Raw genomic sequence first — 115,343 nt, 5'->3', positions numbered from 1 at the left:
ATTGCGCACAGGTCGCCGTACGGTGCAGACTGAAATACGCGATAATACTGAAATTACCCTTGTGGGTGAACTTCCCCCCTCAACGGCTAAGCGTATTACTGACGGCATTGTTTTAGGAGCAGCGCGATGATGAGAGAATGGGCCACGGTCGTTTCGTGGAAGGACGGCATAGCCACGCTTCATTCGGAAATGAAAACCTCCTGTAGTAGCTGTTCAGCCCGCAAGGGCTGCGGAAGCCAGGTGCTGAATAAGCTGGGGCCAAAAAATGCGCATGTGATGACGGTTGCAAGCAGCGAGCCGCTTATTGCTGGTCAGCGTATTGAGCTGGGTATTGCTGAAAAAAGCCTGCTGAGCTCAGCCCTGCTGGTCTATATGACGCCGCTGGTCGGCTTGTTCCTGGTGGCCGGCCTGTTTCAAATGCTGTTTCACAGCGATTTGGCCGCAGCGTCGGGCGCACTGCTGGGCGGAACAGGCGGTTTTATTATCGCCAAAGGGATCTCGGTTTATTTGGGTAAATCGGCCTCCTTCCAGCCCGTCATTTTGAGCATCGCATTACCACCCGATGCCCTGCGTGTTGAAACCTAATCCTGCCCCGGTTCATCTTTCACTGGCTCCCTTCAGGGGAAGCCGGTATCGGCTTATCCCCCGTTATCCGATCTCTGCTCCTTTCGTTAACCGCCCGCACAGTCAAACGGTCAATGAAATGCAGCGCTGTCATGCGTACGCCAGTCAGAAGGCAATGCATTAACAGGCAGGGTATATAATTTGATGAACCGCTATGTATGTGAATTCTTTCGTGGCGGGGGCTAACAGTGTAAGATGCGTGCTCATTGATGGCGGGTACATTGCGTGAAGTGTCCAGTGTTATGTTCACCGCAAGAACTAAACCGAACGTTTAAGCGAAAATATTCATATAAATGAAGCATATAAGAAACTTTTCTATCATCGCTCATATCGACCATGGCAAATCCACGCTATCCGATCGTTTAATTCAGATTTGTGGCGGCCTGACCGAACGTGAAATGGCGGCGCAGGTTCTGGATTCTATGGATTTAGAGCGCGAACGCGGCATTACCATCAAGGCGCAGAGCGTAACGCTCGACTATCACGCGCCGGACGGTGAAACTTACCAGCTCAATTTTATCGACACGCCGGGCCACGTGGACTTCTCTTATGAAGTTTCCCGCTCGCTGGCAGCCTGTGAAGGCGCTCTGCTGGTGGTTGACGCCGGGCAGGGTGTGGAAGCACAGACCCTGGCCAACTGCTATACGGCGATGGAAATGGATCTGGAAGTTGTACCGGTACTGAACAAGATCGATCTGCCCGCAGCCGATCCCGATCGCGTGTCGCAGGAAATTGAAGACATCGTGGGGATTGATGCCACCGATGCCGTTCGCTGCTCTGCGAAAACCGGCGTGGGCGTGCCCGACGTGCTGGAGCGCCTGGTGCGAGACATTCCGCCACCGGAAGGCGACCCGGATGGGCCGCTACAGGCGCTGATTATCGACTCATGGTTCGATAACTATCTGGGCGTGGTATCGCTGATCCGCGTTAAAAACGGCACCCTGCGCAAGGGTGAAAAAGTAAAAGTTATGAGTACCGGGCAGAGCTACAACGCTGATCGCCTGGGTATTTTCACGCCAAAACGCGTCGATCGCGACGTGCTGAAGTGTGGTGAAGTAGGCTGGCTGGTCTGCGCCATTAAGGACATCCTGGGCGCTCCGGTGGGCGATACGCTGACGCTGGCACGTAATCCCGCCGATAAGTCGCTACCGGGCTTTAAGAAAGTGAAGCCGCAGGTTTACGCCGGGCTGTTTCCCATCAGCTCAGACGACTACGAAGCCTTCCGTGATGCGCTGGGCAAGCTGAGCCTTAATGACGCGTCGTTGTTCTACGAGCCAGAAAGTTCGACGGCACTGGGTTTCGGATTCCGCTGTGGTTTCCTTGGCCTGCTGCATATGGAGATCATTCAGGAGCGTCTGGAGCGTGAATACGATCTCGATCTGATTACCACCGCCCCGACCGTCGTGTACGAAGTGATCACCACGTCGGGTGAGACGGTTCATGTAGACAGCCCATCCAAGCTGCCGCCGCTGAATAATATTGAAGAGCTGCGCGAGCCGATTGCGGAATGTCATATGCTGATGCCACAGGAATACCTTGGCAACGTGATTACTCTCTGTATTGAGAAACGCGGCGTACAGACCAATATGGTCTACCACGGTAATCAGGTCGCGCTGACCTATGACATTCCCATGGCGGAAGTGGTACTCGACTTCTTCGACCGTCTCAAGTCGACGTCGCGCGGTTACGCCTCACTGGATTATAACTTCAAGCGCTTCCAGGCCTCCGACATGGTACGCGTAGACGTGCTGATCAACAGCGAGCGCGTTGATGCGCTGGCGCTGATCACCCACCGTGATAATGCACCCTACCGTGGACGTGACCTGGTGGAGAAAATGAAGGAGCTTATCCCGCGCCAGCAGTTTGATATTGCTATTCAGGCGGCGATTGGTAACCACATTATTGCCCGCTCTACCGTGAAGCAGCTGCGTAAAAACGTCCTGGCTAAATGCTACGGCGGGGATGTGAGCCGTAAGAAAAAGCTGCTGCAGAAACAGAAAGACGGTAAGAAACGCATGAAGCAGGTCGGTAACGTTGAGCTGCCTCAGGAAGCGTTCCTTGCCATTCTCCATGTCGGTAAAGACAGCAAATAGAGCCTGTGGGCTTTGAGGGAAGTGGAATGGCAAATATGTTCGCCCTGATTCTGGCGATTGCAACCTTACTCACCGGCATTGTCTGGTGTATTGATAAGTTTAAGTGGGCACCGGCCCGCAGGGCAAAGCTGGCAGAGTCAGGCGCTGCCACGGGCACGCCGGAGCAGATTAAAGCGGCGAAGCAGCCAGGCTGGGTGGAAACCACTGCATCGGTATTTCCGGTGCTGCTGCTGGTGTTCGTAGTGCGTTCATTCATCTACGAACCCTTCCAGATCCCTTCAGGTTCGATGATGCCAACGCTTTTGATCGGGGACTTTATCCTGGTTGAAAAATTCGCCTACGGCATCAAAGATCCGATTACGCAAACTACGCTGATCCCGACCGGGCATCCGAAACGTGGCGATATCGCGGTGTTTAAATACCCTAAGGATCCGAGCCTGGACTATATCAAACGCGTGGTGGGGCTACCTGGCGATCGGGTCAGTTACGATCCGCAGAGCAAAACGGTGAGCATTAATCCGGCCTGTGCAGGTCAGTCCTGTGAAAAAGCGCTGCCGGTGACCTACTCCAACGTCGAGCCGAGCGATTTTATTCAGACCTTCAGCGGCTTTGACGGCAATGAAGTAGGCAATGGTTTTTATCAGATGCCGCAGGGCGAATCCATGCGCGGCGGACTGCGTCTGGCTACCCGCAATGAAACGCTGGGCGACGTTACGCACGCTATTTTGCTGGTCACCCAGGCGCCAGGTCAGGCAAGCTCGTACTATCAGCAACCGGGTCAGCCACAGTCGACGTGGGTGGTACCTCAGGGTATGTATTTCATGATGGGCGACAACCGCGATAACAGCGCAGACAGCCGCTACTGGGGCTTTGTTCCCGAGCGCAATCTGGTTGGTAAAGCGACCACCATCTGGATGAGCTTTAAGAAGCAGGAAGGTGAATGGCCTACTGGCGTTCGCCTGAGCCGCATTGGCGGTATTCACTGATGCCTACCCGCGGGTAGCATTACTTAGGCGGGTGAGTGCCTGTTGGCATTCACCCTGCACACGAAACAGTCCCGTGTTGGCGCGTCCAGCCCTGTTCCGTGTGCAGAATAATTGACGCATTCAGATACTGGTAACACATGAATCCCATCGTAATTAACAGGCTCCAGCGTAAGTTGGGCTACACTTTTACCCATCAGGAACTGTTACAGCAGGCACTTACGCACCGTAGCGCCAGCAGTAAACATAACGAAAGACTGGAGTTTCTGGGCGACTCAATCCTTAGCTATGTGATTGCTAATGCGCTCTATCAGCGTTTTCCACGCGTTGATGAAGGGGACATGAGCCGCATGCGCGCCACGCTGGTGCGCGGCAACACGCTGGCTGAAATGGCCCGTGAGTTTGATCTCGGTGAATGCCTCCGTCTCGGTCCCGGCGAATTGAAAAGCGGTGGCTACCGCCGTGAATCAATTCTGGCCGATACCGTAGAGGCGTTAATCGGCGGTGTTTTTCTGGACAGCGATATCCAGTCCGTCGAGAAACTGATCCTCAGCTGGTATGCCAGCCGTCTGGATGAGATAAGCCCGGGTGACAAACAGAAAGATCCCAAAACGCGTCTGCAGGAGTATCTGCAGGGTCGCCATCTGCCGCTGCCCTCCTATCTGGTGGTGCAGGTGCGTGGCGAAGCGCATGACCAGGAATTTACTATTCACTGCCAGGTAAGCGGCATGGCGGAACCGGTTGTAGGAACCGGATCCAGCCGTCGCAAAGCTGAGCAGGCAGCGGCCGAACAGGCCCTGATTAAGCTAGGACTTGAATGAGCGAACAAACCACCCATTGCGGCTTTATTGCTATCGTAGGCCGCCCAAACGTCGGGAAATCCACTTTACTGAACCAGCTTCTGGGGCAGAAGATTTCTATTACCTCGCGTAAGCCGCAAACCACGCGTCACCGCATTATGGGGATCCATACCGAAGACGGCTATCAGGCCATCTATGTGGACACACCCGGCCTGCATATGGAAGAGAAACGGGCGATCAACCGTCTGATGAACCGTGCGGCAAGCAGCTCAATCGGTGACGTCGAACTGGTTATCTTTGTTGTGGAAGGTACGCGCTGGACGGCTGACGATGAAATGGTGGTCAACAAGCTGAAAGATGGCAAAGTGCCGGTTCTGCTTGCCATCAACAAAGTTGACAACATTACCGACAAAAGCATCCTGCTGCCGCACATGCAGTTTCTCAGTCAGCAGATGAACTTTATGGATGTGGTACCGATCTCTGCTGAAAGCGGTAAAAATGTCGATACCATTGCCAGTATTGTGCGTAAGCGCCTGCCGGAAGCTGTCCATCACTTCCCGGAAGACTACATCACCGACCGTTCGCAGCGCTTTATGGCCTCCGAAATGATCCGTGAAAAGCTGATGCGCTTTCTGGGCGCGGAGCTGCCCTATTCGGTGACGGTTGAAATCGAACAGTTCGTGACCAATGCGCGGGGCGGCTACGATATCCACGGTCTGATTCTGGTTGAGCGTGAAGGCCAGAAGAAAATGGTTATTGGTAACAAGGGTGCCAAAATCAAAACGATTGGTATTGAAGCCCGTAAGGATATGGAAGAGATGTTCGAGGTGAAGGTCCACCTTGAACTGTGGGTTAAAGTGAAGTCGGGCTGGGCGGATGACGAACGTGCTCTGCGCAGCCTGGGCTACACTGACGATCTCTGATCCTGATGGAAGGCTGGCAGCGCGCGTTTGTACTGCATGGGCGCCCATGGAGCGAAACCAGCCTGATGCTCGACCTCTTTTCTGAAAATTACGGACGCATCCGCGTTGTTGCCAAAGGCGCGCGCGGAAAGCGCTCCAGCCTGAAAGGCGCGCTGCAACCCTTCACCCCACTGCTGGTGCGGTGGGGGGGACGCGGAGAAGTAAAAACGCTGCGCGGGGCTGAACCTATCTCTCTGGCTTTACCCCTGTCTGGCATTACCCTCTACTGCGGCCTCTACGTTAACGAACTGCTCTCACGCGTACTGGAGCAGGAAACCGCCTTCACCGAACTTTTTTTCGACTATCTCTACTGCCTGCAGGCGCTGGCAGCAGCCAGCGGTTCGCCTGAGCCCGCGCTGCGCCGGTTCGAGCTGGCGATGCTGGGCCACCTGGGCTACGGCGTCGACTTTCTGCACTGCGCAGGGAGCGGCGAAGAGGTGGCCGAGGGCATGACCTACAGCTACCGTGAAGAGAAAGGCTTTATTGCCAGCCTGGTGATAAACAATAATACCTTTACCGGGCGTCAGCTGCGGGCGCTTTACGAGCGAACCTTTCCCGATGCGGATACGCTGCGTGCCGCCAAGCGCTTTACGCGCATTGCGCTAAAGCCTTATCTTGGGGGAAAGCCGCTGAAAAGCCAGGAGCTTTTCCGTCAGTTTGTTCCCAAAAAGCGCGCCGACCCGCTTCCCGATGCTGAATAAGCACGCGCTTATACCGGCAGGCGCAATGAACAATGTACTCTGCAAATAATGTGAAAAATTGAGGTCCGCTATGGCTGAATTGTTGTTAGGCGTTAATATCGATCACGTTGCGACCGTGCGTAATGCGCGCGGTACTCACTACCCGGATCCGGTGCAGGCGGCTTTTGTTTCTGAACAGGCGGGGGCGGATGGCATCACCGTACATCTGCGGGAAGACCGTCGTCATATCACCGATCGTGACGTACTGATCCTGCGGCAAACTATTCAGACGCGCATGAATCTTGAAATGGCCGTTACCGACGAGATGATCGATATCGCCTGCGAAATCAAGCCGCATTTCTGCTGTCTGGTGCCAGAAAAACGTGAGGAAGTCACCACCGAAGGCGGTCTGGACGTGGCCGGTCAGCTGGAAAAGATCACCGTTGCCGTCTCGCGCCTGAAAGAAGCGGGGATCCTGGTATCGCTGTTTATCGATCCCGATCATCAGCAAATTGATGCCGCTATGGCTACCGGGGCACCCTTTATCGAAATTCATACCGGTGCCTATGCTGAAGCCAGTGAGGGACGGCTGCGTGATGCGGAATTCAAACGCATTAAAGATGCGGCGGTCTATGCTGACGGCAAAGGGCTGAAAGTGAATGCCGGGCATGGGCTGACTTACCACAACGTTCAGCCGATTGCCGCGCTGCCACAGATGCACGAGCTTAATATCGGTCACGCCATCATTGGTCGGGCGGTGATGAGCGGGCTAGCGGAAGCGGTTAAAGAGATGAAAAATCTGCTGCGGGAAGCGCGTCGCTAATGGCGATTCTTGGCCTTGGCAGCGATATTGTGGAAATTGCCCGTATTGAAGGGGTAATTTCCCGTTCCGGCGACCGGCTGGCGAAGCGGGTGCTGAGTGAAAATGAATGGCAGCAGTATCTGGCCCATCAGCAGCCGGTGCGATTTCTTGCCAAACGCTTCGCGGTGAAAGAAGCGGCAGCCAAAGCCTTTGGCACCGGCATTCGCGGCGGCCTGGCGTTTAATCAGTTTGAAGTTTATAACGATGAGCTGGGAAAGCCGGGCCTGCGCTTTTTTCTGCAGGCGGCTGACGTGGCGAAGAGGCTGGGCGTGGTTCATGTTCATGTCACGCTGGCTGATGAGCGTCATTACGCCTGCGCCACGGTAATTATTGAGAATTAAGCAGGCAGGATCCTGTCTGCACAATCCCCCGATCAGCTGGCGTGATGCAGCACCACAAACTTTTCCCACAGCCGTTCGCGGCTTTCGATACGGTCCGGGTCGGTCACAACGGTATTGTCGATCGGGCAGACCTGCTGGCAGGTTGGGGTATCGTAATGCCCTACGCACTCGGTACAGCGATCGGCATCAATCTGGTAAATCGCATCGCCCATGGAGATGGCCTGATTAGGGCATTCAGGCTCGCACATGTCGCAGTTAATACAGTGCCGAGTAATTAGCAAAGCCATATAACGTTCATTTCCATAACCCGTTTCACGGGCAATCGTTTAACTGACGGCAATAATTTACCATATTGCCGGCTCGGCAGGCGAGTGCTGACTGACCCGACCCTGACGAAGGTCAGGTAATCAGGGATACCAGAGCGATGATTTTGCAATACCCGCCACGTACTGCATTTTTGTGACATCCTGCACGGCAATACGAATGGGGGCATGATCTTCATTCACCGGTAAAAGGTGGAAAAAACCATCTCGTTTGAACAGAAACGTTTTGACCATCACTTCGCCATTATTCGTCACTACCAGCACCTCGTCACCGGGATGAAAATTCTGGTTAGGTTCGACGATAACAAACTCACCCTCCTTAATACGCGGCATCATTGAATCACCCACGCACTTAAGCGCGTAAACGTCATGATCGCTGGAGGGCCAGCGTAGAAAACCATCTCCGTTCCCGACCGGATACTGCATATCGCTCCAGTAGCCGCCATGTCCCAGCTGAGTATTCCCCAGTACCGGCACTTTTTGCAGCGCAAATGAGTGAAGGTCGCCTTCAATCTGAATCAGGTTACTGCTTTGTATCGATCTCAGGTCGCGTTCGATAAGATCAACGGGGGATACCTGAAAGTAATCTGCCAGGTATTTCAGCGTCGTATACTTGGGATCCTTGACCTCACCGGTCAGCAACCGATGCAGCGTTGACTGCTGTAAATTTACTCTTTTTGACAGCTCAGTTACGCTTATAATCCCGCTTTCATCCATTAAGTGTTTGATATTTCGGTTAAGAATATCGAGATCAAAAATCATCGTGTTATCTCTCGTTAAATTTTCCTGTTGGGTAATGCATTTTTGCATTAAAATTGCTTTTCTAATCGTTTGTGGGTTGATGACTAATGCATTTTAGTATAGATTGCCAACATTGTCACCATCGATAAGCCGGATTAAAGCATGTCTGGCGAGCCTGCGGTCAGTTCGGGCGTACGTTCGGACCCTTAGGGACAACGCGTCGTAACAGAACAGATGTCAGGAAGATGGGGGGCAGAAGGCAGGGGAAATATCACCCGGGACAGGATTACGTAAGAGGGGGGTTATATGCGAGATATACAAAAGGTACTGGAAAGATGGGGTGGATGGGCTGCGGCAGAGGGCACACAGCTGGACTGGTCACCTGTAGCGGCAGGTTTTAAAAGCCTGTTACCGACAGAGAGTAAGTCCCGTCTGTCCTGCTGTGATAATGACGGGATGATTATTGACTCCGCCATTGCCACATTAAAAAGGGTGGGGCGCGATGAAGAGGTTGATCTGGTTGTTCTACATTATATGTATAATGTGTCGAAATCGGGTATTGCCCGTAAGCTGAAATGTTCGGAAGGGAAAATCCGTAACCAGCTGATGATAGCCGAGACGTTTATTGATGCCTGCATTATTATGACGGACGCGAAACTCGAAATGGACGCATGGGTTTAAAATTTTCAATAATAAGTCTTTTCGTAACGAATTATCCCTGATAATCTGATAAAAATTGAAATTAACTGATTAAATCTGAGCGATTTTACTGGATGAACCACAGTTATTTCCTTTAGCCCTTAAGGGGTTTAGTTTGTAATGAAATCCTGTTCTTTGATCCCACGGGTTGTGGGAGTGTTTTACGGGCGATGATTTATTAATATTTGAAAAAAATCATACTAAGTGCTTTTCGTAACGAAATTAACGAGGTACTGTATTAGCATGCAAGTAAAGATGCTGTCGCTGTAAAAAAACCTGCCTTCATGGCAGGTTTTTTTATGGGTAAAACAAAATGTTATTTGATTCGTTATGTAATCAACTGCGTATTTTTTTTGGTTGAGAAATAAAAAATAAAAGCTTTTCGTAACGAAATTCATCCTCTACTATAGCATCATGAAATAACTAAGCCGGTGATGATTGGTTGGGTTATTAAGAGAGTTTCATGCGGATAGCATGTGCTGTATATAAATGATGTTTATGATGTGCATCTGATTAAATTCAAAAAAAATCCCAGTAAAGCTTTTCGTAACGAATTCTACACTGTAGTGTGAAAGCATACAGATTGAATAAGAACAGATGCGACTGGCGGATTTCCCGGTGCAAGAGGCATTGCTGTAAGGCGTGTTACTTCACCCTCGATTAACAACTCCTTTTATCAATATTTATTTAATAACAGGAGGGTAATTGCTTTGATAACACTACTCAGCAATCTGACTCGTTAAGTCAGGTGTCAATATCCCTCCAACGGAAAGGAATATACGGGTTAGATTGCCTCAATAATTCATCAAGGCGGATAATTCCGCCGATGAGGATGAGCGACAATACGATGAACAATTTAACGTCTGGCGCCGCCTATGGTGCAGCGATAGGGACAATGGCGAATGGATTCCTTAATTGCTTCAGCCCGGATGAATGGAGCGCAATCGGCGTGCTGGCAGGCATATTAGTTGCACTTTTTACCTTCGTTATTAACTGGTATTACCGGCGAAAAATGACGATAGCTCAAATAAAAGCGCTGCAAAGATGCACTCATGTCTTAACGGAGATCGACGAGTAAAGTTATGGCGTTATCACCTAAATTGAAAAAAAGGCTTATCGCCGCGGCTGGCAGCGGGGCCTTTATTATCGCCACGCATCTTTTGCAGGGTGAGGAGGGTCTTGAAGGGCGGGTATATCGCCCCTACCGCGATGTTGCCGGGATCTGGACGGTATGCGATGGTCACACCGGCAGTGGCATCGTTCCAGGTAAAATTTATACAGACCAGCAGTGCGATAGCCTGCTCAGGGACGATCTTAAGCCCGTTGAGCAGGCGGTGGACGGTCTGGTAAAGGTGCCGCTTAACGAATATCAGCGCGCAGCACTGTATAGTTTTACCTTCAATGTGGGTATTACGGCCTTCCGGCAATCGACTCTGCTCAGGGAACTGAATGCAGGTCACTATCAAAACGCCTGCGATCAAATGCGGCGCTGGGTTTATGCTGGCGGGAAAAAATGGCGAGGGCTGATCAATCGTCGTGAAACCGAGCGCTCTGTATGTTTACTGGAAGATGGAAATGAACTGGCTGAGCGTTAAGTTAGGAATAATGATGGCGGGTTTACTGGTTGTTTTTATTCTGGCAAAAACCGCAATATTTTATCGAAGCGAATATCATCATGCGCTTAAACGCGTGGATGAAAAACAAACGCTTATTAAGGATATGCAGCAGCGTGAAAAGAAAGTTAGTCAGATCGATAAGGAGTATTCTAACAAGCTGCAACAGGCTCTGGAAAATGTCAGTCAGCTTGAGCATTCTCTCTCTGCTGGCCGCAGGTTGCAGTTCGCCGCCACCTGCAATCGCAGTAATTCCACCCCCGGCGTGGATGATGCAACCCGCGCCAGACCTGATAACACCGCTGAACGGGATTATTTCACTCTCCGGCGAAGAATCGAAATCGCCAGAGCGCAAATAAGCGGGCTCCAGGCTTATATCCGTTCGCAGTGCCTGAATGAACATTAAATAGCTGCGCTTAATACCGCATGTAGCACCTTTAGGCAGATCGATTGCGTTAACTGATGCGTAAAAGCGACCATTTTTTAACTAAAATGGCGGCCCTTTCTGCGCAAAATTAAGAACTGATAAATCATGATGGAGGTGAATTGAGTAATAACTCAACGACTGAATCAGGGTGGCTGACGCCCCTGAATAGTGAGGCTGTTTACGATGATGCATTGGTTGAACAATTGCAGCAATGGGTAAGCGGTATTACCGGCTTGCCAGCGGCCAGCGTTATTGCTGCCGGGCCAGTAAAGACATCCTCTGCATTTACGGCTGAAGAAAATGGCTGCGCCATCGCGGTTAGTACTCTTTCTTCCACGGGTGCGCCGGTAATACAAAATCAACAGGAGGGGAATGCTGAATTATGGCGCTTTGAGCTTATTGAATGCGATATCACCTTTTATGGTCCTGAAGGGCAGCGTTATGCCACTCGATTACGGGATGGCTTAACAATATCGCAAAATATCGATGAGCTTAATCGCTTTGATATCAGTGCAGAGAAGTGTGGCGATATAACGTCGTCTTTTGAAACCACGGACAATATCTCGCGGCGGATTAATCAGCTACGGGTGCGTCTGAATCGTAAAACTGTCCGTTTATACGGCATTAAATCACTGGTGGAAACACCTTTTAATCTGATTGGAGAATAAAGTATGTCACAAGGATTACCTTTATCCAGCATTGTGAACGTTGACGTTATTATGTCGCCTGCCGCGGCAACGGGCCGCAACTTTGGCTCTATGCTGATTTTGGGCAGTTCAACGGTTATCCCCGTTTCCGAACGCCTGCGCCTGTATTCCTCTGCGGAAGATATCGGCACGGACTTTGGTATTGCTTCTGCTGAGTATCAGGCAGCCTCAGTCTATTTTGCTCAGTCGCCGAAACCTCAGCAGCTCTATATTGGCCGCTGGGCGAAAACGCTGGCGACCGGCGAAGCGGGCGAGGCTGAAACCCTCACTCAGGCGGTGAACGCACTGCTGCAGTATACCGAATGGTATGGTCTGGCGATTGCCGCCTCCGGCGATGATGCCGTAACCGATAGCGACCTGCTGGCCGTTGCCGCCGCCATTGAGTCATCCAGCCAGAGCCGGGTCTTTGCCGTCACCACTGATAATGCAGAAACGCTTGATGCGACCTCACAGAGCGATCTGGCGGCGAAGCTGAAAGTAGCGGGCTATGGCCGCACCTTCGTTCAGTACTCCACCAGCAGCCAGTATGCCGCTATCTCGGCGTTCGCCAGGGCGTTCACCGTCAACTTTAGCGGCAGCAACACTACGCTGACCCTTAAGTTCAAAACCGAGCCGGGCGCGGGCTACGAAAAACTGACCAGCAATCAGGCGGCGGCGCTGACGGCGAAACATGCCAACGTCTACGTTCTCTATGCCAATGATACCGCCATTTTGCAGCAGGGCGTCATGGCGAACGGCGACTTCTTTGATGAGCGCCACGGGCTGGACTGGTTGCAGAACTCGGTGCAAACCAACCTTTTCAACCTGCTTTACACCTCAACCAGCAAGATCCCACAGACCGAAGCGGGGATCACCCGACTGATGACTAACGTCGAAGCCTCCATGGCACAGGCGGCAACCAACGGTCTGGTCGCGCCGGGTGTCTGGAGCGGTGGCGACATCGGCCAGCTCAGCTCGGGCGATACGCTGACCAAAGGGTATTACGTTTATGCCCAGCCTCTGGCATCCCAGGCGCAGGCCGATCGGGAAGCCCGTAAAGCGCCGCTGATTCAGGTGGCATGCAAACTGGCGGGTGCTGTGCACTACGCCGACGTTCAAATTAATGTAGTTCGCTAAGGAGATATCACAGTGGCAGCATATTCTTTTATGGATGTAACGGCGTCTTTTGTCGGTCCAGGCGTCGTCTTCGACGTGGGCAGCGGTTCTGCTCACTCAGACGAGGGTATTACCGTCGCCATGGCGGGTAATAAAAACACCATGACCCTGGGTATTGATGGCGAAGGGATGAACTCCCTGCTGCCCGGTAAAAGCGGCACCATCACCATCAACCTGCTCCAGACGTCACCGGTCAATAAAAAACTGTCTCTTGCCTACAATGCGCAGAGTGAGTCCTCGGCCACCTGGGGGAATAACGTTATTGTCATTCGCAATAACGCCTCAGGCGACGTGATTACCGCGCGCGGCGTGGCGTTCAACAAACTTCCCGATATGAAATTCACCAAAGAGGGCGGCACGCTGAGTTGGGTATTTGACTGCATCAAGATTGATCAGGTGATGGGAGTGTATTGATTTATGGAATTCGATATTAAAGATATTCCGTACCGTACAGCCCGGCTGGGCGTATTTGAACAGCTGAAAGTCTCCCGTAAATTACTCCCGGTTCTGGCCGGGATAGCCTCGGACATTGACGGCATCAAAAGCGTTGCGGCCAGGGGTAATCTTAGCCAGGCGCTGGAAACGGCGCTGCCTAAGATCGCTAATGCGCTCTCTGATATGAGCGACGACGACGTTAACGCCATTCTGCATCCCTGCCTGGCGGTCGTTTCCCGCCAGCAGGGTAAGGGATGGGTGCCGGTGTTTACCCAGGGCACGCTGATGTTCGACGACCTGGATCTTATGACGATGCTGAAGCTGGTTGCGCGCGTGGTGGAGGAGTCGCTGGGAAATTTTTTGCCAGAACGCCCCGCCAGCGAGACTGCGCCGTCGTAAGTGGCTTAACGCTGGAAACCCTTCCAGACGATGAAGATTTTCTGATGCGCCCGGTGGAAGCCGGGTATATCAGCTACGCCGCCCTCAAGGATGGCACGGTCGACCTGGCGGACATTGCCCGCATGAACGACTGGCTGGATCTGAAGGCGGATAACGAAAACCGCATTATTCGATGGAAACAGGCTAATGAGTGATGAAGGCGTAGCGGGCTTACCGGCTGTGCTGGAAGAATATCAGCGGAAAGAAAGCAGCGGGGCGGGGGCCTTCGCGACGAAGGCACTTGATCAACTACTGGCCGGGCTTAACAAGCTTGAGGAGAACAAGGCGTTAAATCAGGTCGTGTCCTTTATGGACCATGCGACAGCGATATTACCGCAGTTCGGCGCGGCATTGGGGACGATTAGCGACGTGGTGGCCAGCACCACCGGACATATCGCCACGGCCGTAAACTATGTCATTCAGGTTTCCGGGCGTTTTGAGCAACTGGGCTGGCGTGCGCAACAGGCCGGTATGAGCGCCGCCGATACCCAGGGGCTTGACTACGCCGGTGCGCAAACCGGCGTGGGGGGCGATGCCCTGCTTAAGGCCGTTACGGCGCTTGCCGATCGGGTGAAAAGTTCGCCCGAGTCGGAGGCGCTGCTTAACCGGCTCGGCGTTACCACGCGGGATGATAAGGGCCAGCTCAGTTCGGCAGGCCAGATTTTTAACGGCGCCAGCAGTAAGCTGGCGGCCCTTCCACAGGCGCAGGCGGCGGACTTTGCCAGCAGGCTGAATATCAATCCGCAGATCGCTACGGCCATGCGCCAGGGGCTGGGGGAGTTTAGCGCGGAATATGCCCGCATCGTGGACACTCTCGGCGTCAATATGAGCCAGGTGACCGCCAGTGGTCATCATATGATGACGGCCCAGCGGCGCATCAGTCAGGTCGGCGATCTGGTTCAGGCTAAAAGCGGCAGTCGGCTGATGGACGGCCTGGCAGACTCCTTTGACCGCTTAAGCGGCAGGCTGCTGGAGAATGCGCCTGATATTGAGCGCACGCTGGGTAAGGTGGTGGATATCCTGCTCAGCGTGGCGGAAGTGGGGGAGCGCGTTGTCGTGCGGCTGGTTCAGGGCGCAAACGATCTGACGGGCTGGTGGGACGGACTGGATAACGGCACAAAGCAGCTGATAACCATTTTGGGTGAAGTGACGGTTGCCTGGATGCTGTTAAACAGCGCATTTCTGCTCTCACCGATCGGCATCATCGCCGGGCTGGGCGTGGCGATCCTCGCGTTATACGATGACTACAAAACCTGGCAGGAGGGGGGCAAGTCCCTCATTGACTGGGATACGTGGGCGCCTGGTATTGCCGCCGCGAAAACGGCGATTGGCTGGCTGGTAGATAAGTTCAATAAGCTGAATCAGGGCACACTTGACTGGAAAGAGGGGCTGCAAACCCTGTCGGACTTCCTGACGGGTAACTGGTCGCCCGATATGATCGCGGCCGTGGAAAAGGTAAAGGCCTTTCTTAACCGCTTCTTTACGGAGATGGGCAAAGAGCTGGCCGAAGGGCCATTTGTATCTTTTCTGCATAAGGTGCATTTTTTCTCTGATAAGGACATTGAGGATATGAAGCATTCCTTTACCGGGCTCTTTTCACCAGATGGAACTGACGAAAAGAGCCCAAAGAGCGGAGTGCAAAGTGCCTTATCCGGGCCGGCGAAGGCCCTGAATGCTCAGTTACTGACGCTGCATGCGGCCAGTATTCAGGCCACGGACGGACGACAGGCCTCAGTCAGTGAGGTGAACAGCGTTAGCCAGGATAAGGTGGTGAATCTCCAGCAGGAGACGCATATCAACGTCAGCGGTTCGGCCGATCCCGTTGCCACCGCCTGGCAGGTTAAGCAGCATCAGCACGATGTTAACGCTTATTTCGTTGAGCAAGCTTCTGCGAGGCCAACATAATGGATCTTTTCTCAACACTTTTTACCCTACAGCGTCGGCAGATTGGCGTGCTGATCCCGGATGTGGTCACCGCTGAAACCCATACCGATACGTTAACGACCGCCAGCCACCCGGTTGAGCGGGGAGCAAAAATCTACGACCATGCCTGGCAAAATCCCGCCCAGCTGGATATGACGATTGGGTGCGCGGGCGGCGGCTCGCTGCTGGACTTATGGGATACCCGTTCGCTCGCGTCCGGCCTGAGTCTGGGGCAGAGCCCGAAAGAGGTGTATCAAAAATTACGCGATGCGCAGCAAAATCGGGAGCTGCTGGACGTGGTGACCGGCAAGCGCTTATATCGCAATATGCTGATCACCTCGATAACCGTGTCGGGCAGCAGGGACAATGAAAATGCATTGATTGCCACTTTAAAGCTGACTGAAGTGCTGGTCAGCGAAACGCAGCTGAGCTACAGCGCCGGGAAAGACAATATGCAGCAGGGCGTGGCCACCGCCGAGGTGCATAACAGCGGTAAGAAAGTCACCCGGCCATGGAGCGGCACGTCGGCTATAAGGGGGGCAGCGTGAATATCAATGAAATTCCGTTATCTGCGGATAATCAGCGATTCGATATCTCCATCAACAATATCAGTTATCGCATCGGCCTGCTGTGGCGCGATCCCTGCTGGATTCTGGATCTTCAGGATATTAACGGCAGCGATATTATCACCGGTCTGCCGCTGGTGGCTGATGTTAACCTGCTGGAGCAGCACGGCTATCTCAACCTGGATTTCGGGCTGGCGGTTTTCTGTGACGATCCCACGGCGGGATCGCCCGGGCAGTTTGATCTCGGTACTAAGAGTCATCTTTGCGTCCTGACGGAGTCACTATGAGCGTCAACTGGAACCGCTATCTTGAGCTGGTCCTGACGGATAAGGACCAGCAAAATTACGTCTTAGGCGATTTGAAAATCACCTTTACCATCACCACCGACGTCAGTAAACCCGGTAGTGAGGCGACCATCGCCCTTTACAATCTGGCGGAGGGGACCCGCAATAAAATTCTGAAAGGAGAGTTTACCCGAATTAAAGTGGTGGCGGGTTATCAGGGGATCGCGCCGGCGGTTCAAAGCAGCGAGGTAGGCGTTGCTGTGCCAGTTTCGCAGGAAGAGACGGGCCAGAGTCGGGGACTGAACTATGGTGAGATCTTTAGCGGCGAGATCCGCTATGCCACCACTCAGCAGGAATCGACACCCGATTACGCGATGATCGTGCATGCCGTCGACGGACACCGGGCGGCCTTAACCACCACCCTGAAAAGTACGCTGGCGGCAGGTTATCGGCCTGGGGATGTTTATTCGCTTACCCTGCGCAACTTCGACCCGGCAGGCGTAACGTCAGGCGCAACCGGCACCCTGCCTGACACGCGCTTCCCGCGCGGACGGGTGTTTTATCAGACGGCCGCGCAGACGATGGATAACGTGGCTGCGCAGTGCCGCTCAAGCTGGCAGTTTGTTGATGGAAAGCTGCAAATGGTACCGGAGGAGAGCTACCTTTCGTCCTCGGTGGTACTTAACTATCAGTCCGGCCTGATTGGCGTGCCTTCGGTAAACATTGATAACGGGATAACGGTGAAATGTCTGATCAACCCCAATATCCGTCTTCACGGCACCGTTGAGATTAAGCGAAGCATGTTAACTCAGGATGATGCCGCATCTTCGTCACAGGGCACGGCGGCAGCCGGAGCAAATGACACCCGGAAGGGGGCGGACAGTAAAAGCCATGCGGGCGATCTCTCATCAGAAGGGGTTTATATCGTCAAATCCATTACTTACGACGGCGACACCCGCGGTACCAACTGGTATATGACCCTGCTGTGTATTGCCCGGGAAAACCAGACGCTGATTAACCTCACCCCGCAAAAAGCAACCTAACACTCGCGCCAGCCTCTGCGGCGCCCGTTTTTATATCAGCCCGCCGCGTGCGGGTTTTTTAATGGAGTTTTTATGCCAGTTCCAATTCAGTCAGTGATTGGCGGGGAATATCAGGCGTATAAAGCCTTATCCAACTCGGTATCCTCCGCACTGCGCGTCTCTCTGCCCGGCATCATTCACTCATTCGACCCTGTTGCGGTGACCTGCGAGGTGCAGCCCGCGATTAAAGGGACGGTGCGCGACGGCAAAGGCGGCAGCAAATCGGTAGAGCTGCCCATGCTGGTGGATGTACCGGTCATTTTTCCACGCGGCGGCGGCTGTACCATTACCTTTCCGGTCAAGGCGGGCGATGAGTGCCTGCTTCTCTTCAGCGACCGCTGCATTGACTTCTGGTGGCAAAGCGGCGGCGTTCAGGAGCCGGTCGACCCGCGCCAGCACGATCTTTCCGACGCGTTCGCGCTGGTCGGCCCGCAGTCGCAGGCGCAAAAAATCGCTGATATCAGTACCGATTCCCTGCAAATTCGCACCGACGAAGGCAGCGCCTTTATCGCCCTGGCGCAGAGCGGGGCGGTGACCATTAACACGTCGCTGTTAACGATTAACGGCAACGTCAGCGTTAATGGTGAGGTCACCACCAAAGGCAACGTCAGCGTCGACGGCGGGATCACCTCCACCGGAGATCAGATTGCGCAGGGCATTAGCCAGGCGACACACGTTCACGGCGGTATTCAGGGTGGCAACAGCGTCACTAAGGTGCCGCAATGAAATATCGGCGTGAAGACAAGGACGGTGACTACACCTTCGGCAAAGGGGACAACACTTTTCTGACGGACAGCCCGGAGGCCGTCGCCCAGGCGATCAAAACCCGGCTGATGCTGTGGTACGGGCAGTGGTTCCTTGATACCACCGAGGGAACGCCGTGGATGAATCTGCTCTCCAACAGGCCAAACGACGTTGCGGTCGAGCTGGCGCTGCGCCAGCGCATCCTGGAAACCGAGGGGGTGCTGGAAATCCTCTCATTTGAAATGAGCTTTACCGCCACAACGCGGCGGGCGGTCGTTACGGCGACGGTCAGCACCCGGTACGGCACCACGACAGTCACAAGCGAGGAATAATGGCACTTAATCTTTCAACGCTGGGGTTATCGGCAACGATAACGGCCCAGGGGATCGCTGCGCCCGGCTATCAGGCGATCCTCAGCACCCTGACCGGTTATTTTCAGCAGATTTACGGCAGCGATGCGTACCTTGAGCCGGACAGCAAGGATGGGCAGATGCTGGCAATAGTCGCGCTGGCTATTCATGATACCAATAATGCGGCTGTATCATGTTACAACTCATTTTCGCCCACTACAGCTCAGGGGGATGCTCTTACACGTAATGTAAAAATCAACGGTATCTCTCGTAAAGGTGCCATTAATTCAACGGTGGACCTAACTCTAGTAGGGTCGGCTGGCACACTTATTAACAATGGCTCTGTAAAAGACAGTAATAATATTGTATGGAACCTTCCTGCCAGCGTCACTATTGATATAAATGGTTCCGTAACGGTAACAGCGACCTGCACTAGTACTGGCCCTGTTATGGCAGCAATTGGATCAGTCACGGAGATTAACACGCCAACTCGTGGCTGGAAATCTGTCATTAACCTCACAGCCGCCGCGATGGGTACCGCAGCCGAAACAGATGCCGAACTACGTCAGCGGCAGGCTCAGAGCGTAGCATTAACCTCTTTATCGACGTTTGATGCGCTTGACGGGGCTATTTCAAATATTGATGGGGTCACCGCCCATAAAATATACCAGAATGATACAAATGATGTAGATGCTAACGGATTACCTGCCCATTCGATCTCAGCAATAGTCGTTGGTGGCAGCGCCCCGATAATAGCTGAAGTTATTCGTGGTAAAAAGTCTCTGGGAGTTGCCACATATGGTAATACCAGTCTAATAGTGAAGGATAGTTATGGTACTCCGCAAAACATACGTTTCTCACGACCAGTATCGGTACCGATACATATTGAGATAGAATTTAAAGCACTTGCAGGTTATACCAATTCGGTCGCAGTAGATGTCAAAAGTGCTGTTTCAAATTATATCAATAATCTTGGCATTGGGGGGGATATTCTCCTGAGTAGATTATACTCCCCAGCTAATTTGACCAGTGGAGAAGATAATTCAAATAGTCAATTTTATGATGTCGTCAGTTTAAAATTAGGGAAGAGTGAAAGTAGTCTTGCAACCAATAACATTGTAATAGCTTATGATGAATTTGCCTCATGCATCATTGATGATATTAAAATTAAGGTTGTACCATGAGTGTCTATACCGACCTGATAACCAACTATCACCGCGCTAAACCTCTTTTTGTCGAACACATAGATCTTTCAACTCGACCTTTTGAAGAACTCTCTCTTTCACTAGAAAGGCTAGTCGCTGCATTTGATATTGACGTTGCAACGGGTAAGCAGCTGGATGTGTTGGGAGAGTGGATTGGCCGAACACGCAAGATTAATGCACCAATTGAAGACTATTTTTTTACTCTGGATAGTGAAAGTTTAGGATTAGATTTAGGCACATGGAAAGACCGCTATGAACCTGTATCAGGTCTAATAAGCGTAGATGATGATGATTTTCGAACTATGCTGCGAGCAAAAATAGGTGCAAATAACTGGGATGGCACGGCCGAAAGTCTACCATCCATTCTTAAGGGTATTTATACCCGGGGGAATGTCAAGCTTTCATTTACTGACAATCAGGATATGACTATAACCGTTAATGTTATGGCTGATAATATGCCGAGCATAACGAAGGAAATTATTAATCAAGGGTACCTGGCAATTAAACCTGCTGGAATAGCTGTGATCTATAAGATTAATGGAGAGTAATAATGGCTATAAACGATTTTAAATCTTTTTCAACTGGTGAAAATGCGAATGTTTTGTCACAATCGGATTATGAATCACTTGATGCGCTGAGTAATGGATTTCAGACTGGAATTGCTCGAAGTGAACAGCTCAATAAGGTCTGGCGACAATCATCAGTGATCGCTTCGGTATTAGCGCAATTTATTGCTGACAAAAGCGGGGAGGACGTGCTGGACAATGGTGATGAAAAAATGCTACAGCTTAGGCTGGAATCTGCATTTATGACACAAAGCATAAACGGTATATATCCTGTTGGAATTGTTGTATGGTTTGCTCAGAATAAAAATCCAAATAAATTATTCCCGGGTACTTCATGGAAGTATCTTGGTGAGAACCGCACTGTTCGCTTAGGGAGTGCGACAGGTAACGATATCATGACAATCGGGGGGGCTGATTCCACAATACTAAATATAGATAATCTCCCAGCCCACAATCATACCTTTTCTGCTAATACGAGCACTTTTGACTATGGTACCAGAGGGACATCGGGTGTAGGGGATCATGGTCATACTGCATGGACAGATGCGCAAGGGGAGCATCAACATGGTGCAGGGATGAGACTACCGAGTAATCAGGATGGACTTGCAATAAATGGTACATGGGATGCAGCCGGTGGGACTGCTGCTGTTTCGCGTGGAGGCAGTGGAGCAGCAGCACAGGCAGTAACCACCGTAAATGGTCAACACGCACATAATGTCGGAATTGCTGGTTCTGGAGCACATAGCCACACGGTTGGGATTGGTGCCCACTCACACTCACTGTCAGGTTCTACAGCGAATACCGGTGCAGCATCAGCACTAAATTTAACAAACTCATATATTAAACTAATGGGTTGGTATCGAAGTGAATAAAATGTTGTTGCCCACTAGCGTGGGCCCTTTTTCTGATCAATTATCTTATTGAAAATTGGCGTAATAGCGCGACGAAGACGATGTTTAACTCTTACCCTAACAGGCCTTTTTTTCATTAGCTTTTCCCAGGTTTCTTTTTTTACCTTTAAAATATCATCATCGCATTTGCTATGGTTTATTGTTGAGGTTTTTGCATTTTCACCCAGGGTAACGGGTTCTGGAATAATAGCCTCAATATTAACAAGGGAGTAATCTTCGAATAAACTCCATTTGTCAGAAGTCATCCATATAGGATACAAACTCCTAAGGAGGTTTTTGGCACCACTTAAGTTTATAATGTAACTATGTGCAGTGGTTGCATTATGAACTGAATGGACTGAAAAAATTCCGTTCAGTGAGCGTGTCGGTTTTTTTATATATTTGTTAACCCTGCTAAGTAGTAATATCCCCGGTTTAGAGGAGGTTAGCATCTCATTGCTTAATAGTGATGGAAGGCAGTCGGGAAGAAGTGCATCATCTTCCAGAATTAACGCCTCAGAGATATTATTATCAATCATCCTTTTGTATGCTTTTTGATGGCTTAATGCGCAACCAATTTCTCCTGGCAAAAAAGCATAATTTAATTCTTTCGTATGGACTCTTCTTTCTTCCTCTGACATGTCACGGCCATCGACTGCATCTAGAAGTTCGAATTCTAATCCCAGTTCGTCAAGACGGCTGGTGATAGCTTCTCTACGGAAAACTGACTTTTTTAAATTGATAACAAAAATTTTCATACGGCCTCTCGAATTGTACATTTTAGTAAGATTGTCCGTTATTATGATATCCACTGCAACACCTCTTCTTCATTGACATTTCTTTAGTTACCCCTAAATAAAAAACCGGACTTCTTCTACACAGCTTCACTATGAACTGCATGGCGGCAGATGCCTAAGTACGTCTTATTGAAGATTGTGATAAGCAGGTTGTTGAAAGAAGGAAAGCGGCAAAGCATACTTTTTAAATATGCAGCGTTAAGTTTGCCTTGCCGTGCCTTACAATGACTTGTCCTGACAGGACTGGCGTTAAACCAGCTTTTTCACCAGCGCCTCGCTATGCCGGATATGATCCCCGGCCCGCTCGGGATCGCGCTGTACCAGCGCCATAAACAGCAGGTCGGTCAGCGTTAGCTGGGCGGTGGTGGAAGAGATAGCCGCGCTGCGTGTGGTCTGCTCCTCGGCTACCGTATAAAGACAGTGGTTAGCGCGCTGCTGTAGCGTGTTGGGAGTAAAGCCGGTAAAGGCGAGCACGTTCGCCCCGGCGCGTTGGGCTTCCTGGGCCGCAAGGTTGATCTCGCGTCGCTCGCCGGTGTAGGAGATGGCTAACAGCAGATCGCCCGGGCCCAGCGCCTGTACGCTGGCCAGCAGGGCATGCATATCCTGTTCGGCGACCGCGCTCATGCCGATTTTCATCAGCTTCCAGGAGAAATCCTTTGCCACCAGACCCGATGCGCCAATCCCCACCAGCACAATGCGATTGGCTTCCTGCAGCAGCCTCAGCGTCTCAAGCAGCATGGCCTCGCTGTTAATATCCAGCGTTGCGCGAATCGCTGACTGCTTCTCCATCAGCAGCTTTTCTCCCACCGCCTTCAGCGGATCGTCACTCAGGATCAGGTTGTGGACGGTGAGGGCATCTTTACCGGCCAGCGATTCACTCAGCGCCAGCTTGAGGGCAGGAAAGCCTTTATAGCCCAGCTTTTGCGCGAATTTCACCACGCTTGACTGGCTGACGCCGGTCTCCTCCGCCAGCTTCTGTGAGCTGAGATGTCGTGCACGATCCGGCTGGGACAATACAAAATCAGCCACCCGACGCTCATTGAGCGCCAGACTGGGATAGAGCTGACGAATGCGCAGTAGTGAACTCATTGATTTATCTCTCCTGAGAGTAACAATTTCCTGAACGAAAGAGACTGATAATAGCCTGCCGGTAGCGCTGCGGCACGGTTATCGCATAACATCATTAAAAGTGAGCCCCGATGCCCGACTGCGAATATAATATTCCTTACCAGGTTATATTACTGAATTAAAAATTCACACATGAGCCCGTTATGAATCTTGGTACCCTGATTTCGGAAACACGTAATAGTGAAACAATGGATCTCGACAGCCTCTCAACGCTTGAGATGGTAACGGCATTCAATCAGCAGGATGCAAAGGTGGCGGAAGCCGTCCGTCTGACGCTGCCCCAGGTTGCGCAGGCCGTTGAGGCTGCTGCTGCCGCGTTTAGGGCAGGCGGAAGGCTGATTTATATGGGCGCAGGTACCAGCGGGCGTCTGGGCGTGCTCGATGCCTCTGAGTGCCCGCCAACCTTTGGCGTCCCTCACGGCCAGGTTATTGGGTTGATTGCAGGCGGCCCCGGTGCGCTGCTTAAGGCGGTGGAAGGCGCTGAAGACAGCGAGCAGCTGGGAATTGATGATTTGCAGGCGCTAAACCTGACCTCAGCCGACATGGTTGTTGGGCTGGCCGCCTCTGGCAGAACGCCGTATGTGATAGGGGGATTACGTTTTGCCCGCCAGCTGGGCTGCCATACGGCGGCGGTTTCCTGTAACCCGGATTCGCCCATTGCCCGAGAGGCTGAAATTGTTATTTCTCCGGTGGTGGGGCCGGAGGCGCTGACCGGCTCAACCCGGCTGAAATCGGGTACGGCGCAGAAGCTGGTGCTGAATATGATCTCTACCGGCGCGATGGTTAAAGTCGGCAAGGTCTATCAGAATTTGATGGTGGATATGCAGGCAACCAACGTTAAGCTGGTCGATCGGGCCTGCCGGATGGTGTGTCAGGCCACCGGCTGTACTGCACAGGAAGCGGAGCATGCGCTAAAGCAGACCCACTATGAGGTTAAACCCGCCGTGCTGATGGTGCTTACCGGCCTTTCAGCCGCGCAGGCAAGTGCAGGGCTGGCAAAGCATAATGGATTTCTCCGTGCCGCCCTCGGAGATAAAGCGTAAGCGAACGCGCTGCTAACTCAATTGCGGCACAAATAGCGCAACCGTGGTACCTGTTACGCCCGGCTATTTAGCATTAGCGTTCACAATGCAGAGTGACAGCAGCTACGGCAGGGCATCGCGTTGGCGTTCATCATTATCGCTGCTAAGGTATGAGTATCGTGCACGGCACAAAGTACAGAATTTAATGATATCCAGGGAGTAATGTTTGATAACCGGTCAGCAACGACGCGTAGTTTTTTTCGATCTTGATGGCACGCTGCATCAGCAGGATATGTTTGGCACCTTTATGCGCTACCTGCTGTGGCGGCAACCGCTCAACCTGCTACTGGTAGTGCCGCTGCTGCCGGTCATCGGTGCTGGCCTGCTGATCAGCGGGCGCGCGGCGCGCTGGCCTATGAGCCTGCTGCTATGGTCGATCACCTTTGGCCACAGTGAAGCCCGGCTCTGTGCCCGGGAAAAAACCTTTGCCACCTGGTTTCGCCAGCGCGTCACGGCTTTTCCCGTCGTGCAGCAGCGCCTGACCGACTATCTCAACAGTTCCGACGCCGACGTCTGGCTGATCACCGGTTCCCCACAGCCGCTGGTAGAGCAGGTCTATTTCGACTCGGCCTTTCTGCCGAAAGTGAAGCTGATTGCCAGCCAGATGCGTCGCGGTTACGGTGGGCGCCTGCTGGCAATGCGCTGTCTGGGTCATGAAAAAGTCGCGCAGCTTGAGGAGCAGATCGGTACGCCTCTGCAACTTTATAGCGGCTACAGCGACAGCAAGCAGGATAACCCGCTGCTGTTTTTCTGCCAGCACCGCTGGCGGGTGACGCCGCGGGGACAGCTCCAACAGCTGGAATAGTCTTCTCTTCCCGCCCGCCCGACCGCCTCTTCTCACGACGCCTGATGCCTGCACATATGTTATTTCAGGGGCAGGCGTATATAATGCCCGGCGTTTTAAGCTGGAGACTCAGGTGAATACGACCACAGACGACGAATTCTGGATGGACCATGCGTTAATGCTGGCGCGTCGGGCATGGGAAGAGGGCGAGGTGCCCGTCGGGGCCGTTCTGGTGCAGAATGGTCAGATTATTGGTGAGGGCTGGAATCGGCCCATTGGTCATCACGATCCTACCGCGCATGCGGAAATTATGGCCATCAGGCAGGGCGGTATTGCGCTGAAAAACTATCGGCTCTGTGATACGACCCTTTACGTCACGCTTGAACCCTGCGTGATGTGCGCGGGCGCGATGGTCCATGGCCGTATCGACCGACTGGTATTTGGGGCCAAAGATCAGAAAACCGGCGCGGCCGGTTCGCTGATGGATGTACTGGGCCATCCCGGCATGAATCATCAGCTGAAAGTTGAGCAGGGGATCCGGGCGGAAGCCTGTGCTTCCATGCTTAGCGACTTCTTCCGCCAGCGGCGTGCCGAGAAGAAAGCGCAGCGCGAGTTAGCGCGACATCCGGCATCCGGCGATAAAACGGGCTAAACCACGGCGCGTCATACCGCTCCACCACCGCACAATATCAGCCCATCAGCCCATCAGTTCAGCGCGATCTGCGGTTCCACCGCCGGATAGGCGTGGCCCAGCTGGGCCTCAAGTGCGGCCTGCTGGGCCAGCCTGCGCTCCTGCTCTTGTAAATATCCCGCCAGGCTGAGCTGGTAAATACGGATATTCTCCACGTAGTTATAGGCCTCCTGCCCGCGCGCATAGCCATAGCTGGTCTGGCTGTAATAGCGTTTCTGGCTGAGCATCGGCAGGCGCAGCTTCACGTCGGCCCAGCTATCCGGGTTGCCATTCTGCTTCTGCGTCAGCGTTCGCGCGTCCAGCATATGGGCATAGCCCATATTATAGGCCGCCAGCGCAAACCAGATCCGCTCATCTTCCGGGATCGTCTGCGGGATCTTTTCCATCATTCTTGTCAGGTATTCACTGCCGCCGCGAATACTTTGCTCCGGGTCGGTACGATCGCTGACCGACAGGCTCTCTGCCGTATTGCGCGTCAGCATCATCATGCCGCGTACGCCGGTAGGGGAGGTCGCCTGCGGGTTCCAGTGTGACTCCTGCCAGGAGATCGCGGCGAGCAGGCGCCAGTCGATGGCGCTGGCGTACTTTTCAAACAGCGGACGAATGGCGGGCAGCGTGCCATCAATGGCGCGCAGGAAGGTGCGCGTATCAACATAGTCGAAGGTGCCGACATGTCCGAGATACTTCTCCTCCAGCCGTGCCATCGCCCCCTCTTCAGCCATCGCATTGAAGTAGTCAAGCATCGCCGCATCCAGACTGTCATCGCGGTCACGCTGAATATACCAGGTGACCGGCTCCTCTTCCGTGATATCAAACGCCACCGCCAGCTGCGGGTGGATCCGCTGGAGCAGGGCAATGGAGACGGAATCGCCCACGGTATAATCAAGTTTGCCGTCAGCGACCGCTTCCAGCAGCGTGCTGGGACTCTGATCGGTGGAGATGGCCCAGTCGAGATGCGGATACTGCGCCTGCTTCATGTTTCGTAGCGTAGAGAGATAAGCAGAATCGGAGGCCACCGTCAGGCGCCCCTTCAGGTCTGCCAGACTTTTAGGGCGCGGTTGACCCATACGGTAAACCAGCTGCTGTGAAACGGAGTAATAGGCGGGGCCGGTACGAAAGTGTTTCAACCGGTCGCTGCTATAAATCAGTCCCGCCGCCAGCACGTCAGCCCGATCGTCGTCCAGGTCGTCAAACAGCTCACTCAAATTCTGACGAACGGTTACCTGTAGCTTAACGCCCAGATAGCGGGCAAAACGTTTCGCCAGCTCGTAATCCATACCGGCCGGTGCTTTATTGATGGTGTAGTAAGTCAGCGGGGAATTTAGCGTGCTGACACGCAGAACGCCCCGCGATTTTATCTGCTCAATACGGTCCTGCGATCCCCCATGCCAGGGGATCGCAGGCCACAGTGCCAGCGCGAGCAGCACGGTGATCAGCCCGATGAAAAGATAATTAAATTTTAGGTGTTTCAAATAGTTATCTCTCTAATTCGCTCAGGTTTCTGCCTTTAGCGGCAGTATATGTTGTTTGTATTGGCTCCCGAGCGTGGGGCATTTTGCGCAACTCATGTCCCTTGCGCAACAGAATTAATATGGAATTGGGTGATTTTCAGCCAATTCCGCAGGCCGATATATTCTGCGCAAACGGTTTCGTAAAGGGCGGGGATTCTCTATAATGGCCCCCGTTTTCCCTGTTGCGCCCAAAGAAGCGTCGCCCGGCGCTTCGAAGACGAGAGATCTTTGATGATGGAAATTCTGCGTGGTTCGCCCGCTCTGTCGGCATTTCGTATTAACAAACTGCTGGCCCGCTTTCAGGACGCTCACCTGCCGGTGAGTGATATATACGCTGAGTACGTCCATTTCGCCGATGTCAGCGCGCCCCTAAATGCAGAAGACAAGGTTCGCCTGCAGCGCCTGCTGAAATATGGCCCCTCTCTCGCCGAACACACCCCCGAAGGGCGCCTGCTGCTGGTAACGCCTCGTCCCGGCACGCTCTCACCCTGGTCGTCAAAAGCGACCGATATCGCCCATAACTGCAGTTTGCCGCAGGTCAGGCGTCTTGAGCGGGGGCTGGCTTTTTACATTAAAGGTCCAACATTGACGTCCGCACACTGGTCGCAGTTGAGTATGATGCTGCACGACCGGATGGTGGAAGTGGTGCTGACTGAGCTGAGCCAGGCCGAACAACTTTTTGTTCAGCACGAACCTGCGCCACTCCAGAGCGTCGATGCGCTGGGCGAAGGGCGTAGCGCCCTGGAGCAGGCCAACCGCAGGCTGGGCCTGGCGCTGGCAGAGGATGAAATCGATTACCTGCTTAGCGCATTTCAGACCCTCGGGCGCAATCCAAACGACATTGAACTCTATATGTTTGCTCAGGCAAACTCCGAGCACTGCCGCCATAAAATCTTCAACGCCGACTGGATCATTGACGGTGAGCAGCAGCCAAAATCGCTGTTCAAAATGATCAAGAATACCTTCGAGAAAACGCCTGACTACGTGCTGTCTGCCTATAAAGATAACGCGGCGGTAATGGAAGGCTCGACGGTAGGTCGCTTCTACGCCGACGCCGAGCGGCATCAGTACGACTTTCATCAGGAACAGACCGACATCTTGATGAAGGTGGAGACGCACAACCACCCTACGGCAATCTCCCCCTGGCCGGGCGCCGCGACCGGTTCCGGCGGTGAAATTCGCGATGAGGGTGCGACAGGCCGCGGTGCTAAACCGAAGGCGGGGCTGGTGGGCTTCTCCGTCTCCAACCTGCGCATTCCAGGCTTTGAACAGCCGTGGGAAGAAGATTTCGGCAAGCCGGAACGCATCGTCACGGCGCTGGATATCATGACGGATGGCCCGCTGGGCGGCGCGGCATTCAATAATGAATTTGGACGTCCGGCGCTGAATGGCTACTTCCGCACCTATGAAGAAGAGGTAAACAGCCACAACGGCATTGAGCTGCGTGGCTACCACAAGCCGATTATGCTGGCGGGTGGCATGGGGAATATCCGCGCCGACCACGTACAGAAGGGTGAAATTACCGTGGGCGCGAAGCTGATCGTTCTCGGTGGCCCGGCGATGAATATCGGCCTGGGCGGCGGCGCAGCCTCCTCTATGGCGTCAGGGCAGTCTGATGCCGATCTGGACTTCGCCTCGGTGCAGCGTGACAACCCGGAAATGGAGCGTCGCTGTCAGGAAGTGATCGATCGCTGCTGGCAGCTGGGCGAGGACAACCCGATTCAGTTTATCCACGATGTGGGCGCGGGCGGCCTGTCAAACGCCATGCCGGAACTGGTTAGCGACGGCGGTCGTGGCGGTCGCTTCAACCTCCGCGACATCCTCAGCGATGAGCCGGGAATGAGCCCGCTGGAGGTATGGTGTAACGAATCGCAGGAGCGCTACGTGCTCTCCGTTTCGCCGGATAAGCTGGCGCAGTTTGATGCCCTGTGTAAGCGTGAACGCGCACCGTACGCGGTAATTGGTGAAGCGACCGAAGAACGGCATCTGGCACTTTCCGACAGTCACTTCAACACGCAGCCTATTGATATGCCGCTGGACGTGCTGCTGGGCAAAACGCCAAAAATGACCCGCGACGTCAGTACGCTGAAAGCGGTGGGTGAGCCGCTGGATCGCCACGATATTACCCTGGCCGAGGCGGTCAGGCGGGTGCTTCATCTGCCGTCCGTGGCGGAAAAAACCTTTTTGATAACTATTGGTGACCGCTCGGTGACCGGCATGGTGGCTCGCGACCAGATGGTTGGTCCCTGGCAGATCCCGGTGGCTAACTGCGCCGTGACCACCGCCAGCCTCGACAGCTACTACGGTGAGGCGATGGCGCTGGGTGAGCGTGCGCCGGTTGCCCTGCTGGATTTTGCTGCTTCCGGTCGCCTCGCGGTGGGGGAAGCCCTGACCAACATTGCCGCCACGCAGATCGGTTCGCTGAAGCGTATCAAACTTTCCGCCAACTGGATGGCGGCGGCGGGTCACCCGGGTGAAGATGCCGGTCTGTACGAAGCGGTTAAGGCGGTAGGCGAGGAGCTTTGTCCGGCGCTGGGCATTACTATCCCGGTCGGCAAAGACTCCATGTCGATGAAAACCCGCTGGAAGCAGGGCAACGAACAGCGCGAAATGACCTCGCCTCTGTCGCTGGTGATCACCGCCTTCGCCCGCGTCGAGGATGTCCGCCGTACCGTGACGCCGCAGCTGCAACCCGGGCAGGATAATGCGCTGCTGCTTATCGATTTGGGTAAAGGGAATAACGCGCTGGGGGCGACCGCGCTGACGCAGGTTTATCGCCAGCTGGGCGACAAACCCGCGGATGTGCGCGATGCCAAACAGCTGGCGGGCTTCTTTAACGCCATCCAGACGCTGGTGGCCGCGGGCAAACTGCTGGCCTACCACGACCGTTCAGACGGTGGCCTGCTGGTCACGCTGGCAGAGATGGCGTTTACCGGCCACTGTGGACTCCAGGTCGATATTGCCACGCTGGGCGATGACGCGCTGGCGGCGCTGTTCAACGAAGAGCTGGGCGCGGTTATTCAGATTGCCGCCGCCGATCGCGCTCAGGTTGAGCAGGCCTTTGCGGATAACGGCCTGGCCGACTGCGTTCACGTCCTTGGCAGGGCACAGGAAGGGGATCGTTTTGTCATCACCTCGGGCGAATCTGCGGTTTACAGCGAGAGCCGCACCCAGCTGCGCACCTGGTGGGCAGAAACCACCTGGCAGATGCAGCGACTGCGTGATAACCCGGACTGTGCCGATCAGGAGCATGAAGCGAAGAAAAACAGTCGCGATCCGGGTCTCAACGTCGCGCTGACGTTCAGGCCGGAAGAGGACGTTGCCGCGCCGTTTATCGCCACGGGCGCGCGGCCAAAAGTGGCCGTTCTGCGCGAGCAGGGCGTTAACTCTCACGTTGAAATGGCGGCAGCCTTCCATCGGGCAGGCTTCGATGCCGTTGACGTACATATGAGTGACCTGCTGGCAGGGCGCACCGATCTGCAACGTTTCCAGACGCTGGTCGCCTGCGGCGGTTTCTCCTATGGCGACGTGCTGGGCGCGGGTGAAGGATGGGCGAAATCCATCCTGTTCAATACTCGCGTGCGTGACGCATTCGAAGAGTTCTTCCACCGCCCGCAAACGCTGGCGCTGGGAGTGTGTAACGGCTGTCAGATGATGTCCAATCTGCATGAGCTGATCCCGGGTAGCGACGCCTGGCCACGCTTCGTGCGTAATCAGTCTGAACGGTTTGAAGCGCGCTTCAGCCTGGTAGAAGTGGCTGCCAGCCCGTCGCTACTGCTGGACGGTATGGTGGGGTCGCGTATGCCAATTGCCGTCTCTCACGGTGAAGGTTTCGTGGAGGTGCGGGATGCGGCCCATCTGGCGAAGATTGAGCATCAGGGGCTGGTGGCGCTGCGCTTTGTCGATAACGCGGGCAACGTCACTCAGCAGTATCCGGCGAACCCAAATGGATCGCCCAACGGCATTACCGCGCTGACCAACGAAAGTGGGCGGGTGACGATAATGATGCCGCACCCTGAGCGCGTATTCCGTACGGTGAGTAACTCGTGGCATCCGGCGGAGTGGGGCGAAGACAGCCCGTGGATGCGTATTTTCCGCAATGCGCGCAGGCAGCTGGGTTAATCGCTGTAGCCGGAAGCCTGCACGTGCTGCGTGCTGCTTTCGGCCTCTTACCGGCCCTTATCACGCCTTTACGGCATTTCATATACACGTTATTCCAGAGTGAGATCGCAACCGTTAACAGCGTCAGTTCGCTGGCGCGATAGCTCTGATGTTCTGACTTTAGGGTCTTTCAAAAAAAAGACGAAAGTTGATTTTCAGTATTTATGAGCTAATTTTACCAAAAACGCCATTTCTTCCGCTATTTTTTGTCTTAACAGATTTAAATCAATACCCCCAAACTTCCTCATGAAAACCTGATCGGTTAGTCTTGAATTTACGATATTTTTCAATTTATTTTTTTCATCCAGAGATTGCGAGAAAGCAGATAATCTCTCAATTCGTTCTGATAAAGACTTATTGTTATACAGTATCTGAGAGATGCTACTTTGCGAACATTTCGGATCTAATTTCACCGCACCAAGACTCGATGATATTTTACGGAAAATATCATCTCTCTGTCTGTTGTTTATAATGTTACCCTGTTGTTTACATGCTGCATCGATAGTTTTATTAACCTCGGAGGATAAAATGCTTATCGTTTCCTCCTTAAACCATTCTGTTTTTCTACTACCTTTAAGTGCTTTATCTATTGCTGAGTATATTTCTTTACTTTCAAATCTTTCCTTTCTTCCATTAAAAGTGAAAGTAATAACTTCATTTTTTATCTTTAAAAGATTCCCGATAAATCCGTATTTTTTCTCAGAGCGAACCTCCAGGTTGCTGATTTTTCTGCTGCATATGTTTTTTACTAAAAAAGATGACGCTCTCGAAATATTAGAAATCATATATACACCTTAAAATTTCAAATAAGAATTAGAGCATAAATTAAAAATTTTTTTATGAAAAAAAACGCTCTTACTCGGGGGCTGAAACCCAATCGAACAAAAACGGGCACTGTCGCAAAGATCCCTGCGTCGTAACAGCAAAGCGGCATATCGGTTTCTGGGACAGATGACGAAGGCAGGTATGCCAGGAAACGAGAGTATTGACTGAAAACCCGACAAGCCACAGGGACTCTTGCCCCGAGTCTGATTTATTCAACAAAGCTATCTGAATGGCCAGGGTCCAATCTAAACGAACAATAATTTTCGATATCCAAACGAACCCCTCTGAGCCTCAGCGCGTTGGGGTTGCTTTCCTGTCAGGAGCGCATATGCGTTAAGATGCATGGCGTAAGTGTTGCAGATATACGACAGGACTCTAAATAACTGTCTCCATATGGAGACATTTAACTGCATGTTTTATAGGTAATACGGTAATAAGCGTTAAAACTGTTGCCCAATAGCGACACTTAATTCTCAAAGGTGACATTTTTGTTGCCTGGAAAACAAATAATGCTATTCAGATTGCTGAAAAATATAGATATTATACAAAGCATGGATATATGGCACGATAATTGCTATTACACTGCCAGTGGCTCATTCACCTCGTTACGACAGCCCTGCGAAAGCGGACAAGCGCTTCATAACACATCGAATGACGCACAATACGGTGCCTGCCGTCCACCAAACCGATAACAGTTCACTCTGTGGCTTTATCAAATTTCGGACGCAACGTTGAGTTAGGCACCACCTATTTCAGGGAGCGCACGCTTCCGGGCAGATGGCAGATTCTCTGAATCTGCCATTTTTCGTTTTGATAACAGCACTTCCCTCCCGCCTCCAGGTCAGCTAGCATCCAGACGTTGCATTTTGTGAGGGTGTTCCGTGAAAAAATGGCGTCTGTTTCCCCGCTCCCTTCGCCAGCTGGTGCTGATGGCGTTTCTGCTGGTGCTGCTTCCTCTGCTGGTATTGGCCTGGCAGGCCTGGGAAAGCCTGTCTGCTTTGAGCGATCGCGCGGCAGAAACCAACCGTACCACCCTCACCGACGTTCGCCGCAGTGAAGCAATGGCACGCACCGCGCTGGAACTGGAGCGCAGCTACCGGCAATACTGCGTGCTCGACGATCCGATGCTGGCCAGGCTTTATCAGACCCAGCGGGCTAAGTATGCACGGATGCTGGATGCACACGGATCCGTGCTGCCGGACGTGCGCATCTACGATGCGCTGCGGCAGGGGCTGGTGCAGCTGAGTGACATCACCTGCGACAACAGCAGCCCGGTTAAAGCCGCCTCCGACGGGCTGGAAGCCTTCTCCGCCGCCAATACCCAGCTGGTTCAGTCCACGCGGGAAGTGGTGTTTTCTCGCGGGTTGCAGCTTCAGCGGGAAATTGCCGAGCGGGGGCAGTATTTTGGCTGGCAGGCGCTGATCCTCTTTCTGCTCAGCCTCGGCCTGGTTCTGCTCTTCACCCGCATGATTATCGGGCCGGTCAAGGCGGTGGAGCGAATGATCAACCGTCTTGGCGAGGGCAAACCGCCTGGCTATAACCTCGCCGCAAAGGGGCCTCGAGAGCTACGTTCGCTGGGCCAGCGCATTCTCTGGCTGAGTGAGCGGCTGGCCTGGCTGGAATCCCAGCGACATGAGTTTCTGCGTCATATCTCCCATGAACTGAAAACGCCCCTGGCCAGCATGCGTGAAGGTACGGCCCTGCTGGCTGATGAGATAGCCGGGCCGCTAACGCCGGATCAGCATGAGGTGGTGGGCATTCTTGACGAAAGCAGCCGCCATCTCCAGCGGCTGATTGAACAGCTGCTGGACTATAATCGCAAACTGTCAGATGCACCGGTAGAACGGGCCCCGGTGGCCCTTGCTCCCCTTGTGGACGCGGTCATCGCCACGCACAGCCTGACGGCGCGCGCCAAGGCGATGCGTACCGAAATTAACCTTGCCGAAGCGAGCTGCCTTGCCGAACCTGCATTACTGATGCGTGCGATTGATAATCTTTACTCGAATGCAATACATTATGGCAGTGAATCCGGTACCATCTGGATCCGCAGCCGTCGGCAGGGCGGCAGGGTGCTGGTGGAGGTGGCGAACACCGGAACGCCGATCCCCGTCGCCGAGCAGGCGATGATATTTGAACCCTTCTATCAGGGTAGCCTCCAGCGTAAAGGCGCCGTGAAAGGCAGTGGCCTGGGCCTGAGCATCGCCAAAGACTCCCTCCATCGGCTGGGAGGAGAACTCCAGCTGGTGGAAAGCGATGCGGCTGATGTTTGCTTTCGTATCGAACTTAACACCCTCTCAGGGAACGAAAAATAATGAAATCATCCCGCCTTTTTTCAGCCATGCGATCTGCTCCCTGCGCCAGGGTAGCACTGACGATATTGCTGGCAACGGCGTTGACGGCCTGTGTTAATAAAGTACCCGATCCGGGCGTCAGTAATATGCATTCACTGCCGGAACCAGAAATCAAAGTGGTTAACTATTCGCTGGTGGCCTGCGAAGAGATCTGGGACGTGCCGGATAACAAAGTCATGGACAGCAGTCTCTACTGGCTAAGAGCCATCGACTGTGCGGTAAGGTTATCACCTGCGGAAGCACGCGCGCAGGCCAGACTCTGGCCGGCAGATGATTGGCAGAGCGCGTTCAAGCAGGCGATGCTGATGGACAATGGCAACGAAACGCCGGTGGAGAGGCGGCAGTATTTGCAGCGGCTGGATGGGTTTATCGGCGATTATCCTGTTCCCCTGCGACCGCTAATACAGCTCTGGCGCGATAACCAGCTGGCGCAGCTCCAGCTGTCCGAAGCGCGCACGCGGTATCATCATCTGCAACAAAGCAGCGATGCCCAGCTTGATGCCCTGCGCCAGCAGCAGATTGCCCAGAATAAAGAGCTGGTGCTGGTCCGCCGCAAGCTGCAAACGCTGACCGATATTGAGCGACAGCTGTCCTCGCGCCGCTCGCCTGATACCTCAGATAACGGCCACATTGATAAAAATGGCGCCGCACAGGGCGATAGCGTCGCTGTGCCGGATAACACAACCCAGGATGCCCCGCAGCCATGATAAAAAAATCGGCGAATCTGCTGCTGGTGGATGATGATCCCAGCCTGCTCAAACTGCTAGGCATGCGGCTGACCAGCGAGGGCTTTAGCGTCTGTACCGCAGCCAGCGGGCCTGAAGCGCTGAAAATGCTGCTGAAAGAGCGAATCGATCTGGTCATCAGCGATCTGCGCATGGATGAGATGGACGGCCTTGCGCTGTTCAGTGAAATCCAGAAGCAGCAGCCGGGCATGCCGGTGATCATCCTGACGGCGCATGGCTCCATTCCCGATGCCGTTTCCGCTACCCAGCAGGGAGTGTTTGGCTTTCTGACCAAACCGGTGGATCGCGACGCCCTCTATAGCGCCATCGATCAGGCACTCGCACACCGTGCGCCCGCCGGAGACGAAAGCTGGCGCGAGGGCATTGTGACCCGCAGCCCGCTGATGCTCCGCCTGCTGGAACAGGCGCGGATGGTAGCCCAGTCGGACGTCAGCGTGCTGATCAACGGGCAGAGCGGCACCGGCAAAGAGATTCTGGCGCAGGCTATCCATGCTGCCAGTCCACGCGCGAACAAGGCTTTTATCGCCATCAACTGCGGCGCACTGCCGGAGCAGCTGCTGGAGTCGGAACTTTTTGGTCATGCGAAAGGGGCCTTTACCGGTGCGGTCAGCAGCCGCGAGGGACTGTTCCAGGCTGCGGAGGGAGGAACGCTGTTTCTGGATGAGATCGGTGATATGCCTCCGGCGTTGCAGGTAAAACTCCTGCGGGTGATCCAGGAGCGTAAAGTGCGGCCGCTGGGCAGTAACCGCGATCTGGATATCAACGTGCGGATTATTTCCGCCACGCATCGCGATTTGCCTAAGGCGATGGAGAAAAAGGTGTTCCGCGAGGATCTCTTTTACCGGCTGAATGTGGTAAACCTTAAGATCCCCACGCTTCAGGAGCGGGCGGAGGATATTCCGCTGCTGGCAAACTATCTGCTGAAGCAGTCTGCTGAACGCCATAAACCCTCGGTACGCCGGTTCTCCACCGAGGCGATGAAGCGGCTGATGGCCGCCAGCTGGCCAGGCAATGTCCGCCAGCTGGTTAACGTGATCGAGCAATGCGTGGCGCTAAGCACGGCTCCGGTCATCGGTGAGGCACTGGTTGAACAGGCCCTGGTGGGGGAAAATACCGCACTGCCCACCTTTGCGGAAGCCAGAAACCAGTTCGAGCTTAACTACTTAAGAAAGATTCTACAGATGACCAAAGGCAATGTGACTCACGCCGCCCGACTGGCGGGGCGTAACCGCACTGAGTTTTATAAGCTGCTGTCGCGGCACGAGCTGGATGCCTCAGACTTTAAGGAATAGTATTTTCCGTGCCGCTACCCCGGTGGGATATGGTAGCGTAGCATGCCGAAAAGAGACGGACCGCGCGGCGGTATCTGTCCGCTGCACATATACTGAATAGAAATTGCCCTCCCGGATGGGGGGACTGAAAAGGGTCTGCCATGAAAAAGATTGATGCCATTATCAAACCGTTCAAACTCGACGACGTGCGCGAAGCGCTGGCCGAGGTGGGTATTACCGGAATGACCGTGACCGAAGTGAAAGGGTTTGGCCGCCAGAAGGGCCATACCGAGCTTTATCGCGGTGCCGAGTATATGGTCGATTTCCTGCCGAAGGTGAAGATTGAAATCGTGATTGCTGATGATATCGTCGACACCTGCGTGGACACCATTATGCGCACCGCGCATACAGGTAAAATCGGTGACGGCAAGATTTTTGTTTTCGACGTGGCGCGCGTGGTGCGTATTCGCACCGGCGAAGAAGACGAAGAGGCGATCTGAGTCCCTGCCTTACCCCCGAAGCGTTCGCCGCCCATCACGGACGGCGATCTCTCCCGGATGGTTAGAGAACCTTATGCGGCCCGAACACCTCATAGTGAATACGGGATGCGTCAATCCCCAGCTTCAGCAGCTGTTGTGCCACTGCCTGCATAAACTCCTCCGGACCGCAGAGGTAATAGCGGCAGGCCGGATCGCTCAGCTGACTTTCCAGCGGCAGTAAATTCATCAAACCTTCCGTATCAAACTGACCGCTCATCGCCAGCACGTTACAGGCTTTGCCCCAGGCCGCCAGCACCTCTTATCCTGCGGTGGTTGGCGATGTAGAATTCTCCGTGCAGTTAGCGGGGGCATTAGGCTGCCCCGCCAGGCATCAGATGAATCCTGATGAAGGGGACGATGACGAAAATGCCGGACAATCAGGCTTGCAAAAAAGGTAACCAACCCTTGCCCGCTCTCAGGCCAATCGTTTGCGTAAAAAGCCTGCTTTGTGGCTACCCCTCCCCAGGTAAAACAGTTTACACTGTGTGTCTTCGCCCTAACGGGCCGTTAAATACCGATATGAAGTTAGCTGAGTCAGGAGATGCGGATGTTAAAGCGTGATATGAATATTGCTGATTACGATGCCGAATTGTGGCAGGCAATGGAGCAGGAAAAAGTGCGTCAGGAAGAGCATATTGAGCTGATTGCTTCCGAAAACTACACCAGCCCGCGCGTAATGCAGGCGCAGGGATCTCAGCTGACCAACAAATATGCCGAAGGTTACCCGGGCAAACGCTACTACGGCGGGTGTGAATATGTTGATATCGTTGAGCAGCTGGCTATCGATCGCGCTAAAGCGCTGTTCGGCGCCGACTATGCCAACGTGCAGCCTCACTCTGGCTCACAGGCCAACTTTGCGGTCTATACCGCACTGCTACAGCCGGGCGATACCATTCTGGGTATGAATCTGGCGCACGGCGGCCACCTGACGCATGGCTCGCCGGTTAACCTCTCCGGTAAGCTGTATAACGTGGTGCCGTACGGCATCGACGAAACCGGTAAAATTGACTACGAAGATCTGGCCGCCCAGGCGCAGAAGCATAAGCCAAAAATGATCATCGGTGGCTTCTCCGCCTATTCCGGTATTTGTGACTGGGCAAAAATGCGCGAAATTGCTGACAGTATCGGTGCCTGGCTGTTCGTGGACATGGCGCACGTGGCGGGCCTGATTGCGGCTGACGTTTACCCGAACCCGGTACCTCATGCCCACATCGTCACCACTACCACCCACAAAACCCTGGCAGGGCCGCGCGGTGGCCTGATCCTGGCGAAGGGCGGCGATGAAGATCTGTATAAAAAGCTGAACTCCGCAGTCTTCCCTGGTGGCCAGGGCGGCCCGCTGATGCATGTGATTGCCGGTAAAGCGGTCGCGCTGAAAGAAGCGATGGAGCCGGAGTTTAAGGTCTATCAGCAGCAGGTCGCGAAAAATGCTAAAGCGATGGTCGAGGTGTTCCTGGCGCGCGGCTATAACGTGGTTTCAGGCGGCACCCATAACCACCTGTTCCTGCTGGATCTGGTTGATAAAAACCTGACCGGTAAAGAGGCGGATGCCGCGCTGGGTCGTGCAAATATCACCGTAAACAAAAACAGCGTGCCTAACGATCCGAAAAGCCCGTTTGTCACTTCCGGTATTCGTATCGGTTCCCCTGCGATTACCCGCCGGGGTTTCAAAGAGGCTGAGGTGCGTGAGCTGGCCGGTTGGATCAGCGATATTCTTGATAACATCGGTGATGAAGGCACCATCGAGCGCATCAAGAAACAGGTTCTGGCACTTTGTGCACGTTTCCCGGTGTATGCCTGACAGGCTCCCGCGCACCTGAAATGTGATAACAACGGGACAAATTGTCCCGTTGTTTGATCTTAAACTCCACCTCTGACAGAGTAGCGCGCACATCGTCGGAGGGAAAATGACCATTCGTTCTGCTTACTGGCTTGGCCTGGGCTATTTCACCTACTTTTTTGCCTGGGGCGTCTGGCTTCCTTTTTGGGCCGTCTGGCTTAAAGGCGCTGGCCTGACGGCTGAGAAAATCGGCCTGCTGCTCGGCTGCGGCATGATTGCCCGCTTTCTCGGCAGCCTGCTCATTGCTTCCCGCGTAACTCACCCCTCGCAGCTGATTACCGTACTTCGCCTGCTGGCACTGCTATCGCTACTTTTTGTCCTCAGCTTCTGGGTAAGCGCCTTCTGGGTATGGCTGCTGCTGGTGATGATTGCCTTTAATCTATTTTTCTCGCCGCTGGTTCCCCTTAGCGACGCGCTGGCATCGACCTGGCTCAGCCAGATTGGCATGGCCTATGGGCCGGTCAGACTCTGGGGATCGCTGGCATTTGTGATCAGTTCCGCGCTTACGGGCGTGCTGGTGAATGCATTCTCTTATCAGGCCGTGCTGGCAATGCTCTGCCTTGGCGTGGCGGCCATGTTCGCTGGTATGCTTATGCGCCCCTCCGTTATGCCGCAGGGCGACACGAAGCAAAATGTGCGGGCAGGGTGGCCGGAATGGCAGCGCCTGCTTCAGGAAAACGCGGTGTGGCGCTTTTTGCTGTGCGTCACGCTGATGCAGGGCGCACATGCGGCCTACTACGGTTTTAGCGCCATTTACTGGCAGGAAGCGGGTTACACCGCCAGCGTGGTCGGCTATCTCTGGTCGCTGGGCGTCATCGCTGAGATCGTCATCTTCGCCTTCAGCCACCGGCTGTTTCGCCGCTGGAGTGCCAGCCAGCTCCTGCTGCTATCGGGCGTATGCGCCATTATCCGCTGGAGCCTGCTGGGCGCGACGACGGCGCTCCCGTGGCTGATTGTGGCGCAAATCCTGCACTGCGGCAGCTTTACCGTTTGCCATCTTGCGGCCATGCGCTTTATCGCGGCGCGGCAGGGGGCCGAGGTCATCCGTCTGCAATCCATCTACTCTGCCCTGGCGATGGGCGGTGGTATCGCCGTTATGACTATGGTCTGCGGGGTGCTGTATCAGCCGTTACACGGAGGGATTTTTTGGGTGATGGCGGTGCTGGTGGTACCCGCGCTGTTTCTGCGGCCCAGGGTTTCCTGAACGGCCAGGCGTTTCAGGCGCGTGACGCCAACGGCAAGGCCCGGGTCTGAAATTTACGACTCCAGCAGCTGGCGAATTCGCTGCTGCTGGTGCGGCTGTAAAGGCAGCTCGGCGTGGATCAGCGGCGGTGAGTAGAGCGGCAGCGGGGTGGCATAGGGTGTCACCACCAGCGCAATGCCCTTTGGGGCACTGCTGCGCTGATATTCACCGACCTCAAGATATTTAATGTTCAGCGGCATCAGCGTCAGCTCCCTCAGCTGTTGCTCAATCTGCTGTTCAAGCGCCGGGTTGCCGCCGGTCAGCAGCAGCACCTGTTTTTCCTGTAAAACGCTTTCCTGCATCAGCCAGGCGCCGAAGATGACGGTAATCAAACCCACCTCTTCGGGCGAAAAGGTCAGACAGTAGCGTTGTTCAAAACCGGCCAGCGCCTTTTGCGTGGTGCGAAGCAGTTTGGGGTAGAGGCGTCCCACCTCTTCCGTCAGGGTATTATCAATGCCAATGCCGAACAGGCATCGCTCCATCGCCTGCGCAAGGTGCGTATAGAGCTGATTGCAAATCCCCTCCTTATTGCTAAATCGCATACCGGAAAATGACTGAAAGCGCACAATTAACTCTTTTACCGCATGCAGCAAGGCCCGCTCGTGTTCATGCTGCGCCTCGTCGACAGAGGGAACGTGCATCTGACTGAACAGCAGCGCAAACAGCAGCACGTCACCGGGTTCCGATATCAGCCCGCTGTCGTGCCACCACTGCGCCATCATTTCATCGGCGACCTGGTGCTCAATGCGTGCGGTAAGCCATACGCGCTGGGAAGGAGTAAACGGCGTGCAGCAGCGATCGCACAGAATATGCTGCATAAAAAGCTGGAGAAACTGGCCGTCGCGCTCGGAGAACTCGCGTGAAAGCTTAAGTGCGCACTGGGTTAACAGCTGCTTTAGCTGCATCTCATCATACAGGGAGGCATCAATCGGGCAGGCCTGTAGCTGGAGCCTGATCGCCGGCGCAAAATGATGCTGGATAAACGCAGGCGATAGCCGCAGCGCACGGCGCAGCCAGTAGACCAGGCAGAGCTTACGATCCAGCGCTTCCCCCTCTACGCGATAGTGGCCAGCCGGGCAGCAGGTAAGCTTCAGCCGGTGATAACGCTGGATTGCGGAGGCAACTTCAATAAGATCCTGTTCAGTGACGGAAGGATTCACGCCATTGAGCTGGCTCAGGGTCTCGAGGCTGGTGGAAGAGGCAGAAAGAAATAACGTCAAAAGGAGGTGGCAGTGACGCTGCGACGTGGAGAGGGCAGAATTCTCAACGGGGGGTGAACTCATTGTCTGCGGTCCCGGTAAATGTAACCTTCTAAGAATAGACTCTCCGCTACCTGCTGCTGGATCCTGCCGCTGATTTATTTAAAGCTTATTAGCCGGGTCACAAATTTTGTTGATGAAGGATGAGGAATTTTCAATTGTTATGTTATAACATATGCAAAAAGCTGGTATTGTGCGTCATGCTGCTGGCGACAGCCACGCAGGCGCTGGCGCATCCCCACAGTTTTATTAGCATGCAGGTCACGCTGGTGCATAAAAATAACCTGCTTACCGGGTTAAAAATGCACTGGGTGATGGATGAAATTACCTCTGCGGACCTGCTTTATGATGCGGGCGACGCGAAACCCGACAGCGTGGCGTGGAAAAAACTGGCGGCAGAAGTCATGGCAAACGTGCTGGGACAGCACTATTTCAGTGAGTTCTGGCATGAGGGCAAAGCGGTGAAGTTTGAAAACCTGCCCCCGGAGTATCACCTCTCCCGTCAGGGGTCTAAGGCGGTACTGGAGTTTATACTGCCGCTGGCTGAACCGCAGCCGCTGACGGGTCAGCGCTACCGGTTCTCGACCTTTGATCCAACCTATTTTGTGGATATGACTTACGATTCTGAACAATCCCTGCACGTGCCCGCTGAGCTGGAAAAACAGTGCAAAATGACGCTAAAGACGCCGAAACCCAACGCTGCGCTGCAGGCCTGGGCGCTGTCGCTGGATAAAGCTGATGCGCCGCGCGCAGATGATGATCTGGGCCGACAGTTTGCCCAGACGGTGACGCTGATATGTCGTTAAAATCACCTCTGACCCGATCCCTTCGCGGCGGAATATCGGCCTGGCCGGTGCTTCTGCTGATTGTGGCCTTTGCCAGCATGGCACTTGCCGTCTGGCAGTACTGGCCGCAGATTTTATTGCAGAACATCCTGTGGCAGAAAGTGCTTCATCAGCAGATGACCACGCAACTGCAACAGGTCGCCAGCCATCCCCGACAGACGGGCCTGTCGCTAATGGGCTTTAGTCTGGCTTATGGCGTACTGCACGCGCTGGGGCCGGGACATGGCAAAGTGGTGATCGCCGCGTTTCTCGCCACCCATCCGACCAGGGTTAAAACCAGCCTTAAGCTCACGCTGGCGGCGTCGCTGGTGCAGGGATGTGTGGCGATTGCGCTGGTAACCGTGCTGCTGGGCGCATTGAAACTCTCCTCGCGCCAGCTGCATATCAGCAGCTACTGGCTGGAGAAGGGGAGTTATCTGCTGGTGGTGGGGCTGGGCCTGTGGCTCTGCTGGCGGGCCGCAGTAAGCCTCGGCCAGGCGCGGCGGGCTTCGCCCTTATACCGCCGGATGATGCCCGCCGGAGATCATCCGGCCAGCCTCCTGTCATCGGGTCGGCACCGGCTTATGCAGCAGACTGCTGGCACCCGGTCCGGCCAACAGACAATCTCCCACTCCCACCCGCTCAGCTGCGGCTGTGGGCATCAACACGTACCGGATGCCGCGCAGCTGGAAAAGGCGGTCAGCCTGAAAACTCAGGTGATGGTGGTGCTGTCGATGGGGCTTCGTCCCTGTTCGGGCGCCATTATGATGCTGCTGTTTTCTAAGGTAACGGGCGTCTATCTGTGGGGGGTATTCTCCGCGCTGACGATGGCGGCAGGAACGGCGTTTACGGTGTCTGCCATGGCGCTGCTGGTGCAGGTTTCGCGTGCGCTGGCGCTAAAGCTTAGCCGCAAAGGCACATCGACGGGCTGGATAAGGCTGGGGCGTCCGGTGTTGTCGCTGGTCGGCGGCATACTGCTGATATTGATGGGCGGTGTGCTGTGGCTGAGTGCTCAGCCGGTGATGTCAGGCGGCATTCGGCCGATGTTTCTGCACTGATGCCGGCATCGACAGGCGACCTGTCGGGCGGGAAAGCAGGGCCCGGGCGCGGGAAAGTGTTTCCCCGCGCCCGGCCCCTTTACCCCGTTTTCGGGATGGCCTGACCGGCTTAGCGCTTAAGCGCTTCGCTCAGTTCGTCACGCATGTTAGCCAGCATCGCTTTCACCACGCGTGGATTACCCGCAACGATGTTGCCGGAAGTCAGATAACCGTGTGCGCCAACAAAGTCAGTCACCAAACCGCCCGCCTCACGTACCAGCAGCTCGCCTGCTGCAAAGTCCCATGGCTTCAGGCCGATTTCAAAGAAGCCGTCTACGCGGCCAGCGGCCACGTAGGCAAGATCCAGCGCGGCGGAACCGGTACGGCGGAAATCAGCACACTGGGAAAACAGCTTGCCAACGATATTGATGTAAGGGGTGGCGTGCTGCTTATGCTTAAACGGGAAACCGGTCGCCAGAATGGTGCCATCCAGATCGCGAGCGGTGCTGCCGCGCAGACGGTAACCGTTCAGCTGTGTACCCTGACCGCGCACCGCGCTGAACAGCTCATTACGCATCGGATCGTAAACCACGGCGACTTCGGTACGGCCTTTGATGCGCACGGCGATAGAGACGGAAAAGTGAGGGAGACGCTTAATGAAGTTGGTGGTGCCATCCAGTGGATCGATAACCCATTGCACATCCTTGTCTTCACCGGCTAATTCACCACACTCTTCAGAAATGATGGTGTGTTGCGGATAAGACTTGCGGATCACCTCGATAATCAGGCGCTCGGCGTCGCGGTCAACATTGGTAACGAAGTCGTTGCTGCCTTTCTGGCTGGTTTCAACGGCGTCTGGAGTTTCGTAGTTCTTGGCAATTAAATTACCGGCCTTGCGCGCAGCGCGCACGGCGATGTTGAGCATCGGATGCATCGGTCTCTCTCACTGGATGTTAAAGAACGGGAAAACGGCGCGGATTATAGCAGGGAGATCGTAAGAAGTCCTGAAAATATGCTAGTATCCCCAAATTATCTCACAGACCAGAATTCCTATGCTGCAAAATATCCGAATCGTGCTGGTGGAAACCTCTCACACCGGTAACATGGGATCCGTCGCCCGCGCGATGAAAACCATGGGCCTGACCAACCTCTATCTGGTTAATCCGCTGGTAAAACCCGACTCGCAGGCCATTGCGCTGGCCGCCGGCGCCAGTGACGTCATTGGCGAAGCGAAGATTGTCGATACGCTGGATGACGCGCTGGCGGGCTGTAGCCTGGTGGTTGGCACCAGCGCCCGCTCCCGCTCGCTGCCGTGGCCGATGCTCGATCCGCGTGAATGCGGCATCAAAAGCGTTGCGGAGGGGCAGCAGGCTCCGGTTGCGCTGGTATTTGGCCGCGAACGCGTGGGCCTGACCAACGATGAACTGCAAAAGTGCCATTATCACGTTGCCATTGCTGCCAATCCTGAATACAGCTCGCTGAATCTGGCGATGGCGGTGCAGATCGTCGCTTATGAAGTGCGTATGGCCTGGCTCCAGCAGCAGGAAACGCCGAAGCCTGAGTATGAGGAATCCCCCTATCCGCTGGTAGACGATCTCGAACGCTTCTATCAGCATATGGAGCAGATGATGGTCAGAAGCGGCTTTATCCGTGAAGGCAATCCCGGCCAGGTGATGAGCAAGCTGCGTCGCCTCTATACCCGGGCGCGTCCGGAGCGTGACGAGCTGAATATCCTGCGCGGCATGCTCTCTTCGGTGGAGAAGCCTAAGAGCGAAAAGTAGAGGTCGGCGGAGGGCGGAAAGCGGGCTAATAGTTGAGTAAATTACCAGGTTAAATAGTTGAGTATTTTACTTGGTTAAATAGTTGACCAAATCACTCGGGAATGGCAGACTTGCGGACATCATTTTGTTAAACCCCACCAGGGGACAACTGAGGTCGTTTACGCCATGAGACTGACATCCAAAGGCCGTTATGCCGTTACCGCTATGCTTGATGTTGCGCTGCACTCTCATGAGGGGCCGGTGCCACTCGCGGATATTTCAGAGCGTCAGGGCATCTCCCTCTCCTATCTGGAACAGCTGTTCTCTCGCCTGCGCAAAAATGGTCTGGTCGCCAGCGTTCGCGGACCGGGTGGCGGTTATCTGTTGGGTAAAGCCTCGGATGCTATCGCCGTTGGCGCGGTGATCACCGCCGTGGATGAGTCAGTTGATGCCACTAAGTGCCAGGGCAAAGAGGGCTGTCAGGGTGGTCAACGCTGTCTGACCCACGTACTGTGGCGCGATCTGAGTGAACGCATTAGCGACTTCCTGAACAATATTACGCTGGCTGAACTGGTCAATAATCAGGATATCCTTGAGGTAGCCGACCGCCAGAACACCACTGAAAAAAATCGTGTGCCTGCCGGGCGCACGCATGAAACCATTAACGTCAACCTGCGTGCCTGACGGTTGCTAAAGCTTCCTGCTGATTCCCGACTCCCCTTCGTGAAATCAGCAGGAACCTGTCGCCACACTGTCAGATTGCCCGACAGGTTGTGAGCGATACGGAGCCGAACGTCATGAAATTACCGATCTACCTGGACTATGCCGCCACCACGCCTGCCGATCCGCGCGTGGCAGAGAAGATGATGCAGTTTCTCACCCTGGACGGAACCTTCGGTAATGCGGCTTCCCGTTCCCATCGCTACGGCTGGCAGGCGGAAGAGGCCGTTGACGTGGCCCGTAATCAGGTTGCCGATCTGATTGGCGCCGACCCGCGTGAGATTGTTTTTACCTCCGGCGCGACCGAATCTGATAACCTCGCCATCAAAGGTGCTGCTCATTTTCATCAGGAAAAAGGGCGACACATCGTTACCTGCCAGACCGAACACAAAGCCGTGCTGGATGCCTGCTTGCAGCTTGAGCGCGAAGGCTTCGAGATAACCTGGCTTGCCCCGCAGCGCAGCGGTCAGATCGATCTCGCCTCCATTCAAAACGCCCTGCGTGAAGACACCATTCTGGTCTCGATCATGCACGTTAATAACGAAACCGGCGTCATCCAGAACATCGCCGCTATTGGCGAACTCTGCCGCGCGCGCAATATCCTCTTTCACGTTGACGCCACGCAGAGCGTGGGGAAACTCCCCATCGACCTCAGCCAGCTCCCGGTCGATCTGATGTCATTTTCCGCGCATAAACTCTATGGTCCAAAGGGGATCGGCGGGCTTTACGTGCGTCGCCAGCCCCGTATTCGACTGGAAGCGCAGATCCACGGTGGCGGCCACGAGCGCGGTATGCGTTCCGGCACGCTGCCGGTGCATCAGATTGTCGGTATGGGCGAAGCCTACGGTATTGCTAAAGAAGTAATGACGGCTGAAATGGCACGCATAGATCAGCTGCGATCGCGTCTGTGGCGGGGCATCAGCGAAATTGACGGGGTGTATGTGAATGGCGTTGCAGAAGGCGGCGCGCCCAATATTCTGAACGTCAGTTTCAGTAATGTTGACGGCGAGTCGCTGATCATGGGGTTGAAGGATCTCGCGCTCTCCTCCGGCTCTGCCTGTACCTCTGCCAGCCTGGAACCTTCCTACGTGCTGCGCGCGCTGGGGCTGTCTGAGGCGCTGGCGCACAGTTCGCTCCGTTTTTCGCTGGGGCGCTACACCACCGAAGAAGAAATTGACTATGCCGTTCAGCTGATCCAGCGGACTATTCGCCGCCTGCGTGAGCTCGCCGTGCGCTAAGGCCATGCTTTTATGTCATTGACGGGCCGGGTAAAACTGGCCCGTTTTGCGTTTAATTGCGCTTTGGGTTAGACGAAAGCAAATAAAGGTTTATTGTAGTGACCGACGCATTCAAGACCAAATTCGATGAACAGCTCAAAAGGAGCCATGCGATGACAACAACACCAATGAAAATAACACTGTCAACGACAGCGGCAGATCCACGCTGGGGAGAAAAGGCAACATTGACCAGCAACGACAGCGGCATGACTATCCATCTTAACGGTGGCGATGCCCTGACCACTATCCAGCGCGCGGCGAGAAAAATTGATGCGCAGGGGATCCGGCACGTGAGTCTTAGTGGCGACTGGGATCTGGAGAAAAGCTGGGCGTTCTGGCAGGGCTATCGCGGTCCCAAAGGCGAGCGTAAAGTCGAATGGGCCGATCTGAATGAGAGCGATCGCGCTGAATTTGATAACCGCCTTAAGATTATTGACTGGGTACGCAACACCATTAACCTGCCGGCTGAAGATCTCAGCCCTGAACAGCTGACCCAGCGCGCCGTCGATCTGCTGTCCGGCGTGGCTGGCGAAAGCGTGAGCTATCGCATAACCAAAGGTGACGATCTGCGCCAGCAGGGATATTCCGGGCTGCATACCGTGGGCCGGGGATCGACCCGCGCGCCAGCGCTGTTGGTGCTGGATTATAATCCGGGCGGGGATGAAAATGCCCCCGTATTTGCCTGCCTGGTCGGTAAAGGTATTACCTTCGATACCGGTGGGTACAGCCTGAAGCCCAGCGGATCCATGGATTCGATGAAATCGGATATGGGCGGGGCCGCGACCCTGACCGGCGCACTGGCGCTGGCTATTGTTCGCGGACTGAAAAAGCGCGTCAAACTCTATCTCTGCTGCGCGGATAATATGGTCAGCGGCAACGCGCTGCGGTTGGGCGATATTATCCGTTATCGCAACGGTAAAACGGTTGAGGTGATGAACACCGATGCGGAAGGTCGCCTGGTGCTGGCCGATGGCCTGATTGATGCCAGCCAGCAGGATCCGGAATTGCTGATCGATGCCGCCACCCTGACCGGTGCGGCGAAAACGGCGCTGGGTAATGATTATCACGCCCTTTTCAGCTTCGATGATTCGCTGGCTCAGTCGCTGCTCAGCAGTGCCGCGCATGAAAATGAGCCTTTCTGGCGTCTGCCGCTGGCGGAGTTCCACCGCGGCTACCTGCCCTCTAACTTTGCCGATCTGAACAATATCGCGGCCCCGTCCCATACGGCTGGAGCCAGTTCGGCGGCGGCGTTTCTTTCTCACTTTGTGAGCCGTTATCAGCAGGGCTGGCTTCATATCGACTGTTCCGCCACCTACCGTAAGGGAGCGGTGGATCAGTGGTCCGCAGGTGCCACCGGCCTTGGCGTTCGCACGGTGGCTAACCTGCTGCTGAAATAATCCGTTGGTGATGCCTGAGGTTCCGGGGAGAGCACATCTCCCCGGGATCGGCAGATAACCCCGCAGGGCAGGCGGCGTCCTGCCCGTTAACGTTTAGTGAATCAGAGCCATGAATGAAACCAACCCGCGCCTTGAAGAGGTGCTGAAACTGGCGGCCAACGAGCCGGCGCACCGGCCCGAGTTTTTTACCTTACTGCTGGACGCCAGCGTCTGGGTTCCGGGCGAGAGCCCGGCAAAGGGAGAAGGTGATGCGGCTCCGGCCGTGGAGATACAGCACTGGGAAAAGGACGACGGTACCAGCATCATTCCTTTTTTCACCTCACTCACCGCTATGCAGCAGGCAGTCAGCGGGGAGCAGCGCTTTTTGGTGATCCCGGTGCGCGCGTTATTCGAAATGACGCTGGGCGAAACGCTGTTTCTTAACCCGAAGCTGCCGACCGGCAAGGAGTTTTCACCGCGTGAAATCGCCAGCCTGCTGGGGGAGAGCGGTAATGCACTGAGCGAGCAAACGGTCATTGAGGGAGGCACATCCCTGCTGCTCTCTGAACATGCCGAGCCGCCCGCACAAATGATCGCCTCTCTGACTCAGCTGTTTGCGAAGCATAAACAGGTGCGCCACGCCTGGGTAGCCTTAATTAAAGAATCAGCCGATGCCTCCGCTAACCTGCTTATTGGCATTGAGGCAGACAGCGACATTGAAAATATCATTCAGGCGGCCGGTAGCGTCGCCACGGATACATTAACGGATGATGAGCCGGTAGATATTTGTCAGGTTGTCGAAAATGAAAAAGGCATCAGCCATTTTTTTATCGCACATATTACCCCTTTTTATCAGCGGAAGTGGGGAAGCTTCCTCCGCGACTTCAAATTACCGCATTAATCTGACGGCGCTAATTTTACGCTGACTCAATAACTCGCCCACATCAGGCTGCTGACCCACAGCGTTACCCGCCGCGATGATGGGCTATAACCCCATTCTCCGCTGCGATGATGGCCATTACCCCATTCACCGCCGTAATGTGCTTTGATAATTAACTGCACGTAATACCGTTGCACGTTGCTACGTCAGTCGGGAGCGTTATTTTGACATTTTTTACATGTTAAAATATCAAAAAAAGCAAAGAGAATGAATTAACTCATGACTACTATGGGTGGCATGAGTCACTATTATGCCTCTGGCGTGAATAATTTCCATTAGGGTGGTGTAAGTCGATTAGCACTATTTACCTTCTTCTTTAATTTCCTTCATCCTTATGAATCGGCTACTTTCCTGCATCTTATGACGTTATCCAAACTAAGACGGAGAAATAGAATGAGTAGCTATAACTTGATTGATAAAACCGATACCCGATTCGAAACGTTAAAAAAGGGGTTTAATTTACGCTGGCCCGAGCAGGGCAGTGGGGCAGATTATATTTATGTCTGCAACAACAGTGAAGACGTCCTCTCTGCGGCTAATGCCGCTCTGGCGCGTAATCAGCGGATTACGGTGCGCAGTGGCGGTCACTGCTATGAAGGCTTTGTCAGCAACAAGCTGGCGGCGGATGGGACGACCCCCCTGGCGATAATCGATCTCAGCCTGCTGGTGGGGATGGATTTCAGTGAAAATGCTGATATCAGCTCACCCTGGGATACCAGCGCAAAATACAAGTTTCGTGCGGCAAGTGGTAATCAAAACTGGGACGGCACCGTTAATTTATACAAACTGGCAAACCGCTCTATTCCCGGCGGCTCCTGCTACTCTGTCGGCGCTGGCGGTCATATCAGCGGGGGCGGATATGGGCTGCTCTCCCGCCTGCATGGTCTGACGGTCGACTGGCTGTCGGGCGTGGATATACTGGTACCGGCGGCTGATGGAAAATCGCTCCTGGCAAAGCACGTGAGCCTGAAAAGTACCGGAAGCGATCGCGATCTTTTTATCGCCTGTCGCGGTGCGGGCGGGGGTAACTTCGGAATTATTCTTAACTACTACTTTGCCGAACTGCCTGCTGCACCTGAGCAGGTTTATCTGCTGTCGCTGGCCTGGCCATGGAGTACTTTTAAAGACAAAGCGCACTTTGGTCAGTTCCTGAATAGCTACTGGCAGTGGTTTAACACCCATGATTCAGAATGGAACAGCCAGGATATCACGAAGGCTAACGGTGGACTCTTCTCATTACTGAAGCTCCAGCACCGCTCCACCGGCGACATTCATCTGCTTATTCAGTACACAGGCAATGATGGCCGGGTGGACGGCAGCGGGCAGGAAAAGCCCTTCGCTGACTTCGTGGACACCATGAACAAGGCGGCTGGCGTCGTGCCGGATGTTATTGAGATGGGCATGACGTATGGGGTGGTAAACGCTCAGGCTGAAAGCAAAAGAAAGTTCAAAGACGCGGTCAAGGATGCGCGGCTAATCGACTGGCTGTATGCCACCCAGACGCTCAATGGCTCAGGGGATAACCAGCGTGGCAAATATAAATCTGACCAGCAGATTGGTAATTTTGGCGCAACCGAGATTACCGCATTGTGGGAAGGGCTGAACGGCGCAGACGATCCTCTCCTTAATCAGGCGCTGGTGCAGATCGACTCTTACGGCGGCTGTATTAATACCAATGATGAAACCACCAACCCGACCTCGGTATATCAGCGCAGCTCGTTGTTAAAGGCGCAGTTCCAGGTGTACTGGACCGATAAAGCGAACGATCAATACTGCATTAACTGGATGCAGAAGCTTTATTCCGCCTGTTTTGCCGATCAGGGCGGCAAACCTTACGGTAATGATGGCCGCTATCAGGGGTGCTACATCAACTACCCCGACACGGATATGAAATATACCGCCGCCGACCATGCGAAAGTTGATCCAGAGTGGTTAACACTTTATTACGGGGACAAAGCCGAGAGTCTGGTGAAAACCAAACGGGCAGTGGATCCTAATAATCTCTTCCGCCACGAGATGTCCATTCCCCTGGCGCTACCTGCCAAATAATGCAGTAAAGTCCAGGCTGGCACGGAAGCGGCCAAACTTTTCTACAGGCGAGTCGCATGCTGATTATGGTATGCGGCTCGCTGACAATATTCACTGATGACACCAGTTAAGCTGCCTCTGATAAATGCCATCGGCTATCTGGCCGGGCAACGATGCCATAGCCCGGCGTGAATGGCCCGATGCTTAGCCGAGGGTAATCGGCAAATCATTTCGGCTTCCCCATTCCCCCCAGGAACCATCGTACAGTCGGACATTTTCCACACCCAGGCTGTTCAGCGCGAGGATCACCACCACGGCGGTCACGCCGGAACCACAGCTGGCCACCACGGGTTGGGTCAGGCTGACACCCTGCTGCTGGAAAATCGCTTTAAGCGCCGTCGCGGGCTTGAGTTCGCCGTTTTCCACCAGATCGTTCCACGGCACATTCAGGCTGCCAGGAATGCGTCCTCGCAGCAAACCGGGACGCGGTTCATCCACTTCACCCCGAAACCGGTTTCCCGCCCGCGCATCGATAATCTGTGCGCTCTGCTCATGGCTTACCAGTAGCACGTCCGTTAAACGCACCACGGCATCATCGTCAAAGGCGGCCTCGAATTCGGCCTCAGGCAGATGTACTTCGCCGCTTTGCAGTGGCAAACCGGCTTGCTCCCATTTCTGCAACCCCCCGGCGAGAATCGACACCTGGCCCACGCCAGCCTGTTGCAGCATCCACCAGGCGCGCGGGGCAGAGAATAAATTACCCTCATCGTAAACCACCAGATGTTTATCACTGCTAATGCCCAGTTCGCGCATGGCGACGGCAAAGCTTTCTGCGCGGGGCATCATATGGGGATAAGGGCTGAGCGGGTCCGACAGCGCTTCAATATTGAAGAACGGCGCGTCAGGCAGATGTTTCGCCAGATACTCAGCCTGAATATCGCGCAGCTTCTCCTGGCCCGGGGGCAGCAGACGGGCATCAATGACCTGCACAGCGTCATCGGAGAGGTGTTCTGCCAGCCAGGCGGCGGTAACAAAAAATGAGCGATTCATAGCGGCCTCGCTTAAGGTGATGAGAACAGTGAGTGTCAACGATCCTGGCGGGCATCACAAGATGTAATCCCCCAGGCTTCGCGCTGGCACGCAGAGATCGTACCTGGGACGAAAGCCGTTGAGAAATTGTGGGAATCAGGATCGCATTTTTTTAATAATATGTTGAATCTCCGATAGGCAACGCGAACGATGCCCCCTATAATCGGCGCCATTTTCCAGACCGGGGAACCTTTTCGCCGGCTACACTCGACATCAAACAGGGGTCCATATGACTATTGAACGTACTTTTTCCATCGTAAAGCCGAACGCGGTGGCAAAAAACGTGATTGGTGCCATCTTTAACCGTTTTGAAAGCGCTGGCTTCAAAATCGTTGGCAGCAAAATGCTGCACCTGAGCAAAGAGCAGGCTGAAGGCTTCTACGCTGAGCACCAGGGCAAACCTTTCTTCGACGGCCTGGTTGAGTTCATGACCTCTGGCCCGGTAGTGGTTTCCGTGCTGGAAGGCGAAAATGCCGTACAGCGTCACCGCGATCTGATGGGCGCTACCAACCCGGCTAACGCGCTGGCAGGTACGCTGCGTGCAGATTACGCCGACAGCTTCACTGAGAACGCCACCCACGGTTCAGACTCTGCTGAATCTGCCGCGCGCGAAATCGCTTATTTCTTCGGCGAAAACGAAGTGTGCCCGCGTACCCGCTAATCATTAGCGCAGACTGAGGGCAGGGCGTTTACAATTTATTTTGGCTGCGTCCTTTGACCTTAAGTCGCTCGCGAGTACAATAATGCGCCCCTGGTGAGACTATGCTCATCAGGGGCGTTTCATTTATATCCATCGTTCTGTCGGGCTTGCCATCTGACGCATACGCCGTTAAACGTCAGGCGCGTTGCTATGTCGCGGCCCCGTCCCGAATGGGTATATACTTTTATCCCCTCTGCCATAACGTGTAATAACGAGGCCTGGAATTATGTCTGAACATATTGTGAGTCCGTCGTCCGACGTCCCCGTCATCGCCGCCGCCAAAAAAGAAAAAATTAACCTGCTCGATCTTAATCGCCAGCAAATGCGCGAATTCTTCGCCAGCCTGGGTGAGAAACCCTTTCGCGCCGATCAGGTGATGAAGTGGATGTATCACTACTGCTGTGATGATTTCGACGAGATGACCGACATCAACAAGGTTTTTCGCGGCAAGCTGAAAGAGGTGGCTGAGATCCGTGCCCCGGAAGTGGCAGAAGAGCAGCGCTCATCGGATGGCACCATCAAGTGGGCGATTACCGTGGGGGGACAGCAGGTCGAAACCGTCTACATCCCCGAAAAGGATCGCGCCACGCTCTGCGTCTCTTCACAGGTTGGCTGCGCGCTGGAGTGTAAATTCTGCTCGACGGCTCAGCAGGGCTTTAACCGCAACCTCCGCGTATCTGAAATTATCGGTCAGGTCTGGCGCGCGGCCAAAATTATCGGCGCCTCGAAAGTGACCGGCCAGCGTCCTATTACCAATGTGGTAATGATGGGGATGGGCGAACCGCTGCTGAACCTGAATAACGTTGTACCGGCCATGGAAATTATGCTGGATGATTTCGGCTTCGGTTTGTCAAAACGTCGCGTCACGCTCTCAACCTCCGGCGTGGTTCCTGCGCTGGACAAGCTGGGTGATATGATCGACGTGGCGCTGGCAATTTCGCTACACGCCCCGAATGACACAATTCGTGACGAAATTGTGCCGATCAACAAAAAGTACAATATCGAGACTTTCTTAGGGGCGGTTAGCCGCTATATCGCGAAATCAAATGCTAATCAGGGCCGCGTGACGATTGAATATGTCATGCTCGATCAGGTCAATGACAGTACCGATAACGCGCATGAGCTGGCCGCACTGCTCAAGAATACGCCGTGCAAAATCAACCTTATTCCCTGGAACCCCTTCCCGGGGGCGCCCTATGGCCGCAGCTCCAACAGCCGGATCGATCGCTTCTCTAAGGTACTGATGGAATATGGGTTTACCACGATCGTGCGTAAAACCCGCGGAGATGATATCGACGCCGCCTGTGGTCAGCTTGCTGGCGAGGTGATTGACCGCACGAAGCGAACGCTGCGTAAAAAAATGGCGGGAGAGGCCATTTCTGTGAAAGCGCTCTGAAACCTGAGGCTTCAGCGACGGGGCTGCTGTTGGACCTGAGGGGATTGGCGTAGGATAGTGCGCTTAACCTCAGGGAGGCCGGGATGGGTAAAGGATTACTGGTATGGCTGATTGCCATACTTATGGCGGGGTGCAGCCCCGCCATGCCGCGCAGCGAACGGGTGCAAACCCGACTACAGTTAGGGCTTGAATATCTGACTCAGGGTGACCTGATCGCTGCACAGCGCAACCTCCGCCAGGCGGCGGCGCTGGCCCCGCAGGACTATCGTACCCAGCTGGCGCTGGCTCGCTACCAGCAGCGGGTGGGGGATGAGGAAGCCGCTACGGACTTTTATCGTTCGGCACTTGCTCTGGCTCCAGAAAACCGTGATGTAATCAATAATTACGGTGCGTTTCTCTGTCGTTTAGGGCAGTATGATGCGGCTCAACGTCAGTTCAGCAGGGCCGCAGAATTAACGTCAAACGGCGGACGTGCGGATGCGTTAGAGAATGCCGGTTACTGCTATCTCATTGCGGGAGAGCAGAATAAGGCTGTCGTCGCGCTCACCCGTGCGACAATGCATCATCCGGATAAAGGCCTGGCGTTGCTGGCAGAAGCCGAAAGGCGATTTGGAAAGAGGGAGCTGGTTTCATCCCGGCTCCTGTTAGATGTTTATCAACGCAACTTTACTGCTTCGGCGGAAAGTCTGTGGTTAGAGATTCGCTTCGCCGCGCTGGCGCAGCATCCGGAGGGCGTCAGGCTTGCCGGGGAGCAGCTGGCGCGAAATTTTCCACAATCGATACAGCACCTGCATTTTTTAGCTAATGAATACTGAAGCCAATCAAGACAAAACAGCAGTAAATTCAACAGGCGAGCGCCTCCGCGGGGCCCGTGAAGAGATGGGACTCACTCAGCAGAACGTTGCTGAGCGCCTCTGCCTGAAACTTTCCACCGTCCGGGAGATAGAAGAGGACAAATCGCCGGCCAATCTGGCGTCGACCTTCCTGCGGGGTTACATCCGTTCTTACGCACGTCTGGTGCATGTACCTGAGGAAGAACTGCTGCCGATGATGGCCAAACAGGCCCCCGTCCGCGCGGCGAAAGTGGAACCGATGCAAAGTTTCTCTTTAGGGAAGCGGCGTAAAAAACGCGACGGCTGGCTGATGACCTTCACCTGGCTGGTGTTGTTTGTGGTGGTCGGTTTAACGGGTGCCTGGTGGTGGCAAAACCATAAGGCCGCGCAGGACGATCTGGTGTCAATGGCCGATCAGAACGCGTCTTCTGGCAGCGAAAACGGTCAGTCCATTCCTCTGACCGATAACAGCGCCGACGGCTCGCAGACGGCAGCCAGTGCACCGGTACAGAATGAACCCGCCCAGAACGCTGAACCTGCGCCTCAGGCGGCGCCCGCCGCCGCGCCTGCTGCCACTGCCCCGGCGGACAGTGCACCTGTGACGCAGCAGCCCGCTGCCGCTTCACCCGCACAGCAGGCCGATAATAACGCAGCGGTGAGCGCCAGCGGGCAGATGCCCGTTGCCGCTGCCAGCGTAGACGCTTCCGCTGCTGACCGTAATGCGCTGGTACTGAACTTTCTTAAAGACTGCTGGCTGGAAGTGACCGATGCCTCGGGGAAAAAACTGTTCAGCGGCATGCAGCGCAGCGGTGGTAAACTCAGCCTCAATGGCACTGCTCCCTATCGCCTGAAAATTGGCGCACCGAGCGCAGTCCAGATTCACTATCAGGGCCAGCCGGTCGATTTGAGTCGTTTCATCCGTACCAACCAGGTTGCTCGCCTGTCGGTGGGTGCGCAATAACGCATCCTTCCGGTCGCGAGTGATTGTGGAGAAAAAACATGCATAACGAAGCACCCATCATCCGTCGCAAATCTACGCGCATTTACGTCGGCAAGGTGCCAGTGGGCGACGGTGCACCTATTGCCGTACAGTCCATGACGAATACCCGTACCACCGACGTGGCGGCAACGGTCGGCCAAATTAAAGCGCTTGAGCGTGTTGGCGTCGATATCGTACGCGTTTCCGTACCGACCATGGAGGCCGCAGAGGCTTTCCGTTTGATCAAGCAGCAGGTTAACGTCCCGCTGGTTGCCGATATCCATTTTGATTACCGTATTGCCCTTAAGGTTGCCGAGTACGGCGTTGACTGCCTGCGCATCAATCCGGGCAACATTGGTAACGAAGAGCGTATCCGCCAGGTGGTTGACTGCGCCCGCTACTACAACATTCCGATTCGCATTGGCGTCAACGCCGGGTCGCTGGAAAAGGACCTGCAGGAAAAGTATGGCGAACCTACGCCTCAGGCGCTGCTTGAGTCGGCCATGCGCCATGTCGATCATCTCGATCGCCTCAATTTCGATCAGTTTAAAGTCAGCGTTAAAGCTTCAGATGTGTTCCTCGCCGTAGAATCCTATCGTCTGCTGGCTAAGCAGATCGATCAGCCTCTGCACCTGGGTATCACGGAAGCGGGCGGCGCGCGGGCAGGATCGGTGAAATCAGCGATCGGTCTTGGCCTGCTTCTCTCCGAGGGAATTGGTGACACGCTGCGTATTTCCCTGGCGGCCGACCCGGTGGAAGAGGTGAAGGTTGGGTTCGATATCCTGAAATCCCTGCGTATTCGCGCCAGGGGCATCAACTTTATTGCCTGCCCGACCTGTTCGCGTCAGGAGTTCGACGTGATTGGCACGGTTAACGCGCTCGAGCAGCGGCTGGAAGACATCATTACGCCGATGGACGTGTCAATCATCGGCTGCGTGGTTAACGGCCCCGGTGAGGCGCTGGTCTCCACCCTTGGGGTGACCGGCAGCAATAAAAAAAGCGGCTTTTATGAGGATGGCGTACGTCTTCGTGAGCGCCTGGACAATGACGATATGATCGATCAGCTGGAAGCACGTATCCGTGCAAAAGCAGCGATGATGGATGCGTCCCGTCGAATTGACGTCCAGCAGGTTGAAAAATAATCTGACGGCTGGCGGGTGAGTTACGACTTACCGGCCGGAACTGAACCTGGCGATTAAATTTCGCCAGGGATTCCAGCTAAAGGGTGAGAGAAAAGTAGTGGCAAAAAATATCCAGGCTATTCGCGGCATGAATGATTACCTGCCTGCGGATACCGTTGTATGGCAGCGTATTGAACAGATCCTCAAGCAGGGGCTGTCCAGCTATGGCTACAGCGAAATCCGCCTGCCGATTGTAGAGCAGACCCCGTTATTCAAACGCGCTATCGGTGAAGTCACCGACGTGGTTGAAAAAGAGATGTACACCTTCGATGACCGCAATGGTGAAAGCCTGACGCTGCGTCCGGAAGGCACGGCGGGCTGCGTGCGCGCCGGCATCGAACACGGTCTGCTGTACAATCAGGAACAGCGTCTGTGGTATATCGGTCCGATGTTCCGCTACGAGCGTCCACAGAAGGGGCGCTACCGTCAGTTTTATCAGATTGGTGCCGAAGTCTTTGGCCTGCAGGGCCCGGATATTGATGCCGAACTGATTATGATGACGGCGCGCTGGTGGAAAGCGTTAGGCATTGCCGATCACGTTCGTCTGGAGCTGAACTCCATTGGTTCCCTTGAGGCTCGCGCAAACTATCGCGAGGCGCTGGTGGCCTTCCTCGAGCAGCATAAAGAGGTGCTCGACGAAGACTGCAAGCGTCGCATGTACAGTAACCCGCTCCGCGTGCTGGACAGCAAAAATCCCGACGTGCAGACGCTGCTTAACGACGCGCCAGAACTGGGTGACTATCTGGATGCCGAATCCCGTGAGCACTTTGAAGGGATGCGTAAGCTACTGGATGCAGCGGGTATCGCCTATACCGTTAATCAGCGGCTGGTGCGCGGACTTGATTACTATAATCGCACCGTTTTTGAATGGGTCACCAGTAGCCTTGGCGCGCAGGGGACCGTATGTGCGGGCGGGCGCTATGATGGCCTGGTGGATCAGCTCGGCGGACGCGCAACGCCAGCCGTAGGCTTTGCGATGGGACTGGAGCGTCTGGTACTGTTAGTCCAGGCGGTTAATCCTGAATTTGAACCGACGCGCATTGTCGATGTCTATGTTATCGCTTCGGGCCAGGGCGTGCAGTCTGCCGCGATGCAGCTGGCCGAGCAGCTGCGTGATGCCGACCCGTCACTTAAGCTGATGACCAACTTCGGCGGCGGCAACTTCAAAAAGCAGTTTGCCCGTGCCGATAAGTGGGGCGCGCGCGTCGCGCTGGTGCTGGGTGAAGACGAAGTCGCTAACGGTCAGGTCGTTATTAAAGATTTGCGCAACGGCGAGCAGCAAACGCTGGCGCAGCGTGATGCTGCAGCAACGCTCGCGGTAATGTTGAAATAAGCAGGATCGCGATTAAAAGGAGAAGGTTTGCGTGGAAGTATATAGCAACGAAAATGAACAGATCGACGCGGTAAAACAGTTCTTTGCCCAGAACGGCAAGGCGCTGGTTATCGGAGTGATTATTGGCATCGGTGCGCTGGCAGGCTGGCGCTACTGGAGCAGCCATGAAGATGGCGGCAGCCGTCAGGCCTCGGCGTCTTATCAGCAGGTTTCGACCGCGCTGGATGCCAGCAAGCCTGCAACGCTGGACGCGGCGGCGAAATTTGCCAGCGAAAACAGCAATACCTATGGTGCGCTGGCTTCGCTGGATCTGGCTAAGCGCTATGTGGATGCGAATCAGCTGGATAAAGCCGCCGAGCAGCTCCAGGTCGGGCTGAAAGATACCAACGATGCCAACCTTCAGGCGGTGATGAATATGCGTCTGGCGCGTATTCAGCTGCAGCAGAAGAAGCCGGATGAGGTGTTAAAAACCCTCGACAGCGTGAAGGGTGATGGCTGGACAGCGATTGTCGCCGACGTACGCGGAGAAGCTCTGCTGAGTAAAGGTGATACCCACGGCGCGCGCGATGCCTGGAGTAAAGGCATTGCCTCTGATGCGTCACCGGCGCTGAAAGAGATGCTGCAAATGAAGATGAATAATCTGCCGGGCTAACGTCCGGCGGTTTAAATTGCCTCAAACAGGCTCAAGAGGGATTTCATGGAATTGCGTAAGATACTTCTGCCGGGACTGATCTCAGTCACCTTACTTAGCGGATGTTCATGGTTTAGCGGCGAAGAAGACGTGGTCAAAATGTCGCCGCTGCCAAAAGTAGAAAATCAGTTTACCCCGGAAAAAGTCTGGAGCACGTCGGTCGGTGACGGCGTAGGTGATTTCTACTCCAACCTGCATCCGACCTGGGCAGACAGTACCGTTTATGCGGCCGATCGCTTCGGCATCGTCAAAGCGCTAAACGCGGGTGATGGCAAAGAGCAGTGGAAAGTCGATCTGTCAGAAAAAACCGGCTTTTTCTCTAAAAATCATCCCGCGCTGCTCTCCGGTGGCGTGACCGTCGACGGTGGACACGTCTACGTCGGCAGCGAACGCGCACAGGTTTATGCCTTAAACAGCAGCGACGGCTCCATTGCCTGGCAGGCTAAAGCGGCCGGTGAAGTGCTCTCACGTCCGGTGGTCAGTGATGGCCTGGTGCTGATCCACACCAGCAACGGTATGTTGCAGGGTCTGGACCAGACCAACGGCGCGGTGAAATGGACGGTCAACCTTGACGTGCCAGCCCTGTCGCTGCGCGGTGAGTCAGCACCCGCGACCGCCTTCGGTGCGGCTATTGTGGGCGGTGACAACGGACGCGTCAGCGCGGTGATGATGAATCAGGGCCAGATTATCTGGCAGCAGCGTATTTCCCAGCCGACTGGCGCAACGGAAATTGACCGTCTGTCCGACGTGGATACCACCCCAATCGTCCTGAACGGCGTGGTCTATGCGCTGGCCTATAATGGCAATCTCAGCGCGCTGGATCTCCGCTCCGGCCAGATCCTGTGGAAGCGTGAAATCGGCTCTGTACACGATATGATCGTTGATGCGGGCCGTATCTACCTGGTTGATCAGGACGACCGCGTGGTGGCTCTGAGCACGGAAGGGGGCGTAACGGTCTGGCGTCAAAGCGATCTGCTGCACCGTAACCTGACCTCACCGGTGCTCTTCAACGGTTATATTGTGGTTGGCGACAGCGAAGGCTATCTGCACTGGATCAACACTGACGATGGGCGTTTCGTTGCCCAGCAGAAAGTCGACAGCTCCGGCTTCCAGACCGAGCCAGTAGTCGCCAGCGACAAGCTGTTAATTCAGGCGAAGGGCGGCGAAGTTTACGCGTTTACCCGCTAATACCTTCTTAGATCGTCACTCTGTAACGGCTCCTGATTCGTCAGGGGCCGTTTCGTTTTTCTCTGGGCGTGTTATTCTTGACGCCGTCAGCCTGAGCCCTTGCGGCAGCAACCTTTGTTTGTCGTATAGAATAAGGTGTATGTCAGGCGCTTAATTTTTGTAATGAGGCTTCAATATGGTACCTGTGGTCGCGCTGGTCGGGCGTCCCAATGTGGGAAAATCCACCCTGTTTAACCGTCTCACGCACACGCGAGATGCGCTGGTGGCGGATTTTCCTGGCCTTACGCGTGACCGAAAATACGGTCGTGCCGAGGTCGAAGGGCGGGAGTATATTTGCATTGATACCGGCGGTATTGATGGCAACGAAGAGGGCGTGGAAACGCGCATGGCCGAGCAGTCTCTGTTGGCGATTGAGGAAGCTGACGTGGTGCTGTTTATGGTCGATGCCCGCGCCGGTCTGATGCCTGCCGATCAGGGCATTGCCCAACATCTGCGCTCGCGGCAGAAACCCACCTTTCTGGTGGCCAATAAAACCGACGGCATGGATCCTGATTCCGCCGTGGTTGACTTCTATGCGCTGGGCCTGGGTGAAATTCACCCGATCGCCGCCTCTCACGGACGTGGCGTGACCAGCCTGCTGGAAATGGTCCTCCTGCCGTGGATGGAAGAAGTGGTGCCCCAGGCACCGCTGACCGAGGAAGAAGAGAACGCAGCCTACTGGGCGGCGCTGGAAGCCGAAGAGAGCGATGAGGCGCAGGAAGAGGCTGAGGATGACTTTAACCCTCTCGATCTGCCGATCAAACTGGCCATCGTCGGACGCCCTAACGTGGGCAAATCGACGCTGACGAACCGTATCCTCGGCGAGGAGCGGGTGGTGGTATACGATATGCCGGGCACCACGCGCGACAGTATCTATATTCCCATGGAGCGTGACGGTCGTGAATATATTCTGATCGACACCGCCGGTGTGCGTAAGCGCGGAAAAATTACCGATACCGTTGAGAAATTTTCGGTCATCAAAACGCTTAAAGCCATCGAAGATGCCAACGTAGTGATGTTGATCATTGATGCCCGCGAAGGTATCTCCGATCAGGATCTGTCGCTACTGGGCTTTATCCTTAACAGCGGTCGCTCACTGGTGATTGTGGTTAACAAGTGGGATGGCATGACGCAGGAAGCGCGCGATGAGGTGAAAGATGCGCTGGACCTGCGTCTGGGCTTTATCGACTTCGCCCGCGTGCATTTTATCTCTGCGCTACACGGCAGTGGGGTAGGTAACCTGTTTGAATCCGTTACCGAAGCCTATGATTGTTCAACCCGGCGTGTTAATACGTCAATGCTGACCCGTATTATGAACATGGCCGCTGACGACCATCAGCCGCCGCTGGTTCAGGGCCGTCGCGTTAAGCTGAAATACGCCCACGCTGGTGGCTACAATCCACCGATTGTGGTTATCCACGGTAACCAGGTCAAAGATCTGCCGGATTCGTATAAACGCTATCTGATGAACTATTTCCGCCGCTCGCTGGAGGTGATGGGTACGCCTATCCGTATTCAGTTCAAAGAGGGCGATAATCCGTTTGCCGGTAAACGCAACCTGCTGACGCCAAACCAGCAGCGCAAACGCAAGCGTCTGATGAGTCACCTGAAAAAGAACAAACGTTAAACCTGAAGGGGCCTGATGGCCCCTTTTTTTATCTGCCAGATACAGAATTTTCCTGAGCTTACACTATTCCAAACTCTTCAGAGTGCATAAAGATGCCAGTGCTGGAATAGCCTGACAGATATCATGGTAATAAATAGCTCAACAGGCAGTTTGTAATAAGCCGCCCTGAAAAACATTAGCCTGGCCGCAGCTAATCCTGTAATTATTATAAGGTTAATTAATCGCTTTTCTACCCGCCATGCTCTGGGTTGCCATTCCGCTTGTTGTTTTAACTGAAAAATACCGAAATTATTCTTTAGATAAAATGAATTATTGATTATATGAACTATTATTTCATTGAAATTACTGCTGTTACCAGAGCGGATTTTTGGTCTGTAAGTGTGTTATTTGTTAATTTTATGTTTATAGCTTTATGAACCGCGTGGTACAATTTTTTGGTTAGCTGAGTGACACAGTTCTCCACCAGGGGACGAAAACTGCGGTATTGGTTAGCGAGAAACGGGGCAGACCCGTATCAAATTGTTAATTAAAATAAGCGACTAAAGAATAATGTTCTTTTCTTTCTGGTCCCGCGTCATCGGGTGTGGGTAACAGACAGAGAATGAAGATTGTGCTAAGGCCCTATTTAGTTCAGGAGTATTTTTATCATGTCTCAAACGAACGCCCCGTCATCTAAATGGCTGGGCTTGTGGTGCTTTGTGCTGGGCTTACTGTTCCTTGCAACCGGCCTCTACTTTGTCATTGGTGGTGGGAAACTGGTTTCACTGGGTGGCAGCTGGTATTTCGTGATTGCTGGTATCGTCACCGTTCTCTCTGCTATTCAATTCTTCCGCCGTAAATCCTCTGCCGTTACCCTTTTTGTCCTGGTCTTTATTGGCTCTGCCATCTGGGCCGTGCAGGATGCGGGAATAGATTTCTGGCCGCTGGTGTCACGCCTGATGACGCTGGCGGGCTTCCTGCTGCTGGCGCTGGTTACGCTGCCAGCACTGCGTAAGCGCGAAGGGAAAACGCCAGCGACGAAGCCTGCATGGGCCATCGCCGCGCTGGTGGCTATCGGTATGGTCGCCACCTTCGCGCAGATGTTTCAGCCACACTCTCCCGTTGCTGACGGTAAAGAGCTGCCGCTGGTGCCGGTTAATAAAGCCGCTGAGCAAAAAAACTGGGATAACTACGGTAACACGCCGGGCGGCAGCCGCTTCGTCGCGCTGGATCAGATTACCCGCGATAACGTAAAAGATCTGAAGGTGGCCTGGACTTATCACACCGGTGATATCCCTGAAAGCCCTACGGGCAACGGCGCAGAAGATCAGCAGACGCCGCTACAGATTGGCGATGTGCTCTATCTCTGTACCCCGCATAACAACGTTATCGCCGTTAATGCCGATACCGGTAAAGAGATCTGGAAGCGCGTCGTTAACGCTCAGGCGGAAGTCTGGAACCGCTGCCGTGGTCTGGCTTACTTTGATGCAACCAAGCCGCTGACTCAGCCTACCGTTCCTGGCTCTACGCCGGTTCCTCAGCCTGCACTGGCAGCAGGTGATACCTGCCAGCGTCGTCTGCTGATGAACACCATTGATGCGCGCCTGATTGCTATCAACGCCGATAACGGTGAGTTCTGCCAGAACTTTGGCGACCACGGCGTGGTCAATCTGAAAGATGGCCTGGGCCAGGCTGAAGATCCTAAATATCAGCTGACCTCTGCGCCAACGCTTGCAGGCACCACCGTGGTGGTGGGCGGTCGCGTAGCGGATAACGTCCAGACCGATATGCCTGGCGGCGTGATTCGCGGTTTCGATGTGATCACCGGCGCGATGCGCTGGGCGTTCGATCCGGGTAAAGATGACCCAACGGCTAAGCTGAAGCCCGGCGAAACCTACGTGCGCAGTACGCCGAACTCATGGGGCCCGATGTCCTACGATCCCGGCATGAACACCGTATTTATGCCTATGGGCAGCTCGTCCGTTGACCTGTGGGGCGCAACCCGTACCGCGCTTAACCACAAATATGGCGCCTCGATTCTGGCCGTTGATGCAACCACCGGTAAAGAGAAATGGGTTTATCAGACCGTACATAACGATCTGTGGGACTTCGACTTACCGATGCAGCCAAGCCTTATCGACTTCCCGGAAAAAGATGGCACTACTAAACCCGCCGTGGTTATTGGGACCAAAGCAGGTCAGATCTACGTGCTGGATCGCCTGACCGGTAAGCCGCTGACCGAAGTGAAGGAGTTCCCGGTTAAGAAAGGGAACATTCCGAACGAGCAGTATACTGCCACCCAGCCTAAGTCCGTCGGGATGCCGCAGATCGGTGCCGAAACGCTGACCGAATCTGATATGTGGGGTGCCACGCCATTCGACCAGCTGGCCTGCCGCATTGGCTTTAAATCAATGCGCTATGATGGCCTGTATACCGTACCCGGTACCGATAAAGCGCTTAGCTTCCCGGGCTCGCTGGGCGGCATGAACTGGGGTAGCCTCTCTACCGACCCTAATAACCATCTCATCTTTGTGAATGATATGCGTCTGGGTCTGTGGGTGCAAATGATCCCAGCCAACACCGCGGCGATTTCACGTGGTAGCAACGGCGGTGAAGCGATCAACACCGGTATGGGAGCGGTACCGCTTAAAGGCACGCCTTACGCGGTAAATAAAAATCGCTTTATGTCTCCGCTGGGCATTCCCTGCCAGAAGCCACCGTTTGGTACGCTTTCTGCGGTCGACCTGAAGACGCGTAAAGTGGTCTGGCAGGTACCGGTTGGAACGGTACAGGATACCGGTCCATTCGGCATCAAAATGCACGTGAAGATGCCGGTGGGTATGCCAACGCTGGGCGGTACGCTGGCGACGCAGGGTGGGCTGGTGTTTATCGCTGGCACACAGGATTACTATCTGCGCGCATTCGATACTGCCACCGGTAAAGAAGTGTGGAAAGCACGCCTGCCGGTTGGTAGCCAGGGCGGCCCAATCAGCTACAAATCGCCTAAAACCGGAAAACAGTACATCCTGATTTCTGCTGGCGGTGCGCGTCAGTCCCCGGATCGGGGTGACTACGTGATTGCCTACGCACTGGATAAATAACGCGTGGGGGAGTGATTCCCCGTAACCCATAATAAAAAGCCCCCGCCAGCGATGGCGGGGGCTTTTTTATGCCTCAGAAAGGCTACTGGCCGTGCTGCCAGAGCTGAACCAGCGCGGGAGGCGCCAGATCTTCCGGGATTTGCAGGACAATATTGCCAATCCGCTGGGGGGTGGCATAGCTAATCTCGATACGATAATAACGCTGGTCACCGCGTCCGGCAGTACTCTGCTCTCCGGGCGGGGTACCCAACGCCAGTGCCTGGCGAAGCACACTGCACACGTGTTGTTTTTGCGCGCCATCAAGCTGAGCAAGCGTAATGCGCCTCGGCTCTGCCAGCCGGGGAATAAAAGCAAAACCGCCTTCGCGCGCAACATCAATTACGGCGTCGTCGCTCAGCTCGGGGAGGGAACTCATGGCAGTACGCCGACCTGTTTCCAGGCGGTCTCGATGGCCTGACCTACCGACTGGTCAAAACGTTTTTTACCGTGCTGGATGGTCAGCTTTGCAAAGGTTTTGAAATCGGCATTTTGTGGCAGACTTTTGTCACACACGGTATCGTACCAGGCCCAGCCCGCGCGTTCCCAGGCGTGGCCGCCCAGCGCCTTAGCCGCCAGATAGAATGCCCGGTTAGGGATACCGGAGTTAAGATGGACGCCGCCGTTATCATCGCGGGTCTGGACGTAATCTTTCATATTGGCAGGCTGCGGATCTTTACCCAGCAGCGGATCGTCATAGGCGGTCCCTGGTTCGGACATCGACCGCAGACCCTTACCTTTAATGCCTTTTGCCAGCAGTCCTTCACCGATGATCCAGTCGGCGCTATCGGCAGTTTGTTTAAGGTGGAACTGTTTCACCAGTGAGCCAAACACATCGGAAAGGGACTCGTTCAGCGCGCCAGCCTGCTGGAAATAGATCAGTCCGGCTTCAGTTTCCGTCACCCCGTGAGAGAGTTCATGACCCACGACGTCAATCGCGATGGTGAAGCGATTAAAGATTTGGCCGTCGCCATCGCCAAAGACCATTTGCTGTCCGTTCCAGAAAGCGTTTTGGTAATTTTTGCCGTAGTGAACGGTTCCCTTCAGCACCAGCCCGTTGTTATCGAGAGAGTTACGCTGGTAGGCCTGCCAGAAAAAATCGTAGGTGACGCCAAGATAATCATAGGCTTCGGTCGTGGCGACATCGCCGGTAGCCGCGGCCCCTTCGCTACGCACCAGCTTGCCGGGCAGCGTCTCTTTCTGCTGCGCGTCGTAGATTTCTCGCTGAACTTTGCCTGCCGCTGCGGTTTTCGCACCCTGAGGTTTGATCCACTCTTCGGCCATCAGGGCCTGAACGTGGACCAGGGTTTGCCTGGCACAGTGCTGCTGAGCATCGGAACCGTTATCAATGATTTTGCGCAAAATATAGGGAGGAATGACGCCGTAATGCATTCGGAACTCCTTAATCGACAGTAGGTGTCAAAAAAGTATAGTTAACGAATCATAAGTATGCTTAAACTTTCCAGAAGTGAATGGCACTGTCTGCTAACCCTGTGCAGACAGTACCGTTCAGCCTTTAGGCTTACGCCGTGCTTTAAGTGGGGTAATGGCGGTCACTTCGCTTTCAACCCAGCCGTCGTCCAGCCGGGTCTTCAGCCTGTCACCCTGATGAACCTGACGGGTTTTTCTCACCACCTGGCCTTCTGCGGAGGTGGTTACGCTGAAGCCACGCGCCAGCGTCGCCAGCGGACTGACGCCTTCCAGCTGGGCGGCCAGCGTGGAAAACCGCTGTTTACTGCCGTTCATCTGCTGCTGCATCGCCTGCTGCAGGCGATACTGCCACTGCTGAACCTGCTGCTGCGCACGATAAATTCGCTTTTGCGGCTGGAAAGCGCTCAGGCGCTGTAGCGCGCCTTCCTGCTTACGTCGCGCCTGACGCAGGCTGAGCTGCATGGCATCATCCAGACGGCGCTGAAGCCGCATCAGCCCGGTCTGCTGGCGAGCCAGACGTAGCTGAGGGTGTTGCTGTTGCAGACGATGATGCAGACGGGTAAAGGTGCGGTTCTGCTGGGCCAGGTAGTAGTCCATCGCCATCTCAAGGCGCTGCTGCTGATTTTGCAGCTGGCGCAGCAGTTCCAGCTGATTACGGCTCACCAGCTCGGCCGCCGCCGACGGCGTGGGCGCGCGCAGATCGGCTACAAAATCGGCGATGGTTACGTCGGTCTCGTGGCCGACCGCGCTGACAATGGGAATGCGGCTGGCAAAAATAGCGCGCGCCACCCGCTCATCGTTAAAGCTCCAGAGATCTTCAAGCGACCCGCCGCCGCGGCCGACAATCAGCACGTCACACTCCGCGCGCGCGTTAGCCACTTCGATGGCGCGCACGATGCGGGCGGGCGCGTCTGCGCCCTGAACCGGCGTGGGGTAGATAACCACCGGCAGTGACGGATCGCGTCGGTGAAGCACTCTCAGCACGTCATGCAGGGCGGCACCGGTCGCAGAAGTAATCACGCCCACCTGGCGGGCCGGGTCGGGCAGCGGCTGCTTAGCCTGCTGATCAAAGAGTCCCTCGCCCAGCAGCCGCTGGCGGAGCTGCTCAAACTGCTGCTGTAGTAAACCGTCACCCGCGGGCTGCATGCTCTCCGCAATCAGCTGATAGTCACCGCGAGGTTCATAGAGCGTAATGGTTGCCCGTACCAGCACCTGCTGACCGTTTTGCGGTCGGAAAGTCATGCGGCGGTTGCTGTTGCGGAACATAGCGCAGCGCACCTGGGCACCATCATCCTTCAGGGTGAAATACCAGTGACCCGAAGAGGGCTGGGAGAAATTGGAGATCTCGGCGCTCAGCCAGACCTGGCCCATTTCCATCTCCAGCAGCTTACGCACCGTGGTATTAAGACGGCTGACGGTAAATATATTGGCGGTTGGCGGTAGCGACATGTGATGAAGATCAAACTTTAAATCAGAGGGTTAATCAACCGATACTACATGGCTCATTGAGGGGATCAAGGTTTTTTCGTAAATAATGCTGGAGGCAATCGATTACGGCCTGTATAATGCCGCGGCAATATTTTAAATTGTTCTCACGCACCCTGAGGTTGAGATATTGCCATGCTAAGAATCGCTAAAGAAGCCCTGACATTTGACGACGTCCTGCTCGTTCCCGCTCATTCGACTGTATTACCTAACACGGCCGACCTCAGCACCCAGCTCACTAAAACCATTCGCCTGAACATCCCCATGCTCTCCGCTGCTATGGATACCGTTACCGAAGCGGGTCTGGCCATTGCGCTGGCGCAGGAGGGGGGACTGGGCTTTATTCACAAGAATATGCCTATCGAACGCCAGGCAGAAGAAGTCCGTAAGGTGAAGAAGCACGAAAGCGGCGTAGTTACCGACCCGCAAACCGTGCTGCCGACGACCGCGCTGAGCGAGGTGAAAGCACTCACCCAGCGTAACGGCTTTGCGGGTTACCCGGTGGTAAACGATGATAACGAGCTGGTGGGGATCATCACCGGTCGTGACGTGCGGTTTGTCACCGACTTAAGCAAGCCGGTATCGGCGGTGATGACGCCGAAAGAGCGTCTGGTGACCGTGCGCGAAGGCGAATCCCGCGAAGTTGTTCTGCATAAAATGCATGAAAAACGCGTTGAAAAAGCGCTGGTGGTGGATGATAGCTTCCATCTGCTGGGGATGATCACCGTCAAGGACTTCCAGAAAGCCGAGCGTAAGCCTAACGCCTGTAAAGACGAACATGGCCGTCTGCGCGTGGGTGCCGCCGTTGGCGCCGGTGCCGGTAACGAAGAGCGCGTGGACGCGCTGGTCGCGGCAGGTGTGGATGTGCTGCTGATTGACTCTTCACACGGCCACTCCGAAGGCGTACTTCAGCGTATTCGCGAAACGCGCGCCAAATACCCCGATCTGCAAATCGTGGGCGGTAACGTGGCGACCGGTGCTGGCGCGCTGGCGCTGGTAGAAGCGGGCGTGAGCGCGGTGAAAGTCGGCATCGGCCCTGGCTCAATCTGTACCACGCGTATTGTGACTGGCGTGGGCGTACCGCAGATCACCGCCGTGTCTGACGCGGTAGAGGCACTGGAAGGAACCGGGATCCCGGTTATTGCTGACGGCGGTATCCGCTTCTCCGGCGATATTGCGAAAGCGATTGCCGCGGGCGCCTCGGCGGTGATGGTCGGTTCGATGCTGGCCGGGACCGATGAGTCACCGGGCGAGATCGAGCTTTATCAGGGACGCTCTTTCAAATCCTATCGCGGCATGGGTTCACTGGGCGCGATGTCCAAAGGCTCGTCGGATCGCTATTTCCAGACCGATAACGCCGCGGATAAGCTGGTGCCGGAAGGGATTGAAGGCCGCGTGGCCTATAAGGGCCTGCTGAAAGAGATCGTTCACCAGCAGATGGGCGGCCTGCGTTCCTGTATGGGCCTGACCGGCTGTGCTACTATCGACGAACTGCGTACTAAAGCGGAGTTTGTTCGCATCAGCGGCGCCGGGATCTCGGAAAGCCACGTGCACGATGTGACCATCACTAAAGAGTCTCCGAACTACCGCATGGGCTCCTGATATGGCTGCGGCGAACGGCTCAGCGTGCTGCCGTTCGCCGTCCGCATTGCTTATTGATCATCTGTCCACGGCGCGACGAGTAAAACCCCTGGTTGTCACCTGCCGTACAGAACCGATCGATTTTTATATTCATTTCTTTGCCGGAAAACGCCTTAAATGACGACGGAAAATATTCATAAACATCGCATACTGATCCTCGATTTCGGTTCTCAATATACGCAGCTGGTTGCGCGCCGCGTGCGTGAGCTGGGCGTTTACTGTGAGCTCTGGGCCTGGGACGTTACCGAAGAGCAGATCCGCCAGTTCAACCCGAACGGCATCATTCTTTCCGGTAGCCCGGAAAGCACCACCGAACATGGCAGCCCGCGTGCGCCAGAATATGTGTTCACCGCCGGCGTTCCGGTACTGGGCGTGTGCTACGGCATGCAGACCATGGCGCTCCAGCTGGGCGGCAAGGTAGAAGGGTCAAGCGAGCGTGAATTCGGTTATGCGCAGGTAGAACTGGCGGTGGAAAGCGCGCTAACCCGCGATATCGAAGACTCGCTCAGCGAGGCGGGTAAACCTCTGCTGGACGTCTGGATGAGCCACGGCGACAAGGTTACCGCCATCCCGTCAGACTTCGTCACCGTTGCCAGCACCGAGACCTGCCCGTTTGCCATTATGGCTAACGAAGAGAAGCGTATGTACGGCGTGCAGTTCCACCCGGAAGTGACCCACACGCGCCAGGGGCTGCGCCTGCTGGAGCGTTTCGTACGCGATATCTGCCAGTGCGAAATGCTGTGGACGCCGGCAAAAATCATCGAGGATACCGTCGATCGCCTGCGTGAGCAGGTCGGCAATGACAAGGTGATCCTTGGCCTGTCCGGCGGGGTGGATTCATCGGTTACCGCCATGCTGCTGCATCGCGCCATCGGCGATCGTCTGACCTGCGTGTTTGTCGATAATGGCCTGCTGCGCCTTAACGAAGCCGAACAGGTTATGGATATGTTTGGCGACCATTTCGGCCTGAACATTGTTCACGTTCCAGCCGAGGCACGTTTTCTGGACGCGCTGGCGGGCATTGACGAACCGGAAGCGAAACGCAAGACCATTGGTCGCGTGTTTGTGGAAGTGTTCGACGAGCAGGCAACCCGCCTGACCGAGGTGAAATGGCTGGCGCAGGGCACCATCTATCCGGATGTGATTGAATCGGCCGCTTCCGCGACGGGTAAAGCCCACGTGATCAAGTCGCACCACAACGTCGGTGGCCTGCCGAAAGAGATGAAGCTGGGCCTGGTTGAGCCGCTGAAAGAGCTGTTTAAAGATGAAGTGCGCAAAATCGGCCTGGAGCTGGGCCTGCCGTACAACATGCTCTACCGTCATCCGTTCCCGGGGCCGGGTCTGGGCGTGCGCGTATTGGGCGAAGTAAAGAAAGAGTACTGCGATCTGCTGCGTCGTGCAGATGCCATTTTTATTGAAGAGCTGCATAAAGCCGACCTGTACAACAAGGTTAGCCAGGCTTTTACCGTGTTCCTGCCGGTACGTTCCGTCGGCGTCATGGGCGACGGTCGTAAATACGACTGGGTCGTTTCCCTGCGCGCGGTGGAAACCATCGACTTTATGACCGCCCACTGGGCGCATCTGCCTTACGAGTTCCTGGGTCGCGTTTCTAACCGCATCATCAACGAAATCGACGGTATCTCCCGCGTCGTTTACGATATCTCCGGTAAGCCGCCGGCGACGATTGAGTGGGAATGATTTAGCGTCTGGCAACAGCCTGCACGTATATGCAGTAAAACATCTCTAAGCCCGCGTCACTGTGGGCTTTTTTGTTTTTATGCCGCAGGGTGAATGAGCCGCCATCAGAAAGCGATCTTAGCGTCCGGTGGAGGGCGCCGCGCGAGTAAGTAGCGAGCTGCTCCCGGTCCGATAGTAAGGAGAACCCCGGCAGCCCTGAAGGCTGCCGGAAAATCAGTGCAGCAGGAAGATCGTTGCCAGACCCAGGAAGATAAAAAATCCGCCGGTATCGGTCAGGGCGGTAATCAATACGCTGGAGCCAACGGCGGGATCGCGCTTGAGTTTGGTCATAATCAGTGGGATAAGGACGCCCATCAGCGCCGCCAGCAGCAAATTTAGCACCATTGCCAGCATCATGACGCCGCCCAGCTCCGGGTTGCCGTACATCGCCCAGGTGACGCCACCCATAATGCCTCCCCAGCACAGCCCGTTAATCAGTGCGACGCCCAGCTCGCGGCCAATCAGGAAGGAGAAGTTACCCGGTTCGACCTGATGCAGCGCCAGTGCACGGACAATCATGGTGATGGTCTGATTACCGGTGTTCCCCCCAATGCCCGCCACGATTGGCATCAGCGTCGCCAGCGCCACCAGCTGAGAGATGGTATCTTCAAACAGGCCAATCACCCGCGAGGCAACAAACGCGGTGCAGAGATTGACGGCCAGCCACGTCCAGCGCGTGCGTACGGCTTTTCTGACCGGGGCAAACACATCCTCATCCGGGTTTACGCCACCCATTTTACGGATATTGCTGTCGCTCTCTTCATTCACCAGGTCTACAATTTCCTCGACGGTGACGCGCCCCATCAGCTTTCCTTTAATATCAATCACCGCTGCGGAGATCAGGTTATAGCGCTCAAATGCCCCTGCGGCATCCTCTGCCTTGTCATTAATCAGAAAGGTGGTCGGCCTGGCATTCATAACGTCGAAGACCTTCATTTTCGGCGTATTGAGCAGGATATCCGTGAGCGTAACCTCACCCAGCAGCATATTGTTTTTATCGGTGATAAAAATTTTATCCGTCCCGTCCGGGATCACTTTTCTGCGGCGCAAAAAGCGCTGAACGGTCCCCAGGGTAATATCTGCCCGAACGGTGATCAGATTGAAATCCATAATGCGACCCACGCGATCGCGGTCGAAATCCATCACTTCCAGCACGCGGGAGCGGAGTGACGGTTCCAGAGAGGTGAGCAGGCGGCCGGTTAAATCGCGCGGCAGATATTTAGCAAGGTGGACCTGTTCGTCGATATCCAGAGGTTCAATGGCGCGCAGCAGATCGCGGTCGCTCATCTCTTCAATCAGGCTTTCCCAGACGCTTTCGGAGGCTTCGATCAGGACGCGTCCACGGCGATCGGTGCCGATCAGCTGCCACAGCGCCAGGCGCTCCTCTTCGGGGAGCGCTTCCAGCAGGTCGGCAAGGTCAGCCGCGTGCAGCAGTGGGATATACTGGGCGATCTCTTCAGCCTGCTCCTGATGCGCTTTGGCATCGGCAGGGGACTCTTTCAGTGGACGTCCAAGCAGCGTATCGACCAGATCGCCATCGTTCAGCAGCAGGTTGAGAATACGACTGCGTATTTCAGAGAGCTGCTGGGCGTGAGATAAAGCTACAGACATAAAAATTCCCTTGTGTCTGGCAAAAGAAAGTCGGGGGGATAAGTATTGCGCAATATGGCCTTAGCCGCGACTAAGCCCGTTTTTTTTGCGTCACCAGACGTGCAAACGGTTACTCATGCAGCTATTCAGAGGCGTAAACGGTTACTCATGCAGCTATTTCGCTATGACGGTAGGTACGGGAGCGTCGTGCTGTTTCTGTTGATGATGCTCAATAGCGCCCGGGATTACAAAAATGAGTCTGGCGGCAAGAAGAATAAAACTCACCAGCAGTACGATGAGGGTCATCCGGCTGGTTTTTTTACGTCGGGGTAATGGCATAGCCCTGTTCACGCAGTTTGTCCTGAGGTTAGCCCATGCGGGCAATAGTGCAATTTAGACACAGTCGCGTGATTTGATCAATGAAAACGAGTCAATAAAGGGTGAGATCGCAGAGGCTCACGGGGAGTGGCTGAATAAGCGCGGATTCACGCAAAGGTAAAAACTGATGTGGATGAAAATTGCACTAATTTGACTTAGATCAAGTTATAGTAGTTGATAGACTTTACCATGGCGCGCAAAAGAGTGTCCCCCGTCAGGCAGCCCGCCCGGGGAATCGTTATTTTCGCACAGCATATCGAGCCCAATGAGAATTACCCACTGGTTCAAATATTTTTATCACAGCAGACTGGGATTACCCCTGCTACTTCCGCTGATCCTGATGCCGCTGTGTACCCAGCTCTCCATCCGGCTGTGGATGGCGGATGGCTACGTGTATCTGATTTATCTTCCGCTGGCAATGCTGGTGGCGATGCTGCTGGTTTATGACTGGGCCGCTTTTCCGGGCATCGCGCTGGGGTTAGCCAGCTACTACTTTTTTCGCTACAACCTGCTTACGGCCAGCGTCATTGTCGCTGTTTTCCTTACCGTTCTGATGCTGTGCTGGGCGGGCTACCGTTTACATAGTCGCCAGCGCTGGGGGGTGGATTACGGAGAATTCCGCATGATGTCAGTTCGCCTGTTCTGGCTGGCATTTATGACGCCCACGCTGTTTGTGTTCACTATGCATGTAATGACGCTGCTGGGGCTGACACCGTTTAATCACTCCGTATTTTCCCGTTCAGCCCTGTCGCTGCACACGCTGCTTAATTATCAGTCAGTGCTGCTCTCCTGCCTGGTGATGATCCAGCTGTGCTACTTTGTAATACGCAGCATTCGCAAGCCAGCGTTTATTAGCCTGCTCGCCCGTCGGGCCGTAAGGCAAATGGCCACGGGCGTCAGTAAGGCTGAGCTGACGCTGTGGGCCGGCCTGCTGATCTTTCTGCTGGGGGTGCAGCTACAGTTCGAACAGGCCGATGAAAACCTGCTGAATACGGATTATGGTCTGCCCCTTTTTCTGCCGCTGATGCTGTGGTCTGCCGTGCGCTTCGGCTATCTTATTACCTCCCTAAGCTGGGCGATGCTCTTACTCTGCATTTACCAGCTGCGCGATCGCTTTCTCTCTCCGGAGACGGACCCCCACCATCTGGCGGTCATCTCCGTCAATATGCTGGTGTTTACGCTGACTATCCTGCTGATGGCGAGTATCAGTACGCGGCAGCGCTTCGCACTGGCGAGGGTAAAACGCGCCTCGCTCAGCGACCCGGTGTTCAGGCTGCCTAACCTGCGCGCGCTGGCGCAGGATCTGGCAGAGAGCCCGCGTTCAACGCTCTGCTTCCTGAGTATTCCTGATCTGGACCGCCTGAGCAGAACTTACGGGCTACAGATGCGCATCCAGTATAAACGCAGCCTTGCTATCCATCTGATGCCTGAATTACAGCCGGGGGAGGACGTCTATCAGCTGCCGGGTTTCGATCTGGTGATGCGTCTGAATTATGACCACCATGTTGAGCGCATTGAGAATGTTGCGGTAAGACTGAAAGATTATCAGCTTAGCTGGGATGGCCTGCCGATCCATCCGGCCGTGGGACTGAGCTACTGTAGCGTCCGGCCACCGGTCAACCATCTGCATGAGCTGCTGGGTGAGTTAAGCGCCATGGCAGAGGTTTCACTGCGCAGTGGCGTCGCGGAAAACCTACAGCAGCGTCGGGGGCAGACGGCACAGCGGCAGGTTGCTGAAAAGATCGCGTTGCTGAATGATACGCAGACCGCGCTTAAACATGGCGGTTTTCAGCTGATGGTGCAAAAGATCGCTGGCGTTCGCGGCGATGATTATTACGAAATCCGGCCTCAGATGGCGGACCGCTATGGCGGGTGGGTCGAATATTCGCGTTTAATACCCGTTATCAATGAATTTGGCCTGACGTGGGAAGCAGACCGTCAGGTAATCATGATGGCGCTGGCTTTTATACAGCGCCACAGGGAAAAACTGCCGGGCGTACGCTTTGCCATCCGGCTCTTCGCCTCCAGCCTGTGTCGGCCACAGCTGGCCCGCGAACTGCAGGTTTTTATGCAGGAGTATGGCGTTGAGCCCTGGCAGCTGATTATTGAAGTGGAAGAGTCGCCCATGCTGACCGACTACAGCTGGGGAAACCGCTCAATCACTCAGCTTCGGCATCTCGGCTGTCGGCTGGCAATTAACAATTTTGGCAGCGGCTATGCCAGCTATAACCAGCTGGAAGAGGTGCAGATGGATATGCTGAAAATCAGCCCCACCTTTGTCAGCAATATGCTTAGCAGCAGCCTGAATTATCAAATTATTGAGTCCATCTGCATGATAGCCCGGCTAAAGCGTATGCAGGTTATCGCCTCGGGCGTGGAGTCGGAAGAGGCCGAGCGGCTGCTGCGTCTGCTGGGGGTGGACTACCTGCAGGGCGACTTTATCAGCCAGCCCTGCGCGCTACAGGATTTGTGCGAAAGCGTTGAGCCGATCCCGCCGACTAAGCCGGACGAGGACCCATCTCCGCGATAGCGGTTCCAAATGGTGCTACGGGTGGAGTCAGCAGATAAGCAGACCGCCGGGATGCGCCAACCGGGGCTCTATGGCCGGATTCACACCCTGTCTGCGTTTTGCATGGCGCAGCCGCTGCCTGTATCGGGCGTTACGCCTTTACCAGCTCCTTTTGCGCCAGCAGCGTGGCAAAGCGCAGAGAGATGCGCCTGCCTTCGCTGTCGGTGCGGTGAAGCTGGCCCACATGCTCGTTATATTTCACAATATGCCATTTGCGATAATATTCACTCAGTTCGCCTGAGCGAAAGGCGAATGAGAACCCCTGGTTACAGGGGTAATCTTCGGTATCCATCGCCGCGACAATCAGGTTATAGCCGCCTCTGACCGTGCTGGCCTGCATATCCGCAATCAGCTGGGGAATGACATCGGGCTTTAGAAACATCATCACCACCGTAGAAAAAACAAAGTCATAAGCGCCGTTGAAGCGCAGGGCGTTCAGGTCCTTTTCGGCGGTGTGAATATTGCTTAATCCTTCGCTGGCGATTATCTGGTTAAGCCGGGCGAGGCTGGCCGGGTTGTTATCCCAGGCCGTGACGTCAAACCCTTTAGCATTCAGATAGAGCGCATTGCGACCGCTGCCACAGCCCAAATCCAGCGCCCGGCCGGGCTTAAGCAGCGTCATCGCGTCAACCACTTCGGAGTGCGTGGCGGTGAGCTGATATTTCTCGGTGTAGTAGCGATCGTCCGCTGGATGAGAGATGTTCATGCCCCAGGCTCTTCCTCAATGGTAAGCTGCCAGCCGGTCACATCCTTCCAGTAGTTTTGCTCGCGCTCAAGATCGAGCTGGATCAGCGTATTCTGGCTGAAATAGCCGTGAGGGAAGGTCAGCGTCCAGTGGCCTTCGTCGGTGGTTAGCCGGAGCGTCGCAGGCGTTGAGGTGGCCTGACGCTGGTTATTCAGCACCGCACCCAGCCGCAGCAGGAAAACCAGCGGCAGAAACTGCTTTTTCTTATACAGCGTCAGGCGCGGCATCTCGTCTACTTTTACCGCTTTACGGTGAAAGCGCACCAGCGTGGCCAGCAGGGTCTGCTGATCCTGATTGAAACCCGGCAGGTTAGTATTCTGCAAAATATAGGCGGAGTGGCGCTGTAATCCGCTGTGGTTGATGGTCAGGCCGACCTCATGCAGCATGGACGCCCACTTCAGCAGGGCGGCCAGCTGTGGGTTCGCCTGCTTCGGGTTGCAATCGCGCCACTGATGGTAAAGTCCTTCCGTGGTCTCCAGCACCCGTCGCGCCTGATCGCTGTCAATGGCGTAATGATTTGCCAGGCTTTGAGCGGTGCGGCTGCGGATATCCTGATGGCGAAAGCGGCCCTCCATTTCATACAGTACGCCTTCGCGCAGGGCCCCATCGGACAGGCGTAGCTCACGGATCGCCAGGGCGTCAAAAACGCCGAACAGAATGGCCAGACCGGGAACAAACACCACCTTGCGCTCATCTGACAGCCCCGGCAGGCTGAGCGCGTCGAAAGATTTATACTTCATCACCTCGGCGTAGAGCATCTCCAGACGCTCGGGGGTAATCAGCTTCTCTTTTTCCCCCATCGCCAGCAGCACTTCGCAGGCGGCCTTAATGGTGCCGGACGCGCCCAGCGCATACTGCCAGCCGTGCAGGCGATACTGCCAGGCCAGCGTTTCCAGCTTTTGCGCCGCGGCCAGCCTTGCCCGGCGGAAGTTCTCTTTACTGATCACGCGGCCGGGAAAGTAGAGATTAGCAAAACTGACGCAGCCCATGCGTCGGCTCTCGACCAGGCTTGGCTCAAAGTCTTCGCCAATCACCAGCTCGGTAGAACCGCCGCCAATATCAATCACCAGCTTGCGACCTTTTTCCGGCTGAGTATGCTCGACGCCCATAAAAATCAGACGCGCCTCTTCATTGCCGGAGATCACTTCAATCGGATAGGGAATAACGTCGGCGGCGCGGCGCAGGAAATCCTCGGCGTTAACCGCCTGGCGCAGCGTATGCGTGCCGACAATGGTGACATTGGTTGGGCTAAATCCCTGAAGACGCTCGGCGAACAGCGCCAGGCTTTTTAGCCCGCGCTCAATGGCGGCTTCGCTCAGCACATTGTTATGGTCCAGCCCGTCAGCCAGATGGACGCGCTGTTTTAACCTGCCCAGCACCTGCATCGCGCCATCGACCACGCGGGCAATCACCATATGAAAACTGTTCGAGCCTAAATCAATTGCGGCGAATTCCTGCGGTTTAGGCGTATTTTTCTGGGATATAGGCATAAAGTTAGTCAGGTTGTTCCAGAGATTTAATGTAATCGTAAATGGCCAGCTGCGCGCGTACCTTGCGGCGATTGCCGCGCGGAACATACCGGTTGCTTAGCTCTTTGTCTACGAAGCGCGCCTTAAGCGTATCACTGAAGAGGATGGCAATAATATCCTGCACCCGCTGTTTCAGAATAGGATCCAGGACTGACACTGCCACCTCGATACGATAATCAATGTTGCGGGTCATCCAGTCAGCGGAGGAGAGGAAGACCTTTTTGTCGCCGCCGTTTTCAAAAATATAGACGCGATCGTGCTCGAGATAGCGGTCAACAATACTGATTACCCGGATATTTTCGCTAATTCCTTCAAGATTGGGAATAAGCGAACACATGCCACGCACCAGCAGGCTGACGCTAACGCCCACGCTGGAGGCGGTATAGAGGCGATCAACCAGGCCCTTATCGACAAGGTTATTCACTTTAAGGGTGATGGCGGCGGGAATCCCGTTCTGCGCATTGGCAATTTCACTGTCGATCAGCTGATAAAGCATCTGGCGCGAGTTTTGCGGTGAGACCATCAGGTGTTCAAACGAGACGGGCCGATAGGGGTTTTCAATAAAGTTAAATACCCGGCGGACTTCGTTAGTGATGCGGGCATCGGCGGTCAGCAGCGAGTAGTCGGTATAGAGCCGCGCGGTTTTTTCATTGAAGTTGCCGGTGCCGATATGCGCATAGCGGGCAATCTCGCCATTTTCGCGTCGGGAAATCAGAAAAAGCTTCGCGTGGATTTTCAGACCGGGCGCGGAGAAAATAACGTGAACGCCCGCCTCGGTCAGCCGTTTAGCCCAATGGATATTGGCTTCTTCATCAAAACGCGCCTGTAGCTCAACCACCACGGTCACTTTCTTGCCGTTGTAGGCGGCGTGGATCATCGCATCAATGATGCGCGAGTTTTTTGCCACGCGGTAAATATTAATTTTTATCGCCAGCACCGCCGGGTCAAACGAAGCCTGGCGCAGCAGTTCAAGCACGTGCTCAAAGGTATGATAGGGATAGTAAAGCAGCACATCGCGGTTGCGAATGGCGTCAAAACCGTTACGAAAGCGGTCAAACCAGATATGGCGCAGCTGCGGTAGCGGCTTGTTGACCAGATTTGCCTTGCCGACGTTTGGGAAGGTAATAAAGTCTTTGAAGTTATGGTAACGCCCACCCGGCACAATGGAGTCATAGTTGGAGATATTGAGCTTCTTACGCAGCATCTCCACCATGGCATCCGGCATATCGCGCTGATAAACAAAGCGCACCGGCTCGGCGGTCAGACGCTGCTTAAGGCTTGAGGACATCAGCTCCAGCAGGCTCGACTCCATCTCCGTGACCAGATCGTACTCGGCGTCGCGGGTCATCTTCATCGAGTAGGCGTTCAGCGCGTCATAGTCAAAGAAGCCACGAAAGATATCGCCCAGGCAGTAGCGGAGGATATTGTCCAGCAGGATCATCGGCTTGCGGCGCCGTGGCGTTTCGGGCGGCAGGTTAACAAAACGCGGCACCTTATCGGAGGGGATCTCCAGTAGCGCGTAATTTATCTCCTCGCCACGGATGATCTCCACCGCCAGGTAGGTGTAATCATCCTTAAGAAATTCAATCAGGTCCGTATCGTGATTGACCAGGATAGGCGTGATGTGCTGGCGCAGATGATGTTTAAAATAGTGACGTAACCAGCTCTGCTGATTGGGCGAGAGCTGGCGTTCGTTGATCAGGAAAATCTGGTTACGGGCCATTTCCAGCAGCAGGTCGTTATACAGGCCGTCAAACTCCTGGTCTGCCTTCAGCACGCGCGCCTGGATTTTTTTTAGCAGATGGCGCGGTGTGCTGGGGGATCCCTGTTCTTCACCAATCAGGATCCTGCGCTTAAGATCGGCAAAGCGCACCTTGTAAAACTCTTCAAGGTTATTGGAATAAATGCCCAGAAAACGCATGCGCTCAATCAGCGGGTTGGTTTTATCGGCTGCTTCCTGTAAGACGCGCTCGTTAAAGGAGAGCCAGCTCAACTCTTTAACGGTATAAAGCTTTTCCTGACCCATTTGTACTCCATTTGCAGATTCACGACCCAACTTGCCTTTGGCCGGTCATTGTCCGTCTTTATTATGGCGAGAGTAGGGCAGCAATGTCCAACGGACATTGTTCATTGTCTTATTAACCGCATACGGGCAACATAAGGCCCTCAGCGCACAGGAAAGCGACACTTAGCATGATCCCAACCCCCATTCCCGCTCAGTTTAACGACCGGCGACGCCAGCTTATAGACCGGCTGACGCGCCGCGTGGTGATGGCGTGTGGGCTAGCCATTTTGCTGGTTATGCTGCTGCTATTTGTCTGGCTGGCAGGCATGGTAGTGCCGCTGTTCAGCTCCCCCGCTGTCGAGGGCAGCCAGGCTATCCCGCTGGGGCAGGCCCGGCCCGTGGTGGCAATGGGGCTGGGTCCGCAGCAACAGTGGGGCTGGCGCATTGACGATGCTGGCGAAGGCCAGTTTATTCCCCTCGCGGGTCAGACGGCTTCCTCCCCGGCATTAATGGGGACGGGGAATGTGAACGCGGTGGCAGCAATGAGCACTGGCAGCGTGAACGCGGCTGCAGCATTACAGGGCAGTGGCAGGGTGAACGCAACGGCGACCCTGGATAATAGCAGCGTGCTGCTAAAAAGCGCCGCCGGTCTGCTGCTGGTGGTGCCTGATTTTAGTCAGGCGGAGCCGCGCTGGCGATTCCCGCTGGGTGAGGCGCCGATCGCCGCCGATCCTGACGCTCAGGTACTGGCGCTGGCGCATCCGCAGGCGGATCGCTGGCTGGTGGCGCAGGCCAGCCAGCAGCGCCTGACGCTGCAACAGTTTCAGCCCTCCCAGCCGCCTCTGAGCTTTAGCATGGCGGTCAGTGATATCAACCAAATGCTGCTGGCGCCGGACGGTCAGCGCCTGTTTACCCTCTCGGGGGCGCTGCTGCGCGTCTGGCAGATCGGTGAGCAGGGTCTGACCCTGCGCGACAGCATTACGCTGGCGCAGAAGCCGCAGCAGATGCTGCTGCTGAGCGGCGGCCAGTCACTGCTGCTTGCCGACCAGAAGGGCCTCTCGCAGTGGTTCGATTTGGCCAGTGAAACCGGGCTTCACCTGCGTCAGATCCGCTATTTCAGCGACGCCCGCGCCCAGCCGCTGCTGTTCAGCGAGGCGCACCGCCGCGTATTCGCTACCGTCAGCCCGGCGGGGACCCTTTCCCTGTACGCCAGTAAACAGCCGGGGGCGATTTTCTCCTGTCCGCTGGGACCGGGCGTCATCCGCGCCGCGTTTGCACCCCAGGGGGATGGCGTACTGATTGAGCGGCAGGGCCGCTGGCAGCATTTGCGCCTGTCAAACCCCTGGCCGGATATCAGCTGGCGCAGCCTGTGGCAGAAGGTATGGTATGAAAACTATCCCTCGCCGGACTATGTCTGGCAGTCCACTTCGGCTGATGATGATTATCAGGGGAAATACAGCCTGGTGCCGATGGTGTCAGGCACGCTTAAGGCGGCCGGGCTGGCGATGCTGTTTGCCACGCCGCTGGCGCTGGCTGCTGCCATGTACACCGCCTGGTTTATGAGCCCCGGTCTGAGGCGCTGGGTTAAACCGGCTATTGAGATGATGGGCGCGCTGCCCAGCGTGGTGATAGGGCTTATCGCCGGACTGTGGCTGGCGCCGCAGCTGGCCGACAGGCTTGCCGGTGTCCTGCTGCTGCCGCTAATGCTGGCCGGTGTGCTGCTGCTCTGTAGCTGGGCCTCCGCCCGTCTGCCGTCGCGCTGGCGCAGGCGGCTGTGCGATGAAGGCCGCGAAATCTGGCTGCTGCTGCCTTTACTGTTGCTGACGACGGTATTTTGCCTGTGGTGTATTCCACTGCTGGAGCACGCCCTGTTCAGGCAGGGGCTGGCCGACCGGCTGAGCGGAGGCTATCAGCAGCGTAATCTGCTGATCGCGGGCGTGGCGATGGGATTTGCGCTGGTGCCGCTAATCTTTACCCTTGCGGAAGACGCCATTTTCAGCGTTCCCGCCTCGCTGGGGCAGGGATCGCTGGCGCTTGGCGCGACGCCGTGGCAGACCCTGTCACGCGTGGTGTTACCCTCTGCCTCCGCCGGAATTTTCGCTGCGCTGATGATAGGTTTTGGCCGCGCATTGGGAGAGACGATGATTGTGCTGATGGCAACGGGCAATACGCCGGTCACCGGGGGCGGGCTGCTACAGGGCGTCAGAAGCCTGGCGGCGAATATCGCGATTGAAATGCCCGAGGCCGCCAGCGGTAGCGCCCACTACCGCATTCTGTTCTTAAGTGCGCTGGTGCTGCTGGTATTTACGCTGATTGTGAACACACTGGCTGAGCTTATTCGTCAGCGGCTGCGTCGACGCTTCGCCAGACAGGAGGGGCAGGGATGAGGGCGGTAAGGATAAGCTATCACGGACGCATTGCCTGGCGGGAGGGGCAGGAATGAGAGCAGCACGGGTTAATCACCGCTGGCGCTGGCTGACCGGGGGAGCGGTTGCGCTCTGTCTGCTGGCCTTTCTGGCGCTGATAGCGCTGCTCGGCTGGCAGGGATTGAGCTATTTCTGGCCGCAGCCGGTAACGCTGTTTAGCGTTCAGCTACCGGGTGAGAGCGCATCCGGGCGTTTGCGCCCGCAGCAGCCAAGCGAGACAACGCCGTTGCAGGGCGACACCCGCCCACCGCTCTCCGGCGGGACAACGCTGCTGCAGAACACGTCCCAATTTGCGCTGCTGGGCGAGATAGCACAGTCGCAGAAGGTCACCCGCCAGCAGCTTCAGGAGAGTGGTGCGCGCCTCCCGGCGAGTCTGCCCAGCGAACTGACGCGCCTGCTGATTAACACCGGTAGCCGAGAGGTGGGCGGAACCGGTTTCCGCAGCCTGTTAAGCAGCGATATCCTGCGTCAGGAGCGGCCCGCTAACCTGCTGGTGCTGCAACGACGACAGGGTGGGGTAGCCTTTGGCTGGTTTGACGGGCTGCTGGAAAAGGGGCAGCCGCTGACCGCCGTTAATATGCAACATACGCTCCAGCAGCGCATCAGCCAGAGCCGCGAGCGTCAGGCTCAGGTTGATAAAATCCGCCGCGTCAGTATGGCCCGGTTAAACAACGAGCTGGAACAGCTTGCCGCGCAGCGCCAGCGGCTGCAAAAAGCAGAGGGCTACAGCGCACAGACGGACTCCATTCTGCTGGCCGATAGCGCGGAGCTTAAGCGGCAGTTCTCCCAGCGTACCCAGCTGCTGAACGATCTTAACCGCGAAAACGATAGCACGGAGCTGATCCTGCGGGATGTCTCCGGGCAGCAGCATCGCATCCCGCTGAGTCAGATCCTCGCGGCCTGGTATCCCAACGCAATGAGCATCGGGGCAAAATGGCAGCATTTTGGCTGGCAGATTTGGCACTTTGTCAGCAACCCGCCGGGCGAGGGGCCGGGTAACGGCGGCGTATTCCCGGCGATTTTTGGCACCATCCTGATGGTGCTGCTGATGTCAGTGGTGGTGATGCCGCTGGGCGTGGTCGCGGCCATCTGGCTGCATGAGTACGCGGGCAATAGCCTGTTGACCCGTCTGGTACGCATTGCGGTAATCAATCTGGCTGGCGTCCCCTCTATTGTTTACGGGGTGTTTGGGCTGGGCTTCTTTGTCTGGATGATGGGCGGCAGCATCGACAGACTGTTCTTTTCGACCTCTCTGCCTAATCCAACCTTTGGTACGCCGGGCCTGCTGTGGGCTTCGCTGACCCTGGCGCTGCTGACGCTGCCGGTGGTGATTGTCGCCACCGAGGAGGGGCTGTCGCGTATTCCCGCCTCCCTGCGGCAGGGGTCGTTAGCCTTAGGCGCCACGCAGGCCGAAACGCTGTGGCATATCACCCTGCCCATGGCAGTACCAGCCATGCTTACCGGATTAATTCTGTCGGTGGCGCGGGCGGCGGGGGAAACCGCACCGCTGATGCTGGTTGGCGTGGCGAAAATGGTGCCTGAGCTGCCGCTGGACTCGGTCTTTCCTTTTCTACATCTGGACCGTAAATTTATGCACCTTGGCTTCCAGATCTACGATCTCGCTTTTCAGAGTCCAGACGCGCAGGCAGACCGCCCGCTGGTCTTTGCCACCGCGCTGCTGCTGGTGTTAATTATTCTGGCCCTGAACCTGCTGGCCATGATACTGCGCCATCGCCTCCGCGAGCGCTATCGCGCGTTGATGAACTAACAAGGGTTAAGGAAAGTGATGCAAAATATGCCGGAAACGTCGCTGACGCTGGATAACCTGTCGCTGTGGTACGGCGCTAAACAGGCGCTTAACGGCATCAGTATGCAGGTGCCTAAACATCGCATTACCGCGCTGATCGGTCCTTCCGGCTGTGGGAAGTCGACGCTGTTGCGCTGCTTTAACCGCATGAACGATCTGATCGAGGGCTGCCGGACAGAGGGCGATATTCTGCTGAATCAGCAGTCGATTCTCCACGAACAGGCGGATCTGTCGGCGCTGCGCCGACGGGTAGGCATGGTCTTTCAGCGGCCTAACCCTTTCCCAAAGACGATTTATGAAAATGTGGCCTACGGCCTGCGGCTTAAGGGCGTACGCGACCGGCGCGTGCTGGATGAGGCGGTAGAAAGCGCGCTGCGCGCCGCCGCGCTGTGGGGCGAGGTGAAAGAGAATCTCTGGCAGAATGCGCTAACGCTGTCGAGCGGCCAGCAGCAGCGGCTGGTGATCGCCAGAGCCATTGCCATTGAGCCTGAGGTTTTGCTGCTTGATGAACCGACATCGGCGCTGGACCCGATCTCCACGCTGGTGATTGAGGAGCTGATGTGCACGCTCAGGCAGCATTTCACGCTGATTCTGGTCACCCATAATATGCAACAGGCCGCGCGCGTCTCGGACTATACGGCGTTTATGCATCAGGGCAGCGTCGTGGAGTTTGATGAGACGGACAGGTTGTTTACCACACCGCGCCAGAGGCGCACCGAGGATTATATTACCGGGCGCTACGGTTAACCAGGACAGATCTACCAGACACCTGCGAAAGCCGCAGATTAGCCAGCCTGTTTCGCGCTGGCTCTCTCTTTAAAATGGCGTTTAAAGCTATGGCTACTCCAGCTTCTTTATGGCTCAAAGACGACGGCGGCGCGGATATTCGCGGCTCTGTCGACGTTGCGGGCCATGATGGCAGGCGTGACGGTCGTCAGCGTGGGGCCGATCCTGTATGACGTCGAATCTCAGTACGGGGAAAAGCGGAACCACCTGGACGTGGTGGAGCTGATTTACAAAAAAATCACATGGCGTTCTGGAGACGCTCAACGCCCTTGACGGCAGGACATGGCCCCATATGATTGGGACGGATATCGTCTGTGGTGTTCCGGCTAAGCGGGCTTTCCTCAGGTTCCATCCCCATTGATTTCCCGTGTTAATTCTCTTTAGTCGCTGAACCCTTCAGCCGCTTTCACACGTCTTCAGCTCGCACAATACCCCTACTTGCTCAGACGCTATCCCAGGCATATCCCTCCGGCGGCAGCGGTTTGCCGTCCAGCCAGGCGGCTTCATCCTTCATCGCCAGTCGCCCGGCAGCAAACCAGCTCACCACTAGCGGATAGATGGCGTGCTCCTGATGCTGTACGCGGGCGCACACATCCTCTTCGCTGTCGTCGGGGAATACCGGCACCTTCGCCTGAAGAATAACCGGGCCGCCATCCAGCTCACGGGTCACAAAATGCACCGAGGTGCCGTGTTCGCTATCGCCGTTTTCGAGCGCCTGGCGATGAGTATGCAGACCGGGGTATTTCGGCAACAGGGAGGGGTGGATATTTAGCATACGACCGGCATAGCGATCGACAAAGGCCGGCGTGAGGATGCGCATATAACCGGCCAGAATCACCAGGTCGGGCGCATACGCATCCACTTCCTGCACAAGCTGCGCATCAAACGCCTCGCGATCGCCAAACTGAGACGCAGCAAGCGCATGGGCCGGAATGCCCGCCGCGCGGGCGCGCGACAGGCCATAAGCCTCTGACTTATTGCTGAACACGGCGGCCACGCTGCCGTTGATTCGCCCCTGCTGGCATGCATCAATAATGGCCTGCAGATTGCTTCCCTCACCGGAAACCAGCACCACCAGCCGCATCATGCGTTGATGACCACACGCTCGTCGGAATCGGACGCCTTAATCACGCCAATTTTCCACGCCTTCTCGCCCGCATCGGTCATCAGCTGTACCGCTTTATCCGCCTCTTCAGCACTCAGCGCGATCAGCATGCCGACGCCGCAGTTGAAGGTGCGATACATCTCAAAGCGGCTGACGTTGCCTGCTTTCTGCATCCAGCCGAACACCGCAGGCCATTCCCAGCTTGACTCGGCAAGCACCGCCTGGGTGTTGTCCGGCAGCACGCGGGGAATATTTTCCCAGAAGCCGCCGCCGGTCAGGTGGGCGATAGCATGAACGTCTACCTGCTCGATCAGGCTGAGGATATTTTTGACATAGATGCGGGTAGGGGCCAGCAGGTGATCCGCCAGCGATTTACCCTCAAGCTGGGTCTGTTGTGCATCGGTATTGCTGACTTCAAGGATTTTACGCACCAGCGAATAGCCGTTGGAGTGCGGGCCGCTGGAGCCGAGTGCGATCAGCACGTCGCCATCGCTGACTTTGCTGCCGTCAATAATTTCTGACTTTTCCACCACGCCGACGCAGAACCCGGCGACGTCATAATCTTCACCGTGATACATCCCCGGCATTTCGGCCGTTTCGCCGCCAACCAGCGCACAGCCGGATTGTGAACAGCCCTCGGCAATGCCGGTTATCACGCTGGCCGCGGTATCCACATCCAGCTTACCGGTGGCGTAGTAGTCCAGGAAAAACAGTGGCTCGGCGCCCTGTACCACCAGATCGTTGACGCACATCGCCACCAGATCGATACCGATGGTATCGTGACGCTTCAGGTCCATCGCCAGGCGCAGCTTGGTGCCTACGCCGTCAGTGCCGGAAACCAGAATCGGTTCGCGGTATTTTTGCGGCAGCGCACAGAGGGCACCAAAGCCGCCCAGCCCACCCATGACTTCCGGGCGACGCGTCTTTTTCACAACGCCTTTGATACGATCGACTAAAGCATTGCCCGCGTCGATATCTACGCCGGCGTCTTTATAGCTGAGAGAGGTTTTGTCGGTCACTGCGAAGTCCCCACGCGGTTTGCGGTTGGTGGTATTGAAAATAGAGCGCGGCAATTCTAACAGCGCAGGCAAACGTTTGCGAGCGCCTTCTTACCACGCGTTGTGCTGGGTCAGGTGTCAGATTATGATGACGGAAGTGCGCGGATACGGCAGAAGTTGCATTAAGTCATAGAGCATGATGAGAAAATAGCGCTATAATCTCGCGATTTTTTTTTGCAGCTTAACACTCCGGGAGTAGAACAATGAAAATCGTGGAAGTCACACACCCGCTGGTCAAACATAAACTGGGTCTGATGCGTGAACATGACGTAAGCACCAAGCGTTTTCGTGAGCTCGCGTCGGAAGTGGGAAGCCTGCTGACCTATGAAGCCACCGCCGATTTAGAAACCGAAAAGGTCACCATCGAAGGCTGGAATGGCCCGGTAGAAATTGACCAGATTAAAGGCAAAAAAATCACCGTGGTGCCCATTCTGCGTGCCGGTCTGGGCATGATGGAAGGCGTACTGGAGCACGTGCCGAGCGCGCGCATCAGCGTGGTCGGCGTTTATCGCGATGAGACAACGCTGGAACCGGTGCCTTACTTCCAGAAGCTGGTCTCTAATATTGAAGAGCGCATGGCGCTGGTCGTTGACCCGATGCTGGCCACCGGCGGATCGATGATCGCCACCATCGACCTGCTGAAAAACGCAGGCTGCACCAGCATTAAGGTGCTGGTACTGGTTGCTGCCCCGGAAGGTATCGCGGCGCTGGAGAAGGCGCATCCGGATGTTGAACTTTACACCGCGTCGGTGGATCAGGGGCTGAACGATAAGGGATATATCATTCCCGGGCTCGGGGACGCCGGCGATAAGATCTTCGGTACTAAATAAGTACGCCGCTATTAAACGCTAAGCCGACCGCAGAGTCGGCTTTTTATTGGGTATAATTAAAGAAAGGGTAAAGATATGACGCGTCGCGCAATTGGCGTAAGCGAGCGGCCACCGCTGCTGCAAACTATTCCTCTCAGCTTTCAGCACCTTTTTGCCATGTTCGGCGCAACGGTACTGGTACCGATCCTGTTTCATATTAATCCGGCCACCGTGCTGCTGTTTAACGGCATCGGTACGCTGCTGTATCTGTTTATCTGTAAAGGCAAAATCCCGGCCTACCTCGGTTCCAGCTTCGCTTTTATCTCGCCGGTGCTGCTGCTGCTGCCGTTAGGGTATGAGGTCGCGCTGGGCGGGTTTATTCTCTGCGGCGTGCTCTTCTGCCTGGTGGCGCTGGTGGTGAAAAAGGCCGGAACGGGCTGGCTGGACGTGATGTTCCCCCCGGCGGCGATGGGTGCCATTGTGGCGGTAATTGGGCTGGAGCTGGCGGGCGTGGCGGCTAACATGGCGGGGCTGTTACCGGCCAGCGGCGCAGCGGTTGACGATAAAAGCATTATTATTTCGCTGGTTACGCTGGCGGTGACGGTGTTGGGCTCGGTGTTGTTTCGCGGCTTCCTGGCGATTATCCCGATCCTTATCGGGGTACTGGTGGGCTACGGGCTTGCCGGGGCAATGGGTGTCGTCAACTGGGCGCCGGTTGAGGCGGCACCCTGGTTTGCGCTACCTACCTTTTATACCCCGCGTTTTGAATGGTTTGCCATGCTGACGATTTTGCCCGCCGCGCTGGTGGTTATCGCCGAGCATATTGGCCATCTGGTGGTGACCGCGAATATCGTTAAAAAAGACCTGCTGAAAGATCCGGGCCTGCATCGTTCCCTGTTTGCTAACGGCATATCCACGGTGTTTTCCGGCTTCTTCGGATCCACACCCAATACCACCTATGGAGAAAATATCGGCGTCATGGCGATAACCCGCGTCTACAGTACCTGGGTGATTGGCGGTGCGGCGATTCTGGCGATATTGCTCTCCTGCGTGGGTAAGCTGGCGGCGGCGATTCAGGCGGTGCCGGTACCGGTGATGGGCGGCGTCTCGCTGCTGCTGTACGGCGTGATTGCCACCTCCGGGATCCGCGTACTGATTGAGTCGAAGGTGGATTATAACAAAGCACAGAACCTGATCCTGACGTCCGTTATTTTGATCATCGGCGTTAGCGGGGCCACCGTGCATATTGGGGCGGCGGAGCTAAAGGGAATGGCGCTGGCCACGCTGGTGGGTATTCTGCTGAGCCTCATCTTTAAAGCGATCGACCTGTTACGTCCACAGGAGATCATTCTCGATCCCGAGGATAGCGACGATCGCTGATCCTGGCGCAACGGCGGCCTGCGTTTATTATCCCTGCGAAGGTGTGATAAACTTCCGCCGGATTTTGCCCGATCAATACTGAGGTGCTTCTGAACACTCCGGCACAGCTCTCTCTGCCACTCTATCTGCCCGATGACGAAACGTTCGCCAGCTTCTGGCCGGGTGAAAATCCGTCGCTGATCGCTGCGCTGCAAAGCGCACTGCATCAGCAGCATGGCAGCTATTTCTATTTCTGGTCGCGCGAAGGGGGAGGGCGCAGTCATCTGCTGCACGCCGCCTGTGCCGAGCTTTCCGATCGCGGTGAGGCCGTCGGCTACGTGCCGCTGGATAAGCGTACCTGGTTTGTTCCGGAAGTACTGGACGGGATGGAGCAGCTGTCGCTGATTTGCATTGATAATATTGAATGCATTGCCGGGGACGAGCTCTGGGAGATGGCGATATTTGATCTCTACAATCGCATTCTTGAAACCGGGCGAACCCGCCTGCTGATCACTGGCGATCGTCCGCCGCGTCAGCTGAATTTAAAGCTGGCCGATCTCGCCTCCAGGCTGGACTGGGGGCAGATCTATCGGCTTCAGCCACTCAGTGACGAAGACAAACTTCAGGCGCTCCAGCTGCGCGCCAGACTTCGTGGGTTTGAACTGCCCGAGGACGTCGGGCGGTTTTTATTGAAAAGGCTCGACAGAGAGATGCGCACCCTGTTTGTCACTCTCGATAAGCTCGATCGTGCCTCAATCAGTGCCCAGCGCAAGCTAACGATTCCCTTCGTTAAGGAGGCGCTGGATCTCTGAGAGCCCGTGATACTAACGACTCAGAATGACCAGCGAAGGCCCGCATTGTAACGCCAGCCTTTCGCGCCGCTGCCGTCGATCTCCTTACGGTAATCGGCTTCGGCATAGAGCGACACATCGTTTTTAAAGGTGGTGGTGCCACCGATGCCTGCGTCCCACATCTGACCAAACTTGCCGCTGTTAAAGTTCTGGCTGGCATCACTCTCCGTCGAACCAACCTTCACCTTCGCCGTGCCGCCCCAGCCACGATAGTAGTCGGTGCGCAGGTAAGGCGTGTACTGCCGCTGACTGTCATCTTCCCAGGTACGATCCAGCCTGGCCCCCACGCGACCGATGGTTTGATCGTAAGTATCCCAGGAGACGCGGGTACGATCGCTGTCGGTGAGACTGTCCATTTTAAGACGCAGATAAGTCAGCTGCGCCTGCGGTTCAAGCCGCACGCCGTTAGCGAATTCAAACGGATAGCCTGACTCCAGCGAGGCCGTCCAGCCGTTACCCTTCGGTGAGGCGACCTTTTTCTCACGGGCGATATCCGTCTCCCCGCGATGCCAGTTCCACGCCAGCGAACCGTCCAGATAGAGGCCGTTATCACGCTGCCAGGTGCCGTACAGCGCCACGCTGTCGCTGTCGAAGGTGGTTGAGCTGTAGCCATCTGCCGCATGAGGCCGGATACGCGTATTGCCGCGCGTATAGGCCACGCCGCCGCGCAGGCTGTCATGCGCGCCGTCCATTTTCAGCAGGTTGCCGCCCAGCTGTACGGCGCTGTAGTCGAGGTCGACGTCGTAACCATACTGGCTTAGCCCGCGATTGCTCTGGTAGGTGAGGTTTGAGCCGAGATAGCGGATAAACATCTCGCCGCCGAGGGCATCCGGGTTACGCTGCTGCTGACGCAGCTCGCCGAGGCGCTTATGCAGATCGTCGGTCACCGCCAGCTGGTAATAGGCCAGGCCAACGGGTGCCGAAATGTAAGAAGGCACCTGTGGGGTGACTGCCGGACGCGCCGCCACTTTGCCGTTACCGGGCTGAGGCTGGCACAGCGAGCCATCTTCACAGACATAGGTATTGGCGAGGCGGTAATCCCAGAAGGCGTTACCATCGCCATTCACCTGGCGCTGGCTGGCATCGCTGCTGCCCGGCGCGAAGCTGTAGAGGCTGTACTGCCAGGGCCCCGACGCCACGTAGCCGCGCTGCAGTGCAAAACTTCCCGCGCTGGCGTTACCGGAAACCTGCGCCAGCGACACGCCCTCAGCAGGGTCGACGACCCCATTGCGGTTGGTGTCGGCCAGCGCGCCGCCCCTCAGGGTCTCGTCAATAAACGTCGTCCCGCTGACGTTACCGTTGACGCGCAGCGTGTCACTCTGCGTGGCATTTGAGTTGAGCCGCAGGCGGCCACCCGCCGAGGCCAGGTCACCGTCGATGGTCAGGGTATCGCCCACCGCCGTACCGCCGTTGGTCAGATCCAGCGTACCGGCGTTATTGACGATCAGTGAATCCCCGGTCGCCCCCTGGAGGACGGGGTTGACGTTATCCCCGGCGAACAGCGTCGAACCGCTGTCGATATTGATGGTACTGTGCGCCAATTTGATATTGTCCGTTAAGTGCCACAGGGAGCGGAAGAAGTTCAGCGTGCTCCATCCCGCGCCGATGTTGGTACCCTTGCTGAGATTGTCCGCCGCGAAGGAGCCGCCGCGCGCCTCAATGTCACTCAGGGTCAGGGTGCTGCCCGTCCCACCTGCCGTGGTGATATGCGCGGTGTTCGCCAGGCTGACCTTCTGCAGAACGGCCTGGTTATCGGTGCCGGTGCCCATGGTCAGGCTGCCGTTCAGCGTGCCGCCGGTCATGATCAGGGAGTCGGTGCCGTTACCGGTATCGACATCCCCTACCACCTTACCGTCCAGCAGGGCAATCACATCATTGGTTGCCCCGCCTGCCACCACCACGGTGTCGGGGTTCGGTGCGGTAATGGTGCCTTCGTTGATAAACACCGTCTGGCCACCGCGCAGGTCAATGATCGGTGACGCCACGCTCTGGGAAGTGATAGAGCCCTGATTAAGCACCTCACTGGCGGTGCTGGTGACAATCGCTGAGCCGCCGTTGCTGTCCGCAATGTTAATCGAGCCCTGGGAAACCACCCGCCCGCTGGTATTGGCGCGCACGCCGGTGCCGGTGCCGGTGACATCAATGGCGTAGCCGGGGCCGATCAGCAGATCGTTACTGGTGGTGGAGCCATCTTCACTGGCAAACAGATAGCCGGTACCGCTGCCGTTAACCATCACTGACGCGCTGCCATCCGCATCGAATGACCGTGAGGAGCGAATGCCGGTACCGCCCTGAACGTCGAGCCTGACGTTTTGCAGGGAGATATTCTCCGTTCCCGCGCGGTTGTGAAGGGCGCTGCCACTTCCCGAGGCGGTCAGGATGATATCATTAGCCTCAAGCCACTGCGCGCCGCTGTCCAGCAATAGCGCATCCGCCGCGCCGCCGGCCCCGATAAAGCTGGCACCCTGGCCGTCGCCGTAAATCTTCAGGGCGGCGCCGCTGCCAACGCGCAGCGCGGCGATGCCGTCATCCACCCGCAGCTCGCTATCCGTTGGCACAAAATAGCCATCCCCGGCGCTGATATCTACGCCGGTCCCCGAGGCCACATGGACGTAGCCACGGTTAATAAATGTACCGCCATCATGCGCGCGCACGCCGGTGCTGCTGGGACCGCTCAGATCGACCCTTCCCTGATACTGATTGAATATTCTGGAGGCACCGCTCACGTCCAGGGCGGTAATATTTGTGCCACCGCCATTAATCAGGGAGGCGGCATAGATATCGGCCTCATCGCCGCTGCTGCTCGCGCCCAGCGTATTATTGCCATTCAGCGTGATGGGGTTAGAGATGATTGCCTGGGCGCCCCAGCTGGCGCGTATGGCCGTGGCGCCCTCACCGTTAACGGCATAATTATCGGTGCGATAGGCATAAGTATTAGCACCAGACACATCCACACCGGTGCTGTTTGCGCCATTCAGCGCAACGTTAGCGGAGACCAGCGGATAGAGGTAAGCCCCATTGGTCGCGCGGTAGAGCGTCGACCCGTCGGTGCTGACGTTGATGCTGCCGCCGTTGCTGCTATAAATACTGCTGTCTGCGTCCTGCACCTGATAGGCGGTCTGGTTGGCGTCGTGAAACACCACATTACTTTCTGACCCAAGATTTATCCTGGCGCCGTTAAAAGCGTTTGCGCCAACAACATTGTTGCCATACAGATTGATGGTGCCGTTCTGGTCAATACGGCCCAGCGAGTTGTAGGCGATGGCGCCGTAGGTGGGTGACATCACCTGGCTTGTCCCGCCGATGACGTTTAGCGTTCCGGTATTGGTGATGATCGTTGGCGTGGTGCCGTCGCCAACGTAGGGGTAACCGTCGGCATAAAGCCCGATACCACTGCGGGTCACGCTGATGTCGCCGCTGTTCGTTACGTTAGCGCCATAGCGCGCAATAATCCCGTTGCTGGATTCACCCGCTAAATTGATATTGCCCGTGTTAACCAGCTGCGCCTGATTCAGCGCCAGCAGGCCAGTCGTGCCGCTATAAATACTGCTTATCGCAGCATGGTTAGTCAGCGAGGTGGTGGCGTAAGGCTGGGCGGGCGGATTAGTGGCCTTCATTGACAGATCGTGTTTATCGCCGTCGGCCGTAGCCGCAACGACATTAATGCCCGTCAGGTTGAACCGGGTTGCGGCATCAATCGTACCCTGCGCCCCCCCCTCAACCAGCACGCCAGTGCCGTATGGGCTGATATTGAGGATCGCGTTATGGGTGGCGATATCCGTCCCGCCACCGCTGCCGACGATGGCGGTTGAGCCGTCCCCGCTGGCGGTAAGCGTCAGGCCGGTGCCATCGAAATCGGCGCCGTCCTGATTACGGAACAGAGTAGAATACCTGCCGCTGCTGGCGTAATTAAGGTTAGCGGGCAGGTTAATTTTGGCATTCGGACCGATAGCGAGGAAGGCAATCTGATAGTCTCCGCCGGACAGTTTAGGCACCGCCACAGGCGAGACGTTAACGATGGCAGAGCCCTCTGCACGAATACCGATGGCTGCGTCGCCGTTCAGGTTAATGGGTCCGGTGAGATCTGCTTTCGCTCTGCCGGCCGGTATATTACCAAACTCTCCCGGTAGCCCCGTCACCCAGACGGCGGTATTGCGCGTCCCATTGAGGGCATCGGCATCACCATTGACGTTTATCGTGCCGGAGGAGTAGACGCTGGCCGCAAGGCCAGCCCGGGCAGTGACCTTAATGCCGGTACTGTTATCACCGTTCAGGTTGATGGTGCCGGTATTACCAATCCGTCCGCCGCTGCCGGCGTCAATGGCCTGCATGGCGATATTTTCTGCGGGTCCGGACTGTGCACGCCCGTTCACATCGATCACGCCAGCATTAAGCGCCAGGGTATCTGTTCCCCCATCAATGCGTATGCCGACTGCGTTCTGCACTTTAGATCCGATAACAATACGACCCTCGTTGATCGCTTCCCCGTCGTTAAAAGGGTCAATTGCGGCAACGGTTCCGGCCAGATTAACGGCGACATCGCTGGTGGCATCCGTTATCGCATTCTGCGGGGTGCGGCCAATATAAATGGTGCCGCCCGCAGCGTTGATAAAGGAGCCGCCGAAGCCGTAATTCACCCCCGTCCCCCGGGTATTACCGCTGTTATACACATCCGCTATACCGACGTTAATATTGCCATTATTGATCGCGCTCCCGTTGTCGAGCCCGATGGCCTTACTGCCCCAGCTGTTACCGAGGGCGAGGTTAATCACGCCGTTATTAGTAAACTGGCTGCCTTCATTCACGGCCACGGCCTTATCGGTATAGCCCAGCGTACTGGTATCCACCCCCGTGCCGTCGGCGTTGTTGAAGAAACCGCCGTTGATCACACCGTTATTGATCCCGGTGGCGCCGGTGTTCAGCTCCAGGCCACTGCTTTCCGCGAGTATCGGCCCGGTGGTGGCGAGTTTGCCGTCAATAATGGCGGTTGCACCATTGCTGGCGCGTACGGCAGCGGTGTGGCTGTCCTGCACCTCCAGGGTTTTACCGGCATTGATTTTCACACTGGCGTTGGGGCCATCGGCGCGCATGACGACCTGATCCCCCAGCGGCTGCGTGATCTCATCCTTATAGTTTTTAATTCCCATGGCGTAGGTGACGGCAGAGTAACCGTACGAGAAGGCTTTATTGAATTCGGTATCATAGCTATTCGCCCGCAGGTTGCCGTTCGAAAGCTGATCGATTAGCCAGTTATTGTAATTTTTCAAATCGTCCAGGCTGTTAACGTTAAAGGTGCTGGTGCCGCCATCCAGCGCGGTAACGGTAAACATGCCGGCCCAGGTGACAACTTTCTCATCCTCCAGCGCCAGTGAATGATCGTCGTAGGGCGTTGTGGCAGCGGTGAAGGTGATACGGTTGTCTGAATTCCAGTTGAGATGCCCCTGTCGGGTGGCGGAAAATAGCTGACTCTGTTTTGCCGCCATTGACCAGCTATTGCTACTGGCGCTGGGCGCAGCACCGTGCTCGCCGATGTCTATGTTAAGCGTGCCGTTGCCAACCGACGCCACGCGCGCGTCAATATATTGCGCATCATTTACGTCCACAAAGTCTTGTACGGACGTATTAAGCCCGATGGGCGTCAAATCCCTGATGCCGTCACTGTCATAAACCGACACGGAGGTCCATTCGGCATCGGGATTATCGCGATCGGGAACGCCAACGCTGAGATTTTTATCACCCACGTCGACACGTTCCCTGCCAATTAAATTATCACTTTGAATGCGGCCGGCGCGCTGTAATTCACCCAGCGTGATGCTGACTTCGCCGCTAACACCCGGCGTAAAGCGCGGTAAACCGCTTAGCGTCTGCGTACTGCCGTCGCACAGGCAATAAGCGCCAACCTTATTATCGTTAAGTTCAGGCGTGAAGGGTTTAAGTTCCACCGCGGAGGCATTTGATAAAGGGAATAACATACCTTGCGCAGCGATAAGGCTCAGAAGTACAGGATTTAATTTAAACAAAGTGTTTTCCTCCAGAGAGAAAAGACAAAGCCCACATGACGTTAAACGACATGTTTAAGGCGTTTTTTTTGTAGAAATAACTATTTTCGTACGCGCAAAATTGTTTTTTGCTGAATGAAATAACATCACTTAGCTGCTGAAATGTCTATCGTCAGTTAATGCTCGCTATCGAGAAAAACGCTCTTTAGGAATAGCCTTATGATATTAAAACTGAGACTGTAATATTTTTAAATAACTTTAAATATAATTATCAGTAATTTGAGTTGCTCAGATTGGAAAGTGTTTTTTCTTTAAATTATCTATTAATGAGGAAGGGGTTTGAGGCGATCTGGAGGTGAAAATAAATTACAGTGGTACGATAAATTAACTTTTTTGTCATCACTGGTAGAATGTTATCGTGCGGCCAGAGACCGATTTAGCGCCGCTGTAAAATAAAGAGAGCGTCAGGAGGGAGTAAAAAAGTTTATTGCCGAAGTCAGCGAAGCGTGAAATGGGGTAACCTCCGGGATGGGTGTTACCCTCTTTTGTAGCCGCCCCTGCAATGTAACAACGTATTCAATTATTAGCAGAGTGTCTGTTTCATCAGAAACGATACCCCATTCCAACGTTTACACCATTAACTGAACGTTTTTGCGCTTCAACGCTCGTGCGTGAACCTTCATAGCCCGCATTAATGGTAACGTGCTCCGTTACATTAAAAATAACGCCGGCGCCGTAGGCGAAGGCATTAGACCTGTCGGAAAAGTTGATGCGTTCCGGATGTCCATAGTAGTCATAATCACGGGCGTTGCGCTCCATCGTACTGTGCGACATACCTGCCAGTGCATACAGGCTGATATAATCATTAAGACGCCAGGCCGGGCCGACCATCAAAGAATAATATTCCGCTTTAACATGATCGCTGGTTTTGATACCCATGAAGTTGCCTGAATCATCCTCGTCATTTTGTAACGCGGTAAACGAGGTGAGTAAACTCACCGGCGAGTCCCACTCATAGCGGTATTGTAGGTTAATGCCGGGCATATTCTTGAAGTTCTGCACTTTACTCTGAGCGTAACCAACCGAAATGCTGTGGCTATCTGCCACGGCGGTTGCACTCATAATAAGCCCGGCAATAAGGACGGTCAGCGCTGTCGTTTTTTTCATGCTTTCCACCATGAGTTATAAATAGAGGGGCATTAATCATGGCTACGCATCTTACCATCCGTAATTAAACGACATGTATATCACCGACATAAACGCCGTATTAATTTGTGATATTATCACTGAATTGATTATTTAATCATGAGGGTAATTTTATCCTGCCTGTGAGCGCAATTAATCAGCCATTGAAATTCTGACGAAACAATCACGGTGGCTATCCGCGCAGCGCTCAATGCTTATGAGCGCTGATACTGGCGGAAACGCTGCTGGAGCATTCGCAGCTGATCGATACGCGCGTCATAGCGCGCCTGTTTAAGACTGCCCAGCGGTACGGCGGCGCTGGCACTGCTGAGGCTGCGAATAGCCTGATCCAACTGGCCGTTTAGCGCCATGCTTTCCGCACGTGCAGCCTGCTCTTCGTCCGTCAGCCCCTGATCGGCACAGGCCTGCGCCAGCAGATCCCAGCCGTTAGGGTCGTCCTTATGCGCCCAGGTATAGCGATAGAGGATTTTGCTGGCTGCGGCGGGCTGTTTTGCTTCCACATAGGCGTTAGCCAGGTTGAGCTGAACCACCGGGTTGCTGCTGGCTGCATGTGCCGCCTGCAGCATCGCGATGGCCCGCTGCGGCTGCTTCAGGCCGATATCAATGTCGGTCATAATATCCAGATACCAGACGTTATCCGGCTGTTTTGCCAGCAGCGGGGCAATAATTTTCTGCGCGTTATCGAAGCTTTTGGCCTGCAAAAACTGCACCGCCTTGCCATAGCGTGCTGCCGTCTGCTCCCGGCTGTTGCCCTTGCTTAACGTGTCCAGCAGGTCGTCGCTGAGCTGATTACCGCCCCGTGAATACATGCCCAGCGTACGTACTTTAGCCATGTAAAAATCCTCGGAAGACTGAACCACCACCGGTTTCATCTGATTTGCCCGGTTGCGCGTATCGGTAAGCCGGCTGTCGGGTAGCGGGTGGGTCAGCAGAATTTCCGGGGGTTTAGTCGAAAAACGCGAGCGATCGGCCAGCTTTTGCAAAAAGTCCGGCATCGCTTCGGGATCGAATCCTGCGCGTTGCAGTACCTGGATCCCGATCCGATCGGCCTCCTGCTCATTCTGCTGGGTGAAGCTGATCATTCCCTGCTGCGATCCCGCCAGCGTGCCGCTGAGCGCCGCCATGCCTGCCTGCGGGCTGGCCATCGCCAGCAGAATAGATCCCAGCGCGCCCACCCAGGTCAGGGGAGCGTCACGCCGCTGCTGCTCCATTGCCCGCGCCAGATGGCGCTGGGTGACGTGGGAAATTTCATGCGCCATCACCGAGGCCAGCTGGCTCTCGTTGTCGGTGTAGCGAAAGAGGGCAGAGTGCAGCACCACGTTGCCGCCAAAAAAGGCGAAGGCGTTTATTTCATCGTTATCGACCAGAAAGAAGTGAAACGGGGTTTTCACCGACCAGGCGTGGGCAACCAGCCGCTGTCCCAGCTGATTAATGTAATCATTCAGCAGCGGGTCATTGATCAAAGGCGTACTGCCGCGCAGCTGGCGAACGTAGAAATCGCCCATCGCCAGCTCCTGGTTAATCGACAGCGTACTGCCCGCCGTGGTCCCGATTTCTGGCAGATTGTCGCTGATGTCGGCTGACGCAGGAACAGCGGTGGCTGAGAGTGATAACAGTAACGACGCAATCGCGCATTGTTTAAAACGGTTTAGCATCCTGAATCTCATCGCAATGAAGATCGGCGTGGCCGGAAACGGATAGCATGCTTTGCGGCGACCATCCGGCAATCGTGACATCAATCTATAGTAAATGAAGGTGAAACGAGAAGGAAACGGCCAGCAGGAACAATAAAGTAAGCAAAATGTTCAAAAGGCCCTTTTTTGCATGGAAAAATTTGAACAGGATGAGGCAGGCGGGCGTCGGATGCCGCCTGTGTCCCAGGCGCTAGCCTGTCACCCTCGGTAGGCCAGGGGTATCATCATCCCGACAGGGTAATTTAGCAAGTGTAAAGAGGGGAGAAAATGCGGGGTACGCGCGCGACGAAATTAAAGTTAGGTAAATTTATTCAATTAATTTGATGATGGCATGAAGTTTGATTAGGTAAAGTCTGAAAAGCTTTCGCCGGACAGGTCTTTGCTGGCATCAAAATGTTAAGTAAATCTACTGATTATTTTGCTGAGTCTTAAATTTATCGATCCAGCACGTTATTATAAAAAAAGGAAAACAGATCCGTTTATTTCCATTCTACCCTTCTCAGTTCACTGATATTCGCGAAGTCATTACCTGAGTCCGATACCTGCGCTCATTTTACAGGCGGGACGGCTATTTTTAATGTCTGCGCTGAAACTAGTTATTTTATAAGTAATGAAGACGCATCAGGTGTTTCATCCTGTAACCAGCGGCAAATTCGCAGAATAAACCACTGCAAACATTCCGTTATTGCTGTGGTATATCTCTTTTACGGCAGAGGTTTTGCGAATTCCTGCTTATTTTATTTATCAGCCGTTTGGCTCCTTGTCCTGAGTGGAGAGCATTTCATGCGTCCAGTAGTATCCTATGTTTTAATCGCCGTCGTTGCGGGTTTTGTTGGTGCCAGTTTTTCTCAGGCGCCTGAAATAGCGTCGAAAATTAGCGAGCGCTTTAGCAGCGAGCCAGCCGATCCCGCCGGATTCTGGACCACGCCGACGGTCGATGGGTATGGGAAAATTCATTACGAATCTGACGCGGCGTATAAACCTGCGGTGGGTGACAGCAATAAGGTCGTTTTTCAAATCACCAAAGCTGAAAATGGCCCTAACGATCCGAACCTGGGGCTGCAACGCGTTGCGCGCGTGGTCAATCTCTATGTCGCTTCCGGCGTGCCGACGGACAAGCTGAAGTTTGTGGTGTCGGTCACCGGAGACGGTACCCCCGCGATGCTGAATAACGCGCACTACAAAAAGATGTTCGGTATTGATAACCCAAATCTCAAGCTAATTAGCGAGCTGCGGGCCAGCGGCGTTGACGTATCCGTATGCGACCAGTCCGTTGCGTTCCACCACTTCCAGCGCGACTGGATCGATAAATCTGTCACCCACGCGCTCTCCAGCCCGACGACCGTTTCCACGCTGGAAAACCAGGGTTACGCTTTCCTCGCCATGTAATCTCGCGGTCTCACTCTCTCCGGCGGGTCACCGACCCGCCTCGTTCCCTCTGACATAGCTGCCGCACTATAAACGAACCTGCAAAACAGGGAAGTTTATTGCCGTGGTAAAGCTTTCAAATATTCCCAAAAAGCACGAAACCTGTACAATCAGCGCCGTGCTTTACCAGGGCATAACGCAAATTCCAGACAAACGCGCACAGATAATAATAAGGCGCTTGATATGAAACGTCTCGTTGAGGTGGGTCTATGTTGAGGCTGAGTCGGCCAAAAACGGACCTGCGTACGCTTATTACGCTTTTAGCCATCACCAGCATCGTCATTACGCTGGCCAATTCGCTGTATGCCACCTGGCGCGTACAGCGAGAAGTGCTGATCAATAATACGCTGGAGTCTAACCGCGTTTACGCCACCAAGCTGGCCTCCACGACCGAAATGTTCTTTCAGCTGGCCCAGTCGCAGCTTGCCTATAGTGCAAAAATACTGGGCGCGGAAAAGGAGAGCGACGCGGTGCTTCAGCATGAGGTCGAGCGCCTTCGGCAGCAGACTAACAGCTTTAACTCCGTGGCAATCGTCGATGCCAGCGGCTGGGTCCGGGCCATCTCACCGGAGTCGCTGATGCTGAAGGGTATGCATCTGAAAACGGCGGCCACCGAGCAGGCGCTTTCAGAGCGCAGGCCCCTGATATCACGCCCGAGCATTTCGGCGGCCAATAATCTGATGGTCTTCGTCTCCTGGCCGATCCGGGCGAAAAATGGACGCTACCTCGGCTTTGTCGGCGGCACTATTTACCTGAAGAAAAAAAGCATTCTCAATGCGCTATTGGGTGAGCAATTTTACCGTGACGGATCGTCGCTGTATGTGGTCGATGATGATAACCGCGTGTTGTATCATCAGAATGGCAGGCTTATCGGGCAGAAAATCCCACCGTTAATCAGCGATTCGCAGCAAAAAGCCAACGGGAACGGTTCCGGTCAGGTTACCCCACCTGGCGGTACGCCGATGCTGGCCGGTTACGCGACCGTGCCGACTGCGGGCTGGACTATCGTCGCGATGAAACCGACGCAGGCCACGCTCGCGCCACTCAGCAGCCTGCTGCTGAAAGTGTTGCAGCATTCGGTACCCTTTGCCTTACTGACGCTGGTGTGTGCCTGGATTCTGGCGCGGCTGATCGCCCTGCCTTTATGGCAGCTCGCGCGCAAGGCCAGCCAGATGGATGCGCAGGGCGTATCCGGCGAGATCAAAGATATTCGCTCCTGGTACTATGAAGCCTCGCAGATTAAACGTGCCTTACTCGCCGGTATCGGCATGCTGCAGGAAAAAATTGGCCGCCTGAAATTTGAAGTGCAAACCGATCCCCTGACGTCCTTGCTCAACCGCCGTGGCCTGAATGCGGTACTGGAGTATTTTCTCGCCACGCGCCAGCCTTTTGCGGTACTGGCTTTAGATATAGATAATTTCAAGCGGGTTAATGATACCTGGGGTCACGACGTGGGTGATGACGTGATCAGAACGGTGGCCCGGCAGCTGGTTAGCAGCTCAAGGCAGACCGATGTTATTTGTCGCAGCGGCGGCGAGGAGTTCTTAATGATCCTGCCCGGGACCGATCGCGAAATGGCGGCGGCCATTGCCGAACGCGTACGGCAGAAAAATGAGCAGCAGAGGCTGGAAACCGTTGGCAGCATCTCCATTTCGATTGGGGTGGCGCTATGGTCAGCTGACGATATGCCGATGGAGAGAACGTTTAAGCAGGCGGATGACGCGCTCTATCAGGCAAAAAATGCCGGGCGCAACTGCGTGATAATCAGCCAAACCTGCGGGATGGCTGCGCCATAAGCGCCGCTGTCCTGCCACGCGACAGCGGCAGCCCGTTTCAGGTACACTCCCGCCACTTTTAGTACGCAAGGATTTACGCCATGCTCGACCTGTTAATACAGTGGTATCGCCGCCGTTTCAGCGATCCCCAGGCTATCGCGCTGCTGGCGATTTTGATTGCCGCCTTCTGCATTTTGTTTTTCTTTAACGGCCTGCTGGCACCGCTGCTGGTGGCGCTGGTGGTGGCCTATCTGCTTGAGTGGCCGACCGTGCGCCTGGAACGTATGGGTTGTTCACGCACCTGGGCGGCCAGCATCGTGCTGGTAATTTTTGCCTCGATCCTGCTGGTGCTGGTACTGATCGTTGCACCGGTGGCCTGGCAGCAGGGCATTAACCTGGCCCACGAGCTGCCCACGATGCTGACCGGGCTGTACCGTTTTGCCACCCGCCTGCCGGAGCGTTTTCCTACGCTAATGGACGTCGGCATTGTTGATATCGTGGTGGAGAACCTGCGCAGCCGGCTTAGCGGGATGGGCGATCAGCTGGTGAAATATTCACTTGCCTCGCTGGTCGGGTTGATGACCCTGGCGATTTATCTGGTGCTGGTGCCGCTGATGGTTTTCTTTCTGCTAAAGGATAAAGCGCAGATGCTGGCCGCCATCGGTCGTGTCCTGCCGCGCAATCGCGGGCTGGCGGGGCAGGTATGGGTAGAGATGAACCAGCAGGTATCAAACTATATTCGTGGCAAGGTACTGGAGATGGTGGTGGTCGGGATCGCCACCTGGATTGGTTTCCTGGCTATTGGCATGAACTATGCCCTGCTGCTGGCGGTGCTGGTGGGGTTCTCCGTATTAATCCCCTACGTGGGGGCGCTTGCCGTTACCCTTCCGGTGATTGGCGTGGGCCTGGCGCAGTGGGGGCTGAGCGGGGATTTCTGGACCATGATCATCGTCTACCTGATTATTCAGGCGCTGGACGGCAATATTCTGGTACCCGTGCTGTTTTCGGAAGCGGTCAACCTTCACCCGCTGGTGATTATCCTCTCCGTGGTGATTTTTGGCGGACTGTGGGGATTCTGGGGCGTCTTCTTCGCCATCCCGCTGGCTACGCTGGTTAAGGCGGTCGTCCACGCCTGGCCTGAAGAGCATCATCATGAGAAGCGGCGATTGCCGTAGCAGCATTAAGCGCGATGTGAAAAGCAGTGTCTGCCGTCGCTGCCATTACAGATTACGTGCGATTGCCGTAGCAGTAATTGATCGTGGCAGAAGGGCGAAGCGTTTCGCCCTTCTGATTTACCCTCTGCGTCCGGCGATGAGCGCGCCCTTCAACAGGTCAGACTGCTTTCAGGTAGTCCATCACGATATCGTGATGATTAGCGGTCTTAAAATCATCAAACACTTTCTCAACCCTGCCGTCGGTACCGATCAGAAAGCTGATACGGTGGATCCCGTCGTAGGTTTTACCCATAAAGGTTTTTTCGCCCCAGATGCCAAACTGTTCGCAAACCTCGTGATGCTCATCGGAAAGCAGGGTGAAATTCAGCAGCTCTTTTTCAACAAAACGCGACAGCTTTTCAGGTTTATCGGTGCTGATCCCTAACACGTCGACGCCCGCTTTTTTCAGCTCGTCCATACTGTCTCGCAGGCCACACGCCTGGACAGTACAGCCCGGCGTCATCGCTTTGGGATAGAAATAAACCAAAACGCGCTGCCCCTGGAAGTCGGTCAAATTTACCTGTTCGCCATCCTGATCGGGCAAGCTAAATTTCGGCGCAAGGTCACCGGCTTTCAGTGGATTCATCGTTACTCTCCATTTTCTCTTCGTGCTGTGGATATTTGACCACGCTAATAGTGCCCTGCGCATCCAGTTCTGTACATAGCTTGTTAAAAGCCTGCTCAATGAATGTGGCATCCTGATGAGCCGGGCTATGTGCCGTCAGCTGAATGTAGAGCAGGGGAGGCTGATTCTCCTCCGCTGGCTGCGTGCGCGAGACCAGCTCAGCAATGTTCATCTGATGGGAATAGAACAGATCGGTGAAGCGTTCAATAATGTGAGCGGAATCGATCACCTCAACCTGCACCCAAACCGTGGTGGGCATCGGTGGTCGTGCGCGAAACGTCGTGCGTTTCATCACGATCAGCAGCTCAAGTTCGGCCCCTTTCAGCGGCAGCGTTGACTCAATCAGCGTGATCGCGTTCCAGCTGCCGGAGAGCAGCATAATAAAGGTGAATTCTTCACCCAGCATGGCCAGGCGGCTGTCTTCGATATTGCAGCCGCAGCTGCTAACATGGCGGGTAATAGTGTTTACTATTCCCGGTCGGTCAACGCCAACGGCGGTAATAGCCAGATGATGAAGCTGAGACTGCGGCAAAATGATGCTTCCTGTCCGTCTTGATAATTAGCAATTGTGATAACAGTAAGGTAAACATAAAAAATACCCTCTGCCAAGGGGCCTGGCGGCTTGTCTGCTTGCTTTTCAATAGCGGTCAAACGTACCATGAAGCACTTGTTTATGGAGGGGATGGCTAATGTTTACGGGAAGTATTGTTGCACTCGTTACGCCGATGGATGATAAAGGGCATGTCTGCCGCGCGAGTCTGAAAAAACTGATTGATTATCACGTCGCCAGCGGAACCTCGGCAATTGTTTCGGTGGGGACCACCGGTGAATCCGCCACGCTCAGCCATGAAGAACATGGCGATGTCGTGATGATGACGCTGGAACTGGCCGATGGGCGTATTCCGGTGATCGCCGGAACCGGTGCTAATGCCACGGCAGAGGGCATATCACTAACGAAACGTTTCGAGAACAGCGGCGTGGTTGGCTGCCTGACCGTCACCCCCTACTACAATCGTCCCACTCAGGAAGGGCTTTATCAGCATTTCAAAGCCATTGCTGAAAGCACCGATCTGCCGCAGATGCTCTACAACGTTCCTTCCCGTACCGGCTGTGACATGCTGCCCGAAACCGTGGGTCGACTGGCGAAAATCAAAAATATTATCGGAATCAAGGAAGCGACCGGGAACTTATCGCGGGTTAGTCAGATCCAAGAGCTGGTTGAAGATGATTTCGTCCTTGTCAGCGGCGATGATGTTACCGCCCTCGATTTTATGCAGTTAGGCGGGCAGGGCGTTATCTCCGTTACGGCAAATATTGCCGCTCGTGAAATGGCTGCACTGTGCGAACTCGCAAAAGCGGGTAATTTTAAAGAAGCGCGACGCCTTAATCAGCGACTGATGCATCTGCACCAGAAGCTATTTATTGAGCCTAATCCTGTTCCGGTCAAATGGGCAGCGAAAAAGTTAGGATTAATTGCAACCGACACGTTGCGTCTACCGATGACGCCGATGACTGATGCCGGTCGTCCGGTTGTTGAGCAGGCGCTGAAAAACGCGGGTCTGCTTTAAATTTATGGAGAAGTAATGGCTTACTCAGTACAAAAAACTTTGGTCGCAAAAGTCGTTGGCCTGTCACTGGTCATGCTGCTGGCAGCCTGCTCAAGCGATCAGCGTTATAAGCGCCAGGTCAGCGGTGATGAATCCTATCTGAAAGCGGCGGATATCAGCGATCTGCACGCTCCGGCCGGAATGATCCTTCCGTTGCAAAACGGTGACTACGACATCCCGTCGGTCAGCAGTAAAGGCGCAGTCGGTAAGGCCCTGGACATTCGGCCACCGGCGCAGCCTCTGGCGCTGATTAACGGCGCGCGCACCCAGTTTGCCGGTAACTCCGGCGTGCTGATGCTGGATAACACCCGCAGCGGTGCGCTGTGGCCACAGGTGGTTGATGTGGTACAGGCCCGGAACTACCCGATTGCCAGCCGCACCGACGCCAGCCAGACGCTGACGACCGACTGGGTTCAGTGGAACCGTGCGGATGAAGACCATCAGTACCGTGGCCGCTACCAGATCAGCGTACAGCAGCAGGGCTACCAGCAGGCGTTAACCGTTAAGCTGCTTGAGCTGCAGCAGGAAAACAAAGGCGTCAACTCGCCGGTTCAGCAGCAGCGCTACACCGCGCAGATGCTGAATGAGCTGAGCATGGGGCTGGATAAAATCGAAACCCTGCGCGATGATGCCGCCGCAAAACGCAGCACTACGCAGATCGACGTTCAGAGCGGGGCTGACGATACCGGCCTGCCTGACCTTATCGTCCGTGCACCGTTCAATACCGTCTGGGAACGTCTGCCCGCCGCGCTTGAGCGCGTTGGCATGAAGGTAACCGACAAAAATCACTCTCAGGGCAGCCTGAAAGTGACCTACAAAACGCCTGACAGCGAGACCTGGGACCAGCTGGGCGCGAAAGATCCGGGCCTGACCAGTGGCGACTATAAGCTACAGGTCGGCGATCTGGATAACCGCAGCAGCCTGCAGTTCCTCGATCCGAAAGGGCATACGCTGACCCAGTCGCAAAATGATGCGCTGGTCCCGGTCTTCCAGGCCGCGTTTAGCAAGTAAAAGCATCAGGCCGGATACGTCCGGCCTTTTTTATTTGCGGCTGCGTAAACGATTGCTTCGATTTTTTCGCCGCAGATAATAGAATAGTGACCGGTAATTTCTGTTCAATCCCGAATTAACGCCTGGAGTTATACAAGATGAAAAAACTGGCTGAGTTGTATCGCGGCAAAGCGAAGACCGTCTACAGCACCGAAAACCCGGATCTGTTGGTTCTCGAATTCCGCAACGATACGTCAGCACTGGACGGTGAACGTATTGAGCAGTTTGACCGTAAAGGGATGATTAACAATAAATTTAATTATTTCATTATGAGCAAATTGCAGGAAGCCGGGATCCCAACCCAGATGGAAGCGCTGCTTTCAGACAATGAAGCGCTGGTAAGAAAGCTGGATATGGTGCCGGTAGAGTGCGTAATGCGTAACCGTGCGGCAGGCTCGCTGGTTAAACGTATGGGCGTGGAAGAAGGGCTGGTCCTCAACCCACCGCTGTTCGATCTGTTTCTGAAAGACGATGCGAAGCACGATCCGATGGTGAATGAGTCCTACTGCGAAACCTTCGGCTGGGTGAATAAAGAGAACCTCGCGCGCATGCGTGAGCTGACCTACCGCGCCAATGAGGTGCTGAGCAAACTCTTTGCGGATGCCGGTCTGATCCTCGTGGACTTTAAGCTGGAGTTTGGCCTGTTCAAAGGTGAAGTCGTACTGGGGGATGAGTTCTCACCGGACGGCGCGCGCCTGTGGGATAAAGAGACGCTGAACAAAATGGACAAAGATCGCTACCGTCAAAGCCTCGGTGGTTTGATCGAGGCGTACGAAGAAGTCGCTAACCGCCTTGGCGTGAAGCTGGACTGACAGCAGTCGCCAGAAGTGGGGGCTGAATCTGGACTGACAGCAGTCGTCAGAAGTCGGGGCTAAATCTGGACTGACAGCAGTCGCCAGAAGTCCCGACTAAAGCTGAACTGACAGCAGTCGTCTGTCATCCGCGCAGCGCCATATTCCGCAGTGCGCGGCAGCGGTTAGCCTCCGGACTGGTGTTCGCCCGCTCTCCCGACTAAAATCACTGCACCCGCCGCTGGGCGATAATAACAAGGGGTAGTGTATGCGTTGGCAAGGGCGTCGTGAGAGCGATAATGTAGAAGATCGCCGTGATGATCAACCCGCCTCAATGGGCGGAGGCCGGATGCGTATCCCCCGTGGGAAAGGGGGCATTATTCTGCTGGTCATCGTGATGATCGCGGGCTATTACGGTTATGATTTAACGCCACTGCTGAGTGGCGGCTCAACCACTGTTTCTCAGCCTGCGCAGCAGCAGCAGCAGCGTTCTGCTCCCCAACAGGATGAAGCGGCTAAGTTCACCTCGGTTATCCTGGCGACGACCGAAGATACCTGGCAGAAAATCTTCCAGCAGATGGGAAAAACCTATACGCCTCCGAAGCTGGTGATGTATCGCGGCGCCACGCGTACCGGCTGCGGTACCGGACAGTCGGTGATGGGGCCGTTTTATTGCCCCAACGACGGCACGGTCTATATCGATCTCTCCTTTTATGACGAGATGAAAAACAAACTCGGTGCCGATGGCGATTTTGCTCAGGGCTACGTAATTGCGCATGAGGTCGGGCATCATGTGCAGCGGCTGCTGGGTATTGAACCAAAGGTTCGCCAGATGCAGCAGGGTGCCAGCCAGAAGCAGGTAAATCAGCTGTCGGTAAAAATGGAGCTACAGGCCGACTGCTTTGCGGGCGTATGGGGACACTATATGCAGCAGGAAAAGGTGCTGGAACCGGGCGATTTGCAGGAGGCGCTTAACGCGGCCGAAGCGATTGGCGACGATCGCCTGCAACAGCAGAGTCAGGGGCGCGTGGTGCCGGACAGCTTTACCCATGGCACCTCACAGCAGCGCTACAGCTGGTTTAAAAAAGGTTATGACAGCGGCGACCAGGGGCAGTGCAATACCTTTGCGCATTAATCCATGACTGACCGCCTGATGCAGGAAACGCATTGCCAGCTGCCGCCTCAGAAATCTGGTGCGCCTGAACAGCCTGGTGGCGCATTAGGGCAAGCTGCTGGCCTCCCCCAGCAGGATGAAGCCTTGCCGATGAAAACTGACGGTTTAACGCAGCAGACCGAAGGTTTACAGCGGCAAACTGTGGCACTCAGGTGCCAGGGTAAGCGCCGGCTGCTGGTGCTAAGCGGTACGTCGGCGTGGGCAGAGGCACAGGCAGGGGAGTGGATCAATGCGCTTCCCGGCGACTGGCTGTGGCTGGGAGATAAGCCGCAAAGCCCACTGCACTGCGCTTTTCCTGCGCTGCGCACGCTGCTAGGGCGCGAATTTCTTCACGCGGTTTTCGATGCGCGCCAGGGTTTTCACGCCGAGGCGCTGGCGGTGCTCGCCGGGACGCTCAAGGCCGGAAGCTGGCTGCTGATGCTGGTGCCGCCCTGGCAGAGCTGGGCGGCGCTACCGGATAACGATTCGCTGCGCTGGAGTGAACGTGATTTACCTGTCGCCACGCCAAACTTTATCCGGCGGCTACAGGGGTTGATTGAGCAGGATAAGGACGTTGCACTGATCGCTCAACCAAATCAGCCTTCACCGATGCCGATGCCGATGCCGATGCCGATGCCGATGCCGATGCCGTTGCCGTTGGCGTTGCCGGTGCTGCATCCTGACTTGCCCGGGGATCCTGACTGGCCGTGGGCTGCGACGCCATCTCAATCCTCATCCTTTTCTCCCGTTCCCACAGAATCTGACTGGCAGCCGAAGCATATGCTACAGCAGCAGAGGCTGTTGAACCGGCTGCTATCCAGCGACCCGGGGATTTTTGTGCTGATTGCCCCCCGGGGCAGGGGGAAGTCGGCGCTGGCGGGCCAGCTTGCCGCGCGCTGGCCCGGACGTTGCCTGGTCACGGCTCCGGGAAAAGTATCAACCGCCGTGCTGGAGCAGTTCGCGGGCGAACAATTTGCGTTTATCGCACCGGACCGCCTGCTGGAAACGCCTCCAGATCACCTTCCGGCAGGCATCGACTGGCTGCTGATCGATGAGGCGGCTGCCATCCCCACGCCGCTTCTTACCCGGCTGGTCAGGCTTTACCCACGCGTATTACTGACTACTACGCTTCAGGGTTACGAGGGAACGGGGCGCGGTTTTTTACTGAAGTTCTGTGCCACCCTGCCGGATGCCACTCTGCTGACGCTGGACGAGCCGCTGCGCTGGGCCGCCGACGATCCGCTCGAGCGCTTTACCGGAGATGCGCTGCTGTTCGCAGATCTCATACCCGAGCCTGGGGCAGGCGACGTTCGCTATATTTTTCCCGAACAGGCTGACTGGCAGCACAACCCTTCTCAGCTCTCGGCCATTTATCAGCTGCTGGCGAGCGCGCACTATCGCACGTCCCCGCTGGATCTGCGGCGGATGATGGACGCACCGGGGATGCATTTTAGCGCTGCGATGCAGGGCGAGCAGGTACAGGGGGCGCTGTGGCTGACGGATGAGGGCGGGCTGTCGGAGACGCTATCGAACGCCGTCTGGGCTGGCTTTCGCCGCCCGCGTGGTAATCTTGTTGCGCAGTCGCTTGCGGCCCATGCTGGCTTTGCAGAGGCAGCGCAGATGCGCTCGCGTCGCATCAGCCGCATTGCCATCGCTCCCGCACTGCGTCGCCAGGGCGTGGGGCGGGAAATGGTGCTGCGCACCCTGGACAAATCCGCCCAGCTCGATTTTCTCTCGGTCAGTTTTGGCTTTACCGAATCGCTGTGGGCATTCTGGCGCGCGTGTGGCTTCTCTCTGGTACGACTGGGCAGTCAAAAGGAGGCCAGCAGCGGCTGTTATAGCGCAATGGCGATGCTGCCGGTTAGCGATCGGGGTAAAACGCTATGCACCCGCGCAGTACAGCGGCTGGTGTGCGACTGGCCATGGCTGAAAAAAAGGATTGATCTACCCGGCCTCGACTTTCCGGTCGTAGCCGATCGGCGACTGAATGACGATGACTGGTATGAGCTGGCTGGCTTTGCGTGGGCACAGCGTCCGCTCGAGGCCTGCGTAGGATCGCTTGGGCGTCTGCTGCACCACAGCGTGTTCGATCTGGCATTACTGCACGGGGCGGTAGAGGAGGGTGTGGAAGCCGCTATACTCTGTGAACGGTACGGGCTGAGCGGGCGCAAAGCGCTACTGACCGGCTGGCGCCTGGAGGCGCAGCAGGCCCTGGAAGCGCTGGATGCGCCGCGCAGTCAGTGGCTGAAAGCGACGATGACAGCGATACGCGACGGCGCCAGCGGTGTTTCCACAGCCTAAGCGGTTGAGCCTGCTATCTTTTAAGCCCGGCCCTATTTCTTCTTCGGCCAGTCATCACCATCGTCCCACTTATCGTTAAAATCACGGTGCGGGGGAAGATCGGGCTTATTATCCAGATATTTTTTGGGATCGATGCGCTTGAGGTCTTTGTAGACGTTCATCAGTATGCCTACCATCACCACGATGACCAGAACCCACCAGTACTCTTTTAATAGTTCCATATCTACTCCTTTAAGCGATTAACTGTTCCATAATGCGCTGATACATCCTGCTCAGCAGTTGCAGATCCGACGCCTTAACGCACTCATTGATTTTATGAATGGTGGCGTTAACCGGCCCCAGCTCGACCACCTGCGCGCCCATCCGGGCAATAAAGCGGCCATCCGACGTGCCGCCTGTGGTCAGCAGCTGCGGCTTAATTTCATTATAGTGCGCAACCGCGTTCACCACCGCGCTCACCAGATCCCCGGTTGGCGTCAGGAACGGCTGGCCGGAGACCTTCCACTCCAGGCTGTAGCGTAGCTGATGGCTTTCCAGCAGCGCCTCTACGCGCTGTTTGATCTGCTCATCGGTCAGCTCAGTGCTGAAGCGGAAGTTGAACTGTACGAAACATTCGCCTGGAATAACGTTATTGCTGCCGGTCCCGGCCTGCACGTTAGCAATTTGCATGCTGGTGGGCGGGAAAAACTCATTGCCCCGATCCCACTCAATGGCCACCAGTTCATTTAGCGCGGGCAGCACGCGGTGAACCGGGTTATCGGCCAGATGAGGATAAGCAACATGTCCCTGAACGCCGTGGATAGTCAGATTGGCGGTCATTGAGCCGCGGCGACCATTTTTCACGACGTCTCCGACAACTTCGGTGCTGGATGGCTCTCCGACCAGACAGTAGTCCAGCCGTTCCTGACGGGCCATCAGCGCCTCGACCACTTTTACCGTGCCGTACGTGGCGCTGGCTTCTTCATCTGAAGTGATCAGAAAGGCCAGCCTGCCTTTGTGGTCAGGGAAAGCCCTGACGAAGCGCTCAGCCGCGACAATCATCGCCGCCAGCGAACCTTTCATATCTGCCGCGCCACGACCGTAAAGCATGCCGTCACGAATCGTCGGCTCAAAGGGTGGGTTGATCCAGCGGTTGCCGTCTCCGGGAGGAACCACATCGGTGTGACCGGCAAACGCCAGCGTCTCGCCTTGCCCACGCCAGGCCCAGAAATTTAGCGTATCGCCAAAGGGCATCAGTTCAATGGTGAAACCCATCGCCCGCAGGCGTTCGATCATAATGGCCTGGCAGCCAGCATCATCCGGGCTGAGGGAGGGGCGTCGAATAAGCTGCTGCGTCAGCGCAATGACCGGACAAAACATAATTACGGCTTCTCCTGGATAAACGGCGTGTAGGTGCTTTCACTGAAACCCAGCAGCATAGAGCCGTCTGCGCCGCAGAGCAACGGGCGTTTGATCGTGGCAGGCTGTTCGACCATCAGCGCCAGGGCACTTTCGGCATTATTTACTGCGTTGCGCTGTTCGTCGCTCAGTTTACGCCAGGTGGTGCCGCGCGTATTTAGCAGCGCCTCCCAGCCCAGCGTAGCAATAAATTTTTGCACCAGGGCCGCATCCACGCCGTCTGCGCGGTAGTCATGGAACTTAAACGCCACGCCCTGTGCCTCAAGGTATTTACGCGCTTTTCGGATTGTGTCGCAGTTTTTAATGCCATACATTGTAAGCATAACGGTTCCCTTCTTTTTTCTGTGGGTTTCTATACTATTCAAGACTGTTCAGGCGGTTAGTCTACATCGGATGCGCCTGCATGGCAGCAGGGAAGGCGGGGATACCATTAAAGCAGCAGACTCAGCAACGGAGGGACAATATGAACTATATGAAAGCGTCTTCTGCCCATACGGTAGAAGAGACCCAGTCTACGATCGTGATTATTCGTAAGCAGCCGAGCCGCTGCGAAGAGTTTAACCATATTGTTGAGGCCGTGCTGGCCGAGCATCCCGACGCAAAGACGCATATCGACAGCGAAAGCGGTGGTTACGATAAGGTAATCGTACTGAAATAGCGTCCGGCACAACGGCATAGCGCCATGGCTATATGCCTGAACGATGCAATCATCACATCATTTCGTTCAGGGGCTCAGTGCGCGCCTGGGCATGAGGTAAAGGAGCGGCTCAGGCTTCCTGAATGCGGGCTTTGATAAACCCCTTTTCCTCCAGCCGCAGTAGCGCCTCACCCTGCGCATAGATCATGCCGGTCGTCAGTTCGGCGAAGCCCAGGCGCTGATAGAAGCTAATTTTTTCCGGCATTGAATAGATAAAGACCTTGCCGCAGGGTGTCAGGGTTTCCATTATTGCTGCCATAAGCTGACCACCGTACCCTTTCCCCTGATAATCCACATCAATAATGACGTCCGAGAGGTAAGAGGCCCAGGTCATATCGCTTATCGCGTGTGCGGTAGCCATGAGAACACCATCAACATAGCCGAACCAGACAAATGAAGAATGTTGATACGCACGTTGTAGCGTTCGGGGATCACGGTGGCTCAGCCCCGCCCGCTCGATCAATGCTGCAAGCTGGTGCCAGTCGACATCAGCCATCCCGCTTTCCCTTACCAGAACCATTGGATTCATCTGCTCTCCTAAACTCATCTGCTAATTACAGTTTTGATAAGCGTTGCCGATAGCAGTAAGTGAGTGAAAGTGTTTTTATAAAATTAGGAATATTCTTATAATAAAGCCATCTTAACGCGGGGGTGTAGCATGATTGATGTCGAGCTGGGGAACTGGAAAGAATTTATAGAAGCGATGCTGGCGCGTTAATTTCGCGCAATCTGCATCCGGGATAAGGAAATAGCGGTGACACTTTTCTGCGTACCTGAACCCAATGCAAGGCAGCGACAGGCTAATCCTCGCCATCTTAGGTGGCTGGTTTTAGCCCTGTCGCTGCCTTTTTTATTGGGTCGTATTATCTGTCCTGCTCGCCTGCGGGTTTCGCGCTGGCCGGAAAGCGCTGGCGAACCAGTACAAAAAACAGGGGGACAAAGAAAATCGCCAGTACCGTTGCCGAGATCATTCCACCCATTACGCCGGTGCCAACCGCATGCTGGCTGCCTGATCCAGCGCCATTACTGATAGCCATGGGGAGCACGCCGAAAATAAAGGCCAGCGAGGTCATCAGGATGGGGCGCAGACGCTGCCGGGCTGCTTCCAGCGTTGATTCCAGCAGAGCACGGCCCTGACTGTTGATATCATTCGCAAATTCAACAATCAGAATGGCGTTCTTCGCCGACAGGCCGATAACCGTTAACAGTCCGACCTGGAAATAGACGTCGTTTTCCAAA

Annotated in this window: 103 protein-coding genes and 1 pseudogene (2 of these 104 cut by a window edge); 74 read left to right on the top strand and 30 right to left on the bottom strand. The window is 55.3% G+C overall.

All coding sequences use genetic code 11. The features are described 5' to 3' along the window. The 9 genes from rseB to acpS all read left to right on the top strand — a co-directional run. Positions 1-130, top strand: the 3' portion of a protein-coding gene (gene rseB, locus AAGR22_RS16655) for a sigma-E factor regulatory protein RseB (protein WP_345828601.1). It extends 824 nt beyond the left edge of the window; 130 of the gene's 954 nt are visible here — the last part of the coding sequence; its start codon lies beyond the left edge, outside the window; its stop codon occupies positions 128-130. Further along, positions 127-585 carry a SoxR-reducing system protein RseC gene (rseC, locus tag AAGR22_RS16650; RefSeq protein WP_067709530.1) on the top strand — a complete coding sequence of 153 codons (459 nt, stop codon included), beginning with the start codon at positions 127-129 and terminating at the stop codon, positions 583-585. Before rseB ends, rseC begins: the two co-directional genes overlap by 4 nt. Before the next feature lie 332 nt (positions 586-917). Further along, positions 918-2,717, top strand: a complete 1,800-nt coding sequence (gene lepA / locus AAGR22_RS16645) for a translation elongation factor 4 (RefSeq protein ID WP_345828600.1) — start codon at positions 918-920, stop codon at positions 2,715-2,717. 26 nt (positions 2,718-2,743) lie between these two features. After that, complete coding sequence (lepB, locus tag AAGR22_RS16640; RefSeq protein WP_345828599.1) at positions 2,744-3,703, top strand: signal peptidase I; 960 nt, start codon at positions 2,744-2,746, stop codon at positions 3,701-3,703. Positions 3,704-3,840: 137 nt separating this feature from the next. Beyond that, complete coding sequence (gene rnc / locus AAGR22_RS16635; protein WP_067709524.1) at positions 3,841-4,521, top strand: ribonuclease III; 681 nt, start codon at positions 3,841-3,843, stop codon at positions 4,519-4,521. After that, positions 4,518-5,423 carry a GTPase Era gene (gene era / locus AAGR22_RS16630; RefSeq protein WP_345828598.1) on the top strand — a complete coding sequence of 302 codons (906 nt, stop codon included), beginning with the start codon at positions 4,518-4,520 and terminating at the stop codon, positions 5,421-5,423. The genes rnc and era overlap by 4 nt, the downstream gene beginning before the upstream one ends. 5 nt (positions 5,424-5,428) lie before the next feature. Continuing rightward, positions 5,429-6,163, top strand: coding sequence for a DNA repair protein RecO (gene recO, locus AAGR22_RS16625; protein ID WP_345828597.1), 735 nt, complete (start codon positions 5,429-5,431; stop codon positions 6,161-6,163). Between the two features lie 70 nt (positions 6,164-6,233). Further along, the gene (gene pdxJ / locus AAGR22_RS16620) at positions 6,234-6,965 is read left to right on the top strand and encodes a pyridoxine 5'-phosphate synthase (protein ID WP_345828596.1); all 732 of its coding nucleotides are present in this window, start codon (positions 6,234-6,236) and stop codon (positions 6,963-6,965) included. Continuing rightward, entirely contained in the window at positions 6,965-7,345 is a 381-nt protein-coding gene (acpS, locus tag AAGR22_RS16615; RefSeq protein WP_345828595.1) for a holo-ACP synthase, read from the top strand. The genes pdxJ and acpS overlap by 1 nt, the downstream gene beginning before the upstream one ends. Positions 7,346-7,377: 32 nt before the next feature. On the opposite strand, the gene AAGR22_RS16610 is transcribed toward acpS, so the two are convergent. Further along, positions 7,378-7,632 (bottom strand): YfhL family 4Fe-4S dicluster ferredoxin, encoded by a 255-nt coding sequence (locus tag AAGR22_RS16610; protein WP_345828594.1) that lies wholly within the window; start codon positions 7,630-7,632, stop codon positions 7,378-7,380. A 120-nt stretch (positions 7,633-7,752) separates the two neighbouring features. Further along, positions 7,753-8,430 (bottom strand): S24 family peptidase, encoded by a 678-nt coding sequence (locus AAGR22_RS16605; RefSeq protein WP_345828593.1) that lies wholly within the window; start codon positions 8,428-8,430, stop codon positions 7,753-7,755. A gap of 285 nt (positions 8,431-8,715) precedes the next feature. Between AAGR22_RS16605 and AAGR22_RS16600 the strand changes: the two genes are divergently transcribed. The 18 genes from AAGR22_RS16600 (at position 8,716) to AAGR22_RS16515 (ending at position 21,475) form a co-directional block, all read left to right on the top strand. Beyond that, the gene (locus AAGR22_RS16600; RefSeq protein ID WP_067709507.1) at positions 8,716-9,090 is read left to right on the top strand and encodes an antiterminator Q family protein; all 375 of its coding nucleotides are present in this window, start codon (positions 8,716-8,718) and stop codon (positions 9,088-9,090) included. 865 nt (positions 9,091-9,955) lie between these two features. Further along, complete coding sequence (locus AAGR22_RS16595) at positions 9,956-10,186, top strand: class II holin family protein (RefSeq protein WP_067709664.1); 231 nt, start codon at positions 9,956-9,958, stop codon at positions 10,184-10,186. Positions 10,187-10,190: 4 nt separating this feature from the next. Next, a complete protein-coding gene (locus tag AAGR22_RS16590) occupies positions 10,191-10,703 on the top strand; it encodes a lysozyme (protein WP_345828592.1) in 513 nt (170 codons plus the stop codon). 197 nt (positions 10,704-10,900) lie between these two features. After that, a complete protein-coding gene (locus tag AAGR22_RS16585; RefSeq protein ID WP_073981052.1) occupies positions 10,901-11,080 on the top strand; it encodes a lysis system o-spanin lipoprotein Rz1 in 180 nt (59 codons plus the stop codon). Positions 11,081-11,267: 187 nt separating this feature from the next. Further along, positions 11,268-11,816: a hypothetical protein gene (locus tag AAGR22_RS16580; protein ID WP_345828591.1), complete on the top strand. Its 549-nt coding sequence runs from the start codon at positions 11,268-11,270 to the stop codon at positions 11,814-11,816. Between the two features lie 3 nt (positions 11,817-11,819). Beyond that, positions 11,820-12,971, top strand: coding sequence for a DUF3383 family protein (locus AAGR22_RS16575; protein WP_345828590.1), 1,152 nt, complete (start codon positions 11,820-11,822; stop codon positions 12,969-12,971). A 12-nt stretch (positions 12,972-12,983) separates the two neighbouring features. Next, positions 12,984-13,424, top strand: a complete 441-nt coding sequence (locus AAGR22_RS16570) for a phage protein (protein WP_067709499.1) — start codon at positions 12,984-12,986, stop codon at positions 13,422-13,424. A 3-nt stretch (positions 13,425-13,427) separates the two neighbouring features. Next, positions 13,428-13,844, top strand: coding sequence for a phage tail assembly chaperone (locus AAGR22_RS16565; protein ID WP_067709497.1), 417 nt, complete (start codon positions 13,428-13,430; stop codon positions 13,842-13,844). A 44-nt stretch (positions 13,845-13,888) separates the two neighbouring features. Then, complete coding sequence (locus AAGR22_RS16560) at positions 13,889-14,038, top strand: NTP pyrophosphohydrolase (protein ID WP_067709495.1); 150 nt, start codon at positions 13,889-13,891, stop codon at positions 14,036-14,038. Further along, positions 14,031-15,788 (top strand): hypothetical protein, encoded by a 1,758-nt coding sequence (locus AAGR22_RS16555; protein ID WP_345828589.1) that lies wholly within the window; start codon positions 14,031-14,033, stop codon positions 15,786-15,788. Before AAGR22_RS16560 ends, AAGR22_RS16555 begins: the two co-directional genes overlap by 8 nt. Next, entirely contained in the window at positions 15,788-16,354 is a 567-nt protein-coding gene (locus AAGR22_RS16550; RefSeq protein ID WP_067709490.1) for a phage baseplate protein, read from the top strand. Before AAGR22_RS16555 ends, AAGR22_RS16550 begins: the two co-directional genes overlap by 1 nt. Then, a complete protein-coding gene (locus AAGR22_RS16545) occupies positions 16,351-16,659 on the top strand; it encodes a hypothetical protein (RefSeq protein WP_067709485.1) in 309 nt (102 codons plus the stop codon). The genes AAGR22_RS16550 and AAGR22_RS16545 overlap by 4 nt, the downstream gene beginning before the upstream one ends. Continuing rightward, positions 16,656-17,699, top strand: coding sequence for a hypothetical protein (locus AAGR22_RS16540; protein WP_345828588.1), 1,044 nt, complete (start codon positions 16,656-16,658; stop codon positions 17,697-17,699). Before AAGR22_RS16545 ends, AAGR22_RS16540 begins: the two co-directional genes overlap by 4 nt. 72 nt (positions 17,700-17,771) lie before the next feature. Then, entirely contained in the window at positions 17,772-18,464 is a 693-nt protein-coding gene (locus AAGR22_RS16535; RefSeq protein WP_067709481.1) for a Gp138 family membrane-puncturing spike protein, read from the top strand. Continuing rightward, positions 18,461-18,814, top strand: coding sequence for a hypothetical protein (locus AAGR22_RS16530; protein WP_345828587.1), 354 nt, complete (start codon positions 18,461-18,463; stop codon positions 18,812-18,814). Before AAGR22_RS16535 ends, AAGR22_RS16530 begins: the two co-directional genes overlap by 4 nt. Next, positions 18,814-20,016, top strand: coding sequence for a baseplate J/gp47 family protein (locus tag AAGR22_RS16525; protein ID WP_345828586.1), 1,203 nt, complete (start codon positions 18,814-18,816; stop codon positions 20,014-20,016). Before AAGR22_RS16530 ends, AAGR22_RS16525 begins: the two co-directional genes overlap by 1 nt. Then, positions 20,013-20,585: a DUF2612 domain-containing protein gene (locus AAGR22_RS16520; RefSeq protein WP_345828585.1), complete on the top strand. Its 573-nt coding sequence runs from the start codon at positions 20,013-20,015 to the stop codon at positions 20,583-20,585. Before AAGR22_RS16525 ends, AAGR22_RS16520 begins: the two co-directional genes overlap by 4 nt. A gap of 2 nt (positions 20,586-20,587) precedes the next feature. Continuing rightward, positions 20,588-21,475 carry a hypothetical protein gene (locus AAGR22_RS16515; protein ID WP_345828584.1) on the top strand — a complete coding sequence of 296 codons (888 nt, stop codon included), beginning with the start codon at positions 20,588-20,590 and terminating at the stop codon, positions 21,473-21,475. 14 nt (positions 21,476-21,489) lie between these two features. Here AAGR22_RS16515 and AAGR22_RS16510 read toward each other — a convergent pair whose 3' ends face one another. Next, on the bottom strand, positions 21,490-22,251 hold the full coding sequence (locus AAGR22_RS16510; protein ID WP_345828583.1) for a glycosyltransferase family 25 protein: 762 nt from the start codon (positions 22,249-22,251) through the stop codon (positions 21,490-21,492). A 288-nt stretch (positions 22,252-22,539) separates the two neighbouring features. Continuing rightward, positions 22,540-23,379, bottom strand: coding sequence for a MurR/RpiR family transcriptional regulator (locus AAGR22_RS16505; RefSeq protein WP_345828582.1), 840 nt, complete (start codon positions 23,377-23,379; stop codon positions 22,540-22,542). A 182-nt stretch (positions 23,380-23,561) separates the two neighbouring features. Here AAGR22_RS16505 and murQ point away from each other — a divergent pair, with 182 nt between their 5' ends. The 3 genes from murQ (at position 23,562) to tadA (ending at position 25,936) form a co-directional block, all read left to right on the top strand. Then, entirely contained in the window at positions 23,562-24,461 is a 900-nt protein-coding gene (gene murQ / locus AAGR22_RS16500; protein WP_345828581.1) for an N-acetylmuramic acid 6-phosphate etherase, read from the top strand. A gap of 205 nt (positions 24,462-24,666) precedes the next feature. After that, positions 24,667-25,305, top strand: a complete 639-nt coding sequence (yfhb, locus tag AAGR22_RS16495) for a phosphatidylglycerophosphatase C (protein ID WP_345828579.1) — start codon at positions 24,667-24,669, stop codon at positions 25,303-25,305. A 112-nt stretch (positions 25,306-25,417) separates the two neighbouring features. Further along, positions 25,418-25,936, top strand: coding sequence for a tRNA adenosine(34) deaminase TadA (gene tadA, locus AAGR22_RS16490; RefSeq protein WP_345828577.1), 519 nt, complete (start codon positions 25,418-25,420; stop codon positions 25,934-25,936). Positions 25,937-25,989: 53 nt separating this feature from the next. On the opposite strand, the gene mltF is transcribed toward tadA, so the two are convergent. After that, positions 25,990-27,447: a membrane-bound lytic murein transglycosylase MltF gene (gene mltF, locus AAGR22_RS16485; RefSeq protein WP_067707925.1), complete on the bottom strand. Its 1,458-nt coding sequence runs from the start codon at positions 27,445-27,447 to the stop codon at positions 25,990-25,992. Positions 27,448-27,717: 270 nt separating this feature from the next. Here mltF and purL point away from each other — a divergent pair, with 270 nt between their 5' ends. Continuing rightward, the gene (gene purL, locus AAGR22_RS16480; protein ID WP_345828576.1) at positions 27,718-31,608 is read left to right on the top strand and encodes a phosphoribosylformylglycinamidine synthase; all 3,891 of its coding nucleotides are present in this window, start codon (positions 27,718-27,720) and stop codon (positions 31,606-31,608) included. A gap of 194 nt (positions 31,609-31,802) precedes the next feature. Here the strand turns inward: purL and AAGR22_RS16475 are convergent, their stop codons facing one another. After that, on the bottom strand, positions 31,803-32,432 hold the full coding sequence (locus AAGR22_RS16475; protein WP_345828575.1) for a hypothetical protein: 630 nt from the start codon (positions 32,430-32,432) through the stop codon (positions 31,803-31,805). 921 nt (positions 32,433-33,353) lie between these two features. On the opposite strand from AAGR22_RS16475, the gene AAGR22_RS16470 reads away from it, so the two are divergent. From AAGR22_RS16470 to glnB, 4 genes are all read left to right on the top strand, one after another. Next, entirely contained in the window at positions 33,354-34,784 is a 1,431-nt protein-coding gene (locus tag AAGR22_RS16470; protein WP_345828574.1) for a HAMP domain-containing sensor histidine kinase, read from the top strand. Then, positions 34,784-35,530 carry a two-component system QseEF-associated lipoprotein QseG gene (gene qseG, locus AAGR22_RS16465; protein ID WP_345828573.1) on the top strand — a complete coding sequence of 249 codons (747 nt, stop codon included), beginning with the start codon at positions 34,784-34,786 and terminating at the stop codon, positions 35,528-35,530. The genes AAGR22_RS16470 and qseG overlap by 1 nt, the downstream gene beginning before the upstream one ends. Then, positions 35,527-36,861, top strand: coding sequence for a two-component system response regulator GlrR (gene glrR, locus AAGR22_RS16460; RefSeq protein ID WP_345828572.1), 1,335 nt, complete (start codon positions 35,527-35,529; stop codon positions 36,859-36,861). Before qseG ends, glrR begins: the two co-directional genes overlap by 4 nt. Before the next feature lie 140 nt (positions 36,862-37,001). After that, positions 37,002-37,340 carry a nitrogen regulatory protein P-II gene (gene glnB / locus AAGR22_RS16455; RefSeq protein WP_067707944.1) on the top strand — a complete coding sequence of 113 codons (339 nt, stop codon included), beginning with the start codon at positions 37,002-37,004 and terminating at the stop codon, positions 37,338-37,340. Between the two features lie 61 nt (positions 37,341-37,401). Here the strand turns inward: glnB and AAGR22_RS16450 are convergent, their stop codons facing one another. After that, positions 37,402-37,635 carry a hypothetical protein gene (locus tag AAGR22_RS16450; protein ID WP_345828571.1) on the bottom strand — a complete coding sequence of 78 codons (234 nt, stop codon included), beginning with the start codon at positions 37,633-37,635 and terminating at the stop codon, positions 37,402-37,404. 291 nt (positions 37,636-37,926) lie between these two features. Here AAGR22_RS16450 and glyA point away from each other — a divergent pair, with 291 nt between their 5' ends. Together glyA and AAGR22_RS16440 are read left to right on the top strand one after the other, a co-directional pair. Next, positions 37,927-39,180, top strand: a complete 1,254-nt coding sequence (gene glyA / locus AAGR22_RS16445; protein WP_067707950.1) for a serine hydroxymethyltransferase — start codon at positions 37,927-37,929, stop codon at positions 39,178-39,180. A 106-nt stretch (positions 39,181-39,286) separates the two neighbouring features. Further along, the gene (locus tag AAGR22_RS16440) at positions 39,287-40,423 is read left to right on the top strand and encodes a 3-phenylpropionate MFS transporter (RefSeq protein ID WP_345828570.1); all 1,137 of its coding nucleotides are present in this window, start codon (positions 39,287-39,289) and stop codon (positions 40,421-40,423) included. Positions 40,424-40,476: 53 nt separating this feature from the next. Here AAGR22_RS16440 and csiE read toward each other — a convergent pair whose 3' ends face one another. Further along, positions 40,477-41,745: a stationary phase inducible protein CsiE gene (csiE, locus tag AAGR22_RS16435; RefSeq protein ID WP_345828569.1), complete on the bottom strand. Its 1,269-nt coding sequence runs from the start codon at positions 41,743-41,745 to the stop codon at positions 40,477-40,479. 176 nt (positions 41,746-41,921) lie between these two features. On the opposite strand from csiE, the gene AAGR22_RS16430 reads away from it, so the two are divergent. Together AAGR22_RS16430 and AAGR22_RS16425 are read left to right on the top strand one after the other, a co-directional pair. Beyond that, positions 41,922-42,527, top strand: coding sequence for a DUF1007 family protein (locus AAGR22_RS16430; protein WP_345828568.1), 606 nt, complete (start codon positions 41,922-41,924; stop codon positions 42,525-42,527). Further along, positions 42,518-43,603 carry a nickel/cobalt transporter gene (locus tag AAGR22_RS16425; protein WP_345828567.1) on the top strand — a complete coding sequence of 362 codons (1,086 nt, stop codon included), beginning with the start codon at positions 42,518-42,520 and terminating at the stop codon, positions 43,601-43,603. The genes AAGR22_RS16430 and AAGR22_RS16425 overlap by 10 nt, the downstream gene beginning before the upstream one ends. Positions 43,604-43,712: 109 nt before the next feature. Here AAGR22_RS16425 and suhB read toward each other — a convergent pair whose 3' ends face one another. After that, positions 43,713-44,516, bottom strand: coding sequence for an inositol-1-monophosphatase (gene suhB / locus AAGR22_RS16420; RefSeq protein WP_067707966.1), 804 nt, complete (start codon positions 44,514-44,516; stop codon positions 43,713-43,715). Positions 44,517-44,634: 118 nt separating this feature from the next. Here suhB and trmJ point away from each other — a divergent pair, with 118 nt between their 5' ends. The 6 genes from trmJ (at position 44,635) to AAGR22_RS16390 (ending at position 51,704) form a co-directional block, all read left to right on the top strand. Then, positions 44,635-45,363 (top strand): tRNA (cytosine(32)/uridine(32)-2'-O)-methyltransferase TrmJ, encoded by a 729-nt coding sequence (gene trmJ, locus AAGR22_RS16415; RefSeq protein ID WP_345828566.1) that lies wholly within the window; start codon positions 44,635-44,637, stop codon positions 45,361-45,363. Positions 45,364-45,528: 165 nt separating this feature from the next. After that, positions 45,529-46,026 carry a Fe-S cluster assembly transcriptional regulator IscR gene (gene iscR / locus AAGR22_RS16410; protein WP_067707973.1) on the top strand — a complete coding sequence of 166 codons (498 nt, stop codon included), beginning with the start codon at positions 45,529-45,531 and terminating at the stop codon, positions 46,024-46,026. A gap of 113 nt (positions 46,027-46,139) precedes the next feature. Further along, positions 46,140-47,300, top strand: coding sequence for an IscS subfamily cysteine desulfurase (locus AAGR22_RS16405; RefSeq protein WP_345828565.1), 1,161 nt, complete (start codon positions 46,140-46,142; stop codon positions 47,298-47,300). 152 nt (positions 47,301-47,452) lie between these two features. After that, the gene (pepB, locus tag AAGR22_RS16400) at positions 47,453-48,736 is read left to right on the top strand and encodes an aminopeptidase PepB (protein ID WP_067707976.1); all 1,284 of its coding nucleotides are present in this window, start codon (positions 47,453-47,455) and stop codon (positions 48,734-48,736) included. Positions 48,737-48,845: 109 nt separating this feature from the next. Further along, positions 48,846-49,616: an enhanced serine sensitivity protein SseB gene (sseB, locus tag AAGR22_RS16395; RefSeq protein WP_345828564.1), complete on the top strand. Its 771-nt coding sequence runs from the start codon at positions 48,846-48,848 to the stop codon at positions 49,614-49,616. 432 nt (positions 49,617-50,048) lie between these two features. Next, the gene (locus tag AAGR22_RS16390; RefSeq protein WP_345828563.1) at positions 50,049-51,704 is read left to right on the top strand and encodes a BBE domain-containing protein; all 1,656 of its coding nucleotides are present in this window, start codon (positions 50,049-50,051) and stop codon (positions 51,702-51,704) included. Between the two features lie 183 nt (positions 51,705-51,887). Here the strand turns inward: AAGR22_RS16390 and sseA are convergent, their stop codons facing one another. Continuing rightward, positions 51,888-52,733, bottom strand: coding sequence for a 3-mercaptopyruvate sulfurtransferase (gene sseA / locus AAGR22_RS16385; RefSeq protein ID WP_345828562.1), 846 nt, complete (start codon positions 52,731-52,733; stop codon positions 51,888-51,890). Between the two features lie 268 nt (positions 52,734-53,001). Between sseA and ndk the strand changes: the two genes are divergently transcribed. The 10 genes from ndk (at position 53,002) to AAGR22_RS16335 (ending at position 65,819) form a co-directional block, all read left to right on the top strand. After that, complete coding sequence (ndk, locus tag AAGR22_RS16380; RefSeq protein WP_048915172.1) at positions 53,002-53,433, top strand: nucleoside-diphosphate kinase; 432 nt, start codon at positions 53,002-53,004, stop codon at positions 53,431-53,433. A gap of 265 nt (positions 53,434-53,698) precedes the next feature. Next, entirely contained in the window at positions 53,699-54,868 is a 1,170-nt protein-coding gene (locus tag AAGR22_RS16375; protein ID WP_067707989.1) for a bifunctional tRNA (adenosine(37)-C2)-methyltransferase TrmG/ribosomal RNA large subunit methyltransferase RlmN, read from the top strand. A gap of 83 nt (positions 54,869-54,951) precedes the next feature. Further along, complete coding sequence (gene pilW, locus AAGR22_RS16370; protein ID WP_345828560.1) at positions 54,952-55,683, top strand: type IV pilus biogenesis/stability protein PilW; 732 nt, start codon at positions 54,952-54,954, stop codon at positions 55,681-55,683. Continuing rightward, on the top strand, positions 55,673-56,662 hold the full coding sequence (rodZ, locus tag AAGR22_RS16365; RefSeq protein ID WP_067707997.1) for a cytoskeleton protein RodZ: 990 nt from the start codon (positions 55,673-55,675) through the stop codon (positions 56,660-56,662). Before pilW ends, rodZ begins: the two co-directional genes overlap by 11 nt. A gap of 38 nt (positions 56,663-56,700) precedes the next feature. Further along, a complete protein-coding gene (gene ispG, locus AAGR22_RS16360; protein ID WP_067708000.1) occupies positions 56,701-57,822 on the top strand; it encodes a flavodoxin-dependent (E)-4-hydroxy-3-methylbut-2-enyl-diphosphate synthase in 1,122 nt (373 codons plus the stop codon). A 97-nt stretch (positions 57,823-57,919) separates the two neighbouring features. Next, entirely contained in the window at positions 57,920-59,194 is a 1,275-nt protein-coding gene (hisS, locus tag AAGR22_RS16355) for a histidine--tRNA ligase (RefSeq protein ID WP_067708005.1), read from the top strand. Between the two features lie 31 nt (positions 59,195-59,225). Then, entirely contained in the window at positions 59,226-59,846 is a 621-nt protein-coding gene (locus AAGR22_RS16350; RefSeq protein WP_067708008.1) for a YfgM family protein, read from the top strand. 45 nt (positions 59,847-59,891) lie between these two features. Then, a complete protein-coding gene (gene bamB, locus AAGR22_RS16345; RefSeq protein ID WP_067708012.1) occupies positions 59,892-61,073 on the top strand; it encodes an outer membrane protein assembly factor BamB in 1,182 nt (393 codons plus the stop codon). Between the two features lie 175 nt (positions 61,074-61,248). Beyond that, on the top strand, positions 61,249-62,739 hold the full coding sequence (der, locus tag AAGR22_RS16340; RefSeq protein ID WP_067708015.1) for a ribosome biogenesis GTPase Der: 1,491 nt from the start codon (positions 61,249-61,251) through the stop codon (positions 62,737-62,739). A gap of 647 nt (positions 62,740-63,386) precedes the next feature. Then, positions 63,387-65,819, top strand: coding sequence for a glucose/quinate/shikimate family membrane-bound PQQ-dependent dehydrogenase (locus tag AAGR22_RS16335; RefSeq protein ID WP_345828555.1), 2,433 nt, complete (start codon positions 63,387-63,389; stop codon positions 65,817-65,819). Between the two features lie 82 nt (positions 65,820-65,901). Here the strand turns inward: AAGR22_RS16335 and AAGR22_RS16330 are convergent, their stop codons facing one another. From AAGR22_RS16330 to xseA, 3 genes are all read right to left on the bottom strand, one after another. Beyond that, on the bottom strand, positions 65,902-66,234 hold the full coding sequence (locus tag AAGR22_RS16330; RefSeq protein WP_067708022.1) for a protealysin inhibitor emfourin: 333 nt from the start codon (positions 66,232-66,234) through the stop codon (positions 65,902-65,904). Then, entirely contained in the window at positions 66,231-67,247 is a 1,017-nt protein-coding gene (locus AAGR22_RS16325; protein ID WP_067708024.1) for a M4 family metallopeptidase, read from the bottom strand. The genes AAGR22_RS16330 and AAGR22_RS16325 overlap by 4 nt, the downstream gene beginning before the upstream one ends. A gap of 117 nt (positions 67,248-67,364) precedes the next feature. Then, entirely contained in the window at positions 67,365-68,735 is a 1,371-nt protein-coding gene (xseA, locus tag AAGR22_RS16320; protein WP_345828551.1) for an exodeoxyribonuclease VII large subunit, read from the bottom strand. Between the two features lie 171 nt (positions 68,736-68,906). Here xseA and guaB point away from each other — a divergent pair, with 171 nt between their 5' ends. Both guaB and guaA read left to right on the top strand, forming a co-directional pair. Beyond that, on the top strand, positions 68,907-70,373 hold the full coding sequence (gene guaB, locus AAGR22_RS16315; protein WP_345828550.1) for an IMP dehydrogenase: 1,467 nt from the start codon (positions 68,907-68,909) through the stop codon (positions 70,371-70,373). A gap of 156 nt (positions 70,374-70,529) precedes the next feature. Continuing rightward, on the top strand, positions 70,530-72,110 hold the full coding sequence (gene guaA, locus AAGR22_RS16310) for a glutamine-hydrolyzing GMP synthase (protein ID WP_345828548.1): 1,581 nt from the start codon (positions 70,530-70,532) through the stop codon (positions 72,108-72,110). Positions 72,111-72,323: 213 nt separating this feature from the next. Here the strand turns inward: guaA and mgtE are convergent, their stop codons facing one another. Beyond that, on the bottom strand, positions 72,324-73,760 hold the full coding sequence (gene mgtE / locus AAGR22_RS16305; protein WP_067708043.1) for a magnesium transporter: 1,437 nt from the start codon (positions 73,758-73,760) through the stop codon (positions 72,324-72,326). Positions 73,761-73,913: 153 nt separating this feature from the next. Continuing rightward, positions 73,914-74,090 carry a YfgG family protein gene (locus AAGR22_RS16300; protein WP_073981032.1) on the bottom strand — a complete coding sequence of 59 codons (177 nt, stop codon included), beginning with the start codon at positions 74,088-74,090 and terminating at the stop codon, positions 73,914-73,916. Positions 74,091-74,382: 292 nt separating this feature from the next. Here AAGR22_RS16300 and AAGR22_RS16295 point away from each other — a divergent pair, with 292 nt between their 5' ends. Next, positions 74,383-76,647, top strand: coding sequence for an EAL domain-containing protein (locus tag AAGR22_RS16295; RefSeq protein ID WP_345828546.1), 2,265 nt, complete (start codon positions 74,383-74,385; stop codon positions 76,645-76,647). A 130-nt stretch (positions 76,648-76,777) separates the two neighbouring features. On the opposite strand, the gene tehB is transcribed toward AAGR22_RS16295, so the two are convergent. The 3 genes from tehB to ppk1 are packed head-to-tail and all read right to left on the bottom strand — an operon-like array spanning position 76,778 to position 80,986. Continuing rightward, positions 76,778-77,392, bottom strand: coding sequence for a tellurite resistance methyltransferase TehB (tehB, locus tag AAGR22_RS16290; RefSeq protein WP_345828544.1), 615 nt, complete (start codon positions 77,390-77,392; stop codon positions 76,778-76,780). Further along, positions 77,389-78,921 carry an exopolyphosphatase gene (gene ppx, locus AAGR22_RS16285; RefSeq protein ID WP_067708052.1) on the bottom strand — a complete coding sequence of 511 codons (1,533 nt, stop codon included), beginning with the start codon at positions 78,919-78,921 and terminating at the stop codon, positions 77,389-77,391. The genes tehB and ppx overlap by 4 nt, the downstream gene beginning before the upstream one ends. Positions 78,922-78,925: 4 nt before the next feature. Next, positions 78,926-80,986, bottom strand: coding sequence for a polyphosphate kinase 1 (gene ppk1, locus AAGR22_RS16280; RefSeq protein ID WP_067708055.1), 2,061 nt, complete (start codon positions 80,984-80,986; stop codon positions 78,926-78,928). A 167-nt stretch (positions 80,987-81,153) separates the two neighbouring features. On the opposite strand from ppk1, the gene AAGR22_RS16275 reads away from it, so the two are divergent. The 4 genes and pseudogenes from AAGR22_RS16275 to AAGR22_RS16260 all read left to right on the top strand — a co-directional run bounded on the left by AAGR22_RS16275 (position 81,154) and on the right by AAGR22_RS16260 (position 86,257). Then, a complete protein-coding gene (locus tag AAGR22_RS16275; RefSeq protein WP_345828543.1) occupies positions 81,154-83,352 on the top strand; it encodes an ABC transporter permease subunit in 2,199 nt (732 codons plus the stop codon). 52 nt (positions 83,353-83,404) lie between these two features. Next, positions 83,405-85,159: a phosphate ABC transporter permease PstA gene (gene pstA, locus AAGR22_RS16270; RefSeq protein WP_345828542.1), complete on the top strand. Its 1,755-nt coding sequence runs from the start codon at positions 83,405-83,407 to the stop codon at positions 85,157-85,159. Positions 85,160-85,177: 18 nt separating this feature from the next. After that, on the top strand, positions 85,178-85,945 hold the full coding sequence (gene pstB / locus AAGR22_RS16265; protein WP_067708057.1) for a phosphate ABC transporter ATP-binding protein PstB: 768 nt from the start codon (positions 85,178-85,180) through the stop codon (positions 85,943-85,945). A gap of 89 nt (positions 85,946-86,034) precedes the next feature. Continuing rightward, positions 86,035-86,257, top strand: a pseudogene (locus AAGR22_RS16260) (hypothetical protein). A gap of 169 nt (positions 86,258-86,426) precedes the next feature. Here the strand turns inward: AAGR22_RS16260 and purN are convergent. Both purN and purM read right to left on the bottom strand, forming a co-directional pair. After that, positions 86,427-87,071: a phosphoribosylglycinamide formyltransferase gene (gene purN, locus AAGR22_RS16255; RefSeq protein WP_345828541.1), complete on the bottom strand. Its 645-nt coding sequence runs from the start codon at positions 87,069-87,071 to the stop codon at positions 86,427-86,429. Beyond that, entirely contained in the window at positions 87,068-88,108 is a 1,041-nt protein-coding gene (gene purM / locus AAGR22_RS16250) for a phosphoribosylformylglycinamidine cyclo-ligase (protein WP_345828539.1), read from the bottom strand. The genes purN and purM overlap by 4 nt, the downstream gene beginning before the upstream one ends. A 242-nt stretch (positions 88,109-88,350) precedes the next feature. Here purM and upp point away from each other — a divergent pair, with 242 nt between their 5' ends. The 3 genes from upp to hda all read left to right on the top strand — a co-directional run bounded on the left by upp (position 88,351) and on the right by hda (position 91,127). Then, entirely contained in the window at positions 88,351-88,977 is a 627-nt protein-coding gene (gene upp / locus AAGR22_RS16245) for a uracil phosphoribosyltransferase (RefSeq protein ID WP_067708070.1), read from the top strand. 75 nt (positions 88,978-89,052) lie between these two features. Next, positions 89,053-90,336: a uracil permease gene (uraA, locus tag AAGR22_RS16240; RefSeq protein ID WP_345828538.1), complete on the top strand. Its 1,284-nt coding sequence runs from the start codon at positions 89,053-89,055 to the stop codon at positions 90,334-90,336. A gap of 83 nt (positions 90,337-90,419) precedes the next feature. Further along, entirely contained in the window at positions 90,420-91,127 is a 708-nt protein-coding gene (gene hda, locus AAGR22_RS16235) for a DnaA inactivator Hda (RefSeq protein ID WP_345828536.1), read from the top strand. Between the two features lie 20 nt (positions 91,128-91,147). Here the strand turns inward: hda and AAGR22_RS16230 are convergent, their stop codons facing one another. The 3 genes from AAGR22_RS16230 to AAGR22_RS16220 all read right to left on the bottom strand — a co-directional run bounded on the left by AAGR22_RS16230 (position 91,148) and on the right by AAGR22_RS16220 (position 100,026). Further along, on the bottom strand, positions 91,148-97,108 hold the full coding sequence (locus AAGR22_RS16230; RefSeq protein WP_345828535.1) for an autotransporter outer membrane beta-barrel domain-containing protein: 5,961 nt from the start codon (positions 97,106-97,108) through the stop codon (positions 91,148-91,150). Between the two features lie 660 nt (positions 97,109-97,768). After that, positions 97,769-98,332, bottom strand: a complete 564-nt coding sequence (locus tag AAGR22_RS16225) for an Ail/Lom family outer membrane beta-barrel protein (protein ID WP_345828534.1) — start codon at positions 98,330-98,332, stop codon at positions 97,769-97,771. Positions 98,333-98,565: 233 nt separating this feature from the next. Then, positions 98,566-100,026, bottom strand: a complete 1,461-nt coding sequence (locus AAGR22_RS16220) for a M48 family metallopeptidase (protein WP_345828533.1) — start codon at positions 100,024-100,026, stop codon at positions 98,566-98,568. An 822-nt stretch (positions 100,027-100,848) separates the two neighbouring features. Between AAGR22_RS16220 and AAGR22_RS16215 the strand changes: the two genes are divergently transcribed. From AAGR22_RS16215 to AAGR22_RS16205, 3 genes are all read left to right on the top strand, one after another. Next, complete coding sequence (locus tag AAGR22_RS16215; RefSeq protein WP_067708090.1) at positions 100,849-101,454, top strand: DsrE family protein; 606 nt, start codon at positions 100,849-100,851, stop codon at positions 101,452-101,454. Between the two features lie 248 nt (positions 101,455-101,702). Then, complete coding sequence (locus AAGR22_RS16210; RefSeq protein ID WP_345828532.1) at positions 101,703-103,289, top strand: sensor domain-containing diguanylate cyclase; 1,587 nt, start codon at positions 101,703-101,705, stop codon at positions 103,287-103,289. Positions 103,290-103,369: 80 nt separating this feature from the next. Then, positions 103,370-104,443 (top strand): AI-2E family transporter, encoded by a 1,074-nt coding sequence (locus AAGR22_RS16205; protein WP_067708096.1) that lies wholly within the window; start codon positions 103,370-103,372, stop codon positions 104,441-104,443. 157 nt (positions 104,444-104,600) lie between these two features. On the opposite strand, the gene bcp is transcribed toward AAGR22_RS16205, so the two are convergent. Together bcp and AAGR22_RS16195 are read right to left on the bottom strand one after the other, a co-directional pair. Next, positions 104,601-105,068: a thioredoxin-dependent thiol peroxidase gene (gene bcp, locus AAGR22_RS16200; protein ID WP_067708099.1), complete on the bottom strand. Its 468-nt coding sequence runs from the start codon at positions 105,066-105,068 to the stop codon at positions 104,601-104,603. Continuing rightward, positions 105,046-105,639 (bottom strand): glycine cleavage system transcriptional repressor, encoded by a 594-nt coding sequence (locus AAGR22_RS16195; RefSeq protein WP_067708102.1) that lies wholly within the window; start codon positions 105,637-105,639, stop codon positions 105,046-105,048. The genes bcp and AAGR22_RS16195 overlap by 23 nt, the downstream gene beginning before the upstream one ends. Before the next feature lie 157 nt (positions 105,640-105,796). Here AAGR22_RS16195 and dapA point away from each other — a divergent pair, with 157 nt between their 5' ends. The 5 genes from dapA to AAGR22_RS16170 all read left to right on the top strand — a co-directional run bounded on the left by dapA (position 105,797) and on the right by AAGR22_RS16170 (position 112,009). Beyond that, entirely contained in the window at positions 105,797-106,675 is an 879-nt protein-coding gene (gene dapA / locus AAGR22_RS16190) for a 4-hydroxy-tetrahydrodipicolinate synthase (protein WP_067708106.1), read from the top strand. 15 nt (positions 106,676-106,690) lie between these two features. Beyond that, on the top strand, positions 106,691-107,725 hold the full coding sequence (bamC, locus tag AAGR22_RS16185; RefSeq protein ID WP_067708110.1) for an outer membrane protein assembly factor BamC: 1,035 nt from the start codon (positions 106,691-106,693) through the stop codon (positions 107,723-107,725). A gap of 137 nt (positions 107,726-107,862) precedes the next feature. Further along, entirely contained in the window at positions 107,863-108,576 is a 714-nt protein-coding gene (gene purC / locus AAGR22_RS16180) for a phosphoribosylaminoimidazolesuccinocarboxamide synthase (protein WP_345828528.1), read from the top strand. Positions 108,577-108,823: 247 nt separating this feature from the next. Beyond that, on the top strand, positions 108,824-109,690 hold the full coding sequence (locus AAGR22_RS16175; protein WP_345828527.1) for a neutral zinc metallopeptidase: 867 nt from the start codon (positions 108,824-108,826) through the stop codon (positions 109,688-109,690). 129 nt (positions 109,691-109,819) lie between these two features. Continuing rightward, positions 109,820-112,009 carry a GNAT family N-acetyltransferase gene (locus tag AAGR22_RS16170; protein ID WP_345828526.1) on the top strand — a complete coding sequence of 730 codons (2,190 nt, stop codon included), beginning with the start codon at positions 109,820-109,822 and terminating at the stop codon, positions 112,007-112,009. Positions 112,010-112,041: 32 nt separating this feature from the next. Here the strand turns inward: AAGR22_RS16170 and AAGR22_RS16165 are convergent, their stop codons facing one another. From AAGR22_RS16165 to AAGR22_RS16155, 3 genes are read right to left on the bottom strand one after another with little or no spacing between them, the layout of a single operon-like run. Then, complete coding sequence (locus AAGR22_RS16165; RefSeq protein WP_067708119.1) at positions 112,042-112,230, bottom strand: YpfN family protein; 189 nt, start codon at positions 112,228-112,230, stop codon at positions 112,042-112,044. Between the two features lie 10 nt (positions 112,231-112,240). Beyond that, on the bottom strand, positions 112,241-113,368 hold the full coding sequence (gene dapE / locus AAGR22_RS16160; RefSeq protein WP_067708122.1) for a succinyl-diaminopimelate desuccinylase: 1,128 nt from the start codon (positions 113,366-113,368) through the stop codon (positions 112,241-112,243). Positions 113,369-113,370: 2 nt separating this feature from the next. Beyond that, a complete protein-coding gene (locus AAGR22_RS16155; protein ID WP_345828524.1) occupies positions 113,371-113,730 on the bottom strand; it encodes an ArsC family reductase in 360 nt (119 codons plus the stop codon). 140 nt (positions 113,731-113,870) lie between these two features. On the opposite strand from AAGR22_RS16155, the gene AAGR22_RS16150 reads away from it, so the two are divergent. Beyond that, positions 113,871-114,065 carry a hypothetical protein gene (locus tag AAGR22_RS16150; protein WP_067708128.1) on the top strand — a complete coding sequence of 65 codons (195 nt, stop codon included), beginning with the start codon at positions 113,871-113,873 and terminating at the stop codon, positions 114,063-114,065. A 109-nt stretch (positions 114,066-114,174) separates the two neighbouring features. Here the strand turns inward: AAGR22_RS16150 and AAGR22_RS16145 are convergent, their stop codons facing one another. Beyond that, positions 114,175-114,624, bottom strand: a complete 450-nt coding sequence (locus AAGR22_RS16145) for a GNAT family N-acetyltransferase (RefSeq protein WP_345831616.1) — start codon at positions 114,622-114,624, stop codon at positions 114,175-114,177. A 343-nt stretch (positions 114,625-114,967) separates the two neighbouring features. Further along, positions 114,968-115,343, bottom strand: the 3' portion of a protein-coding gene (gene acrD, locus AAGR22_RS16140) for a multidrug efflux RND transporter permease AcrD (protein WP_345828521.1). 2,753 nt of this gene lie beyond the right edge of the window; 376 of the gene's 3,129 nt are visible here — the last part of the coding sequence; its start codon lies beyond the right edge, outside the window; its stop codon occupies positions 114,968-114,970.

This window comes from Erwinia sp. HDF1-3R (assembly GCF_039621855.1).
Lineage (GTDB): Bacteria > Pseudomonadota > Gammaproteobacteria > Enterobacterales > Enterobacteriaceae > Erwinia.
This window is presented reverse-complemented; position numbering and strand designations above follow the sequence as displayed.

Bases quoted from the DNA above. Each gene is read 5' to 3' on its own strand.
- dapA (WP_067708106.1), top strand. From the start codon at position 105,797: ATGTTTACGGGAAGTATTGTTGCACTCGTTACGCCGATGGATGATAAA.
- AAGR22_RS16205 (WP_067708096.1), top strand. From the start codon at position 103,370: ATGCTCGACCTGTTAATACAGTGGTATCGCCGCCGTTTCAGCGATCCC.
- iscR (WP_067707973.1), top strand. From the start codon at position 45,529: ATGAGACTGACATCCAAAGGCCGTTATGCCGTTACCGCTATGCTTGAT.
- AAGR22_RS16215 (WP_067708090.1), top strand. From the start codon at position 100,849: ATGCGTCCAGTAGTATCCTATGTTTTAATCGCCGTCGTTGCGGGTTTT.
- ndk (WP_048915172.1), top strand. From the start codon at position 53,002: ATGACTATTGAACGTACTTTTTCCATCGTAAAGCCGAACGCGGTGGCA.
- AAGR22_RS16505 (WP_345828582.1), bottom strand. From the start codon at position 23,379: ATGAGTTCACTACTGCGCATTCGTCAGCTCTATCCCAGTCTGGCGCTC.
- trmJ (WP_345828566.1), top strand. From the start codon at position 44,635: ATGCTGCAAAATATCCGAATCGTGCTGGTGGAAACCTCTCACACCGGT.
- qseG (WP_345828573.1), top strand. From the start codon at position 34,784: ATGAAATCATCCCGCCTTTTTTCAGCCATGCGATCTGCTCCCTGCGCC.
- AAGR22_RS16155 (WP_345828524.1), bottom strand. From the start codon at position 113,730: ATGCTTACAATGTATGGCATTAAAAACTGCGACACAATCCGAAAAGCG.
- glrR (WP_345828572.1), top strand. From the start codon at position 35,527: ATGATAAAAAAATCGGCGAATCTGCTGCTGGTGGATGATGATCCCAGC.
- AAGR22_RS16170 (WP_345828526.1), top strand. From the start codon at position 109,820: ATGAAAACTGACGGTTTAACGCAGCAGACCGAAGGTTTACAGCGGCAA.
- AAGR22_RS16430 (WP_345828568.1), top strand. From the start codon at position 41,922: ATGCTGCTGGCGACAGCCACGCAGGCGCTGGCGCATCCCCACAGTTTT.
- tehB (WP_345828544.1), bottom strand. From the start codon at position 77,392: ATGAACATCTCTCATCCAGCGGACGATCGCTACTACACCGAGAAATAT.
- purC (WP_345828528.1), top strand. From the start codon at position 107,863: ATGAAAAAACTGGCTGAGTTGTATCGCGGCAAAGCGAAGACCGTCTAC.
- mgtE (WP_067708043.1), bottom strand. From the start codon at position 73,760: ATGTCTGTAGCTTTATCTCACGCCCAGCAGCTCTCTGAAATACGCAGT.
- rodZ (WP_067707997.1), top strand. From the start codon at position 55,673: ATGAATACTGAAGCCAATCAAGACAAAACAGCAGTAAATTCAACAGGC.
- purL (WP_345828576.1), top strand. From the start codon at position 27,718: ATGATGGAAATTCTGCGTGGTTCGCCCGCTCTGTCGGCATTTCGTATT.
- AAGR22_RS16540 (WP_345828588.1), top strand. From the start codon at position 16,656: ATGAGCGTCAACTGGAACCGCTATCTTGAGCTGGTCCTGACGGATAAG.
- AAGR22_RS16210 (WP_345828532.1), top strand. From the start codon at position 101,703: ATGTTGAGGCTGAGTCGGCCAAAAACGGACCTGCGTACGCTTATTACG.
- AAGR22_RS16595 (WP_067709664.1), top strand. From the start codon at position 9,956: ATGAACAATTTAACGTCTGGCGCCGCCTATGGTGCAGCGATAGGGACA.
- suhB (WP_067707966.1), bottom strand. From the start codon at position 44,516: ATGCATCCGATGCTCAACATCGCCGTGCGCGCTGCGCGCAAGGCCGGT.
- AAGR22_RS16225 (WP_345828534.1), bottom strand. From the start codon at position 98,332: ATGAAAAAAACGACAGCGCTGACCGTCCTTATTGCCGGGCTTATTATG.
- AAGR22_RS16535 (WP_067709481.1), top strand. From the start codon at position 17,772: ATGCCAGTTCCAATTCAGTCAGTGATTGGCGGGGAATATCAGGCGTAT.
- bamB (WP_067708012.1), top strand. From the start codon at position 59,892: ATGGAATTGCGTAAGATACTTCTGCCGGGACTGATCTCAGTCACCTTA.
- AAGR22_RS16145 (WP_345831616.1), bottom strand. From the start codon at position 114,624: ATGGTTCTGGTAAGGGAAAGCGGGATGGCTGATGTCGACTGGCACCAG.
- AAGR22_RS16550 (WP_067709490.1), top strand. From the start codon at position 15,788: ATGGATCTTTTCTCAACACTTTTTACCCTACAGCGTCGGCAGATTGGC.
- AAGR22_RS16330 (WP_067708022.1), bottom strand. From the start codon at position 66,234: ATGAGTTCCCTCCCCGAGCTGAGCGACGACGCCGTAATTGATGTTGCG.
- AAGR22_RS16530 (WP_345828587.1), top strand. From the start codon at position 18,461: ATGAAATATCGGCGTGAAGACAAGGACGGTGACTACACCTTCGGCAAA.
- rnc (WP_067709524.1), top strand. From the start codon at position 3,841: ATGAATCCCATCGTAATTAACAGGCTCCAGCGTAAGTTGGGCTACACT.
- glnB (WP_067707944.1), top strand. From the start codon at position 37,002: ATGAAAAAGATTGATGCCATTATCAAACCGTTCAAACTCGACGACGTG.
- murQ (WP_345828581.1), top strand. From the start codon at position 23,562: ATGAATCTTGGTACCCTGATTTCGGAAACACGTAATAGTGAAACAATG.
- recO (WP_345828597.1), top strand. From the start codon at position 5,429: ATGGAAGGCTGGCAGCGCGCGTTTGTACTGCATGGGCGCCCATGGAGC.
- lepA (WP_345828600.1), top strand. From the start codon at position 918: ATGAAGCATATAAGAAACTTTTCTATCATCGCTCATATCGACCATGGC.
- AAGR22_RS16520 (WP_345828585.1), top strand. From the start codon at position 20,013: ATGAGTGTCTATACCGACCTGATAACCAACTATCACCGCGCTAAACCT.
- guaB (WP_345828550.1), top strand. From the start codon at position 68,907: ATGCTAAGAATCGCTAAAGAAGCCCTGACATTTGACGACGTCCTGCTC.
- AAGR22_RS16590 (WP_345828592.1), top strand. From the start codon at position 10,191: ATGGCGTTATCACCTAAATTGAAAAAAAGGCTTATCGCCGCGGCTGGC.
- AAGR22_RS16515 (WP_345828584.1), top strand. From the start codon at position 20,588: ATGGCTATAAACGATTTTAAATCTTTTTCAACTGGTGAAAATGCGAAT.
- csiE (WP_345828569.1), bottom strand. From the start codon at position 41,745: ATGAGTTCACCCCCCGTTGAGAATTCTGCCCTCTCCACGTCGCAGCGT.
- AAGR22_RS16165 (WP_067708119.1), bottom strand. From the start codon at position 112,230: ATGGAACTATTAAAAGAGTACTGGTGGGTTCTGGTCATCGTGGTGATG.
- AAGR22_RS16585 (WP_073981052.1), top strand. From the start codon at position 10,901: ATGTCAGTCAGCTTGAGCATTCTCTCTCTGCTGGCCGCAGGTTGCAGT.
- pstA (WP_345828542.1), top strand. From the start codon at position 83,405: ATGAGAGCAGCACGGGTTAATCACCGCTGGCGCTGGCTGACCGGGGGA.
- AAGR22_RS16510 (WP_345828583.1), bottom strand. From the start codon at position 22,251: ATGAAAATTTTTGTTATCAATTTAAAAAAGTCAGTTTTCCGTAGAGAA.
- dapE (WP_067708122.1), bottom strand. From the start codon at position 113,368: ATGTTTTGTCCGGTCATTGCGCTGACGCAGCAGCTTATTCGACGCCCC.
- bamC (WP_067708110.1), top strand. From the start codon at position 106,691: ATGGCTTACTCAGTACAAAAAACTTTGGTCGCAAAAGTCGTTGGCCTG.
- xseA (WP_345828551.1), bottom strand. From the start codon at position 68,735: ATGTCGCTACCGCCAACCGCCAATATATTTACCGTCAGCCGTCTTAAT.
- purN (WP_345828541.1), bottom strand. From the start codon at position 87,071: ATGATGCGGCTGGTGGTGCTGGTTTCCGGTGAGGGAAGCAATCTGCAG.
- pstB (WP_067708057.1), top strand. From the start codon at position 85,178: ATGCAAAATATGCCGGAAACGTCGCTGACGCTGGATAACCTGTCGCTG.
- sseB (WP_345828564.1), top strand. From the start codon at position 48,846: ATGAATGAAACCAACCCGCGCCTTGAAGAGGTGCTGAAACTGGCGGCC.
- upp (WP_067708070.1), top strand. From the start codon at position 88,351: ATGAAAATCGTGGAAGTCACACACCCGCTGGTCAAACATAAACTGGGT.
- AAGR22_RS16555 (WP_345828589.1), top strand. From the start codon at position 14,031: ATGAGTGATGAAGGCGTAGCGGGCTTACCGGCTGTGCTGGAAGAATAT.
- ppx (WP_067708052.1), bottom strand. From the start codon at position 78,921: ATGCCTATATCCCAGAAAAATACGCCTAAACCGCAGGAATTCGCCGCA.
- bcp (WP_067708099.1), bottom strand. From the start codon at position 105,068: ATGAATCCACTGAAAGCCGGTGACCTTGCGCCGAAATTTAGCTTGCCC.
- pilW (WP_345828560.1), top strand. From the start codon at position 54,952: ATGGGTAAAGGATTACTGGTATGGCTGATTGCCATACTTATGGCGGGG.
- guaA (WP_345828548.1), top strand. From the start codon at position 70,530: ATGACGACGGAAAATATTCATAAACATCGCATACTGATCCTCGATTTC.
- AAGR22_RS16390 (WP_345828563.1), top strand. From the start codon at position 50,049: ATGAGTAGCTATAACTTGATTGATAAAACCGATACCCGATTCGAAACG.
- AAGR22_RS16440 (WP_345828570.1), top strand. From the start codon at position 39,287: ATGACCATTCGTTCTGCTTACTGGCTTGGCCTGGGCTATTTCACCTAC.
- acpS (WP_345828595.1), top strand. From the start codon at position 6,965: ATGGCGATTCTTGGCCTTGGCAGCGATATTGTGGAAATTGCCCGTATT.
- AAGR22_RS16425 (WP_345828567.1), top strand. From the start codon at position 42,518: ATGTCGTTAAAATCACCTCTGACCCGATCCCTTCGCGGCGGAATATCG.
- AAGR22_RS16220 (WP_345828533.1), bottom strand. From the start codon at position 100,026: ATGCTAAACCGTTTTAAACAATGCGCGATTGCGTCGTTACTGTTATCA.
- AAGR22_RS16295 (WP_345828546.1), top strand. From the start codon at position 74,383: ATGAGAATTACCCACTGGTTCAAATATTTTTATCACAGCAGACTGGGA.
- AAGR22_RS16375 (WP_067707989.1), top strand. From the start codon at position 53,699: ATGTCTGAACATATTGTGAGTCCGTCGTCCGACGTCCCCGTCATCGCC.
- der (WP_067708015.1), top strand. From the start codon at position 61,249: ATGGTACCTGTGGTCGCGCTGGTCGGGCGTCCCAATGTGGGAAAATCC.
- glyA (WP_067707950.1), top strand. From the start codon at position 37,927: ATGTTAAAGCGTGATATGAATATTGCTGATTACGATGCCGAATTGTGG.
- AAGR22_RS16560 (WP_067709495.1), top strand. From the start codon at position 13,889: ATGCGCCCGGTGGAAGCCGGGTATATCAGCTACGCCGCCCTCAAGGAT.
- AAGR22_RS16275 (WP_345828543.1), top strand. From the start codon at position 81,154: ATGATCCCAACCCCCATTCCCGCTCAGTTTAACGACCGGCGACGCCAG.
- AAGR22_RS16600 (WP_067709507.1), top strand. From the start codon at position 8,716: ATGCGAGATATACAAAAGGTACTGGAAAGATGGGGTGGATGGGCTGCG.
- pepB (WP_067707976.1), top strand. From the start codon at position 47,453: ATGACAACAACACCAATGAAAATAACACTGTCAACGACAGCGGCAGAT.
- AAGR22_RS16565 (WP_067709497.1), top strand. From the start codon at position 13,428: ATGGAATTCGATATTAAAGATATTCCGTACCGTACAGCCCGGCTGGGC.
- rseC (WP_067709530.1), top strand. From the start codon at position 127: ATGATGAGAGAATGGGCCACGGTCGTTTCGTGGAAGGACGGCATAGCC.
- AAGR22_RS16605 (WP_345828593.1), bottom strand. From the start codon at position 8,430: ATGATTTTTGATCTCGATATTCTTAACCGAAATATCAAACACTTAATG.
- AAGR22_RS16575 (WP_345828590.1), top strand. From the start codon at position 11,820: ATGTCACAAGGATTACCTTTATCCAGCATTGTGAACGTTGACGTTATT.
- uraA (WP_345828538.1), top strand. From the start codon at position 89,053: ATGACGCGTCGCGCAATTGGCGTAAGCGAGCGGCCACCGCTGCTGCAA.
- sseA (WP_345828562.1), bottom strand. From the start codon at position 52,733: ATGAATCGCTCATTTTTTGTTACCGCCGCCTGGCTGGCAGAACACCTC.
- ppk1 (WP_067708055.1), bottom strand. From the start codon at position 80,986: ATGGGTCAGGAAAAGCTTTATACCGTTAAAGAGTTGAGCTGGCTCTCC.
- AAGR22_RS16325 (WP_067708024.1), bottom strand. From the start codon at position 67,247: ATGCATTACGGCGTCATTCCTCCCTATATTTTGCGCAAAATCATTGAT.
- AAGR22_RS16610 (WP_345828594.1), bottom strand. From the start codon at position 7,632: ATGGCTTTGCTAATTACTCGGCACTGTATTAACTGCGACATGTGCGAG.
- AAGR22_RS16150 (WP_067708128.1), top strand. From the start codon at position 113,871: ATGAACTATATGAAAGCGTCTTCTGCCCATACGGTAGAAGAGACCCAG.
- AAGR22_RS16405 (WP_345828565.1), top strand. From the start codon at position 46,140: ATGAAATTACCGATCTACCTGGACTATGCCGCCACCACGCCTGCCGAT.
- pdxJ (WP_345828596.1), top strand. From the start codon at position 6,234: ATGGCTGAATTGTTGTTAGGCGTTAATATCGATCACGTTGCGACCGTG.
- AAGR22_RS16475 (WP_345828575.1), bottom strand. From the start codon at position 32,432: ATGATTTCTAATATTTCGAGAGCGTCATCTTTTTTAGTAAAAAACATA.
- AAGR22_RS16525 (WP_345828586.1), top strand. From the start codon at position 18,814: ATGGCACTTAATCTTTCAACGCTGGGGTTATCGGCAACGATAACGGCC.
- AAGR22_RS16175 (WP_345828527.1), top strand. From the start codon at position 108,824: ATGCGTTGGCAAGGGCGTCGTGAGAGCGATAATGTAGAAGATCGCCGT.
- era (WP_345828598.1), top strand. From the start codon at position 4,518: ATGAGCGAACAAACCACCCATTGCGGCTTTATTGCTATCGTAGGCCGC.
- ispG (WP_067708000.1), top strand. From the start codon at position 56,701: ATGCATAACGAAGCACCCATCATCCGTCGCAAATCTACGCGCATTTAC.
- AAGR22_RS16335 (WP_345828555.1), top strand. From the start codon at position 63,387: ATGTCTCAAACGAACGCCCCGTCATCTAAATGGCTGGGCTTGTGGTGC.
- lepB (WP_345828599.1), top strand. From the start codon at position 2,744: ATGGCAAATATGTTCGCCCTGATTCTGGCGATTGCAACCTTACTCACC.